Source organism: Prosthecobacter sp. GW821-HT29F12 (assembly GCF_058803405.1).
In genome coordinates this window covers 115,343-230,153 of record NZ_CM179517.1, presented here as the reverse complement: position 1 = coordinate 230,153, position 114,811 = coordinate 115,343, and the positions used below count along the sequence as shown (strand labels likewise).

At 60.0% G+C, this 114,811-nt stretch carries 95 protein-coding genes and 3 tRNA genes (2 of these 98 cut by a window edge); 50 read left to right on the top strand and 48 right to left on the bottom strand.

Features of this window, described 5'->3' with window-relative positions:
- The 4 genes from sufU to AC3RLQ_RS00855 form a co-directional block, all read right to left on the bottom strand.
- Positions 1–217, bottom strand: the start of a protein-coding gene (gene sufU / locus AC3RLQ_RS00870; RefSeq protein WP_493033449.1) for a Fe-S cluster assembly sulfur transfer protein SufU. Its footprint begins 221 nt before the window's first position; only the first 217 of its 438 coding nucleotides appear in the window; its start codon is at positions 215–217; its stop codon lies beyond the left edge, outside the window.
- A 2-nt stretch (positions 218–219) separates the two neighbouring features.
- Complete coding sequence (locus tag AC3RLQ_RS00865; RefSeq protein ID WP_493033448.1) at positions 220–1,437, bottom strand: cysteine desulfurase; 1,218 nt, start codon at positions 1,435–1,437, stop codon at positions 220–222.
- Between the two features lie 17 nt (positions 1,438–1,454).
- Positions 1,455–1,610: a hypothetical protein gene (locus AC3RLQ_RS00860; RefSeq protein WP_493033447.1), complete on the bottom strand. Its 156-nt coding sequence runs from the start codon at positions 1,608–1,610 to the stop codon at positions 1,455–1,457.
- 167 nt (positions 1,611–1,777) lie between these two features.
- A complete protein-coding gene (locus tag AC3RLQ_RS00855; protein WP_493033446.1) occupies positions 1,778–2,014 on the bottom strand; it encodes a hypothetical protein in 237 nt (78 codons plus the stop codon).
- Between the two features lie 140 nt (positions 2,015–2,154).
- On the opposite strand from AC3RLQ_RS00855, the gene AC3RLQ_RS00850 reads away from it, so the two are divergent.
- Positions 2,155–6,102 (top strand): PVC-type heme-binding CxxCH protein, encoded by a 3,948-nt coding sequence (locus tag AC3RLQ_RS00850; protein ID WP_493033445.1) that lies wholly within the window; start codon positions 2,155–2,157, stop codon positions 6,100–6,102.
- Between the two features lie 161 nt (positions 6,103–6,263).
- On the opposite strand, the gene dnaA is transcribed toward AC3RLQ_RS00850, so the two are convergent.
- Both dnaA and AC3RLQ_RS00840 read right to left on the bottom strand, forming a co-directional pair.
- The gene (gene dnaA, locus AC3RLQ_RS00845) at positions 6,264–7,697 is read right to left on the bottom strand and encodes a chromosomal replication initiator protein DnaA (protein ID WP_493033444.1); all 1,434 of its coding nucleotides are present in this window, start codon (positions 7,695–7,697) and stop codon (positions 6,264–6,266) included.
- Positions 7,698–8,046: 349 nt separating this feature from the next.
- Positions 8,047–9,096 carry a DUF3500 domain-containing protein gene (locus AC3RLQ_RS00840; RefSeq protein WP_493033443.1) on the bottom strand — a complete coding sequence of 350 codons (1,050 nt, stop codon included), beginning with the start codon at positions 9,094–9,096 and terminating at the stop codon, positions 8,047–8,049.
- 196 nt (positions 9,097–9,292) lie between these two features.
- Here AC3RLQ_RS00840 and AC3RLQ_RS00835 point away from each other — a divergent pair, with 196 nt between their 5' ends.
- The 7 genes from AC3RLQ_RS00835 (at position 9,293) to AC3RLQ_RS00805 (ending at position 16,758) form a co-directional block, all read left to right on the top strand.
- Positions 9,293–10,951 (top strand): GspE/PulE family protein, encoded by a 1,659-nt coding sequence (locus AC3RLQ_RS00835; RefSeq protein ID WP_422319985.1) that lies wholly within the window; start codon positions 9,293–9,295, stop codon positions 10,949–10,951.
- 48 nt (positions 10,952–10,999) lie between these two features.
- Positions 11,000–12,664: a GspE/PulE family protein gene (locus AC3RLQ_RS00830; protein WP_493033441.1), complete on the top strand. Its 1,665-nt coding sequence runs from the start codon at positions 11,000–11,002 to the stop codon at positions 12,662–12,664.
- A 122-nt stretch (positions 12,665–12,786) separates the two neighbouring features.
- A complete protein-coding gene (locus tag AC3RLQ_RS00825; protein WP_493033439.1) occupies positions 12,787–14,067 on the top strand; it encodes a type II secretion system F family protein in 1,281 nt (426 codons plus the stop codon).
- Positions 14,068–14,100: 33 nt separating this feature from the next.
- Complete coding sequence (locus AC3RLQ_RS00820; protein WP_493033437.1) at positions 14,101–14,793, top strand: type II secretion system protein; 693 nt, start codon at positions 14,101–14,103, stop codon at positions 14,791–14,793.
- A gap of 66 nt (positions 14,794–14,859) precedes the next feature.
- Positions 14,860–15,207: a hypothetical protein gene (locus AC3RLQ_RS00815; RefSeq protein ID WP_397383745.1), complete on the top strand. Its 348-nt coding sequence runs from the start codon at positions 14,860–14,862 to the stop codon at positions 15,205–15,207.
- An 87-nt stretch (positions 15,208–15,294) separates the two neighbouring features.
- Positions 15,295–16,089 (top strand): class I fructose-bisphosphate aldolase, encoded by a 795-nt coding sequence (locus AC3RLQ_RS00810; protein ID WP_493033435.1) that lies wholly within the window; start codon positions 15,295–15,297, stop codon positions 16,087–16,089.
- A 21-nt stretch (positions 16,090–16,110) separates the two neighbouring features.
- Complete coding sequence (locus AC3RLQ_RS00805) at positions 16,111–16,758, top strand: hypothetical protein (RefSeq protein WP_493033433.1); 648 nt, start codon at positions 16,111–16,113, stop codon at positions 16,756–16,758.
- Here AC3RLQ_RS00805 and AC3RLQ_RS00800 read toward each other — a convergent pair.
- Complete coding sequence (locus AC3RLQ_RS00800) at positions 16,755–17,618, bottom strand: DUF3108 domain-containing protein (protein ID WP_493033431.1); 864 nt, start codon at positions 17,616–17,618, stop codon at positions 16,755–16,757. The genes AC3RLQ_RS00805 and AC3RLQ_RS00800 overlap by 4 nt on opposite strands.
- Before the next feature lie 66 nt (positions 17,619–17,684).
- Between AC3RLQ_RS00800 and AC3RLQ_RS00795 the strand changes: the two genes are divergently transcribed.
- On the top strand, positions 17,685–18,785 hold the full coding sequence (locus tag AC3RLQ_RS00795) for an aminopeptidase (RefSeq protein ID WP_493033429.1): 1,101 nt from the start codon (positions 17,685–17,687) through the stop codon (positions 18,783–18,785).
- A gap of 68 nt (positions 18,786–18,853) precedes the next feature.
- On the opposite strand, the gene AC3RLQ_RS00790 is transcribed toward AC3RLQ_RS00795, so the two are convergent.
- From AC3RLQ_RS00790 to fbaA, 4 genes are all read right to left on the bottom strand, one after another.
- Entirely contained in the window at positions 18,854–19,495 is a 642-nt protein-coding gene (locus tag AC3RLQ_RS00790) for a histidine phosphatase family protein (RefSeq protein ID WP_493033427.1), read from the bottom strand.
- A 110-nt stretch (positions 19,496–19,605) separates the two neighbouring features.
- Positions 19,606–22,329, bottom strand: coding sequence for an immunoglobulin domain-containing protein (locus tag AC3RLQ_RS00785; RefSeq protein ID WP_493033425.1), 2,724 nt, complete (start codon positions 22,327–22,329; stop codon positions 19,606–19,608).
- 49 nt (positions 22,330–22,378) lie between these two features.
- Complete coding sequence (locus tag AC3RLQ_RS00780) at positions 22,379–22,720, bottom strand: hypothetical protein (protein WP_493033423.1); 342 nt, start codon at positions 22,718–22,720, stop codon at positions 22,379–22,381.
- Positions 22,721–22,781: 61 nt separating this feature from the next.
- Positions 22,782–23,813, bottom strand: a complete 1,032-nt coding sequence (gene fbaA / locus AC3RLQ_RS00775) for a class II fructose-bisphosphate aldolase (protein ID WP_493033421.1) — start codon at positions 23,811–23,813, stop codon at positions 22,782–22,784.
- A gap of 340 nt (positions 23,814–24,153) precedes the next feature.
- Between fbaA and AC3RLQ_RS00770 the strand changes: the two genes are divergently transcribed.
- From AC3RLQ_RS00770 to AC3RLQ_RS00740, 7 genes are all read left to right on the top strand, one after another.
- A complete protein-coding gene (locus AC3RLQ_RS00770; RefSeq protein ID WP_493033419.1) occupies positions 24,154–24,993 on the top strand; it encodes a MotA/TolQ/ExbB proton channel family protein in 840 nt (279 codons plus the stop codon).
- The gene (locus AC3RLQ_RS00765) at positions 24,990–25,418 is read left to right on the top strand and encodes an ExbD/TolR family protein (protein WP_493033417.1); all 429 of its coding nucleotides are present in this window, start codon (positions 24,990–24,992) and stop codon (positions 25,416–25,418) included. The genes AC3RLQ_RS00770 and AC3RLQ_RS00765 overlap by 4 nt, the downstream gene beginning before the upstream one ends.
- Positions 25,419–26,291 (top strand): TonB C-terminal domain-containing protein, encoded by an 873-nt coding sequence (locus AC3RLQ_RS00760; protein ID WP_493033415.1) that lies wholly within the window; start codon positions 25,419–25,421, stop codon positions 26,289–26,291.
- A 7-nt stretch (positions 26,292–26,298) separates the two neighbouring features.
- Positions 26,299–27,519: a hypothetical protein gene (locus AC3RLQ_RS00755; protein ID WP_493033413.1), complete on the top strand. Its 1,221-nt coding sequence runs from the start codon at positions 26,299–26,301 to the stop codon at positions 27,517–27,519.
- A 6-nt stretch (positions 27,520–27,525) separates the two neighbouring features.
- Positions 27,526–28,029 (top strand): OmpA family protein, encoded by a 504-nt coding sequence (locus tag AC3RLQ_RS00750; RefSeq protein ID WP_493033411.1) that lies wholly within the window; start codon positions 27,526–27,528, stop codon positions 28,027–28,029.
- 94 nt (positions 28,030–28,123) lie between these two features.
- Positions 28,124–30,853, top strand: coding sequence for a PVC-type heme-binding CxxCH protein (locus AC3RLQ_RS00745; RefSeq protein ID WP_493033409.1), 2,730 nt, complete (start codon positions 28,124–28,126; stop codon positions 30,851–30,853).
- 66 nt (positions 30,854–30,919) lie between these two features.
- The gene (locus tag AC3RLQ_RS00740) at positions 30,920–32,053 is read left to right on the top strand and encodes a hypothetical protein (RefSeq protein ID WP_493033407.1); all 1,134 of its coding nucleotides are present in this window, start codon (positions 30,920–30,922) and stop codon (positions 32,051–32,053) included.
- Between the two features lie 433 nt (positions 32,054–32,486).
- Here AC3RLQ_RS00740 and AC3RLQ_RS00735 read toward each other — a convergent pair whose 3' ends face one another.
- From AC3RLQ_RS00735 to AC3RLQ_RS00720, 4 genes are all read right to left on the bottom strand, one after another.
- Entirely contained in the window at positions 32,487–33,137 is a 651-nt protein-coding gene (locus tag AC3RLQ_RS00735) for a C40 family peptidase (RefSeq protein ID WP_422318613.1), read from the bottom strand.
- 178 nt (positions 33,138–33,315) lie between these two features.
- Positions 33,316–34,065 (bottom strand): ABC transporter ATP-binding protein, encoded by a 750-nt coding sequence (locus AC3RLQ_RS00730; protein ID WP_493033405.1) that lies wholly within the window; start codon positions 34,063–34,065, stop codon positions 33,316–33,318.
- Positions 34,065–35,870 carry a hypothetical protein gene (locus AC3RLQ_RS00725; RefSeq protein WP_493033403.1) on the bottom strand — a complete coding sequence of 602 codons (1,806 nt, stop codon included), beginning with the start codon at positions 35,868–35,870 and terminating at the stop codon, positions 34,065–34,067. The genes AC3RLQ_RS00730 and AC3RLQ_RS00725 overlap by 1 nt, the downstream gene beginning before the upstream one ends.
- Entirely contained in the window at positions 35,867–37,552 is a 1,686-nt protein-coding gene (locus AC3RLQ_RS00720) for a TolC family protein (protein ID WP_493033401.1), read from the bottom strand. The genes AC3RLQ_RS00725 and AC3RLQ_RS00720 overlap by 4 nt, the downstream gene beginning before the upstream one ends.
- A gap of 146 nt (positions 37,553–37,698) precedes the next feature.
- Here AC3RLQ_RS00720 and AC3RLQ_RS00715 point away from each other — a divergent pair, with 146 nt between their 5' ends.
- The 3 genes from AC3RLQ_RS00715 to AC3RLQ_RS00705 all read left to right on the top strand — a co-directional run bounded on the left by AC3RLQ_RS00715 (position 37,699) and on the right by AC3RLQ_RS00705 (position 40,313).
- Positions 37,699–38,373: a sigma-70 family RNA polymerase sigma factor gene (locus tag AC3RLQ_RS00715; protein ID WP_422318621.1), complete on the top strand. Its 675-nt coding sequence runs from the start codon at positions 37,699–37,701 to the stop codon at positions 38,371–38,373.
- A 169-nt stretch (positions 38,374–38,542) separates the two neighbouring features.
- The gene (locus AC3RLQ_RS00710) at positions 38,543–39,943 is read left to right on the top strand and encodes a N,N-dimethylformamidase beta subunit family domain-containing protein (RefSeq protein WP_493033399.1); all 1,401 of its coding nucleotides are present in this window, start codon (positions 38,543–38,545) and stop codon (positions 39,941–39,943) included.
- Between the two features lie 94 nt (positions 39,944–40,037).
- On the top strand, positions 40,038–40,313 hold the full coding sequence (locus AC3RLQ_RS00705) for a hypothetical protein (protein ID WP_493033397.1): 276 nt from the start codon (positions 40,038–40,040) through the stop codon (positions 40,311–40,313).
- A gap of 19 nt (positions 40,314–40,332) precedes the next feature.
- Here AC3RLQ_RS00705 and AC3RLQ_RS00700 read toward each other — a convergent pair whose 3' ends face one another.
- Complete coding sequence (locus AC3RLQ_RS00700; protein ID WP_493033395.1) at positions 40,333–40,596, bottom strand: hypothetical protein; 264 nt, start codon at positions 40,594–40,596, stop codon at positions 40,333–40,335.
- Positions 40,597–40,758: 162 nt separating this feature from the next.
- Between AC3RLQ_RS00700 and mgtA the strand changes: the two genes are divergently transcribed.
- A complete protein-coding gene (gene mgtA / locus AC3RLQ_RS00695; protein WP_493033393.1) occupies positions 40,759–43,281 on the top strand; it encodes a magnesium-translocating P-type ATPase in 2,523 nt (840 codons plus the stop codon).
- Here mgtA and AC3RLQ_RS00690 read toward each other — a convergent pair.
- From AC3RLQ_RS00690 to AC3RLQ_RS00670, 5 genes are all read right to left on the bottom strand, one after another.
- Positions 43,278–44,303 (bottom strand): lysylphosphatidylglycerol synthase transmembrane domain-containing protein, encoded by a 1,026-nt coding sequence (locus AC3RLQ_RS00690; RefSeq protein WP_493033391.1) that lies wholly within the window; start codon positions 44,301–44,303, stop codon positions 43,278–43,280. The genes mgtA and AC3RLQ_RS00690 overlap by 4 nt on opposite strands.
- A gap of 50 nt (positions 44,304–44,353) precedes the next feature.
- Positions 44,354–45,289 carry a sodium:calcium antiporter gene (locus AC3RLQ_RS00685; protein WP_493033389.1) on the bottom strand — a complete coding sequence of 312 codons (936 nt, stop codon included), beginning with the start codon at positions 45,287–45,289 and terminating at the stop codon, positions 44,354–44,356.
- Between the two features lie 122 nt (positions 45,290–45,411).
- Positions 45,412–46,704, bottom strand: coding sequence for an SGNH/GDSL hydrolase family protein (locus AC3RLQ_RS00680; protein WP_493033387.1), 1,293 nt, complete (start codon positions 46,702–46,704; stop codon positions 45,412–45,414).
- A 9-nt stretch (positions 46,705–46,713) separates the two neighbouring features.
- A complete protein-coding gene (locus tag AC3RLQ_RS00675; protein ID WP_493033385.1) occupies positions 46,714–47,550 on the bottom strand; it encodes a ThuA domain-containing protein in 837 nt (278 codons plus the stop codon).
- 233 nt (positions 47,551–47,783) lie between these two features.
- Positions 47,784–48,611, bottom strand: coding sequence for an NAD(P)-dependent oxidoreductase (locus AC3RLQ_RS00670; RefSeq protein WP_461528146.1), 828 nt, complete (start codon positions 48,609–48,611; stop codon positions 47,784–47,786).
- A 116-nt stretch (positions 48,612–48,727) separates the two neighbouring features.
- Here AC3RLQ_RS00670 and AC3RLQ_RS00665 point away from each other — a divergent pair, with 116 nt between their 5' ends.
- Complete coding sequence (locus AC3RLQ_RS00665) at positions 48,728–51,409, top strand: cation-translocating P-type ATPase (protein WP_493033383.1); 2,682 nt, start codon at positions 48,728–48,730, stop codon at positions 51,407–51,409.
- Here the strand turns inward: AC3RLQ_RS00665 and AC3RLQ_RS00660 are convergent.
- Entirely contained in the window at positions 51,388–52,437 is a 1,050-nt protein-coding gene (locus AC3RLQ_RS00660) for a peptidylprolyl isomerase (RefSeq protein WP_493033381.1), read from the bottom strand. The two genes, AC3RLQ_RS00665 and AC3RLQ_RS00660, sit on opposite strands and share 22 nt — an antisense overlap.
- Positions 52,438–52,590: 153 nt before the next feature.
- Between AC3RLQ_RS00660 and AC3RLQ_RS00655 the strand changes: the two genes are divergently transcribed.
- Together AC3RLQ_RS00655 and AC3RLQ_RS00650 are read left to right on the top strand one after the other, a co-directional pair.
- On the top strand, positions 52,591–53,382 hold the full coding sequence (locus AC3RLQ_RS00655) for a hypothetical protein (RefSeq protein WP_493033379.1): 792 nt from the start codon (positions 52,591–52,593) through the stop codon (positions 53,380–53,382).
- 200 nt (positions 53,383–53,582) lie between these two features.
- Positions 53,583–55,334 (top strand): MbnP family protein, encoded by a 1,752-nt coding sequence (locus AC3RLQ_RS00650; protein WP_493033377.1) that lies wholly within the window; start codon positions 53,583–53,585, stop codon positions 55,332–55,334.
- 50 nt (positions 55,335–55,384) lie between these two features.
- Here the strand turns inward: AC3RLQ_RS00650 and AC3RLQ_RS00645 are convergent.
- Positions 55,385–55,458: transfer RNA gene (locus AC3RLQ_RS00645), tRNA-Gln, on the bottom strand.
- Between the two features lie 297 nt (positions 55,459–55,755).
- Between AC3RLQ_RS00645 and AC3RLQ_RS00640 the strand changes: the two genes are divergently transcribed.
- Positions 55,756–56,499, top strand: coding sequence for a hypothetical protein (locus AC3RLQ_RS00640; protein WP_493033375.1), 744 nt, complete (start codon positions 55,756–55,758; stop codon positions 56,497–56,499).
- A 19-nt stretch (positions 56,500–56,518) separates the two neighbouring features.
- Here AC3RLQ_RS00640 and ptsP read toward each other — a convergent pair whose 3' ends face one another.
- The 5 genes from ptsP to AC3RLQ_RS00615 all read right to left on the bottom strand — a co-directional run bounded on the left by ptsP (position 56,519) and on the right by AC3RLQ_RS00615 (position 62,883).
- Positions 56,519–58,279 carry a phosphoenolpyruvate--protein phosphotransferase gene (gene ptsP, locus AC3RLQ_RS00635; RefSeq protein ID WP_493033373.1) on the bottom strand — a complete coding sequence of 587 codons (1,761 nt, stop codon included), beginning with the start codon at positions 58,277–58,279 and terminating at the stop codon, positions 56,519–56,521.
- 52 nt (positions 58,280–58,331) lie between these two features.
- The gene (locus AC3RLQ_RS00630) at positions 58,332–59,180 is read right to left on the bottom strand and encodes a tetratricopeptide repeat protein (protein WP_493033371.1); all 849 of its coding nucleotides are present in this window, start codon (positions 59,178–59,180) and stop codon (positions 58,332–58,334) included.
- A gap of 133 nt (positions 59,181–59,313) precedes the next feature.
- Complete coding sequence (locus tag AC3RLQ_RS00625) at positions 59,314–60,396, bottom strand: prolyl oligopeptidase family serine peptidase (RefSeq protein ID WP_493033369.1); 1,083 nt, start codon at positions 60,394–60,396, stop codon at positions 59,314–59,316.
- Positions 60,397–60,556: 160 nt separating this feature from the next.
- Complete coding sequence (locus AC3RLQ_RS00620; protein ID WP_493033367.1) at positions 60,557–62,218, bottom strand: esterase/lipase family protein; 1,662 nt, start codon at positions 62,216–62,218, stop codon at positions 60,557–60,559.
- Positions 62,218–62,883, bottom strand: coding sequence for a 3-keto-disaccharide hydrolase (locus tag AC3RLQ_RS00615; RefSeq protein WP_493033365.1), 666 nt, complete (start codon positions 62,881–62,883; stop codon positions 62,218–62,220). Before AC3RLQ_RS00615 ends, AC3RLQ_RS00620 begins: the two co-directional genes overlap by 1 nt.
- Positions 62,884–62,949: 66 nt before the next feature.
- Here AC3RLQ_RS00615 and AC3RLQ_RS00610 point away from each other — a divergent pair, with 66 nt between their 5' ends.
- The 7 genes from AC3RLQ_RS00610 to AC3RLQ_RS00580 all read left to right on the top strand — a co-directional run bounded on the left by AC3RLQ_RS00610 (position 62,950) and on the right by AC3RLQ_RS00580 (position 71,317).
- On the top strand, positions 62,950–63,462 hold the full coding sequence (locus AC3RLQ_RS00610) for a gluconokinase (protein ID WP_493033363.1): 513 nt from the start codon (positions 62,950–62,952) through the stop codon (positions 63,460–63,462).
- On the top strand, positions 63,459–66,308 hold the full coding sequence (locus AC3RLQ_RS00605) for a PD-(D/E)XK nuclease family protein (protein ID WP_493033361.1): 2,850 nt from the start codon (positions 63,459–63,461) through the stop codon (positions 66,306–66,308). The genes AC3RLQ_RS00610 and AC3RLQ_RS00605 overlap by 4 nt, the downstream gene beginning before the upstream one ends.
- An 11-nt stretch (positions 66,309–66,319) precedes the next feature.
- Entirely contained in the window at positions 66,320–67,060 is a 741-nt protein-coding gene (gene dapB / locus AC3RLQ_RS00600) for a 4-hydroxy-tetrahydrodipicolinate reductase (protein WP_493033359.1), read from the top strand.
- 53 nt (positions 67,061–67,113) lie between these two features.
- Positions 67,114–67,578, top strand: coding sequence for a 2-amino-4-hydroxy-6-hydroxymethyldihydropteridine diphosphokinase (gene folK / locus AC3RLQ_RS00595; protein ID WP_493033357.1), 465 nt, complete (start codon positions 67,114–67,116; stop codon positions 67,576–67,578).
- A gap of 69 nt (positions 67,579–67,647) precedes the next feature.
- Positions 67,648–68,406, top strand: a complete 759-nt coding sequence (locus AC3RLQ_RS00590; RefSeq protein ID WP_493033355.1) for a hypothetical protein — start codon at positions 67,648–67,650, stop codon at positions 68,404–68,406.
- Positions 68,403–69,908 (top strand): NAD(P)H-hydrate dehydratase, encoded by a 1,506-nt coding sequence (locus AC3RLQ_RS00585; protein ID WP_493033353.1) that lies wholly within the window; start codon positions 68,403–68,405, stop codon positions 69,906–69,908. Before AC3RLQ_RS00590 ends, AC3RLQ_RS00585 begins: the two co-directional genes overlap by 4 nt.
- A gap of 179 nt (positions 69,909–70,087) precedes the next feature.
- A complete protein-coding gene (locus AC3RLQ_RS00580) occupies positions 70,088–71,317 on the top strand; it encodes an IS481 family transposase (protein WP_493033351.1) in 1,230 nt (409 codons plus the stop codon).
- 364 nt (positions 71,318–71,681) lie between these two features.
- Here the strand turns inward: AC3RLQ_RS00580 and AC3RLQ_RS00575 are convergent, their stop codons facing one another.
- Together AC3RLQ_RS00575 and AC3RLQ_RS00570 are read right to left on the bottom strand one after the other, a co-directional pair.
- The gene (locus tag AC3RLQ_RS00575; RefSeq protein WP_493033349.1) at positions 71,682–73,133 is read right to left on the bottom strand and encodes a DUF1501 domain-containing protein; all 1,452 of its coding nucleotides are present in this window, start codon (positions 73,131–73,133) and stop codon (positions 71,682–71,684) included.
- A gap of 34 nt (positions 73,134–73,167) precedes the next feature.
- Positions 73,168–74,697, bottom strand: a complete 1,530-nt coding sequence (locus AC3RLQ_RS00570; protein ID WP_493033347.1) for an SIS domain-containing protein — start codon at positions 74,695–74,697, stop codon at positions 73,168–73,170.
- Between the two features lie 101 nt (positions 74,698–74,798).
- Here AC3RLQ_RS00570 and AC3RLQ_RS00565 point away from each other — a divergent pair, with 101 nt between their 5' ends.
- Positions 74,799–75,818 (top strand): chorismate-binding protein, encoded by a 1,020-nt coding sequence (locus tag AC3RLQ_RS00565; protein ID WP_493033345.1) that lies wholly within the window; start codon positions 74,799–74,801, stop codon positions 75,816–75,818.
- Positions 75,815–77,347 (top strand): thiamine pyrophosphate-binding protein, encoded by a 1,533-nt coding sequence (locus AC3RLQ_RS00560; RefSeq protein WP_493033343.1) that lies wholly within the window; start codon positions 75,815–75,817, stop codon positions 77,345–77,347. The genes AC3RLQ_RS00565 and AC3RLQ_RS00560 overlap by 4 nt, the downstream gene beginning before the upstream one ends.
- Positions 77,348–77,621: 274 nt before the next feature.
- Here AC3RLQ_RS00560 and dhaL read toward each other — a convergent pair whose 3' ends face one another.
- The 8 genes from dhaL to AC3RLQ_RS00520 all read right to left on the bottom strand — a co-directional run bounded on the left by dhaL (position 77,622) and on the right by AC3RLQ_RS00520 (position 82,904).
- Complete coding sequence (dhaL, locus tag AC3RLQ_RS00555) at positions 77,622–78,257, bottom strand: dihydroxyacetone kinase subunit DhaL (protein ID WP_493033341.1); 636 nt, start codon at positions 78,255–78,257, stop codon at positions 77,622–77,624.
- 94 nt (positions 78,258–78,351) lie between these two features.
- Positions 78,352–78,756 carry an HNH endonuclease gene (locus AC3RLQ_RS00550; protein ID WP_422318682.1) on the bottom strand — a complete coding sequence of 135 codons (405 nt, stop codon included), beginning with the start codon at positions 78,754–78,756 and terminating at the stop codon, positions 78,352–78,354.
- A gap of 3 nt (positions 78,757–78,759) precedes the next feature.
- Positions 78,760–79,032, bottom strand: a complete 273-nt coding sequence (locus AC3RLQ_RS00545) for a hypothetical protein (RefSeq protein ID WP_422318684.1) — start codon at positions 79,030–79,032, stop codon at positions 78,760–78,762.
- 367 nt (positions 79,033–79,399) lie between these two features.
- Positions 79,400–79,762, bottom strand: coding sequence for a Crp/Fnr family transcriptional regulator (locus AC3RLQ_RS00540; RefSeq protein WP_493033338.1), 363 nt, complete (start codon positions 79,760–79,762; stop codon positions 79,400–79,402).
- 13 nt (positions 79,763–79,775) lie between these two features.
- A complete protein-coding gene (locus tag AC3RLQ_RS00535) occupies positions 79,776–80,789 on the bottom strand; it encodes a dihydroxyacetone kinase subunit DhaK (protein ID WP_493033336.1) in 1,014 nt (337 codons plus the stop codon).
- A 70-nt stretch (positions 80,790–80,859) separates the two neighbouring features.
- Entirely contained in the window at positions 80,860–81,390 is a 531-nt protein-coding gene (locus AC3RLQ_RS00530; RefSeq protein ID WP_493033334.1) for a YraN family protein, read from the bottom strand.
- Positions 81,387–82,004 carry a ribonuclease HII gene (gene rnhB, locus AC3RLQ_RS00525; RefSeq protein ID WP_493033332.1) on the bottom strand — a complete coding sequence of 206 codons (618 nt, stop codon included), beginning with the start codon at positions 82,002–82,004 and terminating at the stop codon, positions 81,387–81,389. Before rnhB ends, AC3RLQ_RS00530 begins: the two co-directional genes overlap by 4 nt.
- Before the next feature lie 27 nt (positions 82,005–82,031).
- Complete coding sequence (locus AC3RLQ_RS00520; protein ID WP_493033330.1) at positions 82,032–82,904, bottom strand: hypothetical protein; 873 nt, start codon at positions 82,902–82,904, stop codon at positions 82,032–82,034.
- Between the two features lie 171 nt (positions 82,905–83,075).
- On the opposite strand from AC3RLQ_RS00520, the gene AC3RLQ_RS00515 reads away from it, so the two are divergent.
- Both AC3RLQ_RS00515 and AC3RLQ_RS00510 read left to right on the top strand, forming a co-directional pair.
- Positions 83,076–83,948, top strand: coding sequence for an alpha/beta hydrolase (locus AC3RLQ_RS00515; RefSeq protein ID WP_487681913.1), 873 nt, complete (start codon positions 83,076–83,078; stop codon positions 83,946–83,948).
- A 154-nt stretch (positions 83,949–84,102) separates the two neighbouring features.
- Positions 84,103–86,913 carry a M16 family metallopeptidase gene (locus tag AC3RLQ_RS00510; protein WP_493033328.1) on the top strand — a complete coding sequence of 937 codons (2,811 nt, stop codon included), beginning with the start codon at positions 84,103–84,105 and terminating at the stop codon, positions 86,911–86,913.
- 127 nt (positions 86,914–87,040) lie between these two features.
- Here the strand turns inward: AC3RLQ_RS00510 and thiE are convergent, their stop codons facing one another.
- A complete protein-coding gene (thiE, locus tag AC3RLQ_RS00505) occupies positions 87,041–87,664 on the bottom strand; it encodes a thiamine phosphate synthase (RefSeq protein ID WP_493033326.1) in 624 nt (207 codons plus the stop codon).
- Between the two features lie 410 nt (positions 87,665–88,074).
- On the opposite strand from thiE, the gene AC3RLQ_RS00500 reads away from it, so the two are divergent.
- From AC3RLQ_RS00500 to AC3RLQ_RS00490, 3 genes are all read left to right on the top strand, one after another.
- Positions 88,075–89,958, top strand: a complete 1,884-nt coding sequence (locus AC3RLQ_RS00500) for a TonB-dependent receptor plug domain-containing protein (RefSeq protein ID WP_493033324.1) — start codon at positions 88,075–88,077, stop codon at positions 89,956–89,958.
- Positions 89,959–89,980: 22 nt separating this feature from the next.
- Positions 89,981–90,757 carry a helix-turn-helix domain-containing protein gene (locus AC3RLQ_RS00495; RefSeq protein ID WP_493033322.1) on the top strand — a complete coding sequence of 259 codons (777 nt, stop codon included), beginning with the start codon at positions 89,981–89,983 and terminating at the stop codon, positions 90,755–90,757.
- 162 nt (positions 90,758–90,919) lie between these two features.
- A tRNA-Val gene (locus AC3RLQ_RS00490) sits at positions 90,920–90,994 on the top strand.
- Here the strand turns inward: AC3RLQ_RS00490 and AC3RLQ_RS00485 are convergent.
- Positions 90,951–91,604, bottom strand: a complete 654-nt coding sequence (locus AC3RLQ_RS00485; protein ID WP_493038802.1) for a tyrosine-type recombinase/integrase — start codon at positions 91,602–91,604, stop codon at positions 90,951–90,953. The two genes, AC3RLQ_RS00490 and AC3RLQ_RS00485, sit on opposite strands and share 44 nt — an antisense overlap.
- On the opposite strand from AC3RLQ_RS00485, the gene AC3RLQ_RS00480 reads away from it, so the two are divergent.
- On the top strand, positions 91,578–91,913 hold the full coding sequence (locus AC3RLQ_RS00480; protein ID WP_493033320.1) for a hypothetical protein: 336 nt from the start codon (positions 91,578–91,580) through the stop codon (positions 91,911–91,913). The genes AC3RLQ_RS00485 and AC3RLQ_RS00480 overlap by 27 nt on opposite strands.
- Before the next feature lie 835 nt (positions 91,914–92,748).
- On the opposite strand, the gene AC3RLQ_RS00475 is transcribed toward AC3RLQ_RS00480, so the two are convergent.
- Complete coding sequence (locus AC3RLQ_RS00475) at positions 92,749–93,036, bottom strand: hypothetical protein (RefSeq protein WP_493033318.1); 288 nt, start codon at positions 93,034–93,036, stop codon at positions 92,749–92,751.
- A gap of 420 nt (positions 93,037–93,456) precedes the next feature.
- On the opposite strand from AC3RLQ_RS00475, the gene AC3RLQ_RS00470 reads away from it, so the two are divergent.
- Complete coding sequence (locus tag AC3RLQ_RS00470) at positions 93,457–94,446, top strand: hypothetical protein (RefSeq protein ID WP_493033316.1); 990 nt, start codon at positions 93,457–93,459, stop codon at positions 94,444–94,446.
- Between the two features lie 72 nt (positions 94,447–94,518).
- On the opposite strand, the gene AC3RLQ_RS00465 is transcribed toward AC3RLQ_RS00470, so the two are convergent.
- Positions 94,519–94,863 (bottom strand): hypothetical protein, encoded by a 345-nt coding sequence (locus AC3RLQ_RS00465; RefSeq protein WP_461526415.1) that lies wholly within the window; start codon positions 94,861–94,863, stop codon positions 94,519–94,521.
- Positions 94,864–95,124: 261 nt separating this feature from the next.
- Between AC3RLQ_RS00465 and AC3RLQ_RS00460 the strand changes: the two genes are divergently transcribed.
- Complete coding sequence (locus AC3RLQ_RS00460) at positions 95,125–100,269, top strand: beta strand repeat-containing protein (RefSeq protein WP_493033314.1); 5,145 nt, start codon at positions 95,125–95,127, stop codon at positions 100,267–100,269.
- A gap of 31 nt (positions 100,270–100,300) precedes the next feature.
- Here the strand turns inward: AC3RLQ_RS00460 and AC3RLQ_RS00455 are convergent, their stop codons facing one another.
- The 6 genes from AC3RLQ_RS00455 to AC3RLQ_RS00430 form a co-directional block, all read right to left on the bottom strand.
- Positions 100,301–103,222, bottom strand: a complete 2,922-nt coding sequence (locus AC3RLQ_RS00455; RefSeq protein ID WP_493033312.1) for a transglutaminaseTgpA domain-containing protein — start codon at positions 103,220–103,222, stop codon at positions 100,301–100,303.
- A gap of 4 nt (positions 103,223–103,226) precedes the next feature.
- A complete protein-coding gene (locus tag AC3RLQ_RS00450; protein ID WP_493038800.1) occupies positions 103,227–104,156 on the bottom strand; it encodes an AAA family ATPase in 930 nt (309 codons plus the stop codon).
- Positions 104,157–104,316: 160 nt separating this feature from the next.
- Positions 104,317–104,562 (bottom strand): hypothetical protein, encoded by a 246-nt coding sequence (locus tag AC3RLQ_RS00445; RefSeq protein ID WP_294400134.1) that lies wholly within the window; start codon positions 104,560–104,562, stop codon positions 104,317–104,319.
- On the bottom strand, positions 104,559–105,299 hold the full coding sequence (locus tag AC3RLQ_RS00440; protein ID WP_493033310.1) for a hypothetical protein: 741 nt from the start codon (positions 105,297–105,299) through the stop codon (positions 104,559–104,561). Before AC3RLQ_RS00440 ends, AC3RLQ_RS00445 begins: the two co-directional genes overlap by 4 nt.
- A 16-nt stretch (positions 105,300–105,315) precedes the next feature.
- Entirely contained in the window at positions 105,316–105,720 is a 405-nt protein-coding gene (locus tag AC3RLQ_RS00435; protein WP_461526411.1) for a biopolymer transporter ExbD, read from the bottom strand.
- Between the two features lie 72 nt (positions 105,721–105,792).
- Positions 105,793–106,482, bottom strand: a complete 690-nt coding sequence (locus AC3RLQ_RS00430) for a MotA/TolQ/ExbB proton channel family protein (protein ID WP_294400131.1) — start codon at positions 106,480–106,482, stop codon at positions 105,793–105,795.
- 318 nt (positions 106,483–106,800) lie between these two features.
- Here AC3RLQ_RS00430 and AC3RLQ_RS00425 point away from each other — a divergent pair, with 318 nt between their 5' ends.
- From AC3RLQ_RS00425 to AC3RLQ_RS00385, 9 genes are all read left to right on the top strand, one after another.
- Positions 106,801–107,712 carry an N-acetylglucosamine-6-phosphate deacetylase gene (locus AC3RLQ_RS00425; RefSeq protein WP_493033308.1) on the top strand — a complete coding sequence of 304 codons (912 nt, stop codon included), beginning with the start codon at positions 106,801–106,803 and terminating at the stop codon, positions 107,710–107,712.
- Positions 107,713–107,837: 125 nt separating this feature from the next.
- Positions 107,838–108,170, top strand: coding sequence for a hypothetical protein (locus tag AC3RLQ_RS00420; protein WP_493033306.1), 333 nt, complete (start codon positions 107,838–107,840; stop codon positions 108,168–108,170).
- Complete coding sequence (locus AC3RLQ_RS00415) at positions 108,167–109,717, top strand: lipase maturation factor family protein (RefSeq protein WP_493033304.1); 1,551 nt, start codon at positions 108,167–108,169, stop codon at positions 109,715–109,717. Before AC3RLQ_RS00420 ends, AC3RLQ_RS00415 begins: the two co-directional genes overlap by 4 nt.
- A gap of 85 nt (positions 109,718–109,802) precedes the next feature.
- Positions 109,803–109,879, top strand: a tRNA-Pro gene (locus AC3RLQ_RS00410).
- A 36-nt stretch (positions 109,880–109,915) separates the two neighbouring features.
- A complete protein-coding gene (locus AC3RLQ_RS00405) occupies positions 109,916–110,410 on the top strand; it encodes a YbjN domain-containing protein (RefSeq protein ID WP_493033302.1) in 495 nt (164 codons plus the stop codon).
- 57 nt (positions 110,411–110,467) lie between these two features.
- On the top strand, positions 110,468–111,268 hold the full coding sequence (locus AC3RLQ_RS00400; protein ID WP_493033300.1) for a PH domain-containing protein: 801 nt from the start codon (positions 110,468–110,470) through the stop codon (positions 111,266–111,268).
- Between the two features lie 22 nt (positions 111,269–111,290).
- On the top strand, positions 111,291–113,378 hold the full coding sequence (locus AC3RLQ_RS00395) for a sensor histidine kinase (protein WP_493033298.1): 2,088 nt from the start codon (positions 111,291–111,293) through the stop codon (positions 113,376–113,378).
- An 11-nt stretch (positions 113,379–113,389) separates the two neighbouring features.
- Positions 113,390–114,016, top strand: coding sequence for a response regulator (locus AC3RLQ_RS00390; protein ID WP_493033296.1), 627 nt, complete (start codon positions 113,390–113,392; stop codon positions 114,014–114,016).
- A 95-nt stretch (positions 114,017–114,111) separates the two neighbouring features.
- On the top strand, positions 114,112–114,811 hold the beginning of the coding sequence (locus AC3RLQ_RS00385; RefSeq protein ID WP_493033294.1) for a DUF1553 domain-containing protein. Its footprint extends 2,909 nt past the window's final position; only the first 700 of its 3,609 coding nucleotides appear in the window; its start codon is at positions 114,112–114,114; its stop codon lies beyond the right edge, outside the window.

Sequence of the window (114,811 nt, the reverse complement as noted above, 5' to 3'; positions counted from 1 at the left end):
TGGCCTGGCTGATTGCGCAGCCCTGGCCGGTGAATTTGAGGTCGTCGATATTGCCGTTATCGGCCACTTTCACCCACACATCGATCTCGTCGCCGCAGGAGGGATTGTCGCCATGGGCGTGCAGGCAGGGTGGCGGGAGTTCGCCGTGATTGCGCGGATTCCGGGAGTGATCGAGGATCACCTGCTGGTAGAGGTCGCGGAGGTCGTCAGAGAGCATGGTCAGGTGAAGAACTTACGCGCGAGGAGCAGTACTTCGACGAGGCGATTGATCTCTTCGAGCGTGTTGTAGAAATAAAAGCTGGCGCGGGTGGTGCCGGGCACCTTGAAGCGCTTCATCAGCGGCTGGGTGCAGTGATGCCCGCCGCGCATGGCCACGCCGTGGCTGTTGGCGAACTCGACAAGGTCGTGCGGATGCGCGAAGTCGAGATGGAAGGCGACGAGCGCTCCACGGTGGCCGTTCTGCGGGCCGAGGATGCGGATGCCGGGTACCTCGCTCATGCGTTGCACGGCGTAGTTGGCCAGATTGTGGTCGTGGCGATGGATGTTTTCGAGGCCGATGGCCTCCAGATAATCAATGGCGGCACCGAGTCCGATGACACCGGAGATGTCGGGCGTGCCCGCCTCGAAACGATGCGGCGGCGCCTTGTAGGTGCTGCTCTCCATGGTGACCGCCAGAATCATCTCGCCACCGCCATGCCAGGGCGGCATGGTTTCCAGCAGGGCCATGCGACCATACAGCACACCGATGCCGGTGGGGCCGCACATCTTGTGACCGGAGAAAACGAAGAAGTCGCAGCCCAGATCTTTCACATCGATGGGCATGTGCCCCGCACTTTGCGCGCCATCCAGCAGCGTCACCGCGCCGAGGGCCTTCGCCCTGGCAAGGAGTTCCTTGGCAGGATTGATGGTGCCGAGAGAATTGGAAATATGGACGAAGGCGAAGAGCTTCACCTGCTCTGTGAGCAAGGTTTCGATGGCGGCGGAATCAAGCGTGCCGTCATCCAGCACCGGGATGTATTTGAGCGTCGCGCCCGTGCGCTGGGCGAGCAACTGCCACGGGACGATGTTGCTGTGATGCTCCATGCCGGTGATGAGGATGACATCCCCTGCCCGCAGATTCTGAGTGCCCCAGGTGTTAGCGACGAGGTTGATGCCCTCGGTGCTGCCACGGGTGAAAATGATCTCGTCCTCAGATGCCGCACCGATGAAGCGCGCCACTTTTTTCCGCGACGCCTCAAAGGCCTCGGTGGCACGGTTACTGAGCTCGTGCAGGGCGCGGTGGACGTTCGCGTTGTCACGCTCGTAGTAGCGCGAGAGCGTCTGAATGACCGCACGCGGTTTCTGGCTGCTGGCCGCACTGTCCAGATATACCAGCGGGTGCCCATTCACCTGCTGATCGAGAATGGGGAAATCAGAGCGTATGCGGTGCCAGTCCATGTCTTCCGACCCAGACACTAGCGTGCCACCACACTCTGTCGAGTCGTAACGCTGACGGGGGCCGCCTTGCGGGCTGCGTAGATGCCGCGGCTTTCGACCTTGCTCGCACGATCCTGCAATGCACCCGATTTGCCGTCTGCTGGCAGATTGTTCTCGCCCAGCATGTTCAGCATGGAGGCACCAGTTTCATCAAACGCTCTCACGGGAGCGCAGTTCTTTAAAGCTTCCCACGTTTGGCAGCTGGTCAGGCCAGAGGAAAGCAAAATGAGAAAACTGAGACGGGCGAATTTCATTAACTTCGTGTTTATCATGACGTTGCGATTCTGTAAACAAAAGATGCTCATGGCTTGAAAGCCATCTTGGAACTGGAGCTTGCAGCCGATGGACGTATTTCGCGATCGCCCTTGGCCTGCACCTCGCGTCCGCGCATCTCCAGCGTCTTGCTGGCAGTCGTCCCATTGCTGTTCTCGTCAGCAAACATCAGGGCATAAGGAGCCAGACGCAATGCCGTGCCGATCAAACCACAATTGCTCAGCAAGAGGGTGGCGGCGAAGGCAAAAATCAGACGGGATTTCACGGGCATTTGTTGTTTTTATCACAACCGCCTGTGAGAGTAAACATATATGATGCCCTCGGCCCGGGGCGAAACTTGTGCTTTGTCTGGCAAACATTGACGCTGCAGGCCCGTATTCCACTGCCCTTCCGTTTCCAACCCACATGAAGAAACTGCTCTCCATCCTCCTCGCCCTTACCGTCTCGCTCCAGGCTGAGATCGAACTCAAGCAGGGCGACAGCATCGCCATCCTCGGCAATGCGCTGCCTGACCGTTCTCAATATTCCGGCTGGCTGGAGTCGATGCTGACGCAGGCCAATGCCGGCAAGGACCTCACCTTCCGCAATCTGGCCTTTGCCGGCGATGAGGTGCAGACCTGGCACCGCATCGACAACTTCGGCACACGCGACGAGTGGCTCACGAAGGTGAAGGCGGACGTCATTTTCGCTTTTTACGGCTACAATGAATCCTTCAAGGGCTACGAGGGCATCGAGGAGTTCAAAAAGAACCTCGCCAAGTTCATCGACGACGCGAAGGCGCAGAATTACAGCGGTAAAGGCGCGCCGCGCATCGTGCTGTTCTCGCCCATCGCCCTGCAAAAGCTGGCCAATCCCAGCCTCCCTCCGGTGGAGGAAAAGAACACGAACATCCAAAACTACGCCGCCGCGATGAATGAAGTCGCCGCCGCGAAAGGCGTGACGTTTGTGGATCTCTTCCAGCCCAGCGCCAAGGGCCTGCCGGAGGGCTCCACGCTCGACGGCCTCTACATTACCGACAGCGGGGAAAAGGCCATCGCGGAAGCCGCCTTCAAATCCCTCACCGGCAAGGATGCACCGCAGGTGAATGAAAAACTGCGCAAGGCCATCAACGACAAAAACTGGGAATGGCACCAGCGCTACCGCACCGTGGACGGCTACAACGTCTATGGCGGCCGCTCCGGCCTCGCCTACGCTGCCGGCGTAGGTGGTTTCAAGCAGAACGAGCGCAATCCCGAGAAGCCCTACATTTCCAACTATCAGGTGATGATGGAGGAAATGGCCCAGCGCGATGTGAAGACGGCCAACCGCGATCAGCGCGTCCACGCCATCGCCAAAGGCGGCGATCTCGAAGTCAAAGACGACAACCTGCCGCCCGTGGAAAAAGTCCCGACCAACATGCCCAACCCGAAGGAGGGCAAGGAGTTCAACAAGGTGCCGATGACCGGCATGACCTTCACTCCCGAAGGGCTTGTAGCTTTCCCTGACGCCAAGGAGGCAATGAAAAACATCCAGCCTGAAGCCGGACTTAAGATCACGCTCTTTGCCGATGAAAAGAGGTTCCCCGAACTCGCCAAACCGGTGCAGATGGCCTGGGACACCCGCGGCCGCCTGTGGATCAGCGCCTGGCGGAACTACCCCGAGCGCACCCCCACCAGCACCAAGGGTGACAGCCTGCTGGTCTTTGAAGACACCGACGGTGACGGCGCAGCGGACAAGATGACCGAGTTTGCCGACAATCTGAACTGCCCCACCGGCTTTAATTTCTACAAGGATGGCGTCATCGTCATGCAGTCGCCCAATCTCGTGTATCTCGAAGACACCGATGGCGACGGCAAAAGCGACAAGCGCACCATTCTGCTGATGGGCCTCTGCGCCGCCGACTCCCACCATGAAACGAATGCGCTGAGCTACGACTGCGGCGGCGCCCTGTATCCGAGTGACGGCGTCTTCCATCGCACTCAGGTGGAGACACTCTACGGTCCTGTGCGCAACACGAACGGCTGCATCTACCGCTTTGACCTCAACCGCCGCACGCTGGAGCGCTTCACCACAGACGCCACGGTGAATCCCCACGGCAAAGTTTGGGATCGCTGGGGCAATGCCTTCTTCACCGACGCCACCGGCAACGTTAACACCTTTGCCGAAGCCTCCTCCTGCTATCTGCCACGCGAAGGCGGCGGCAGCGCCAAGCTGCAGGAGTTTTGGAAACGCCCCGCACGCCCTGCCGCTGGCAACAATCTCATCTCCAGCCGTCACTTTCCGGACGACTGGCAGAACAATTTCCTCAACTGCAATGTCATCAGTTTCCAGGGCATCTGGCGCGTGCCGCTCATGCCTGACGGTTCTGCTTTGAAGGGCGAAGTCAGCAATGAACTCGTCAAGGTCGACCCCGCCGTTTACCCTACCTTCCGCCCCAGCGCCGTCAGCGTCGGCCCGGATGGCGCGCTGTATTTTTGCGACTGGTCAAACGCCATCATCGGCCATATGCAGCACCACCTGCGTGATCCGAACCGCGACCACCTGCACGGCCGCATCTACAAGCTGACCTACGAAGGCCGTGCGCTGCTCAAGCCTGCCAAAATCTACGGCGAGAGCATCGAGCACCTGCTCGAAAACCTCAAAGCTTGGGAAGACAACGTACGCATGCGCAGCAAGATAGAACTCGCCAAGCATGATCCCGCCAAGGTCGCCGCGGCTGCAAAAGCCTGGGCCGCCAAGCTCGATCCGAGCGACAAAGAATACGAGCACCATCGTCTTGAAGCGCTGTGGACGCACCAGTGGGTGGATGTCGTGGATGTGGATCTGCTCAAAGCCGTTTTGAAATCTCCCGAGCCTCGCGCCCGTGCCGCAGCGACGCGCGTGCTCTGCTACTGGAAGGACCGCGTTCCAGGCGCGCTTGATCTGCTCAAGGTTGCCGTCAACGACCCTGCCATGCCGGTGCGCATGCACGCCGTCCGTGCTCTCAGCTTCTACCAGCCCACGCCCGATGCGGAGAAGGCTCTTGAAATTGCCTACGATGTGCTCAAACAGCCCACCGACTATTACATCGACCACGTCTTCAGCGAATGCAGCAAAGGACTGCAGTCCGTGCTCAAGACCAAGATCCTGCCGAAAGACCCCGGAGCACTGGCCGAGTTCATCTCCAAGACCACCGATGCCGATTTGAAAGGCCTGCCCGATCTGGAACCCGTGCTCATCGAAAAACTCACCCGCCCCAAACTCACGGCTGATGTGCGCGCGAAGGCCCTCGAAGAACTCGCCAAGACAAGCGGTGACGACACCCCTGTCGTGCTTGTGAACATGCTGAAGCGCATCGAAGCCGCAGACGGCAAGCTCAACGCCACCGCAGACGACCTCGGCAAACTGTTGCTCGCGCAATCCCCGGGCATGCTGGCCCGCCACGGCACCCTCATCAAAACCCTGGCCAAAGACGCGAAACAGGCCCCGGTGAAACGCGCTTGCTACGCCGCCTACATCGTCGGAGACAAAACGCCGGACAACCTCTGGAAGGCCGTCACCGACGGCGGTGAACGCAATTACCTCATCGAAGCCATCGCCCTCATCCCTGCCAACGAAGCCGCCCTGCGCGCCAAGTTCCAGCCCCATCTCACCGCCCTGCTGGGAGATGCCAAACTCGACGGTGGCCGCCTGCGCGCCGTGCTCACCGCCCTGCCACTCATGGGTGCGGACAATGCTGCCGCGAACTTCCAGATCGTGGCACGGCACCTCATCGACGGCAAAGAGCGCAACGCCGCCGCCAAGGCCCTCATGAAATTCCCGAAAGCCAGCTGGGACGCCGCCAAAGCGAAACCCGTCACCGACGCCGTCCTCGCCTACGGCAGGACGGTGAAACCCGCCGACCGCAGCAAACCCGAGTATGTCGAGATCATTGCCGCCGCCAAAGAAATGGCCGCGCTGCAGGGAGACGCTGGCAAAGCCACCCTCGCCGAACTGAAGACCATCAGTGTCGATGTCTTCGTTGTTCACACTGTGCATGAGCAGCTCCGCTTTGACACCACCCGGATCGAAGTCACCGCCGGCAAGCAGTTTGAAGTCATCTTCGAAAACGACGACGTCATGCCGCACAATTTCGTCATCGTCCCTCCCGGCAAGCACATGGAAATCGGCACCGCCGCCATGACCATGACGCCTGACAAGCTCGACAAGCAAGGCCGCGCCTTCATGCCCGCCGCCTTTGAGAAGCAAATTCTCGCCGCCACCAAGCTCCTCGAACCCGGCCAGAAAGAAACCATCAAACTCAAAGCCCCCTCACAACCCGGTGAATACGAATTCGTCTGCACCTTCCCAGGGCATGCCGTTCTGATGTGGGGAACGCTGAGCGTGGTGAAGTGAGGCGTTTTGATAGACTCCTGAGCGCCCACTCGAACGCGATAGTGGCCTCGAAGCGTCGGTCCTCCGGCGCTTCGAGCGTTCCTTAGCCTGCGTAAAGCTCCAGAGGAATGGAGCACTCCAGGACGCTGACGCGCCTGCAATGCTCCATCGTGAAAAGCGACTCAGCTCTCGCGGATTTTCCCAGCGAGCGAATCCAGCGTGCGCTTGAAGTCGTTGGAACCATTGACGAGGTTCGTGACGACTTTGCAGGCGTGAATGACGGTGCCGTGGTCACGGCCACCGAATTCATCACCGATCTGCACCAGCGGAAGCTTGGTCAGGGTGCGCGTCAGATACATGGCCACCTGACGGGCTTCGGCGATGTTTTTCGGACGACGCGGGCCGGTGAGGTCACTGACGCGCAGATCGTAATGCGTGGCGATGATGCGCTGGATGCGGTCCACAGTGACGGTCTTTGATGGATCTTCATCGATCACATCATGCAGCATCGTCGCGAGCGCAGACTCCGTGGGGACGGTGCCTTCGAGCGAGACATGAGCAGCGACGCGCATGAGCGCGCCTTCCAGCTTGCGCACGTTCACACGGATGCGCTGTGCCATGAAATCGAGGATCCATGGGTCGAGAGAGACGTTGAAGTCGCTCTGCTTGCGGCGCAGGATGGCGATGCGGGTTTCAAAATCCGGCACCTGGATCTGCGTGGCAAGACCCCATTCAAAGCGTGAGACGAGGCGGCTTTCGAGATTTTTGATCTCGCTCGGCGGGCGGTCGCTGGCCAGGACGATCTGCTTCGCGTTGTTGAAGAGCTCGTTGAAGGTGTGGAAGAACTCTTCCTGAGTGCTGTCCTTGCCTTCGAAGAAATGCACGTCGTCGATGAGCAGCACATCCACCTTGCGGTATTTCTGGCGGAACTGGCTGAAGGTCTGGCGCTTGATGGCATCCACGAACTCGTTGGTAAACTGCTCGGAGGTGACGTAGCGAACGTTCGCACGTGGTTTGCGCGCCAGCACTTCCTGGCCGATGGCCTGCAGGAGGTGCGTCTTGCCCAGGCCGGTGGGACCGTAGAAGAACAGCGGATTGTAGATGCGGCCCGGCTTTTCAGCCACCGCCTTGGCAACAGCCACAGAATAGCTGCTGTTAGGGCCGATGACATAGCTGTCGAAGTTGAACTTGGCGTTCAGTCCCGCTTCGCTGAAGAAACGGATCGGAGCCTGGTCACCGGCGTTGACACGCGCAGCCTTGAGTTCGGGCATGGGCGCGTAGGAAACCGGGGTCGGTTCCGTCGCCACATGAAACTCAATGACTGCAGGCACTCCAGTAACTTCAGCCACGGCATCGGCAACGGCCACCGTGTGATTGCTCTCGATCCACAGCTGATGGATCGGATTCGGCACGGTGATGATGAACCTGCCATCATCTGCCAGACGACCCGAGGTGCCGCTGAAGCAGCGTTGAAAATTATCCCCGCCCAGACGCTTTACCAAAACTTCGCAGACCTGGTCCCAAACCGTGGGAACAGGTGTGAACAGTTCTGTGTGTGCATGGTGAGCCGAGCCATTGAGGGAAGTGTGATTCGAGTTTTCATCGTTGCGCGCCATGATGAGTGTTTCTGGGAGAATGAGGTCGGGATTAGGTTGGTAAGATGCGTCGGCAGGTATTCAAATGGGAGCAATCAGGAGGCCATCGAATATCTTTTTAAACGACCATGCTTTGTATGTCGAAACCGACACATGAAACAAGCTCTTCTTCGATATATTTTTTGAAGTTTCCATCCAAACGAACAAAACATTCAAAATTAATTTGCATTAAAATGTGAAGATCTGTGCAAACAGCAGCGAACAAGCTGTGAACAGTTTGCGAATAGCTGTGCGCAACCAAAACAGGCACACAAAATGCGTGCATGATCTCATGCGGGAAAAGATCATCCCCGCATGGAGCATGCCGGCATCAATGAGCCTTCTTCACATGCTCACCGAGCAGATCACGGCCAAAGTCGCCGTCAAAGCTGCGCCAGACGCTGTGCACATGGTTGGCATCGTTCTGGGTGTTGTCATACTCGAGCAGGAAGGTCTTTCCCTGCACACGGTAGTAGTGCGGTTCGCCGCGCTCCTTGCCACCAGCCCAGGCAAAATAAATCGGACCGCTCTCTTTAAACTCGGCACGGGCGGCTTCAGCGATTTCGGGACGCATCCGGTCAATGTACTCCGAAATGATGCGCGTGAGCATGTCCTTCTGCTTCGCGTTGAGTTCCGAATCAACAAGACCGGCAGGTGATAGCGGGTTCACCTTGTGCTCCGCTGCTGTGATCATTTCCTTGGGGGCTTCCGTGGCGACGAATGCCGTCTTGAACTGCTCAGGTGTCAGCGACTTGACCAGTTCACGGCCCAGTTCTTCCTCAACTCCCAGCACACGCAGTCCGGTGAGCGGCCCCTGGCGGATTTCACCTGGATTGGTGCCCATGAAAGCGGGAGTGGCACGGAGCATCTGGCCGTCTTTGATGGTGAAATTCAAGGACAGGTGATGTCCTTCCACACGCCAGCCCCAGGCTCCCTTGTCGGCGGGTTCGCCGAAAATCGAGACAAAGTATTTTTCTGGATCGCGCTTTTCGCGGACGGCGGCGCGCTTGGATTCATCTGCGCCTTCCATTTGATAGAGCACTTCTTCGAGACTCATGATCGTCACCGCCTTGGCGGAGCCACGGAAGCTGAGGCCGGTATTTAAGAGAGCATGGGCGAGAAGGCGCTGCTGCGGCGTCATTTCCTTGAGGGGCAGCCCCTTGCGCTCACGCGGGATGAAGTGCCAGTTTTCGCGCTCCTCGGCGGCAAACTCGAAACAAGCCTTCGCTTTTTGTTCCGGAGTCAGCGCAGCCAGGAAGACCTTGGCAATGGCGGACATCTGCGTGCCCGCATCGTGCGCCCCCACCTTGCTTGGAGTGAAACAGGAAAAGGCAAGGCAGATGCCGAGAAACGGGACAGAAAGGCGCTGAGCGAGGTGCATGATGGTGGTGGTGAGTCGTCGTGATTGGTGGGCAGGGCAAGTCGAACGCTCATTCCGGGAGCGGTTTGTCATTCATTGTCATCAATTTTCACGTTGCGAGCGCCGAGACGTTGACACTTTCCTGCGTGAGGTTGTAGTCTGATGATTATCGTAAAATACCGTTTTCACGCACCACCCGCCAAGCAGATCCGAATTCATGTACTCCAATGAAGCATACCTCCTCGAACAGCTCCTGGAAACCGGCCAGCTGTCCGAGCGTGACATCCAGCATGCAAAAACAGGTCTGAAGCCTGGAGAGAGCGCCGTTGCCATCCTGGTTAAAACAGGCACGATCACAGACGAGCAGATCGCACGCACGGTTGCCGTCAGCTCCGGCATGGAATACGTCGATTTGAATGGCTTTGAAGCACATCCAGGCCTGAAGGGACTTGTTCCTGTGGATGTGGCCAAGAAATATAAAATTGCGCCGCTGGGAATAAACGGGAGCACCTTGCAGATTGCAGTATCCGACCCGTTTGACTTCGAAACGCTGGATGCTCTGCCACATGTGCTGCAGCCGGACATCGAGTACTACTGCTCCACCCCGGGTCTGATCAAGACAGTGCAGTCCAATATCTATGGCAATGAAGCCATTCTTGGCATTGAAACGAAGGGCGCAGACGCTGGCACTTCCTCAGACGCTGACGCCCCGGTCATCAGGCTGGTGCAGAACATGCTGATGGAGGCCTTCAAGCAGAAGGCTTCTGATATTCACGTGGAGCCGCTGGAAAAGGACATCCGCATCCGCTACCGCATGGACGGTGTCCTCGTGGACGTGGAGCACCACCCCAAACGCCTGCATTCCGCGATCATCGGGCGTCTCAAAATCATGACCGGCTCCATGCAGCTGGATGAAAAGCGCATCCCGCAGGACGGCCGCATCCAGATGAACTTCAATGACAAGGAGATCGACATGCGTGTGTCGATCATCCCCACCAACAACGGTGAAAGCGTCGTCATGCGTGTGCTCGACAAGAGCAGCCTGAAGCTCGGCCTCGTGGATCTTGGATTCCTGAGTGATGACCAGGCCTCCTTTGAGCAGCTCATCACGCTGCCTGACGGCATCATTCTGGTGACCGGCCCCACCGGCTCCGGTAAAACGACCACACTGTACGCCTGCCTCAATTTCATTAACCGCCCTGACCGCAAGATCATCACAGTGGAAGACCCGGTCGAATACGAACTCGCGGGGATCAACCAGGTCATGGTGAAGGAAGATGTCGGCATGACTTTCGCCGCTGCACTGCGCGCCATGCTGCGTCAGGCGCCCAACATCATCATGCTGGGGGAAATTCGAGATTTGGAGACGGCCTCCATCGCCATCCAGGCGTCACTCACGGGTCACTTGGTCTTCAGTACGCTGCATACCAACGATGCGCCGAGCGCCGTGGCACGTCTCACGGACATCGGGGTCAAGCCCTTCCTCACCGCCTCCGCCGTTCGCGCGATCGAAGCTCAGCGACTCGTCCGAAAGCTCTGCCCTGACTGCAAACAACCCGGCAAACTCTCCAATCACGAACTGCGCTCCCTCGGCCTCGAAGCCGCCCAGATGGCGGAGGCCACCATCATGAGCGCCGTCGGCTGCTCCAAATGCCGCCAGCGTGGTTTCCGCGGTCGTATGTCCCTCGTGGAGATTTTCAAAATCAACGACGAAGTGCGCAGCATGATCAACCAGCAGCTCACCACTCCCCAGCTGCGCAAACGAGCACGCGAACTGGGCATGCGCACCCTGCGTGAAGACGGCATCCGCAAGGTGCTTTCCGGCCTGACCACCGCCGACGAAGTGATCGAAGCCACCATGTCTGACGCCGATTGATCCTCACTCCCAGACTTCCCCAACGAATTTCATTTCTTACAGACGACTATGACTCCCCATAATGTGGTAGAGATGCTCAAAAGCCGGGGCGTGATCGACAAAGGTCTCGCCTACGACATCGAGCAGGATTCCGTGCAAAACGGCAAAGACATTGTCCAGGTGCTGCTGGCCTACGGCATCTACACCAATGAGGATGAATTCTGGGCGCAGGTGGCCGATGAACTCGGCGCCGACCACTTCGACCTCGACAATTTCGAACCACCGCCCTCCGTCATCGCCTTGATTCCGGCTGGCATGGCACGCCTCTACGGCGCGTTTCCGATCACGCTGGATGCGCAGGGCCTGCACGTCGCCTTCACCGATCCGCTCAATCCCCAGCTGGTGGAAGACCTGCGCTTTGGACTCGAAAAAACCATTGTTCCTGTCGTCGCCCGCCGCAGTCAGGTGCTGACCTTGATCGAGAAGTTTTATGGCGCTGGCGCACCCAGCATTGAGGAAATCTTCGGCCAGCTCGGCAAGAGCGGCAAAGACGGCATCACCGCCGAAGCAGAAGCGAATTCCGCACCCATCGTCAAGTTCGTCGACCTGGTGATGCAGCAGGCCATCAAGGAGCGTGCGAGCGACATTCACTTTGAGCCCTTTGAGCGCGAGTTTAAAATCCGCTATCGTGTGGACGGCGCGCTGTATGAAATGGCGCCGCCCCCCATTCACCTAGCCACCTCGATCATCTCCCGTATCAAGGTGATGTCGAACATGAACATCGCCGAGCGCCGCATCCCGCAGGACGGACGCATCATGACCAACGTCGGCGGCAAGCCGGTGGACATGCGTGTCAATTCCCTGCCCACACAGCACGGTGAGTCTGTGGTTCTTCGTGTTCTTGACCGCTCCTCGATCAACATCGAGCTCGATGCGCTGGGCATGCAGCCCTTCCTTCAAGACTACATCGTCGAGACCATTCACAAGCCCAACGGCATCTTCATCGTCACCGGTCCGACCGGAGCCGGCAAGACCACCACGCTCTACGCCTGCCTGCGAAAGATCAACACCATCGACTGCAAGCTGATCACCGCCGAAGACCCGGTGGAATACGAACTCGACGGCGTCATGCAGGTGCCGATCAATGACGCGGTGGGTCTGACCTTTGCCAAGGCCCTGCGCTCCTTCCTGCGTCAGGACCCTGACCGCATCATGGTGGGAGAAATGCGTGACCTTGAAACCGCCCAGATCGCGATTCAGGCCTCCCTCACCGGCCACTTGGTGCTCAGCACCCTGCACACCAACGACTCCGCCGGCGCAGTCACCCGTCTGGTGGACATGGGGGTGGAACCCTTCCTCGTCTCTGCCACGCTGGAGGGAGTGCTCGCCCAGCGCCTTCTGCGTACCATCTGCAAGAGCTGCCGTTCGCCGTATGAACCGAGCTTGAGCATTCTCAATCAGCTTGGTCTCACACCGGAAGATCTCGGTGGGAAGCACTTCTACACCGGCTCTGGCTGCTCGGTTTGTGGCAACAGCGGCTACAAAGGCCGAAAGGGCCTCTACGAGCTGCTGGATGTCACCGACCCCATCCGCGAGCTTATCACCGGCCGCGCGCCCTCCATCGTCCTGAAGCAGAAAGCCATCGAGCTCGGCATGGTCACCCTGCGTGAAGACGGCCTGCGCGCAATTTACGATGGATCGACGACGATCGAGGAAGTGCTGAAATACACCTGATCTCCCCAACGCCAGACGGCGCCCCTGCCGAGTGCAACCCTGTACATTATTTGATGGACAGAACACCCGCCGTCCCGGTATTCTAAAATTACCCTGAACAAACGCCGCCACGATACGCCCCTATGCCCACGTTTCATTACATCGCCCTGGATCAGAACGGACAGGAAACCGCCGGAGATCTTGACGCTGCCTCCGAGGCAGATGCCATCAATCAACTGCGCCAGACCGGCCTCTATCCGACCAGCGTCGCCGCCGAAGGCCAGGGTCAGGCGGCTGCCATCAAGAAACGCGTCAAATCCACCTCCAAGGGCAAAACGAAGACCGTCAAAGTCGGTGCAAACGCCAAGGTAAAGAGCAAGAGCCTGATGATTTTCACACGTCAGCTCGCCACGCTCATCGACTCCGGCCTGCCTTTGCTGCGCGGGCTCACCGTGCTGGGCCGTCAGGAGCCCAATCTGGTGATGAAAGGGACGATCACCACGCTGGCGGACAATGTTCAGACCGGCAGCACCTTCTCCGAAAGCCTCCAGCAGTACCCGCGCATCTTCAACAAGCTCTACATCAACATGGTGAAAGCCGGTGAACTCGGCGGTGTGCTGGAGCTCGTGCTCAACCGTCTTGCCGAGTACCAGGAAAAGGCCCAGAAGCTCAAGAACAAGATTGTCGCGGCGATGGTTTACCCGATCATCGTCATGTTCATCGCCGCAGCCATCATGGTCTTCCTCATGCTGGTCATCGTTCCACGCTTTGAGTCCATCTTTGATGACATGATCCCTGGCGGCAAAGACAAGCTGCCGGCGTTGACGAAATTCGTCATCGGCTTCAGCCGCACCATGTACGACTACATCTGGTATCAGGTGGCCGGTGTGGCAGCGATCATCGTCGGCTGGCGCATGATGGCCGCGACCAAAGGCGGACGCCGGTGGATCGACCGCACCAAGCTCAAGCTCCCGCTCTTCGGCGATGTGCAGAGCAAAACCGCCATCTCACGTTTCACCCGCACGCTGGGAACGCTGGTGACCTCCGGCGTGCCCATCTTGCAGGCCCTGAACATCACCCGCGACACCGCCGGCAACACAATCATCTCCGACGCCATCACCAAGGTGCATGACGCTGTGAAAGAAGGTGAGTCCATGGTGGCGCCTCTGGAGTCCAGCAACGTATTTCCCCCGATGGTGATCTCCATGGTCGACGTGGGTGAGGAAACCGGCCAGCTTCCTGAAATGCTTCTGAAAATCGCTGACGTCTATGAAGACGAAGTGGACAATTCCGTCTCCGCCCTCACCTCCATGCTGGAGCCCCTGATGATCGTCGTGCTCGCCCTCGTCGTGGGCGTGATCGTCATGGCTCTCTTCCTCCCGCTCATCGACGTGATCAAAAACCTCAGCGGCGCTGGCGGCTAGGACAGGACACCACCCCCAACCAACCTTGGAGTCATGAAATCAACCCGCTTGTCATTCCATTCACGTACGCGTGCCTTCACCCTGGTGGAGATGCTCATCGTGGTCACCATCATCTCGTTGCTTGCCGCCCTGACAATGGGCGGATACACCTATGCCATGCGCTCATCAAAACGGCGCCTGACCACAGGAACGTTTGAGGCCATCAAACTCGCCCTTGAACGCTACAACACGGAATTCGGTGAATACCCACAGCCGGCAAACAGCAATCAAATGGTGCAGTTTCCTCCCGGCTTGGCCACCTATGACACCTCCGGGGCTTCTTGCCTCTATCAGGCGCTGACAGGTGACGGTTACGACCAGATCAAAGGGGTCACCGGCGATGCAGCAGGCGGCGGATCAGGTGGCACGTCCGATGGCAAAGTGGAAGGCGTGGCCGAACTCAAAAACAAGATGTTCGTCGAAATCCCACAGACCATCTTCACCCGAAAAGGCAGCACTTACATTCTGATCGACGGCTTTGGTCACCCCTTTCAGTATCTTAAAGCAGCAATCCCCACCACCACCACGACCGGCGCTGGAACCGGGGGCAGCACCCCCACTCCCACCACCATCAACACGACGTATGATCTCTGGTCATACTCAGAAGATGAGCAAAACACCACCAAGCAAAGCATCAATTCTCTGACGGACCCAACCTTGTCCGTCAAATGGATCAAAAACTGGTGAATTGCGGCGGCAGCTTCTTCTGAAAACGACATCCGTTGCGTGTTTCCGGGCAAAGTTTGATATAGTATGCCCATCGGTCTCGCCATCGCCTCCATTCTTGCGCTGTTCGTCAGTTTCTGGGCATTGAACATCGCACGTGACCCGAGCGTCTGGCGACTCTGGTGGATGGATTTGCTCGGAGTGCTCGATGTGGATTCCAATCGGGATCAGCGGCGCAGCCAGGAGCGCCAGATGTCCTTCATCTGCTTCACGCTGTTCCTGCTACTGCTCTCCACCGGCCTCAGCGGAGCCTTCTGGACGGTCGACTTGGTGCGGGATCACAAACGTGACAAAACACGCTTTGAGCGCGCAGAGGAGAGCTCCAACCGAGAAATTGAGAAGGTCAAAAGTCAGCCTCAGAGAATTGCCCGCTGAGGACGCGGCCGGCCTGATGGGGTGGATTTTGGTTTGCACGGGGCGTGCATCGCTGCGAAGAAACGTCTCATTCCCCATCCCGACCCCATGAACCGCCAGGAAAATCTCGAATCCCTCTTTCGCAACGGCAAGACCGTCATCCTTCCCATTGACCACGGTTGCGCCATTCCAGTGCCTGGCTTGGAAAATCCCTTTCAGCTCATCGATCAGGTCAACGAATTCGTCGATGGCTACGTCATGAACCTCGGCGTCGCCCTGCGCGCCGCCGACAGCCTCGCTGGCAAGGGCATCATCCTCCGCACGGACGTCTACAACACCCGCACCACAGGTGAAGGCGCTGGCAGCATCGGCGTCTTCGGCGTCGAAGAAGCGGAAATGGTCGGTGCCAATGCCGTCATGAACATGCTCTACCCCTTCTCCGCCTATGAGAAGGCCAATTTCCAGGAGTGCGCCGACCTCATCCGCCTCAGCCTCGACACAGACATTCCCGTCATCCTGGAAGCCCTGCCCTACGCGCTGGGTGCTCCGGAAAAATACACTGTGGAAAATGTCAGCTTTGCGGTCCGTCTCGCTGCCGAACTCGGCTCGGATGTCGTGAAGTGCCCCTACCCAACCAATGGCAACGTGGACGACTTCCGCCGTATCATCGGCCAGAGCTTCGTCCCTGTCATCATCCTCGGTGGTGCCGCCATGGGAGACGACGCAGGCCTCCTGAAGATGGTTGAAGACGCCATGGACGCCGGTGCCGCCGGCGTGGCGATCGGCCGCAACGTCTGGCAGCACAAAAACCCTGCCGCCATCGCCCGCAGCATCGCGGCCGTCGTGCATGAAGACGCCTCCGCCCTTGAAGCCCTCGCACTGCTGAAAGAACCCGTGCGCTGAGTCAGTTTCGTTTTCTCCGCCATGAAACGACTGCTTCTTGCCGCCAGCCTGTTCGCCACCTTCTCTCTTCACGCCCAGCAGCTGCAATCTTTCGAGATCAAGGCTGACGACTGGGCCGAAGGCGAGCCGCCCAAGGAAGTCTTCATCGTGGATGGCACCATCAAGATCGCCGCACGCGATGGCAACAAGGCCATCGTCATCGATCCCAATCCCGTCACCGATGCCAGCGCCCAGCTGGCAGTCTCCGCCAGCGGCAATGCCAGCATTGAAGCCAAAATCCTCGCCATCAAGCGCGGCCGCAGCACACCGCGCTTCGGCGTCAGCGTGCATGGCATGAGCGGCCACCGGCTCATCGTCAATGCCGCCAAGAAATCCCTCGACCTCGTCAAAGGCGACCAGACACTTGTCACCGTCCCCTTTGCCTGGACCAGCGAAGCTTGGGTAAAGGTCAAACTTGAAGCCAAAAAGGGTGCCGGAGACGCCTGGACCATCACCGGCAAAGCCTGGCCTGCCGATGCCGCAGAGCCTGCTGAACCTCTCATCAAGCACGAGGACACCAAGCTCAAAGGCCAGGGCAAGTGCGCCATCTGGGCCACCCCGTTTTCAGGTGAACCTGTGTTCTTTGACGACATCAAAATCAGCGTCGAAGCAGCAACCGCCGCTCCTTAAGGCGCAGGTGGTGCTTTAACCGTGATTCTGTGAGGCAATGAAGCCGTCGCTTCTTTGCCGCTGAGTGTTTCGAACTTCGTCAGCCGGGCAAACATGAAGCCGACAAAAACACTGGCATTCATCTCGATGGGAATGCGCAGCTCATCATCTGAAACCCAGATGGTCGCCGTCTTCATCTTCTTGTAGGCGCTGAGGGCCAGCGTGGTGCGGTCGATTTTTCGAATCTTCAGCCCCAGCTTGATGCAGGGCCGCTTCTGCCCGCCATACGTAATGGTCTCGCGTCCCTGCACCTCAAAGGTGGTCAGGTAGGGCGTATCCCAGGGCTGCACCACCCGTGTGATTTTTTGCCCGTTCTTCAGCTCCAGGCTGCGCACATACAGGATCACGGAAAGAATGTCATCCATGGGGCCATAGGCGCACACGGCGGTGGAACTGGATGGGGATCCCTTCACCGGCTGCACCTGCGTCTGCGTGATCACACGGTGCCGCTCAAATGCCACGCGGTAGCGGCAGGTCTCTTCACTGTCCGTCTCACGGTGCTGTAGAAAGTGTGCACGCAGATCACCACGGTGCATGATGGAGGTCATCTCACAGTCGTACTTCCACAAAGAGCGCGCCAGTCCCGTGCTCGAGGCGGAGGCATCGGCACGCCAGTACTCACCCGCTTCACGCACGGTCAGCGTGGCCTGTCCGGCCGTCATTACATGGCTCCAGCCGATGTCAAAAGTCAGCTTGCACGGCGGCACCTTCCTGTGAGTTCCTGCAGTGCCAGGCGTGAGCTCTTTGACCCATTCCGGTGACTGCGCACAGGTCATAGAATGGCTCAGCACACCCAGGAGGAAAAGGAGTAGAAAGCGCATGCACCCACTATTCCCCCGATTTTCCCTTTTGCCAGTCCGTGTCTTTTCCGCCACAGTCCCTTCATCATGCACGATCCCCGAATTGACGCCCTCTCACGCCAGCTTGTCCGCTACTCCACCAAGGTTAAAAAAGGTGACCTGGTCTGGATCGACCTCTTCGACGTGCCGAACACCGTCGGCCAGAGCCTCATCCGTGAAGTCGTCGCCGTCGGCGGTCTGCCCATGGTGCGCATCAATGACGCCGTGCTCACCCGCGAACAGATGATCCATGCTGATGCGAAGCAGTACGACATCATCGCGGAAAACAACCTCGCCCTGATGAAGCAGACCGACTGCTACATCGCCGTGCGCGGCAGCCACAACATCACCGAAGCCGCCGACGTGCCGCCGGAGAAAATGAAGCTCGTCATGGCCAAGCTGCGCCCCGTGCAGAACGAGCGCGTGAACAACAGCCGCTGGGTCGTCCTGCGCTGGCCCACCGCCTCCATGGCCCAGCAGGCGGGCATGAGCACCCAGGCCTTTGAAGACTTCTTCTTCCGCGTCTGCCTCCTGGACTACGCCGCCCTGCTGCCAGCCATGAAAGCCTTGAAGCAGCTCATGGACAAAACCAAGCACGTCCACATCACCGGCCCCGGCACCGATCTCAGCTTCAGCCTCAAAGGCCTCAAGGCCATCGCCTGCGGCGGCAATCACAACATCCCCGATGGCGAGGTCTTCAGCGCCCCCGTCAAAGACAGCGTCGAAGGCGTCATCAGCTACAACGCCCCCACCATCTATCAAGGCATCGCCTTCGACACCGTGAAGCTCGAGTTCAACAAGGGCAAGATCGTCAACGCCACCGCCAACAACACCCCTGCCATCAACAAGATTCTCGACAGCGACGAAGGGGCCCGCTACATCGGAGAGTTCGCCATTGGCTTTAACCGCGAGATCAAAGAACCGATGCGCGACATCCTGTTCGACGAAAAAATCGCCGGCAGCTTCCACTTCACCCCCGGCCAGGCCTACGAAGGCGTCGCAGACAACGGCAACCGCAGCCAGGTCCACTGGGACCTCGTCAACATCCAGCGCCCCGAATACGGCGGCGGAGAAATCCATTTCGACGGCAAGCTCATCCGCAAAGACGGCAAGTTCCTCCTGCCCGAGCTGAAGCCGTTGAATTACTAAAAGTTGTCCAGTTGCGCCGCAACTGGAGTTCCTTCTGACCAGTTGCAGCGCAACTGGTCAGCTTCCGTTCAAGCAACAGGCGGCTGAAAGTTCAGCAGTTCGATCTCCACCGCATGCTTCCGCTCCGGCAGCAGCTCCACCAGGCTGATGCTGCCGTACTCGATGTTGAAGAAGGCCATGTGTTTGAGCGGCATGTCCAGCAGCAGCGCGATGATTGCGCGGATGATGCCGCCGTGGCAGTAGATGGCCACCTGCTGATGCGGGTGCGCATGGATGATCTGCAGCAGGCTCTCGCGCACGCGGGACATCAAAGCGTCGATGGTCTCGCCGTTCATGATGCCGTTGTTCTCAATGATCTCCAGCCAGTCAAAGGCGCTCTGACCAAAGTTCGACTGCACCTCATCCCAGCGGTGTCCGGTCCAGTCGCCAAAGTCGATCTCGCGCAGTCCGGGCAGCAGTTCCGCCTGCATTCCGCGCCGTCTGGCCAGCGGCTCCAGCGTCTGCTGCACCCGCAGCATGGGGCTGGCATACAGCGCATCGATCTTCGTGTCCTTCAGCCACGCCGCCACCGCCTCGCCATGCTTCAATCCCAAAGGCGAAAGTCCCATGTCGATGCGCGAGCCGCCAAACACCTTGTGATACTTCTCCTCCACCTCGCCGTGGCGGATGAGATAGATCTGCATGGGATGATTCGGAAGATGGGATTTCACAACCCGTCTATGATGCAGCCCGCAGGTGGCCGCAAGGCCGGAAAAAGGAAGGGGCGTCAGAGGGCGCGTGCAGGCGGGCGGCGCATTCCATTTCAGCTAGGTCCGCCGCATCATCCGCCGGGCATCGACACCCTGAGACGCAGGAAAACCTGATTGGAGGCGGTGGGCGTGCAGGTGGCGGTGCAGTCGATGCCGTTGTACTTCGTGGTGACTCCGGTACCGCTCCACGTCTTGAGATCGGTGCTGGCCTCGACCATGTAGCTGACGTCAGTGCGCAGCGCGCGGAAGGTCATCATTAAAGTGCCGCCGGAAAATGAGGGCTGCAGCGGCCATGGAGAACTCGGAATCGAAGGGCCTCCAGCGCTGGCCACCGGTTCGAGATTGAGGGCGTATTTGATCAGGTTGGGCGTACCTTTGCCGGTGGGGTCGGCCAGCGGGCCGGCGACGCCGGGGTCGGCCAGTTCCGTTTCGGTGAAACGGTTTTGCTGCCAAAGGGTAAAGGTGGTGGCGGGCAAAACCGTGAGATTGGCATAGCCGGTGGCGGTGCCAAACGCATTGCTCACGATCACCGCGTAGCTGCCACTGTCGGAGGCCTGCACACTGCGCAATGTGAGCGTGGTGTCAGTGGCTCCGCTGATATCGCTGCTGCCGGCGACGGACTGCCGTCTCCATTGGAGGCTGATGGGCCCGGTGCCATCCACATCGACATGGAAGATCACATCGTGGTTCAGGTTGGTGTAGGCACTGTAAGGGCCGCCGAGGATGATGGCCGGCCGGCCGGCGATGACCACAGTGTGCATCCAGCCCGCAGCGAGCGCGAGTGTGCGGCCCTGCACGGTGGTGGGGATGGTGGACTGCCCGACGCTGTCGTCGCCCCAGGCGACCAGGGTCTTGTCGTTTTTTCTGGCCACGGTGTGGTAGCGGCCACCGGCGGCGGCAACGATATCGGAGAGGCCGGAGGGAACGCTCGACTGGCCGTAGCTGTCGTCACCCCAGGCAATCACGGTGCCGTCGGTCTTCACAGCAATGCTGTGGTAAAAGCCTGCCGCGATGGCAATCACATCGGTGAGACCCGCCGGGACCGTGGACTGACCGTGACTGTCATCCCCCCAGGTGGCGACGGTGCCATCGCTTTTGAGAGCAAGGGCGTGGTACATGCCGGCGGCGATCGCAGTGACACCCGTCAGCCCAGAGGGCAGGCTCGAACTGTTGTTGCCCCAGACCACGACGGTGCCATCGTTTTTGAGGGCCAGGCTTTGAGCCCCGCCTCCGGCGATGGCGACGACGCCGGAGAGGCCGACGGGGAGATTGGTCTGGCCGTCGGCACCGTTGCCCCAGGCGAGCACCGTGCCGTCGGACTTCAATGCGAGGCTGTGCCCCTGACCGGCCGAGATGCCGATGACTCCGGAGCCGGCATCAGCCGGGACTGTGGTCTGGCCGGAGGTATTCCAACCCCAGGCGAGAACGGAACCATTGGTTTTCAGCGCGAGGGTATGCCCCTGACCTGCGGCGATGGCGATCACCCCGCTTTTGGCGGCCTGCGGCACGTTGGATTGGCCGAAAGTGTCATCGCCCCAGGCGAACACCGCACCGGGAGGTATCACCGGGGTGACGGTGAGGTGGCCGGGGTCGCTCAATGTCATGTCAGTACAGTTGCCCAGCTCGACCGTGTAGTCACCAGCGTCGGCCACAGTGAGGCTGGACACCGTGAGCGTGGCGGTAGTGGCGCCGGAGATTCGGACACCATTGGCAAGGAGAACTCCGTCCTTGTACCATTGATAGCTGTAGGGTGGAGTGCCAGAGGCGGAGACGGTGAAGGCCGCAGTCTGGCTGGTGAGGCGCGTTTGGTCGGCGGGCGGGATGAGAACGGTGGGCGGAACTGTGACCACCGCCAGCGAATGGCGCAAGCCACCGCCGACGGCCAGCACACAGCTCTGTGCGGACGTGGAAATGGTGGTCTGACCGTCTGAGTTGCTGCCCCAGGCGACGATCGTGGCATCGCTTTTCAGGACAAGCGCGTGGTATCTGGCAGCCGCGATTTGGACTGCATCGTTCAGACCGGCGGGCACGTTGAGCTGGCCCTGACTATTGTCACCCCACGCCACGACGGTGCCGTCGCTCTTCAGCGCCATCGAGTAATACTCGCCCGCCGACACCTGCACCACGTCGGTCAGGCCGGCCGGCACGTTAATTTCCCCGTAGGTGTTCTGTCCGCCCCAAGCCACGACGGTCCCGTCAGACTTCAAGGCGAGGCTATGATACATGCCGCCTGCGGCTGCAACAACGTCCGTCAGCCCGGCGGGCACGTTGAGCTGGCCGAAGTAATTGCTGCCCCACACAACGACAGTACCATCGTTCTTGACCGCAATCGAGTGGACTGTTCCACACGCAACGCCAACGACATTGCTCAGGACTTGCCCGCCGAGAGTGACAGGATTCGCCGAGGTAATCCCTCCTCCGGGCATGCCCGTCACCTCTCCGCCAATGTTGTAACCCCAGGCGGCAACCTTGCCATCGCTCCGGAGAGCCACGATGTGCTCGACGCCGGCAGCGATGGCGGTGATATTGTTCACGCCTGACGGAACCGCGATCTCGGCGGGGTTATAGCTGTCCCCCCATGTGACAACGGTGCCATTGCCCTTCAGTGCGGCAGAAAAAGAATCACCAGCGGCAATGGCGATCACACCATCCGTCGCGCTGACGGGCACACTGATCTGTCCGGCGTTGTTGCTGCCCCAGGCCACGACCTGCCCCGGTGCGGTAGCACGGGCGGCGTTGGGGAAGAAAGCGGCGAGCAGGCCGAAAAGGAGACCGAGGCAGGAGCGAAATGTCACGAAGCGCATCGGCAGGAGCGGTGGAGGGGGGGCAGGGAGAGAACAGCGATCAAAGATGAAATGATGACCGCAGCGGGAAGAAAGAAAATGCACCAGGATGTCTTGCAAACGGCCATCCCGGGCGATGATGGCAGGTCAATGCGCGGTTGATGGCGAATTGGAGATGCGCCTGAGCATAGTTCCGCCGCGCGCTATGCCAAGAGTTTTCGGCGGCGGGTGTTTGCGCCAGATGCCAGGGATTGAAGCTGCCTTGGAAGGTGAAATGACATCCGGCGAAAGCGTCAGTTTGAAAACATCTCAAGGAACTCAGCGAAAACGGCGCCCTAAAAACTTCGTGACACAAATCAGGCAACCATGCCATGCGCCCTTTCAGGATCGAAAAAAGGGCCATGCATCGCATGGCCCTCATGGAGATTCAGTAATTGCTGAACGGACGGATAAAAATGTCCGTCTTACACCGTCCCAAAAATCGTCTTCCCAGTGCTCAGCAAATCATTGCAGGCTTCCTTCATGCGGTCGCAGAGGCCCTGCTCGCCCTTCTTGAGGTAGCTGCGTGGGTCATAGGTCTTCTTGTCGCCCACTTCACCGTCGATCTTGAGGACGCCGGCGTAGTTCTTCATCATGTGGTCCACGATCGGACGGGTGAAGGCATACTGGGTGTCGGTGTCGATGTTCATCTTCACGACGCCGTAGCCGAGGGTCTCACGGATTTCTTCGAGGAGGGAACCAGAACCGCCGTGGAAGACGAGGTCCATCTCAGCCTTGGCGCCATGCTTGGCGGTCACTGCGGCCTGACCATCACGCAGGATGGTGGGCTTCAGCTTCACGGCACCGGGCTTGTAAGCACCATGCACGTTGCCAAAGGTGGCGGCGAACATGAAGCGGCCGATGCCACTGAGGGTCTCATACACTTCCACCATGTCTTCCGGGGTGGTGTAAAGCTTGTCGGCGGCGACACCGCTGGTGTCATGGCCGTCTTCTTCACCACCGACGACGCCGGCTTCGACTTCGAGGATGATCTCGTGCTTCACGCACTCGGCCAGGAGTTCCTTGGAGAGGCGCATGTTTTCAGCCAGCGGCAGTTCCGAGGCGTCGAGCATGTGGCTCTGGAAGAGGTTGTTCAAGCCCGCAGCGCGGCGCTTGGCGGTTTCGGCGATGAGGGGCTTGAGGAAGCTGTCCACCTTCTTCGGCTGGCAGTGGTCAGTGTGCAGACCGACGAGGATGTTGTACTTTTCCGCCAGGCGGTGCGCGGCCTCAGCGAGGACGATGGCACCAAAGGCCTGATCTTTGAGAGCGGTGCCGGAGGCGAATTCACCGCCGCCCGTGGAAACCTGGATGATGCCGTCAGACTTGGACTCTGCGAAGGCCTTCAGCGCGCCGTTGATGGTCGTAATGGAGGTGACGTTGATCGCCGGATAGGCGTAACCACCCTTCTGGGCGGCATCAAGCATGGCACGGTACTGGGCGGGTGTGGCTACGGGCATCTTAGGAGTGTGTTTTTTGAGTTGAGGGATTGAGGGAAGCAAGAAACGGGCCGGGTGCAAGAAGCGCTTCATATCTGGCGGGGGTGGCAGCGGAGCGAGCTTGGCGGATTGTTCCCATCCTTATTCGCTTGGATGCGAACTGAGACAGCTGTGAATAGGCTTCCCGCCGATGTACACTTTGGACCGCCGGGAGGACACTGGCGCACGAAATAGAAGATCAGGTCCGAGCCTCCACGTTTTTTGCAGCTCATTCCCCGCCATTCTCCTCGCACTCCCCGGTTGACGCCCGACTATTAAGGTCTTTTAACTAGCAGCAACTCCTTCTCACGCAATGCCGCCCATGGAATCCTTTCTCTCGCCCGGCCTGCAATACGGCCTCGAACACAGCACCCTGACCTGCTGGATCATCTGCGGCTTCCTCGCGCTGTTCTCAATCACAAGCTGGGCGGTGATCCTCAGCAAGCACTTCCTGCTCTCCCGGGTGCACAAGGCCAACCTGTCTTTTCTGCGCGAATACCGCGAGAGCAATCATGCACTGGAACTGTATCAACAGCGCGAGCCCCATGAGTTTTCCTCCTTCTACCACATCTACCACGCAGCCTGCCGCGAGATGTCCTGGTATCTTCTGGGTGAGGACGAGCCTGGCACCACCTTTGCCGCACGGCTGCAAGGCGCGGGCCGCATCACTCCTTCACAGATGAATGCAGTGCAGGTGGCCATGGAGCGCAGCGTGGCCGAGGCGGCGCTGCGTCTGGAAGCCCGCATGAGCTGGGTGGCCACCACCCTGAGCAGCGCTCCGTTTCTTGGCCTGCTGGGCACGGTCTGGGGCATTCTGGACACCTTCAGCACGATGACGTCTGCCAGCAGCACGGCCACACTCGCCACCCTGGCGCCGGGCATCACCACCGCGCTGGTCACCACTGTGCTGGGCCTGCTGGTCGCCATCCCGAGCATGGTCGGCTACAATGCTCTGGTGAACCGCATCCGCGGCATGGTGGTGCGGCTCGACAACTTCGCCAGCGAGCTCAACGCGGGTTTTGACCGCACCTTTGTGGACCATCGTTTCACCAATGAAGCCCTGCCCAGCATGAGCGCCCTCGGCAGTCCTTCCATGCCCGCCTTCAGCGGCAGTTCCTCTCCCTTGCCCTCGTCGATGCACGCCTTCCACGCCCGCGCATGAAACGCCACTCCAACAGGCATCAGCTTCGCCTCATCACCGAAATCAGCCTCATTCCGCTGATGGATTTGGTGCTGGTGCTGCTGTTTGTCTTTCTGCTGGCAGCCCCCCTGCTCAAGGCAGACAAGACCATGCTGACCGCGACAGCTCCCACCTCTCCTCCAGCTCCCACCAGCGCTCCAGCTCCGACTGAAACCATTACGCTGCTGGTGAACAGCGATCAGTCCGTCACGCTGAACGGAGCCATGCTCGCGCGCGCGGACCTGCCCGTCTCTTTAAAACAACTCGCCCAGCGCAAACCCGGCATCGGCATCGAGGTGCGCATGCATCGCGACCTGCCAGTCCAGCAGCTGGTGGAAACGATGCAGCTGCTTGAAGCAGCAGGCATTCAGAAGACCGCCGTCACGACTCATGCAGAGGCCCCCTGATTGAAGACGAACCGTAAACGTCCCACGACGCTGGAGCCCATTTCAGCAGCGGTGTTTGTCATCGTTTCGCTGCATCTGGGTGCGGCCTTTGGTGTCTGGTGGTGGTGGCAGAATGTCGGCAGCCTCAAGCGTGATGCCAGGACCGCCCAGCTCGCCTGGATGAATCCCGGTGATTTCAAATCCCAGGTGCCAGCGTCCTCCGCTGTGCCTCGGGCCAAGGCGGCGGCCTCATCCCCCAAGGCGGACAAGAAGCCCCCGGCTGTAGCTCCGAAACCAGCGGCCGAGCCTCCCGTGCAGAAAGCCACGCTGATCGCCGCCCCGCCCCAGCAGCATCAGATGGAGCCGGTGCCAAACACCACCGGCGCGCCCTTGTTCGCAGGCTCTTCCGCCACAACTTCAAAACCCTCCGCCAATCGCAGCATCACGCTGCGCAGAGCCCCTGAAAAGCGTACCGAAACCACCCTGTTCGGCGCCCCTGTTCCGCCGATGACCAGCCCGACTCTGATGGACATCGCCCGTCTTAACACCCTGCGTCCATCGGCGATTCCCCCCTCCGACCGTGCCGCCCCGGCCACAGAGGAAGTGGATTTGGATGCCATCGATGAAGCAGTCAATACGGCATTCCTCGTCAGCTGGATCGCCCCCCCCATTGAAAGCGTGCCGGAAGGACAGCGCGAAGGGCGGCTGAACATCTCCATCGGCAAGGACGGCACGGTCTTGAAGGCGCAAATGAACAAATTCTCAGGCTCGCACGTTTTGGACCAGTCCATTCTCGAGGCCGCCGCAAAAGTGAAAAAAATTTCCACAACGCTGCCTTCTAATTACACCAAAGACAGCTACGATCTGGAACTGAATTTCCTTCTGCTGCCCTGACCCCCGCATGAACGCCCGCGCGCTGCTTCTCATTTTCACCCTCGTCGTGTCCCATGGCACACGGGCGGAGGCTGGCGTCATGGAGAGCCTGCGAGGCTTGTTCAGCCTGGGTGGCGGCAAAAGCAAAACCGAGGAACATAAGAAAACCATGCCTCGCATCCGCGTGGGTGCATTCTCCGGCGGCACAGGTTCCAGTGCCCAGCAGACCCTGCACAAGGAACTGCTCGATTCTCGCGAGTTCTTCGTCGCTGGAACGGATGAAAAAGCCGACTTTCTTGTGGAAGGCACTTCCTCAGGCGGACGTGTCACCGGCAAGCTGAAGGATGCCAAAGGCAAAGATCTCTTTCAGCGCAGCTATGCCGCACCTGGACTGGATGAAAACCTCAAGGCCCTCACCGACGACATCATCTACACCATCACCGGCAGACCGGGACTGGCCACCAGCCGCATCGTCTTTGTGAGTGATGTGAGCGGCAAGCGCCAGATCTACATCTGCGATGCTGAAGGCGGCGAGGTGCACCAGGTCACGCATGACAAGCATGCGGCCGTGGCTCCTTCGCTCTCACCGGATTCTTCCATGATTGCCTTCACCAGCTATCGCACCGGATTTCCCATCATCCGGCTGCTGGACCTGAATGTCGGCTGGGAACGCGGCGTCACAGACACTCCCGGCAGCAGCTTCGGCTCGGCCTTCTCGCCGGATGGCACCCACCTCGCCGCCGTGATGAGCTTCATCGGCAATCCGGAAATTTTTGTCAGTGATCTCAACACCAACACCGCCGCCTGCGTAAGCGATTCCGTAGGCGCGCCCTCCAGCCCTTCCTGGCATCCTGATGGCCGGCAGCTGGTGTTTTCCAGTGATGATGGGGATGGCCCCAAGCTCTACGTCGTCGAAGTCCCGCAGAAGGAGGGCGAATCCTCGCGCCTGTTTCGCTGGCGCACCGGCTACCACTTCTGCACGGATCCCGAGTGGTCGCCCGATGGCCGGCACATCGCATTCACCACCCGCACCGGCGGTGAATGGACCGTCGCCATCAAACCCTATCCCAATGGAGGAGTGCGTGTGGTACAGGCGGGCGGTGCTGAACATCCTTCCTGGAGCCCCAACGGTCATTTCATCACCTACGTCCAGCACGGTGAACTCTTTGTGCATGATCTGCGCAGCGGCAACCGTCGTTCCATCCTGCGCGGTTATGGCCACATCTCCGAACCGCGCTGGATGCGCTGAGCCCTGATGAATGCCGCCCCGCCAATGATGAAAAGTCCTGCCGCCATTCTTTCGAGCGCCCTTTCAGGCTGCCTCCTGCTGGCCTCATGCAGCAGCATTCCCATGCCTTCGTTTTTGCACAATCCCGCCTCTGAGGCGGTCGTCTATGCGCTCGGCCCCCGGGATGGCTTTACCTCCCCGCTGAACGGCAGCCTCAAGCCGGCGTGCCCTGCCCTGGTGTTTGAGAACGCAAACTTCCAGCTCACCTCGGCGCATCAGCAGGCCTTGACCAGTCTGGCGAAGGAGATGTCCAAGAACAAAAAGGCCCGACTGCTTGTCGCAGGCTACACGGCGCCAAACTTGCCAGCGGATCATGCCCGCTCACTCTCCGAACGTCGCTCCTTGGCGGTGCGGCAGCGCCTGATTGAGCTCGGTCTCGAAGCAGCCGGCGTGCAGACCGTGGGCTTTGGCAATGACTTCTCCCCCAGTGGCCCATCCTCGGATGTGGTGGTCATTTACCGCCAGAACTGAGGCGGTTTAGGCGAGATTCAAAAGTTGGTCAGCGCAGCTGCGAGGTCTGGACGTAAGATCATCGGATTACGCCCGTTCCTTACGACCCCCAATCATGCCCAACCGCCAAAACCTCCTCGTCGTTCTCGCCTTGGTCGCGCCGTTTGCCCTCATGTCCGCAAGCCCGGACAAGCCCTCCAAGGGCAAAAAAGACAAGGGGCCTTTCGTCGCAGGAAAACCCGCCTTCGTCCCCGACCCCACCATTCCGGTCTTCGATGCCTCGAAAGTGACGCCGGATCATCTCGAACCCAGCGCATTCAAAGTGCCCGAGGGTTTGGAAATCACCGTGTGGGCAACCTCGCCCCAGTTGTTCAATCCGGCGAACATGGACATTGATCACGCGGGCCGCATCTGGGTCACTGAAGGCGTGAACTACCGCCGCCACTCCGGCCGCAGCCGTGAAGGCGACTGCGTGCGTGTGCTGCAGGACACCGATGGCGACGGCAAATGCGACCGCAGCCACGTTTTCGTGCGCGAAAAGGAGCTCGAATGCCCGCTGGGTGTGGCCGTTTTCGACAATGTCATCTTTGTCTCCAACGCACCGAACATCATCAAGTACACGGATGTGAACCGCGATTTGAAATTCGATCCCGCCGTCGACAAACGCGAGATCTTCCTCAGCGGCTTTGAGCAACCGCAGCATGACCACAGCCTGCACAGCGTCTATGCCGGACCCGACGGCCGCCTGTACTTCAGCAATGGCAACTGCGGTGCACAGTTCAGCGACAAGAGTGGCAACACCTTCCGCATCGGTGGTGCCTACCTGAACAATACCTATACCGGAGCCAAGAGCGACGACGGTCATGTGTACGTCGGCGGCTTCACCGCCAGCATTGATGAAAACGGGCACAACGCGCGGATCCTCGGCTACAATTATAGGAACAGCTTTGAAGGCGTGCGCAACAGCTACGGGGACATGTTCCTCAACGACAACGACGATCCACCCGCCTGCCGCGTGAGCCATCTCATCGAAGGCGGCAGCTTTGGCTTCTTCTCACGCGATGGCAAACGCCAGTGGCGTGCTGACAAACGCCCCGGGCAGAGCATTCCCACCGCTGAGTGGCGGCAGGAAGATCCCGGCAGCATTCCTGCTGGTGATGTCTATGGCGGCGGCGCTCCCACCGGCATGTGCTTTTATGAAAACGGCGCGCTCGGTGAAAAATGGAACGGTCTGCTGCTAAGCTGTGAAACCGGACGCAACGTGGTGTTTGGCTACCTGCCAAAACCGGACGGTGCCGGCTTCAAGCTTGAGCGCTTCGACTTCTGCACCACCAACACCACCGGCGTGTTTAAGGGCAGCGACTTCGTGGGCGGTGCCAACAATCTCTCCGACGAACGCCACACACTTTTCCGTCCTTCGGATGTGTGCGTGGGTGCCGATGGCGCGATCTACATCAGTGACTGGTTCGACAAACGCACCGGCGGCCATCAGGACACGGATGAAACCTGCAGCGGCACGATCTACCGCATCGCTCCTAAAGGGTTCAAGCCCAAGGTTCCCAATCTCAAGCTGGACAGTGTCATCGGGCAGATCGCTGCGCTGCAATCGCCTGCAACCAATGTACGCCATGTGGCATTCACCCGCCTGAGAGCGGCCGGCGATGTGAACATTCCAGCCGTCCTCAAGTTGCGCGACCATGCGAATCCTTTCATCGCCGCGCGCGCGGTGTGGCTCTTGGCGCAGCTTGGAGAGCCGGGGCTTATTTCGGCGAGGATCTGGCTGGAATCTGAGGATGCTACGAAGCGCCTGGTGGCACTGCGTGCGATCCGCGCGGCCAGCAGTGATGTGATTGATATTCTCAGCAACCTGACGACCGATCTTTCCCCGATGGTGAGAAGTGAGGTGGCGGTGGCGCTGCGGGATGTTCCAGCGGCGCAAAGCGTGGCACTGCTGTGCAAGCTTTCGCATCACATTGATGGGGGTGACCGTTCCCTGCTCGAAGCCTGGGGCATTGGCTGCACAGGCAAGGAAGAGGCGGTATGGACCGCGCTTAAGCCCGAGGGGGCTTGGGACGATGATTTTGCGCACATCACCTGGCGGCTGCACCCGGCCGCAGCTGTGTCGGATTTGGCAAAAAGAGCAGCGAATGGCAAGCTCTCGCCGGAGCAGCGGAAGCTCGCGCTCGACACCCTCGCCTTCATCCCGGAAGCGAGCGCGGCCAAAGCCGTGCTCGAACTGGCCAAGGACAAAGAGTCCCCCATCCAGGCCGATGTCATGTGGTGGCTCATCAAACGCAGCACCGATGACTGGTCGACTTTTGGTATCGCGGAAGCCTTGAAGAAGGAGGGCATCTTTGATCCTGAAAGCGCCAAGCTGGTGACCATCGTCACACCACCCGCCATTCCCAGCAATGTGAAGCTGGATGAAGTGCTCAAGCTGCAGGGCAATGCCAAAAACGGCGCGCAGCTCGTGACGCGCTGCGTGATGTGCCATCAGATCAACGGCCAGGGGGTCGAGTTTGGTCCGAGTCTGGAAGGCTGGGGAAGAAGCCAGCCCGGAGACATCATCGCGCAGGCGCTCATTGATCCGAGCAAGGACATCGCGCACGGCTACGATGGGCAGGAAATCGTCACCAAGGACGGCGTGACCATCCATGGCATGATCCTGACCGAAGGTGACATCATGATCATTCGGAGCATGGGCGGCCAAAATCAATACGTCGCAAGGTCACGGATCAAGAGCCGCCGGAAGCTTGACCACAGCATGATGCTCAGCGCCACCCAGCTGGGTTTGAATGCCCAAGATGTGGCCGATATCGTCGCGTATTTGCGCACCGGCAAATAATCGCGATCATTGACCTGCGGATGCTGCGAAAGCCAGTCTCCCCCCAAGCCCCCCTTTTATTGAATTATGACCTTTTTTCGCCTCGGCGTCCTTGCGGCCGCCATCAGTCTCAGCAGTTGCAGTTCCACCGCGCCCGAGCCTCCTGAGTTCAAACTTTCGGCTGAAGCCCTTGGCAGCAAGTATCCAGCTATGCGTAAAACCGGCTCTGTGCGGCTGTATGCGCAGAAGATTGACACCACCAAGGACGCATGGGGCCGTGAAACCCATGTGGCCAGCGGCGGTGCCATGATGGTGAAGGACACCTCCTCCCCCATCTGGGTGCTGGCTCCCGGCATCTCCATCACTCCGGAGTTCTCCGAGGCGCTTGGCAAAGCGACGGTCAAGAAGAACGACCGACTCTACATTGGCCAGAACGACTCCGCGAAGATCCGCATCGACGGCGGTGCCATCGTTCCTGAAGGCGCTGTGACCATCAGCAAAATTGCCGATGAAGCCGCTGCCGCAGAAGCCAAGGCCAAAGCGGAAGCCAGGGCCAGGGCCAAAGAAGAGGCCAAGGCGAAAGCTGAAGAAGAAGCGAAGGCCATGGCAGAGGTACGGGCCCAAAAGGAGGCTGATGAAGCCGAAGCCAAGGCGAAAGCTGAAGCAGAGGCCAAGGCTGTGGCAGTCGCTGAAGCCAAGGCCAAGGAAGAAGCGGACGCCCAAGCGAAGGCAGAAGCCATGGCGAAGGCTAAAGCGGACAAAGCCCTGGCAGATGCTGAAGCCAAAGCCAAGAAGGAGGCCGAAGCAGAGGCCAAGGCGGCAGCCAGAGCTGAGGCTAAAGCGAAGGATAAAGCCGAAGCCATGGCCAAAGCGGAGGCCAAAGAAGCCGCTGCGGCGAAAGCCCTTGCTGACAAGGCGAAGGCCCGCGAAGAAGCCGCTGCACAGGCTGCGGCAGAGAACGCGAAAGCCAAGGCGGACGCCGACATGAAAGCAGCGGCTTACGCCAAAGCTGAAAAGGCCAAACCACAGGCCAACAGTGCCGATGAGCCCCCGGTCAAAGCCAAGACAACCTCCACTTCCCAGAAGAAGTCTTCCACTACATCCAAGCCCAAGGCCAAGGTCGCCGAGTCCTCCAAGCCCAAGGTTGCCCCGGCCAAGCCGGCACCGGCGGTGGACAGAACACGCCTGCTGCAGCTCATGAGGGAGCCGACGGAGAGGTAGACGCGCCTGCATCTGAGCAGAGACAGATGACAGGCATGAATGGTGCCCGGTTGAGGCGGGGCATCGTGTTTTTTCGAGATTAGGTTTACGAAGCTACGCGGCAGCGTCGTGGAGTGCGGTGGCAGAGATGCACGGCGCGAGCCTGCATCGGCGACACCGCTTTCGCGGGGTGAGTGTACTCTTCCGCCGGAGCCTGCCGTCCGGCTTGCGAAAGCGGCGTCGCGCCGAGGCTTGCCGCACGCACTCCAAGACGCTGTCGCGTTCGCGCAGGCTTAGCGCCAAGCGGTATTGGCACACTATGCCTTAACCAAGAGCCACTCATGCCAGGAATCTCACATGCCCATGCCTCCAAATGCAGATCACTCCTGAAGTCGGTGATTCAGGCAAGAAAGCCGTTCGCATGCATGTCAAAGAATGAAGCCTTGAGCATGCCTCAAAAGGCCCAGCGAAACGGGGCGTTGGGAATTAGTTTGGATTTCGGATAGGCGGAGATGCGCACCTGGTTGTGCGAGTTGCCGCTGAGGAGCCAGACGTTGGTGGCATCCTGCGCATGGAGGAAGCCAATGTGGCCGCTGCCGGCCTGATCCACCGTGAGGGGCTGCAATATGCAGATGGCACCATAGGTCGCGACCACCGGGCGGCCCCAGCTCCACCAGTCGGAAACTTTGGCGCTGCCGCGTGGCTGGTAGCCGGAGTTCTTCACGCACCAGTTCACAAAAGCGGCGCACCAGGCGGTTTCATCGTGCAGCAGGTTGCCGCTGATCCCGCAGCTTCGCAGATACTCAAGGATGCGCGGATTATCTGCCGCTCCCGCCCATTCTTGGACGCCGACCTCCATGATGGCGATCTGCATCCAAGGCGGCGGTGCTGCAAAATTCGTGGGCGCAGCCGCAGCGGTTTCAGGCGCTGCGTAATCCCCACCACCGTCGATGGTCACGATCTGGCCCGGAAACAGCACCTTCCATTTCCCGGAACCCCAATCCACCAGCGCGGGGTTCAGCTCTTGAAACCGATCCAGCGTCATGCCAAAAGAATTCGCGATGTGAGTGGGATTGTCGCCGGGCTGAACAATGTATTGGGCCATGGGAGGGATCATTGCCGCAGTGCGGGAGAGAGTTCAAATGGCAAAGAGATCGAGATGCGCGGAGGCAAGTGCCAGGCAGGGAATCTGCGAACTGCAGCGGGGAAGGATGGGTGCTTGCGGAGTGCTGCGGGTTCGGAGACCCGCGCTCCCAGGCGCCGTGAACTTCACTCTGACCGATTCAGGCGGCGAGGCCGTAGTGCTGGCCGATGACTTTGCCGCGGAGGCGGTCGGCTTTGGCGCCGGCCTGGTCGTGTTCGATGACGCCGTCACGGAGGCGGATGATGCGGGTGCAGCGCTGGACCATGCGTTCGTCATGGGTGACGAAGACGAGGGTCTTGCCCTGCTGATTGAGGTCGTCGAAGAGGTCGAGGATTTCCTTGCCGGACTTGGAGTCGAGATTGCCGGTGGCTTCGTCAGCGAGGATGACGAGCGGACTGTTCGACAGGGCGCGGGCGATGGCGACGCGCTGCTGCTGACCGCCGGAGAGTTCGTTGGGCTTGTGATGGAGGCGGTGCTCAAGGCCGACCTGGGTGGCAAGTCGGGTGCCGGTTTCGATCATCTCAGAGTCTTTCGCGCCGCCATAGTACATCGGCACGGAGATGTTTTCGATGACGCTGAGCTGCTGGATGAGATTGTAGCTCTGGAAGATGAAGCCGAGGTTTTTGTTCCGTGCGGCGGAGAGATCGTCATCCTCAAGATGGGCGACATTGAGACCACCCAGGAAGTAGTCGCCAGAGGTGGGCTGATCAAGACAGCCGAGGACATTGAGCAAGGTGGACTTGCCGCAGCCGGAGGGGCCCATGATGCAGACGTATTCTCCGGGATAGATGGAGAGTGAGACGCCCTGCAGCACATGCTGGGTGGTCTCCCCCATCTGGTAGCTCTTGCAGATGTCCACCAGCTTGATGATGGGATCGGTGTCCGGCATCACGGTTTGGCGATCGCCACGGCTTTTTCCTTGGGCTTGGAAGGTTTGGCTTTGGTCGGGGCGGCTTCAGGTTCGGATTTGCCCGCACCTCCCATGTCGGTTTCGGCTTTCTTCGGAAGTGCCAGGGCCACGGCTTCGCCGCCCTTCAGACCATCACGCACCTCGATGAATTCATCATTGAAGAGCCCGGTGCTGATCTCCCGGCGTTCAAGGTTGCCGTTGTTGCTGATGTAGCAGAAATGGTGATCCTGATCGACCTCAATGGACTGGACCGGGACGTAGAGCACATCGGCCAGCTGATCGACGATGATCTCGACCTTGGCGTTCATGCCGGGCTTCATCCAGGGGTGGTAGCCGTTGATGTGAATGGTGCAGGGATAAACTTTCAGGTTGGGCGTGTAACGGCTGCTGCTGGAATCTGGAAGAACGGCGAGTTCGGCAACGCGGCCGTCCAGCTCCTTGCCGGGTTCGGCATCAACGCGGACTTTGACAGGCTGGCCGATGCGCACCTTTTTGATCTGGGATTCGTGGACATTCACACGGACGCCCATCTGGCTCATGTCCGGAATGGTGAGCAAGGTCTGGCGCAGGCGGACCGTGGCTCCTTCTTCGATGCTGTTGTTGTAGTTGTAGGATGAGCTGGCGTTCAGATCGCCGTAGGCGACCAAGCCGGGCTGCGGGGCCTTGATGACGCAGGCCTTGAGCTGGAGCTCCAAGTTTTCACGCTGAGCGAGCTCCATTTCATAGCGACGCTTGGCGGTGCTGAACCGGGTCTCCGCCTGGGCCATGCGGGAGCGGTTGGCGCGGATGGTACGCTGAAGCTTGTTGAGCGCCTCACGATAGGCGGCGAGGTAGGTGGCGCACTGCTTGCTGAATTCGTACTTTTTATACAAAGCGAGCGCCGTTTCAGAGGTTTTCACTGAGAGCTGCACTTTGTCGAAGCCCACCAAGTCATTCTCCATCTGGGCGGAGGTAACGAATTTTTTCTCCGCGAGACGCTTGGAGGATTCCACCTTCTGCTTGGCGAGGGCCAGTTCCGAGCGATGCAGCAACAGATCGTCCTCGAGCTGACGCAGCTTCTGCTGGGCTTCACCATCACTCTGCGCCTTCTGCTCAAGGAAGGGAGTGAAGTTGATCATCTCGCTGACCGGAGGTGCTGCGATTGTTTTTTTGGCCACGCCGGGCTTGGCATTGGCACCGCGTTTGGCAAGGGCCGCCTCCGAAGAAACTTGGGCGTTGGCCTGAGTCTCGAGGACGTCCGCGTATTTTTCAAAAGCATCCACATCCGGGGGCAGACCTGCTGTGGTGAGAATGGCGCCAGTGACTTCGCGCCCAAGATATTTCTCAAAGTCCATGAGGGCGAAGATGGCGACCTGCTTCACGTCGCGGACCAGAGTTTGGTTTTCGCTTTTCTGGATCTCGCGGTTCTCATCGGCGTCGATGTAGTTTGAAACCGTGGTCTGGAAGTCGATCTCGTGGGTCTCGATCTTGGTTTTGAGGTCGGTGCTGTCGAGTTCGATCAAGACCTTGCCATCTTTGACATCCTCCTCGCTGATCAGATAGCCTTCAGGGATGAGGCTGAGAATTTTGGTGGGGATTTCGATTTCGCTCTTCACCTCATTGTTTTGCAAGGCGCGGATTTCCCCGCCCTGGAGCACAGTGATCTCGAGCGGGCCACGCTGCACAATGCGCGTGGGCACCTTTTCAGCTGCAGCGCCACCGCCGGACATGCTCCACCAGCCGACGACAGCGAGGACGCTGACGCCTGCGATGATGATTCCTTTGTTGGATTTTCCCTTCTTCATTCTCCTTTTGGCTTCTCCTTGTTCAATACGTCAACCCAGCCGCCGTCTTTCTCAATGAACAGCACTCCCATGTCCCGCCAGAGGCGGAGACGGACGAGCGTGTGATTGATGGTGGTGGAAACCATGAGGTTTCGCGTGGTGTTCATGTCGCGCTGGGCATCGACGAGGTTGATGGCGGTGCCGAGGCCTTCGGCGTTGAAGGCTTCTTCGACCTCCAAACGCTGCGTGCTGATCTCCATGCCCAGCTTGGCGAGTTCGTACTGCTTGCGGGCGAGCTGCAAATCACGCCAGCCGGTGCGGACATCGCTGCGGGTGTTTTCTTCAAAGAGATCGAGGGCACGTCTGGCCTGCTGCTCGGCGACGATGGATGAGCGCAGGATATTTCTCTCAGGCTTTTGATTGAGATTGAGATCGGTGTTCAGGCCCACGCTGTAGCTCTTGTTGCCGGGGACGAGCCTGAAGTCGTTGTGGTCCGGGTTGTCGAGCATGTTGTAGTTGACCAGAGCGTTGACGCTTGGCAGCGCCTGCTGCTTGGCAATAAGCACGCGCCGGCTGGTGTCCTCCACCTGGTCCCGCAGATTCCAGATGTCGAGACGATTGGTCATGGCGATGGAGATGGCCTCATCCAGCGTGCCGGGAGATTCGATGATCTGGAGGGCGTCCTTGTCCTTGTAGTCCACGACGAAACGCTCGGTGACGGGCAGTCCGAGATTGACCTTCAGATCATCCAATGCCTGCTCGTAGTCGCGGATGGCGCTGATCCATGAACGCTCAAACACGATGCGGGACTGGACGAGACGGAAGACGGAGGACTTGGTGCTGTTGGCGGCATTTTCCTTCTGCATGGCGGTCTCACGGGCCACGACAAAATCAAAGGCCTTGAAGGCGAGGTAAGCATTTCGGGCGGTCTCGCGGGACTGGATGACGCCGTAGTACTGGGCGGCGATGTCCACAGCGAAGGATTTGCGATACTGGGCAAAAGTACGAATGGCGTAGAGGACACTGCGCTCACTTTGAGTCAGCACTTCTGAGGCGGAGAGATAACCGGCACCGCTGAGCAGCGGCTGAGTCAGGGAGAAGCCGAGCTGGGAGATGCCGCTGTCTTTGCCACCGGTGAAGAACCGCACAAAATTGGTGGTCAGGTTTGTGGCCAGCAAGGCCCCTGTGCGTGTGAGTGCGGAAAATCCCAGATTTCCGGTGGTGGTGAGCGTGGAGTTGCGGACCAGATTGTTGATGCCGGTGATCGCATCGGTGCTGGCCTTGGTGGTGGAACCGCCGCCGGAAATGATGGGACCATACTGCTGCCGCACGAGGGTGAGGTTCAGCGCGGCAAGGTAGACTGTTTCCTTTTGGACCAGATAGGTACGATTGCGATGCACGGCATAGTCCAAAGCATCAGCCAGACTGATCACGCGTGCATTCTCCTCCAAGTAGGCGCGGTCCCCCAGAAACTCCTCCTTCTTCATGTTTTTGCGGAGTTCCTCCAGCCTCACCGGTGGCGGTGGGGTGATGTCTAGGAACGCCTGCCCCGAATTCGGCACCTTGCTGGCTTTTTTGCGGAGGATGCCATAGGTTTCTTTGTCAGCCCATTTCTTGTAAAATCCCGTGCTGCAGGAGCTCAATCCCAGGGCCAGCAGCGTGAGAGACGCAACGGCAGGCTGGAAGAGACGATAATTTAGCATAGGAAGTCTGACCGGCATTTGGGGTGGTTGGGCCGGGGGGGTTGGTTTTGGGGACGATGCAATACGGCTTCCCGAAGGGAGATCTATCGAATGGATGACAAAACGTCGTTGCCTCCACTCAAGCCACCGTTACTATCTCCCCCCGCATGTCCGACCTCCCGAAAGTCGCTGAAACTGAAGAACTCCTCAGGGAGACCTCTGGATCGCCCCCGACCCGGAAGACGCTCATTGAAAAATTGGACAACTGGGATGACTGGGCCAGCTGGGATGAATTTTACCGCACCTATTCGGGTTTCGTCTTCCACGTGGCACGCAAGACGGGCCTGAGTGATGACGAGGCCAATGATGTGGTGCAGGAGACCTTCATCGGCGTGGCCAAAAACCTGCAGAAGAAGAAATTCGACACCAGCCTGGGCTCATTCAAATCCTTCCTTCTCAACCAGGCGCGCTGGCGCATTCTGGACCAGTTCCGCCGGCGCAAGAAGCAGCAGAGCCGTGAGGCCAATCTGTATGCGGATGAAACCGACGAGCGCCGCACGGCGCCGATCGATCGCTGTGCGGATCCGAATGGCGTGGCGCTGGAGAAGCTTTGGGAGAAAGAGTGGCAGGACAAGGTGATGGACATCGCTCTGCGCCGGGTGCGTGCGCTGGTGTCGCCACGTCAATTCCAGATTTTCTCCTGCTACGTGATCAAAGGCTGGAGCCCTGAGCGCGTGAAGAAGGAGCTGGGCGTCAATGCGGCGCAGGTGTACCTGGCGAAACATCGGGTGGGACGCATCCTGAAGCGCGAGGCGGCGAAGCTGTCTGAGGCGGAGCAGTAGGGCTGCCTCAAATGCCGTGCGCCGTGTCTGGATCACTGCCATTGTATAATGAAGTGCGATGCGACGCGGTCATGAATTTGGTTCGCTTACTCAACGGACTGATGCCGATACTCCGGCCTGCTATCGAGCTTCGTGAAAGCGCCGGCCCTTCTCTCGCGTAGCGGTATGCATGCGCCGCACTCTCGCCCTTCTTTTATTCGCCGTCTCATCTCTGCATGCAGCGGATCCAGCCCCGCTGTTTATCGAAGGCTATGCCGGGCAGCGGAGCATCGCGCAGGGAGAGGAAATCCCGATCCATGTGAGTACGACGGCGGCGAAGTATGAGATCGAGGTGGCGCGTCTGGGGGCCACGAGGGAGGTCGTGTGGAAGAAATCGGATGTGCCAGGGGCGGCGTATCCGGTGCCGGAGGATGCGTCTGCGAATGGCTGCCGCTGGCCGGAGAGTGTGCGCGTGCCGAGCGGTGCGGCATGGAAAAGCGGCTACTACGAGGTGGTGCTCCGTGCTGCTGATGCGGGCGGCAAATGGACGCATCGTGGCAAACGCACCGCGGAGAGCAGCACGTGGTTTATTGTGCGGCAGGCCCAACCGGGCACGACCTCGAAGATCCTGCTGCAGCTTTGCACGAACACGTACAATGCGTACAACAACTGGGGCGGATTTTCTGTGTATGCCTACAACAGCCTTTCGAACAATCAGGGGCATCGGGTGAGCTTCGAGCGGCCCGGTCCTTCGCAGTTTGCGCGATGGGAGCTGCCCTTTGTGCAGTGGGCGGAGAAAAATGGTTACGCGCTGGAATTCGCTGCAAATGATGATCTGGAATTTCGCCCGGAGATGCTGACGAGTTACAAGCTGGTGCTGAGCGTGGGCCATGATGAGTACTGGAGCACGCCGATGCGCGACAACTTGGAAGCGTGGATCGGCAAAGGAGGCAATGTGGCCTTCTTCAGCGGGAACACCTGCTGCTGGCAGGTCCGTGCCGAGGACAACGGCCGGGCCTTCACCTGCTGCAAACAGAACTACCATCTGGACCCGGTCTTCGCGACGCGTGACTTCAAAACGCTGAGCACGGCATGGAGCCATCATCTGCTGAAGCGTCCTGAGAACGAACTGACGGGGGTCGGCTTTCTGTGGGGTGGCTATCGCAAAAGCCATGGGCAGTTCATGACTGATCCGGCGGAGTATGAGGTGCACCGCCCCGACCACTGGGTGCTGGCGGGCACGGGCCTGAAGCGTGGCGACAAGTTCGGCGGCAAGGACACCATCGTGGGCTACGAATGCGATGGCTGTGAGCTGAGCTGGAAAGACGGCCTGCCATTTCCGACTTTCAAGGATGGGACGCCGAAGACCTTTGAAGTCCTGGCCACGTGCCCGGTGCGCTGGCACCCCGATGATGCGGAATGGTATGAGCAGTGGGAAAAGGGACGCACGGGCGCGGCCTGCCTGGGACTCTACACGCGTGGAGGCACGGTCTTCACCGCTGCCACCACCGACTGGGCGCACGGCCTGCAGGGTGGTGATGCCGCGGTGATACGCATCACGCAGAATGTGCTGGAACGACTGGCAAAATGAGGTGGCGAGGGTGGCGGTGTGAGAGCATCTTCCGCCCAGAATCACGCAAGATGTGTGAAGCCACTTCAGCGAGATGGAATACGCTTAATCAGTCATGAATCCTCAAACGCCACCGCACGCCGCAGAGCTCTCCATTCACCAAACTCTGAAGAGAGTGGAAGACTGTGTACGACGGGAACCGACGAAAGCGGTGGTGGTGGCACTGGGCACGGGCCTGATACTCAACCTGCTGCCCTCACGTGTGCTGGCCAGAGCGACGGCGAGCATCGCGACGCGGCTGCTGCCGCCGGTCCTCCTGGGATTGGGCGTGCTGAAAGCCTTTGAGATTTGCTGTGAAAAGGATGTCGCCAAGACGCCGCAAGACCCTTGACATCAAGTCAGCCTTGCTCTCACAACAAGGGGTCGGCGTCTGCCCAGATCAGCAGCACTTCTTCAGGATCATCCTCCAGATTGTCCCAGTGCAGACTGCCGTCCGGCCTCACACAGGGTGGCAGATCATGGGGGTAGTACATCGACTTCACTCCTGAGAACTGCGCGCTGCCGAGGTGGCCACCTAGCACGACGCTCGGCTTCACGAGAAGCCGCAGGCACATGCAACTGCCTCTCCATGGACAGTCCAGAGAGCATTCCAAGCTGGTGGCGTGCTTGTTCATGGTTGTGTGCACCTTGAGCTAGTGGGCAACTGCGTGCTGTGTCCATGCGCAATACCCCTTCATCAAGCCTACTGGATTCCAGTATGATGCGGCGCAGACTAGAGGCAGGAACAGAGATTGTGTCATTGCAAATTTCGTGGCTGCGCCTGACAGGTGGTGCGCATGGACATTCACCTGCTCACGATTGACGCCGCACTGGCGCAGGTCAGTTCAAACCGAGATGGCCTGACTTCTACTGAGGCTGCGGAAAGGCTGGCGCGGGACAAAGCCGGAGTGCACAAATCCAGTGGTGGCGCGTGGCGGCTGCTGCTGAATCAGTTCCGCAGCCCGCTGGTGATTTTGCTGCTGGTGGCCATGGTGATCTCTTCCTTCCTTGGCGACAAGATGGACGTGGTGATCGTCTCGACGGTGGTGCTGATGAGCACGCTGCTCGGATTTTGGCAGGAATACCGTGCCGCGAATGCAGTGGCGGCGCTGCTGGCGGTGATCCAGGCGAAGGCCACCGTGCTGCGTGATGGCAGGACGATGGATCTGCCGGCCGATCAGATTGTCTCAGGGGATGTGGTGATGCTGAGTGCGGGCGACACCATTCCGGGCGACGGGCTGCTGATTGAATCCAAGGATTTGTTTGTCGATGAATCCGCACTGACGGGTGAAAGCTATCCTGCGGAGAAGAAGGTGGGTGCGGTGGCTGAAAACGCCAGGCAGAGCGAACGCTTCAACGCGGTGTTTGAAGGTACGCATGTGGTGAGCGGCACGGCGCGTGTGCTGGTGGTGCACACTGGCGCGGAGACGGAGTTTGGCGCCATCTCCGAACGACTGCGACTGCGCGCGCCGGAGACGGATTTTGAGCGCGGACTGCGCCGCTTTGGCGAGATGCTGATCAAGGTGACGCTCGTTTTCGTCATCGCAATTTTTGGCATCAACGTGTTCTTCCACCGCCCCGTACTGGAGTCCTTTTTGTTTGCGCTGGCACTGGCTGTGGGCATGACGCCGGAGCTGCTGCCAGCCATCGTGAGCATCACGCTGGCGCGCGGCGCGAAACGCATGGCGGAGGATCAGGTCATCGTGCGCAGGCTCTCCGCGATTGAAAACTTTGGCAGCATGAACGTGCTCTGCTCTGACAAGACAGGAACGCTGACTGAAGGGCGCGTCAAGCTGCTGGGGGCGTATGATGCGCAGGGCAGCGCCAGCGATCTGGTGCGACTGCAGGCCGTGCTGAACGCCACGTTTGAAAGCGGCTTTACGAATCCGATCGATGCGGCGCTGCGTGCGGAAGCCGGTCTCGATTTGAGTGCCTTCAGCAAGTCTGATGAAGTGCCCTATGACTTCATCCGCAAGCGGCTCAGCGTTGTGGTGGAGCACGCAGATGTGGCACGACGCCATGTCATGATCACCAAGGGGGCCTTTGCCAATGTGCTGGCGGTTTGCACCCAGGTGTCCACGTCGAAGGGAGATCAACCGATGGCGGAGTTTCATGCCGAGCTGCTGCAGCGATTTGCTGACTACAGCAACGCCGGCCATCGAGTGCTGGGAGTGGCCAACCGGGATGTGACCGACGATCCCGTGATCAACAAGGATGACGAGCAGGACATGACTTTCACGGGGTTCCTGCTGTTTGATGATCCGCCGAAGGCCGGTGCGGCTGAGGCGATTCAGGAACTGCGGCAGCTGGGGGTGGACTTCAAGGTGATCACGGGAGACAACCGCCTCATGGCCCAGCGTCTGGGCACGCAGATGGGGATTGCGAGACCGGAGGTGCTCACGGGTGAAGAGCTGCACCAGATGAACGACGCCGCGCTGATCAATCGCGTGAGCGAGGTGGACATCTTTGCGGAAACGGAGCCGAACCAGAAGGAGCGAATCCTGATCGCGCTGCGCAAGGCCGGGCATGTGGTGGGTTATCTGGGTGATGGGATCAATGACGCCTCCGCGCTGCATGCGGCGGACGTGGGCATCTCGGTGGAGGGAGCGGTGGATGTGGCCAAGGAGGCGGCGGACATCGTGCTGCTGCGGCATGATCTGGGGGTGCTCGCACGAGGTGTGCGCAATGGTCGCATCACGTTTGCGAACACGCTGAAGTACATCTTCATCACCACCAGCGCGAATTTTGGAAACATGTTCAGCATGGCGGGGGCATCTCTGTTCCTGCCGTTTTTACCGTTGCTGCCGAAGCAGATTTTGCTCAACAACTTCCTCTCCGACCTGCCTGCGCTGACCATTGCGACGGACAACGTGGATCCCGAGCAGGTGTTGAAGCCACGGCGCTGGGATCAGAAGTTCATCCGGCGTTTCATGGTGGCCTTCGGCCTCGTGAGCTCGGTGTTTGACTACCTCACCTTCGGGGCGCTGCTGGTGATGCTGCGCGCCAGCGAGGCGCAGTTTCAAACGGGGTGGTTCATCGAATCACTCATGACGGAACTGTTCATCGTCATGGTCATCCGTACGCATCGCTCGATCTTCCAGAGCAAACCCGGCCGCATCCTCGCCATCGCCACGCTCGTCGTCGCCGGCAGCACCATCGTGCTGCCTTACACCGCTCTTGGCGCCATGTTTGGCCTTGTTCCCCTGCCCTGGTATTTCATGGCCACGCTTGTGATCATCACCATGCTTTATTTGCTGACCAGCGAGGTGGTGAAGCGGGTGATGTTCGCAAAGCTGGAGCAGGCGGCAGCGCCTCGTTAAGCGCGGCGATTTCGCAGGAGACGACGTGAGCAGATCAGGCCGGGAATCATGGGCAGCCAGAAGCTGAGGCCGCGGAACAGCAGCGTGGCTGACAGGCCGACGGAGAGCGGCATGCCAATGCTTTTCAAGGCCATGACGGAGGCTGTTTCAAAGGTGCCTAGGCCTCCTGGAATGATGCCGATGGTGCGGAACAAGTTTGAAACCATAAAGCTGGCAAACACGCCACCGAGGGATGACGTCACGCCGAGAGCGCGCGCCGCAACCCAGATCGTTGCGGCATCCAGCACAAAGATGAGCGCATGCATGACGAAGGCGAGGAGCAGCACGCGGTGGTTTTTAAATGAGCCGGCGGGTGCATGCTCCACCCACTGCAGCAATCGAGTCAGTTTGGTGAAACGCTGGAGTCTGGTTTTTACCCAGTTCAAGCCCCCGCTGGGCAGGTAAATCAGAAACGCGACAACTCCAAGTTCCACCAGTAGAAAGACCAGCATGGCGGCGTTCACCCAGCCGGGCAGGTAGGCGTGGTAGAGGGTCACTCCCAGAGCCACGGCCATGCAGGAGGCATAGGCGAGGTGATACAGCGCCACGTCCACCAACACCGCAGACGCGACCACGGCACGTGGCATGCCCAAACGTGAGAGGGCACCGGACACCACCGCCACGCCGCTGATGCCGCCGGAGGGCAGCGCCTGATCCACAAAGAGCATGGCCAGACTCAGCTCAAAAGATTTGCCCAATGAAAGCGCCTGCCCACCCGTGCTCACCACCACGCGCCAGACGATGCCCTGTAGTATGTAAGTGCCCGATTGCAGCAGCAGAGCCAGGACGAGCCAGGACACATTGATCTGGTTTAACAAACGCAGAAACTCCTCCTCTTCGGTCAAGTGCGTCACGACCAAAATCAAGGCCCCGCAGGCGGCTGCCCCCACCAGCCAGATCAACCACGGTCTGGATGATGCCGCCACTTCAGGCACCTGCAGTAGCGAATCATCCGATGCGTCTGGGCTCTTCAGTTCTGGCATGTTCTTTAGTTGGAAGCGCCAGTCTTTGCCGTCAATCGCGAAACCTGCCGTCAATGCGCAGCGCTGTGGTCCAAGGACAGCATGACATAGACCGCATACACAGCCAGCAGGAGGAAGCCGCGGAAGCGGCCGATGTAGCCGCCAGGGCCGGGAATGATCAGCAGGGTGGTCAGCGCACCAAAGAGCAGGCTTGGCATGATCTCAGGCAGGTTCACCTTGTAGGGGTGGATGAGTGCGGCAACAGAGGCGATGAACATCACATTGAAGATGTTGCTGCCCAGTATATTGCCCAGGCCCACATCATGATGGCCGCGCATGCGGGCAATGAGCGTGGTGGCAAGTTCTGGAGTGCTGGTGGCCATCGCGACGATGACCGCCCCCACGATGAAAGGACTCCAGCCCAGTACCGCAGCAATCTTTGTGCCGCCATGCACGACGAACTGGGCCGAACCAATCAACAAAATCAGGCCAACAAGGATGCAGCCCATCATCCGAGCCAATGGCACTTTTTGCACTGGGGCTGCCTGCGCCGCCGCATGGGTGCGGGCATGGGAGATTACCACCAGGAGCCAGACGAAGAAGATGCCCATCATGATCATGGCATCCGAGCGGGAGAACCAGCCGTCCATGAGCAAGGCGTACACAATGCCCGGCACCAGCAGGGAGACGAACCAGTCCCGCAGCACACCGCTGTCCTCCGCCTTCATGCCGGAGAAGGACAGAACCAGACCGAGCACAAGGGAGACATTGACGACATTGCTGCCCAAAACATCGCCGAGGGAAATCTGCGGCACACCATCGCGCGCAGCATGAATGGCGACCATGAGCTCCGGGGAGGATGTCCCGAATGCAGCGACAGTGACGCCAATGACTGCCGTGGGCCAGCGAGCCCAAGCGGCCAGCCCCACGCCGCCTTTCACAAAGAGTTCACCGCCAAACCAAGCGAGCACGACACCGGCGATGAGATACAAAATGGCTATAGTCATAAACGTGAGGGGATGTGCGGCATCCCTCGTCAAAGGCGCATGCAGTGGCAAGTGCGATCGGCGTGTGTTTTTGGAATGGACAAGCAATACTACACAATGCTGAAGCGGTGCCAACCTTATGGTCACTTCCCCTGCCCCACTGCCGGCAAGACGCGACCGGTGATCTGCTGGCTGAGGAGCTGATACGCCTGCGACTGCCAATGGAAATTGTCGCCAGAGGCGAGATCAAGGTGCGCGGCAAGCAAAGCATAAGCATCGATTACTTCGACATTTTCCTGCTTCATCACCTGGGCGGAAAGCGTGTTGAGGCGCAGCACCACGTCATTCTTGTCGCCAAAGGCGGTGACGGGTTTATCGGGCGCAGGACGTGCTGCCGTATGCGGCGTGGTCATGAGGTAGAAGATTTTTGCCTGCGGTGCGCCGGTCTTGAAGCAGCGCGTCAGTTTCTGCATCCGCTCCAGCACGAGAGTGTCGGGGACTTTGTCCGGTGTCCAGCCCAGGGAATGCAGGCCGTTGTTGAAGACCACCGCGTCAAACTTGAACCGTCCGGCCATCTCTGTCAGCGCCTGCTCGGGCACGTCACCACCCACGAAGTGGACGCAGTGAAACACATAGACGTGCTGCTTGAGCATCTCGGCAATGAAAGGGCCGCTGTAGCCTCCCGAGATGGAGTCGCCGTAGATCAGCACTTTGGGCCACTCCGGATGTTCGATCTTCGGAACGTCCAGCGCCCAGCCTTTCCCGGCCACGGCACCACGTGGAAACGCGCCAGTGGTCTCCTTCTTCGAAACGTAGCTGTAGGCGGGTCCGAAGACCTTCACGGCATGCACCGTCACCGGCATGGTTTTGGCCTTCGCGTTGTCGTTGCGACCGATCCACATGGGTTCGCCATTTGGGATGAGCTCCATGAAGCATTTTTTGATGGGAGCGTCATCGATGTAGAAGGTGGCCAGGCCGTTGCGCATGGCCATGGTGAATGTGACGGGCTTGTTGATCTCCGGCTCATTACGGCCGTTGAGCGTGCCGCCGACCATGAGGATCTTGTTCACGACCGAGTTCACCTGTCGCGCATAATAGGGCTTGTCCTTGTAGTTGAAGAACATGGCGAAGCCGTCGTCCTTCACTCCGCTCTGCTTGTTCATCAAGGTGAAGACGGCGTCCTGGACCAGGGCATCGAGCGAAAGGGTGACCTGCACGGTGAAGTTCCGCTGATCTGGAAAAGCATCCGCCGGCACGGCGAAGGATGCGCCATCGCGCAGTTTCACCACGCCGTCTGCTTTTTCCACCGCGCCTGACTGCTGCGCCGCAGGGATGTCGTTTTTGGACAGATCCCAGAGGGCGGGTTCATCGGCGGCGGATGCTGCGCCCGTGAATGAGAGCAGCAGGACGGTGAGAAGTGTGCGTGTGTGGATCATGAGCGTGTACTACTTGGTCGCTTTGCCTTCAGTTTTCCTGCCTGCAGCAGCCCAGCGGATGCCCTCCAGCACATGCTGGCGGACGAAGGGGGTGCTCAACGAGCGCAGATCGTGGCCAAACTCGGTGTAGAAAAAGCGGCCGCCTGCCTCTGGTGAGTGAGTCCAAGCGATGGGATGATCCGCGCCCATGGGCTTGCCGCCGCGGGTTTTGAAATAGTCGCGCACGGGTGTGTAGGTGCTCTCATCCACGCGCAACAGGACCTGGAAGCCGGGCTGGCCGGTGACGCAGCGGTCGTGATTGGTCCAGTCGGCCTCGATGAAAAATTCCGCAGGCTGGCCTTTCACAGCGGGATGATCTTTTGCGGCGGGATCGACGATTACTTTTGCCTTTGAGAAATCCGAATCGCTGTTGAAGTCGCAGCCGCCCAGCTGGTTCAACCATGGCCAGCCGGTTTGATGCACGAGAGCCGCATGCAGACCCACGACGCCTTTCTTCCCTCTGGCAAACCATGCCTCCACCGACTGCCGCTGGGCCTCGGGGATGATTTTGTCGAGTTCATTGGCGTTGTTGAGCAGCAGCACATCGTACTTTGAAATCACCTGCGGCATGAGGTCTTTCGGACTCTCGGTGATGTCCACGTCGAAGCCGTTTTCATGGCCGAGCAGCACCAGCCAGCGGTTGATGGCGGGAATGTCGGGATGGCGGTAGTAGGCGGTGGCAGAGAAGACGAGGACCTTCATGCGGTCTGCGCTGGGTGTGGCGGGTGCAGACGTGTCGTGAGCGAAGGTGAAGCTGGTGAGGGCGATGAGGAAGAGAACTGGGAGAATGAATGTGCGGTGAGTCATGGGGAGGGCTGCGGCTGGTGGGTGGAATGGGGCGGGATTCGGATTCCAGACCGGCTAAAGCCGGGACTACAATACGAAGAGGCGGAAGCCGGACGGGCTGAAGCCCGAACTACGTACGATGAGGGGCTGGCGCTGGGGCGAAGATGGGGTGGTGGCTTGGGATCTTGAACTTGAAGCGTGGCGCTGTGATCGAGGACGAGGAAGATGGTGCGCGTGTGCGCGGTCAGGTCAGTTTAGCGCTGGCCGATGACGCTGAAATCGAGGTCGCCTTTGCCGGCGTCCACTCCGGCGCGCATGGCGGCGGCGGTGCAATCAAGGGCGGGGGTCTTGAGCTTTGCCTCTGCTGCGAGTTCGCGGGCGAAGTCGGCGTCCTTGAGCATGTTACGCAGTGCGAAGTGGGGCTCGAAGTCGCTCTTGATGATGGCGGGGAGCTTCATGCCGATGAGGGTGGAATAGTTGGCGTTCGACTCCAGGGCTTCGTGCAGGCGTTCGAGAGAGATGCCATTGGCCTTGGTGATGTCGGCGGCTTCGGCCACGGCCTCGACGATGACAGCGGAGACGAGGTTGGTGACGATTTTGAGCACCATGGCTTCGCCGATGGCCCCGAGAGGCAGGATCTTGGCGGCGCTGGCTGCGAGGACGGGCCGGGCGCGCTCGAGCAGCAGATCACTGCCGCCGATGTAGTAGCTGAGCTTGCCGTTCTGTGCGGCCATCTTGCTGCCGGTGAAGGGGGCGTCGAGAAAGGCTGCGCCGGTTTCTTCGACGAGCTGGGCGGCCTGCAGCGTGGCTTTTTTGCTGACGGTGGCGTGATTCATGATGAGATGCCCGGCCTTGAGAGCGGGCTTCATGTCCTCGATCGCCTCGATCAGCGCCGCGCTGTCGCGCACGAAGATCTGGATGATGCCAGCGGCCTCGGCCACCTCATGCGGTGATGCGAGAAAGTTGGGCACGGGGCGCGCGCTGCGGCTCCAGACAAACACCTCATGCCCTGCCTTGCGCAGGTTGTCCGCCACACGACTGCCGATGATGCCGAGCCCGAGAATGCCAACGTTTTGTTTCATGCCCACGCCCTTAGCGCGCATTTGCCCGAGCGCAACGGCCGCATCTGTGTCGGGTCATTTGCACCCATGGGGTGCATTACCCATGGCGCTTGTCCTGATCCAATTTATCGTGGGCCATGCAGGCACTTACACCGCTCATCTGGCACGCCGCAGAATCTGACAAAACTGTGACGGCGCTGCAGACCGATGCACAGGCCGGACTGAGCGGCAGCGAGGCTTCAGAACGCCTGAAACAGCATGGGCCGAATGAGCTGCCGGAGGACAAGCACAAGCCGCTGTGGCGTGTGTTTGCAGCGCAGTTCGCGAGTCCCTTGATCTACATTTTGTTTGTCGCGGCGGTGATCTCCTTTGCGATGGGGCATGCCAGTGATGCGGTGGTGATCCTGATCGTCGTGCTGATCAATGCGCTAATCGGTGCGGTGCAGGAAGGTCGGGCGGAGCATTCCATGACGGCGCTGCGCAAGCTTTCGGCGCTGAAGGTACGCGTCATTCGGGATGGCAAGGAGTCGATCATCGAAGCGCGGGATTTAGTCCCGGGAGACATCCTTTTGCTGGGAGCTGGAGATCAGGTGGGCGCCGATGCGCGGCTGCTGGAAGCGGCGGCGTTGGAAGCCACCGAGGCCGAGCTCACAGGAGAGTCGCTGCCAGTGGTGAAAAGCACGGAAGTGGTGGCTGAGCCCGCGGGTCTGGGAGACCGGAGAAACATGATCTACTCCGGCACACATCTCACCGCTGGCCGGGGCCGTGCGGTGGTGGTGGCCACGGGTCTGCAAACCGAGGTGGGAAAGATTGCCCGCATGACGACGTCTGCGGAGCAACCCAAAACACCGCTGGAAGTGCGGCTCAAGCAGTTTGGGAACTGGCTGGTGATTGCGTCCATTGTGCTCTTTGTTCTGATCGTCGCCTTTGGCCTGCTGCGCGGCATTCCCTTCGTGACCATTTTCATGGTGGCGATCAGCCAGATGGTTTCGATGGTGCCCGAGGGACTGCCGGTGGCGATGACGATTGCGCTGGCAGTGGGCATGCAGCGCATGGCGCGACGCGGCGCCATCGTGCGGCGACTTGCCGCCGTGGAGACGCTCGGATCCACCAGCATCATCTGCAGCGACAAGACAGGCACGCTGACGAAGAACGAGATGACCGTCACCAAGCTGGTGCTGCCGGACGGACGGCAAATTGAAGCGACGGGGGCGGGTTATTCGCCCGAAGGCAAGCTTACCGGCGATGGTCATGATGATGATGCGGTCAGGATTTTGCTGGAAGCCATCACGCTGTGCAATGACGCCAACCTGGTGGCACCCGATGGAGAGGAAACGCGATGGAGGCCGCTGGGAGACCCCACTGAGGCCGCGCTGCTCACGCTGGCGCACAAAGGTGGAGTGAAACCTGAATCGCTGAGCCAGGAGTGGCCACGCGGCGCGGAGATCCCCTTTGACTCAGCCGAGAAGATGATGGCCACACAGCATGACAATGATGGGAAGCACCGGGTGCTGTTCAAAGGGGCGCCTGAGAAGCTGCTCGAACTGTGCGATCAAACGACGCTGGATTTGGCCAAGCTTCAGCAAACGTCCGAAGAACTCGCCGCGCAGGCTCTGCGGGTGCTCGCCGTGGCGGAGATCTATGACGTCCCTCTTGATGAGAAGGCAGGGTTTGAACCCTGGCGCGGAAGGCTGCGCTTTCTCGGGCTGCTGGGCCAAATGGATCCACCACGTGAAGAGGTGAAGGCGGCGGTGGTCGAGTGCCTGGCGGCGGGCATCCGGCCAGTGATGGTCACGGGAGATCACAAGGCCACCGGGCTTGCGATCGCGACTGAGCTGGGCATCGCGAGGCCGGGTGACATCGCCGTGGACAGCGCCGAGCTCGAAGCGATGTCTGAAGACGCGCTGCGTGGCAGCCTGGACCGCATCTCGGTTTTTGCGCGGGTTCATCCGGCGCAGAAGCTGCGGATCGTCAAAGCCTTCCAATCACAGAAACAAGTCGTGGCCATGACAGGAGACGGTGTGAATGACGCACCGGCGCTGGCCGCAGCAGACGTGGGCGTGGCCATGGGCATCACCGGCACGGAGGTGGCGAAGGGTGCGGCGAAGATCGTCATCACGGATGACAACTTCGCCACCATTGTGAAAGCCATCGAGGAGGGACGGCTGGTGTATCAGAACCTCAAGAAGGTGGTGCTGTTTCTGTTTGCGACATCCATTGACGAAGTCGTCATTCTGCTGCTGGCGCTGCTGTGCGGCTACCCGCTGCCGCTGGCGGCGGTGCAGATCTTGTGGATTAACATTGTGACCGAAGGAGCGGTGACGGTGAACCTGATCATGGAAGGGCTGGAGGGCGATGAAATGCGCCGCCAACCCACGCCGAAGAATGAGCAACTCATCACAGGACCGATGCTGCAACGGCTGTTGCTCATGGTCATCACCTCGGTGGTGGCGGTCTTTGGTTTCTTCATATGGAGACAGTCCACCGGAGTTCCGTTTGCCCTGGTGCAAACAGAGACCTTCACACTGATCGCCGTGACGCAGTGGTTCAATGTGCTCAACTGCCGCAGTGCCACCAAGTCCGCGATCAGCCTCGATGTGCTGCGCAACCGGTGGCTTGTCGGTGGCCTCATCCTTGGCAACGCCCTGCACATCCTCGTCATCTACAACGCATGGATGAACCGCATTTTCCACACGGTGCCGATCCCGCTGGCGGACGTCGTTCTCCTCGGCCTCATAGGCAGCAGCGTGCTGTGGATTGAAGAAATCAGAAAGTGGCGCGCACGACGCCGATTGGATCAAGGTGCCGGTGCAGTGTGATCAATGATCTCGGCGTGATAAACTACAGGCTGAGGCGAGCGTTCCCGCAGTTCAGTGAGGAGGGCCTTGAGGGCCACCTCGCGCCGTTTGCTGGTCAGCAGCGCGGCGATCTCGGGTGTCACTTCTGCCAAGGTCGGCAGGTGTGAGGCGTGGCGCTCCAGCACGATGATGAGGTGCCAGCCGAGCTGGGTCTGCACGGGCTCGCTGAGCTGGCCGACCTTGAGCTTTTCGACTGCGGCGATGAAATCCGCCGGCATGCGCTGCTGCGTGAACCAGCCGAGATCGCCGCCCAGATTTTTACTGCGATCGTCCTCGGAATGTTCCTTGGCGAGTTGCGCAAAGGTCTTCTCCTTTGCCAGGAGCTGGCGTTGGATCTCGCGGATCTCGGCAGAGCGGTCTGGCTTCGCTGGGTCATGCCGGGTGAAGAAAATGTGCGCCGCGTGGTGCGCCTGCGGGATGCGCAGCGTCTCTTTGAATTCAGCATACCAGGCTCGCAGGTCCTGCGACGTGACCACCTTGAAGCGAGTCTGAATTTCCGCCTCAATCCATGCTTCATCTTGCTGCGCGTCATTGATCCGGGCTTCCAGCGACTTTGGAGTGAGGTGCTGGGCGGCCAGGCGTTTGGGAAACTCTGCGGCATCGGCAAACTGCCGCTGCATCCGCTCCGACTCGAGTTTCACATCGGTTTTAGGCAAGTCCACGTTTCGACTGCTTTTGCTGCGGGAGGCGCGCAGGAGGCGATCGTTTACCAGATTTTCCAACGCCTGCGAACGGGTCTGCTGACGAGCCTCTGGACTGATACTGGCCCATGCTGCATTACGCTTCCACAGCTGCTCCCGCATTGCCGCCTCCAGTTCATGCCGTGAGATGGGCAGGCCATCCACCTCCGCCACCACTCCCCCGCCCTGTCTCTTTAGACACATCTTATGCAGCGGACCTTTGAAAGCATACAGGTCTGCCAAAAGGTAGCAGACAGCCATGAAAGCGATGGCAAGCCGCCACGGAAAGGCTTGAGAGGAACGAGGCATCAGAATTTGCAGCGTAGGACTGGCCCACCCATTGGCAAGCCAGCGCTTTGGCCGATTAATTAGTGGCGAAGCACTAGTTAATTGTTATATTTTCATAATTGTCATAAAATAAAGCTAGATTTATTGAGTGATAATCATAAATTTCACACAACAATGACATTCCGAAGTCTCATTCCCCTGTTATTTGCGGCCTGCACCGTCACGGCAACGGCTGCAACCGTCAGCGTGACCGGACTGGATAACAATGGCGATGCGATTGGCGAGTATGTCATCGGTGGGCAGACCTATTGGTGGTTCTGCATCGAGCCTGGCGCCCCTGCTTTGAGCAACCAGACCATCACCGCAGATACATTGTCGCTTCAGAATGGCTGGACCGTGCAGAACATTGAACGAAACAACATCTACCAGTCCGATCCCCTTTTCTATTCCGGCATCGTTCCGAAACAAGTCGCCGTGATGGAGTACGTTCTCGACACCTATCTGCCTTGGAACACCCTGGCTGGTGCCTCGGGCCGGTTCCTTGAGCAGAGTGGCGACTACCACGACTTCGGTAATAACGATCCTTTCTTCAATGCGATGTTCGCCATCCAGGACTTCCTCTCGCAGACCGAGGGCAAGCCGCCGAAGTCGGACTTCACTAACATGAGCGATTATCAGGACTACTTTGCCCCTCTCGGCACGCCGACGGGTGACGCCCGTTCTGCGCTATTTCAGAGCATCTTGAGCGATGTGGCCTCCAAGGACACCCCGGGCTTCTTCGACAGCTACGTGGCCCAGCACAGTTATTTCACCGTTAACACTTTCTATAACGAAGCCGACCCGAACAACTGGCAGGACGGACTCGTAATCGGTGGCTTTACCCCTGTGCCGGAGCCTGGTGGTGCCATCCTCATCGCGAGTTGCGGCCTCGCATGGACACTGCGTCGTCGCCGTCGGATTGGCTGAGGTGGGACTGAGGTCTCTCAGTGCCTGATGCGTATTACTCAAACCGAGTGAGCTGACTTTAAGGCGTGGGCCTCAAGCCCATATGAGCGACATGGCGGCCACCGGGCCTCCAGCTTACAAATACCTGACTTGTGAGTGTATGCTCATTCTAGAAAGTATGCCTCCCACGATCAAGGTCGTCGTTTATGCACCGCATCTTCATGAGAACCCTGCTTTCCAAGATGCCGCTTGGGGTTTGGGCGATCGTGACTTGGATGCTCACGCTGTCTTCATGGGGGCAAGACCTGCAGTTGCAGATTGTGCCGATGGTGAATGGTCGGGCGTTGCGGCTGGATGAGCCGATGGAAGTGATGGGTGGGAGTCGAGTGACGCGACTTGATTGTCTGCTCTCAGGGCTGGCTTTGCAGAAAGACGATGGCACCTGGCTGGAGTCGAAGGACTGGTTTGCATATTTAAGTGCGGCGGCAGGGAGACAGACAGCGAAAGTCTCGGGCATGCCTGCGGGTGATTACAAGGGGATCCGCTTTCGCATCGGTGTGGATGAGAAGACGAACAAATCGGACCCGAATGGTTATGCGCCCAATCATGCACTCAATCCTCAGGTCAACGGCTTGCACTGGGGCTGGCAGGGGGGGTATATTTTCATAGCGCTGGAAGGGCGGTTCACGAAGGAAGGCAAGGAGAGCGGATTTTCGTATCACATCGCCAATGCGCCGCAGTTGATGACGGTGGAGGTGCCGGTGGCGTTTCGTGGAGGGCGACCGCTGACGGTGGAGCTGGAGTTTGATGTGCAGCGAGCGCTGGCGGGCATCGACTTTGCCAAGGATGGAACTTCGACGCATTCGCGCGCGGGAGATGCCCTTGCGGCGAAGCTCAAGTCGAACATCGAGCAGGCGTTTCGGGTGCGCAGCATGCACTACGATGTGTATCAGACACCGGCGTTTGCCACCAAGCCTGCTCCCCTTCCCGCTGGCACTCATGCGCTGACCCCGACGATGACGCAGCGTTTTCCCCAGGTGCAGCTACCGGCCGACAATCCGCTGACGCAGGAAGGGGTGGCGCTGGGCAGACAGTTGTTTCACGACACGCGACTGTCGATCAATCAGACGCAATCCTGCGCCTCCTGCCATGATCAAACGCGTGCCTTTGCCGATGCGCGGCGTTTCAGCCTCGGCGCGGAGCTGCAGGTGGGGAAGCGCAACGCAATGCCGTTGTTCAATCTGGCCTGGCAGCCCTCTTTCTTCTGGGATGGCCGTGCAGCCACGCTGCGGGAGCAGGTGCTGATGCCGATCCAGGACGCGCATGAGATGAATGAGACACTGCCCAGGGTCATCGCCAAGCTGAGTGCGGATCCGGAGTATACGCAGGGGTTTGCGAAGGCGTTTGGCGCCGCAGAGATCACGCCGGAGCGCGTGGCGAAGGCACTGGAGCAGTTTCTGCTGACGCTCGTCTCCCAGGAATCACGCTTTGACCGTGCGGCACGCAAGGTGGCGGAACTGACCGAGAGCGAGAAGCGCGGGCTGCAGCTCTTTGTGACGGAGTTTGATCCCAAGCGCGGGCTGCGCGGTGCGGATTGCTTTCACTGCCACGGAGGCACGCTGTTCACGAGCCAGCCGTTTGCCAGCAACGGGCTTGAACTTGCGGAGGATGACCTCGGCCGCATGGCGGTGACGAAGAACGCGGCTGACCGTGGGAAATTCAAAACGCCGAGCCTGCGCAACGTGGCCCTCACCGCGCCGTACATGCATGATGGCCGCTTCAACACGCTGGAGGAGGTGGTGGAGCACTATAGCAGCGGGGTGCGCCGCAGCGCCACGCTGGACCCGAACCTGGCTAAGCATCCGGAGGCTGGCATCCAACTCACGACGCAGGAGAAAGCGGATCTCGTGGCGTTTCTCAGAACGCTGACGGATGAGAGTTTCACGGGTGCTGCTGCCACTGCCGCAAGATGATGGGTGGCGGTGAGAAGCGGAAATCACCCAATCCAACACTCTACTTGTGGTGGTTACCCCGCAAGGATTCGAACCTTGAACGAGAGAATCAAAATCTCCTGTGTTACCATTACACCACGGGGTAGGAGGTGCGCCGAGCGCGATATTAGAGCCTACTTTCCGCTGTGCAAGGACGGCTTGGCGCTGAATTGAGCAGTTCAAAGGAGATTTGCAGAGTATCCCGTGGGGAGGTGGACGGCTCGACGTAGGGTTTGATGCACTTTTTTCACTATTGGGCGAGTGACGCTCCAAGTCTTGAATCTACTAGCCTCCAGCTCCTAAAGATACCCTTAGGGTGTTGAAATTATGGAAATGCGAAATATTTATTCTTGCAATGTTTATTATAACCACCATAATAACTTTGTAATTTAAGAAAATCATTATGAAGAAGCTCATCCTCATCCAAAACGATTATCCTGGCACCGGCAAGAGCACCCTGGCGCTCTGCTTCCACCGCTACCTTCAGCAGTATGGTGTCTCTCATCAGCTCCTCTCCCTCACCGAAGAGGATTCCTACAATGCTTCCGGTGTTATCGCGCTTGATGCCAGTTCATTGACGCCGAGATCTTTCCTCGCCCATGTGGATGCCTCCCCGCTGACCATTTTGGACGTGAGCACGGGCTTGGGTGAGTTCTTCAACAAGTTCTATCAAGGCTGCGAAATGGACCAGATTCTTCAGGCCGCTGGAGTCGCCCTCTCTGTGGTCCTGCCAGTAACCGTTGATCATGAGAGCTTTGACTCGGTCATCGATGCGGCGGAGGTTTACTCCGACAACGCCGAATACCTGATCGCCCACCTGGTGACGAGCTGCTATGATGAAGACGACAAGGTCTGGGACACCAGCTATGCCGCGCGCGTGATGGACATGTTTGAGGCGGTGGAGCTGCACATCCCGGAAATCACCTTCCAGGCCGAACTGAGCGCTGAGCGCATGAGCCTCGACAGCGCCCTGCAGCATGATGACGCCGAAGAACGTCTGGGCAAGGAATACACCAAATGGCACCGCCGCGTGATGGGCCAGGTGGACAGCGCCCGCCAGTATCTCTTTGGTGATGCCTTCCGCCCCACGATGGCTCCGAAGCCAGCCAAGCTGGTGCGCAAGAGCAAGTCCAAGCTCGCTGCTTAATCCACTCAAAACCAAAGGACTACTCGAACAATTCGGGATAGTTCTTGTCCGCCACAGCCCGGCTGAGAGCCCGTATCTCGGCCGGGCTGGTGCATTTCAGGACGGCTTGCGCCAGGGCCTCGCACTCCGGCACGTCGAGACGACGCACGGCATGCTTCACGCGGGCAATTTGCGTGGTGGCCACACTTAATTCATTCAATCCCAGACCGATCATCAAGGGAGTAAGAGTCAGATCCGACGCCATCTCACCGCACATGCCGATGCGGATGCCCGCCGCACGCGCCGCCTTGACCGACATGCCGATAAGCCTCAGTACGGCAGGATGGGTGGGCTGGTAGAGCTTTGCCACACGGTCATTGAGCCGGTCCACCGCAATGGTGTATTGAATCAGGTCATTCGTCCCGAGGCTGAGGAAATCGACTTCCGCCGCGATCAAATCAGCGGACAGGGCTGCGCTGGGAATCTCGATCATGGCGCCGATCTCGATCTCGTCCGGCACATCAACGCCTTCCGCGGTGAGTTCATCCGCGCAGTCATTGAGGACGGCTTTCGCCTCCAGCACTTCCTGGACGCCGGAGACCATCGGAAACATGATGCCCACGCGACCATGCACGGAGGCACGCAGCAGGGCACGCAGCTGCCGCTTGAAGAGATCCAACCGGCCCAGTGAAAGGCGGATGCCGCGCCAGCCGAGGAAGGGATTGGGCTCCGGCTCCACGGCGAGACGCTCGTCCACCTTGTCACCGCCGAGATCCAAGGTGCGAAACACCACGCGTTTCGGAGCCTGGGACTGCACCACTTTGCTGTAAGCCTTGGTCAGCTGGTCTTCGGTGGCATCCGGATTTTCCAGATGCAGAAACTCCGTGCGGAACAGTCCGACTTCTTCGGCACCGCTGTCCTCCACAATCTTCATTTCCTCGATGAACTCTGCATTCGCCCCCACGCAGATGGCGGTGCCGCAACGTGTGAGTGAAGGTTTGTGCCGTTCCAGTTGAAAGACATCCTCCCGCCGTTCCGCCTGCTCTTCCCGCAGGCGGTAGCGTGCCAGGGTTTCAGCCGTTGGATTTTGAATGAGCAATCCGCCTTCACCGTCCAGCAGGACGGTGTCGCCGCTGTGCAGTTCATCACAGATGCCATGAAGTCTCACCACCGCCGGCAGCGCCAAGGAGCGGGCGATGATGGCCGCATGCGAGACCGCGCTGCCGGTCTCCAGGGCAAAGCCCAGCACCTTGCTGCGGTCCAGCTGCACGGTGTCGGAAGGCGTCAGATCATGCGCCACGACGATGACCGGTTCATCAAACATCGGGTGGTCCAGAAGCTCTCCGCGCAGATGGCGCATGACGCGATGCGTCACGTCTTTCACGTCTAGAAAGCGTTCGCGCAAATAGGCGTCCGAGAGCCCGCGCAGGGCGTCCATGTGCTTGCACATGAGCTTGTAGTAGGCCCAGTCCACACACACCTGCTGCTCGCGCACGGTTTTTTCCGTCTGCTTCAGAATCGTGGAATCCTGCAGGATCAGAAGATGAGTCTCGAAGATCTCGCTTTCGGCACTGCCGTGCTCCCCTGCCATCACGCGCTGCAGTTCTTCGATCTCTTTGGCGGTGACGGCCAGCGCGGCATGCAGGCGCTCCATTTGGAGATCTTCTGTACCGGGCTCGATGGTATCCTCATCGGGCTCATCAAAGTGATCCTTAAGGACATGCACCACCGCATGCGCAACCCCATCGGACACCGCGGTGCCAGTCCAGGTTTTTTCTTGCAAAGGGGGTGATGAAATCATTTCCGCTCCTACCTTTCATGCGGACGAAGCGTTTGGCAAATGCCACCGTGCATCAAACTGACGCCAGCACCTTTTCCATCCTCTTTTTCAAGGCGGCGGCCTTGCCTTCCTCGCCAATGATCTCGAGCATGGCGACGTAATCGGCCCCGATGGCCTCATAGCTGCGTTCTTCCTGGGGCAGCTGGGCTTCCAGGATTCTCAGGCTTTTCTCAAAATGCTGCTGAGCCGCCTCATTATCCTTCAATTCATGGCATGCCGTGGCCAGATTGCAGAGGGACTGGGCCACATCCCGGTGGTTCTCACCGAGCACCTCAATGCGGATCTGCAGTCCGTCCTCAAACATTTCCTTGGCCTGGTCAGGGAAGCCGGCCGCGTAGTACAGGCTGCCCAGGTTGTTGAACACGCAGGCCACGGACTCGGATTTACGCCCGCGCTTGTTTTCCAAGGTCTCCAGCGCACGCAGGTAGTGCTGCTCCGCCAGAGCAAACTTGTCCATGCACTTGTAGGTCATGGCCAGGTTGTTGCGCAGCTGTGCCGCCACCTCGAGATTGTCACCGCCCAAGGCTTCGTGGTTACTGATCGCCTCCTCGTAGTAGGGCAGCGAATCCGCCTCCCGACCGTTGAAATCCAGCAGAGTCGCGAGACTCGTGCGCACATTGGCCATCACATCCGCCGGCAGTTCCAGCTCTTTCCCAGCCTCCAGAGCATCGAGAAAGGAGGCTTCCGCTCCGGCGATGTCGCCCGCATCGCGCTGGGCATCTCCCAGAGCCTGCAGCGCGCGCACCAAGCCGGGAGCTTTCCCCGGGAACTCCTTAACAGCTTCGCGCTGAACCTCCACCGCCTCGAGAGCGGCATGGATGACAGAATCGGCAGTGGCAGCTGAAGAAGTAATTTCGGGCATGATCTCGACAAATAGCTGGTCGGGGTGGTGAAAGCGTACCTTCGTGGACAGAGCCGCCCCCCGTCAAGTGCCGCGTTTGCCCCAAAGCACAAAACTCGGGCAGACTGGACGAGCCGCCAGCCCCCCCCCGGGCTCAAGGCTTGAGCCAGTATTCGAAGAAGCGGTAGATCTGCTCGTTGGACTCCTCATTGGGATCGTGCTTCTCACGGTTGGTCATGGCAACGCGGCTGGTGACGCCTAGGAGTTGATTCACGGCGATGGCGTGATTGAGCGCGGCCCAGCGTTTTGGCGGGTCTTCGGCGCCGCCGGAGACGAGGAAGGGGCGCGGCGCCATGAGGGCATGCAGTTCCTGCAGATCGTGACCTTGTTCGATGAGCGTCTTGTAGGCGCCGGTGCGCGGGCTTTCGGCGCTGACGAGGCCCGGCTTGCGGGTGAGGGCGGGATCAAGGCCGAGGTACCAGGGCTCCTGGTAGTTGATGCTGCCGCGTGTTTCATCAAAGACGATGCCGGGATCACTCCACACGGCGCAGGCATACTTGTCCCAGAGGCAGGCGCCGAAAAGCGACCACTTGCCACCATACGAATGGCCGACGATGCCGATGCGTGCGGCATCGACCTCGGGCAGCGAGGCGAGCGCCTGCCACATGTTCGCGCTGATGTAGCCGAGGTAGGAGAGGGGCTGGCACTTGGCAGCCTCACTCAGCACGGGCTTGCGTGCATCTCCGCCGGGGGAGCCGATGGAGAGGGTGACAAAGCCACGCCGCGCGAGCTGCCAGGCGAAATCGCGCAATGGTTTGGTGCTGAGGCCGGCGCTCGTTTCGGGATCGTAATAGGGCACGAAGACGGCGGGGCGCTTGCCCTCGTTCGAAGGGAGCAGCAGGTAACCATCGCCGGTTTGTCCGGGGGCGATTTCGACGCGCACTTTGCGCTGGGTGATGCCCCCTTCCCGCTGCGAAGTTTCCAGCACTTCGATTTTTGGTTTCTCAATGACCGCAGGCCATGCGCCCATGATGGCATGCCAGTCCGCGAGGATTTCCGCGCGACGTTTGGGCCAGTCTTCTGCTTTCTTCACCTGGCTGCCGTCTTTGAAAACAAGGGGGGATTTTCCCGGTGAGAACTGGCCGGCAAACTCAGCGGGAACCTGTGTGAAAGGGAGATCACCGGCATGAGCCAGCACTGCGGCGGCCAGCAGGCCTGAAAGGAAGAAAGGTTTCATGATGTTGTTATTTCAAGAACGTGACTTGGCGGCGGTTCCATGCGGGCAAGTCGGGGCAATCAGAATTGAATGGCCGCAAAAAAACGCAAAGAGAGGGCAAAAAAATGATGAGCCCAGAAGCCTGAACGGGCTGAAGCCCGAACTACGAACACTGAAGCGTTCAGCGTGCTGTGCGGCCGCTTTCCTGCAGATGCTCGCGGAGGACGCGGACGACTTCCTGCACGACTTCGGGGCGCTCGACACAGCCGTGCCAGCAAGGGACGACTTTTTCAGACTTCGCGCCTTCGAGGTGGGCGCTCCAGTAGGGGACGGCGCCGTCGGAGCTATCGAGGAGGGGTTTGCGACCGAACTGGCCGATGATGGAGTGGTAGGGCACGGGAATGGGCACGGCGTTCAGCCCAGCATAAAAGGGATGCTCATTGGAAAGGGTGCCGATGCTGAGGAAGGCGAAGAAGCCCCAGTCGCGAATCTGCGGCGAGAGCGCGTCGGTGTTCCCGGTGAGCAACTGCTGTGACATGAGCAATGTATCCACCGGCAGGCGAATGAGCGAGGCGAGGCGACGCACGATGTTCTTGCCGGCGAGATTGCTGCCGCGCTGAGGCGTGGTGATGAACACCAGACGCTTCACCTCGGGCTGAGGCTTGAATTTGAGGGCGCTGACGATGCGCTCGCGCACAGGCTCCGAAACGTCCAACTGCTCCGGCGGCTTGCGAAACATGGCGTCCCATAGCTTGTCTTTGGGGTCGATGGCCTGCATGCGGCTGAGCAGTCCGCCCATGCTATGGCCGACCAGCACCATTTGGCTCATGCCGGGATCGTTGTGATCTGGATCGAAGTAATCGCGGGCCTGCTGCAGCGAATTGCGCAGGCGTGCGGACGTCTGCGGCACACTCAGGCCGGTGGGATACAGGAAGTACCAGGGCTGATACTTGGCGCGCAGTTCGGGGTCTGAGCTGATGGCATTGACGGCGTTCAGCCAGATGTGCGGATCCGACATGAGGCCATGCACAAAGACGACGGGGATGCGCTTGGGATCATAGCCGTCCATGCAGTAGAGATGGCTGTCTCCCAGCGTGCGCTCGGGATAGAACAACCCCAGCAACGAAAAGAGGCCGAGGGATTTTTTGGACAGGGCGAGATCCTTGGCTGCGGTGAAATTTGCCGCGAGCAGGCGCTCATCACTCTGCACCTTCACGGTTTCCACGTTGAGGGCATCGTGCAAATGCAGGCGGCAGCGCCGTGGGGTGGCGGGATCTGCGTCATCATCCACCATCTCCAGCACGGCGGTGAGGGTGAGGTTGCCACCGTTTGGTGGCAGGAAGGGCTGCTCCTTGCGCGTGGTGTCTGTGCGGTAGATGTGGCCTACGACGGGCACACCCAGGCCGGGCCGCTCCGAGAGAGTGTCATCCCCGCGTGACCGCTTGCGTGAAGCGAGCATGAGCTGATCAAGCTGCTTGGGTAGAATCTCGCGCTTGGGGCTTGTCTCGTTGATCAGTTCGATCTGAAAGGACTGCTGCCTGGAGGTGAACTCGGTGCCGCTCTGCCAGTAGCGCGGGCACTGATGGGAGTCCCATTCACGCAGAAACTTGGCGAGTGCATTTTCATAGCGATCCTCTGCGGCCCGCCGGGCGGCGGACTTGCCGTGCTGCATTCCGTCCCAGCCTGACGCCACTTCATCCAGAAGGGCGGCCATGTGGCGCTTCTCACGAGCACTGAGCTCCGTCTCGTCACGGGTGGTCTCCACACGCAGGGCGGTGTGGCAGGAGGTGAGGGCTCCGCAAAATGCGAGAGCGAACAGGCGCAGTGCGGAGGTGGGCGGCATCACTTCGGCTCTGTGATCGGAGTCAGCTTGACGTTGCGGATCGCGGCCATGGTGTTGAAGGTTGTGAGCGAGAGCGGCAGGTAGCTTTCGATGGGGCCGGAACGAACGCTGATTTTTTTGCCCTCAATGTCTTCGTCGATGATCTGTTTGTCACCCAGCCAGACGCTGATGTTTTTCGGGGTGACGCGCAGCTTGATGGCATACCACTCGTCATCCTTGTAACGCTGGTAGCTGGAGGTGTTGTTGTCGGAGGCGTCCATACCGTCGATGCAGGAGATGCCGGTCACGCTGCCTCCCCAGCCGCCGCAGATCAGGCTGGCGCAGTGTTTGAGATCACCGACGGGAAAGGTGAGGCCGACGAAGAAATCGACGCCCTGCATGCGCTTGGCTTCCAGCGTGATCTCGTAGTTGGTCGTTGGCAGTGCGGCTGCTTTCTTGTAAATGGCACCGCTCACATTCTCGCCCTGATTGATGATCATGAGACCACCCTCCAGTTCCACCTCACCGCTGCCGCCGACGTCCACGGACTCCCAGTCGTCGAGTGATTTGCCATTGAAGAGCATGATCTCCTTGGCAGCCTCCTGCTTGGCAGCGGCAGGTTTGTCTTCAGCAGTGGCAAAGGCGGTGCCGAGCACCAGAAGAGCGGTCAGGATCGAGTATTTCATGGCTTCGGTTCACACCCTCAGCGTGGCATGCCCCACGGTCAAGCTTCACAAAAATCACCTTCACACATGCTCCACCCCGATCTAAAAACCATCATCATCATGGGCGTCTCCGGCAGCGGCAAGTCCGTCATCGGCAGCCTGCTCGCAGCCAGGCTCGAAGGCGTCTTCGAGGACGGCGACGATTTCCATCCGCCCTCCAACAAGGCCAAGATGTCCGCCGGCACGCCGCTGAATGATGACGACCGCTGGCCCTGGTATGCGACGCTGCGCCAGCGCATCGAGGACATGCGGCACCTCACGCCGAACTACGTGCTGGCCTGCTCTGCGCTGAAGCCGATCTATCGTGACAAGCTGCGCGCACATGACCAACCCGAGACGCTGCGCTTTGTGCTGCTGGACGGCACGAAGGAGCTCATCGCCACCCGTCTTGCAGGGCGCAAAGGGCACTTCATGCCGCCCACATTGCTGGACAGCCAACTGGCCACGCTGGAGCCGACGCCTGACATCATCCGTGTTTCCATTGATCAGACGCCCGAGGAGATCGTGAACGACATCCTCAAGAAGCTGGGAGACTCATGAGCGGCTCCATTCAGCGGCTGTTCTGGGGCTGGGAGACACCTGTGCTGGAGCAGGCCGTGGCCCTGCTCTGCCGCGACTGGGATCCTGCGCGTGCGCTGGATCTCAGCAGCACGCTGCTGCTGGTGCCAAACGGTGAAGCCGGACGCCGGCTGCGCGAGGCGCTGGCGGTGGTGACGAATGAGACGGGGACTGCGGCCATCGTGCCGCATCTCTGGCTGCCGGAGCAGGCGCTGCTGCCGCAGACGCGCCGCTTTGAGGCGGCGACTGCGGTGCAGTCACAGATGGCGTGGCAGCGGGCGCTTGAACGGGTGCCGCTGGATTCGCTCACGGCGCTGTTTCCCAAGCCGCCCACGTCTTCCGGCTGGGGCTGGCAGGCGGAAACGGCACGCATGCTGGCGGAACTCAAGATGCTGCTCGGCACGGGCGGTCTCACCTTTGCCAACACGGCTGAGCATCCGGCCGCGCAGCGCGAAGCTGCGCGCTGGCAGGATCTGGCGAAGATCGAGCGTGTGTACTTTGAGGAACTTGCACAAGCCCAAGTGGCGGATGCGCAGGTGCTCAAGCGTGGGTATGCGTTTGAACCGGCGCTGCCGGAAGGTGTGCGGCGGATTGTCGTGCTCGCCTCGCCGGATTTGCCGCCTTTGCTGGACGACTGGATCACGGGCTGTGCCAAACGCGGACTGCAGGTGGACATCGCGATTCAAGCGCCGCAGTCGATGGCGCACACCTTTGATGCCTGCGGACGTCCCCTGCCGGAATGCTGGGGCGAAGACGCGGGGTGCAGTCTGCCGTTTCAAGATGAGCAGATCCATGTGGCGCGTGATCCTGCCACGCAGGCGGCGCTGACGCTGGATCTCATGCGCGAGCTCGTGCCGACGGGACGCACGGCGCTGGGCGTGTGCGACTCGGAAGTCGGCAGCCTGCTGCTGGAGAAGCTCACGCTGGAGGAAGCGCGCAGTTTTGAACCCGGTGGCATTCCGGTGCAGCGTGAGGGCATGTGGCATGTGCTGGATTGTTTCCGCCTGCTGCTCAGCTCAGGGGCCTGGCGCGCTTTTGCCGCGTTGCTGCGCATTGATGAATTTCGCAAAGCCGTCATTCCGGGCAATGAGAGCACCGCCGCGCTGCTGCGCGAGGCAGATGACTTTGCCAGTGAGCATCTGCCCGTGACTCTGGCGCATGCGCTGGAGCTGCCGCTGGCGGACTGCCCTGCCCTGCGGCCAGCCATTGAGAACACGCTCGCCTTGCTTGAAGCGCTGCGTCGGCTCACTCCGGCCAAAGCGGCACGCACGCTGATCTTGAAGCTGCTTGGCGAGCAGGAGTTTAATCCCGATGCACCAGGGGACCGGGAACGCACGGAACTGGCCACCGAGTGGCTGCGCATCACGGAAGAACTTGAGCAGGAGGCGCAACGTTTTGGATTGCAGCCGAAAGCTGAAGACATGTTCTCGCTGTCGCTTGAATGCCTCGCGCAAAGCCGTCTCGCTGAACCGCGTGGGGACATTGATCTCGTGCTGCAGGGCTGGCTTGAACTTCTGTGGGAAAAGTCGCCGAACTTGATCGTCACCGGTCTCAATGAGGAGCATGTGCCGGGCATTTTCATCAGCCATCCGTTTCTGCCGGACAGCCTGCGCAAGGCGCTGGGACTGCCGTGTCAAAACACCCGCTTCGCCCGTGATGCCTTCATCCTCGCCGCACTGGCGCAGCAGCGTCTGGGTAAACGCGGACGCCTGCGGCTGCTATGCGGGCAGTGGAGCGAGGATGGCGATGCCCTGCGGCCGTCACGGCTGCTGTTTTTATGCGACAACGCGGTGCTGCCGCAGCGCGTGGCCCATCTGTTTCCGAAGGAGGAGGATCAACCATCCGCCGCCGAGCCGCCGCACACGCTGGCGTGGAAGCTGCAGCCGGACTGGAGCGCGAAGCCGCTGGAGACGATCTCACCTTCACGCCTGCGCGAGTATTTGAGCTGCCCGTTCCGCTACTACCTGAGCTGCACGAAAAACATGGGCTCAATCGAGACGGGCAAACGTGAGCTGGATGCTGCGGAGTTTGGCAATCTCATTCATCATGCGTTTCATCGCCTGAGTCTGGACCCCGCCATGCGCGACAGCACGCACCCCGCACACATAGCCGACTGTCTTGAAGCTGCGGCACGGGACCGGGTAAGAGAGATTCATGGCCAGCGGCCCGCGCCGCTGATCACGCTGCAGCTGGAAAGCATTTTGCAGCGCCTGCGGAAAGCGGCGGAGATCGAAGCCCGGAACCGGCAGGAAGGCTGGCAGTGCATTGATGCGGAACTGCTGATCGGCGACAAGGAAGATGCCATGCCCTTCCTCATCGCCGAGGCTCGTTTGAGAGGCCGCATTGACCGGGTGGAACGCCATGTGGACGGCACCCTGCGCATCGTCGATTTCAAGAGTTCGGACAAACCGCGCACGCCGCAGGAGGCGCATGTCAAGGTGATCACGGCCCGCACGAAGCTGACCGAGGCGGATGAATGGAAGTGCTTTGACCTGCCCGATGGCAGGCGCGGACTGTGGCTGGATCTGCAGTTGCCACTCTACGCCGCTGCTTTGCAGAAACGCGGTCAGTCCATCAGCAGCGTGGCCTACTTCGCGCTGCCGAAAAGCATTCAGGACACAGCCATTCTACCGTGGGAGGGATTTGATGCGGCACTGATCGACGCCGCGCATCAGTGTGCCGCCGAGGCAGTGCAGCGCATCCGCAGCGGCCAGTTCTGGCCTCCGGCGGAGCGTTCTCCGAATGCTGACTTTGATGAAATCTTGCTGCATGATCCGCTGCACAGCGTTCAGCCGCCTCTTGCATCATTACAGCTGCCCGTTTATTAAACCGGCTCATTATGTCCGACATCAAACTTCTCATCACCGGCAGCAAAGGCCGCATGGGCCAGGCCATCATCCGTGCCGCCGAGGCTCAAAACGTCACCGTCGCCTCCACCGTTGACGTGGGCGATGCATTGACCCCGGCGCTCGCGAAAGCGGACATCGTGATCGACTTCTCCTCCCACACTTTCTGCGATGAACTGCTGGGCGAATGTCTCAAGCAAGGGAAGAGCCTCGTGATCGGCACCACCGGCCACACCAATGAGGAGCTGGCTCACATTCGTGAAGCGTCCAAGGCGCTGCCGATCGTCTTCGCCTCGAATTACAGCATCGGCGTGAACACCTTGTTCTGGCTGACGCGGAAAGCCACCGAACTGCTGGGCCCGGACTTCGATCTCGAAGTCGTGGAGATGCATCACCGCATGAAGAAGGACTCCCCCAGCGGCACGGCACGCACGCTGGTCGAGATCCTCGCGGATGTGCGTGGCCTGGAGTATGACAAGGACTGCAAGCATGGCCGCTTTGGCGATGTGGGAGCCCGCACGCCGAAGGAAATCGGCGTACACGCCATTCGTGGCGGCGATGTCGTGGGCGATCACACGGTGATCTTTGCCAATGTGGGCGAACGCGTTGAACTCACGCACAAAGCCAGCAGCCGTGACACCTTTGCCACGGGTTCCGTCCGTGCGGCCCAATGGCTTGCGGGCAAGCCGGCGGGGCTGTATGACATGCAGGATGTGCTGGGATTGAAGGGCTGAGTTTGCGGTGGCTGAACGGTTGTTTTCCAAGCCATCGCTAAGAACTTCAAACCATGAACTTCGGTATCGCCCTTGGCTCCAATCTTGGTGATCGTGCTGAGAATATGCGGCGTGGCATTGAGCTGCTGATGGCACGTGTTCCAGGCATCCGGCTCAATGCGAGTGCGCGGGTGTATGAGACGGAGCCGGTGGATTGTGCGCCGGGGACGCAGGCATTTTTGAATACCGTCATTGAAGTCTCCGCCGACTGCCTGCCGCATGAGCTGCATACTCACCTCAAGGCCATCGAGCAGGCGCTGGGGCGGCCGGAGCAACGAGAGCGTAACTCGCCGCGCACGCTCGATTTGGATCTGCTGTATGCGGATGATGTGGTGAGCGATGATCCCGTGCTCACGCTGCCGCACCCGCGCATGCACCTGCGGCGCTTTGTGCTGGAGCCTCTGGCAGACATCCGGCCTGAGCTGGTGCTGCCGGGGCAGAAGGTGTCGGTGGCCGAACTTTTGGCGGGTTTGGAGTGATACCGGCTTTGCCCTGCTTCGCGGATTCTGCGTGGCAAGAAGCGGAATCTTGCTATGGAGTGAGCTCCCATGACTGAAGCCCAACCCACCTCTGCTGATCCTGGACGCTGGATTCGTTTTGCCCTCGTCATGCTGCCGGTCGGCACGATTCTGCTGGGGATTGCTTCCTTTGGCATCTGGCAGTGGAAGAAGGACCAGGCGGCGGATCGTTCCTTCAAGTATGCGCTGGCGCTGCGGCGGCAGATCAGCCCGGAAGGGATCGAACGGTATGCGGGGATCGTGCGCACGGCTTTGGGCAAAGCGGACCGGGACCTGAGCATCCCGGGCTATCTAGAGTCCACGATGGGCGCTGAGAACATGGGCTACACGGTACGGCGCGGGCGCTTTGGCAACGAGAAGTCGGTCATTGATGCCGAACTGACAGGAATCAAACGACCGCTGGAAATCGTGATGGTCCTGGCACTCTACGGTGGCCCGGCGGAGCAGCAGGAAAGCACGGTGCAAGCCATCGCCGAATCCTTGTCTGTCGCGCATGAACTGACGGGTGAAAAAGTGGTGCGCTCATTGCGCTTTGCCTTCATCCCCGACACGCCGGAAGCGCTGAAGCAGCTAAAGGATGGACTGCAGCGCGATGGTGAACGCCTGATGCATCTGCTGGTGCTCGGCGGGCCCGAAGTGGCAGCTATTGAAGGCATCTCCAAAGCCTTGGACACGACGGCCAAAGGCACGCGCGTCCTTTCGCTGCCTGCCACCAAAACAACCCAGGAAACGGTGCAGTCGGCCCATCAACTCAAAGGCATGCTGCTGGAAGCAGCGGAAATCCCATGATCGTCACGTGCCGCCAGATGCAGCAATGCGAAGAGGCCGCCTTTGCACGCGGCGTGAGTGCGGCGGCATTGATGGAGGAGGCGGGATGTGGCATCGCGAATGTGGTGCGTCAGTTTGCGCCGCGCGCGGGATCGCTGGTGCTGTATCTCGGCAAAGGGAACAACGCGGGTGATGCGCTCGTAGCAGCACGTGAACTGGTCGCTGACGGCTGGCGGTTGTATGCAAGGCTGAGTGGGGAGCCCACGGCGATGAAGCCGCTGCCGCGCACGCATCTGGCCGTGTTGGGCAGTCTGGTCCGCATTCTGGACGATGCCTCGACGTTTGATTTTCCAGCCGGACCGATCGTGAGTCTGGATGGGCTGCTCGGCATCGGAGCCCAGGGGCCGATGAAGCCGGAGCTGCAGGTGCTGGCCCGTGAAATGAACACGCTGCGCACGCAGCGGCATTCGCTGACGATTGCGATGGATATTCCCTCCGGTCTCGACGGCGATCATGGTGATGCCTGCGAGGACGCGGTAGAAGCGGATGTGACCGCCGTGGTGGCGCAGATCAAAGCGGGGCTGCTGGAAGATGGCGCTGATCATTACGTGGGACGCATCGCGCTGGTGCCGCTGCCTGATTTGTCGCAGACGGATGGAGATGCACAGGCCGAAGTGCTGACGCCGCAGATGCTGCGCTCCTGGCTACCGCGCCGTGCCAATGACATGCACAAAGGAGATGCGGGGCGCATCGGCATCCTGGCTGGCTCGCCGGGATTTCTTGGGGCTGCGGAGCTGGCCTGCCGTGGCACCATTCGCGCTGGCGCGGGACTCGTCACGCTGCTGGTGAAGGAGGAGTTGTACCCGCTCATTGTTCACCGTCTGCCTGCGGAGGTGATGGTGAAGCCGATCGACGATTATCGTGATGTGCTGGACATGAACTTCAATGCGCTGGCCATCGGACCGGGGCTGGGGTTTGCCCATGACAAGGAAGTCCTCGAAGTGCTCAAGCGGGCGAAGGTTCCCACCATCGTGGACGCCGATGCGCTGACGATGCTGGCACAGCATCCCACAGTGCTTGATGAAACTGGCAGGCTGCCGCGCCTCATGACGCCGCATCCCGGTGAAATGGACCGCCTGCTGCGGAATTTCCCCGGCTGGCATGGCATGAGCCGCCGCATGCTCGTTGAATCGCTCACGGAAACCGCACCGGGACGCACGCTGCTGCTCAAAGGCACGCGCACCGTGATCGCCACGCATGGCAAGCCGACCTTGTTCAACACGACGGGCCACGCCGGCATGGCCAGCGGTGGCATGGGGGATGTTTTATCCGGCGTATGCGCCACCTTTGCCGCGCAGCATCTCACGCTGCATCAGGCAGCGGGTCTGGGGGCGTGGGTGTGCGGTCGTGCTGCGGAGAGGTTTGTCATTCAGGAGCGCACGGCCATGGAGTCTGTGGGCGCGAGCGATGTCACCGCGCATCTGGGTGGTGCGCTGCTGGATCTGAAGGAAGGGCGTTTCTGAGGAAGTGGCCTGGTGCGTGCCGTTTTCGAGCGCTGTAAATTATGTTACCGCCCTTTAGCACATAACATTGTGCGGCCACAAAGCTGATCCCCTCTCCCCGCCGCTGATGGGGGCACTTGGGTATGTTCCGGGCACGTTGGTGACACTTTCTCCCGGGGACATGGGTGACAGGGTGACTGATGCCCTGGAACCAAACAAACGAGATGAAGGAACGGTTGAAGATGATCGGCGAGTATTTGAGCGGCGGCTATGGGCCAGCGGAGCTGGCCCGGCGATACGGCGTGAGCCGCAAGTCCGTCTACAAGTGGATCGCTCGCTACGAGCAGGCAGGAGCGGAGGGATTGCAGGAGCGATCCAGCGCACCGCATCACCATCCCAACGCCACGGAGTTGGAGGTCGTCGAGCATATCCTGCGGCTCAAGGCTCGCTGGCCACACTGGGGCGCGCCAAAGCTTCTGGCACGGCTGCAGCGCGAGTCTGAAGCGGGGCCGCATCCTGCGGAGAGCACGGTCAGCGACATCTTGCGCAGGCATGGGCTGTCCAATTCGATCAAGCGACGTGCGCATGCCAGCGCAGTGCCCAGCAGCCAGCCGCTGGGGCATGCACGTGCACCCAACGAGGTGTGGTGCGTGGACTTCAAGGGATGGTTCCGCACGGGCGATGGCAGCAAGTGCAGTCCACTGACGCTCACCGATGCCAGCAGCCGTTACCTTCTGCGCTGCCAGTGCCTGGGCAGCAAGACCGGAGGGCCGCTGGTGCAGCCCATCATGATCAGCGCGTTCCGGGAGCATGGGATGCCGTGCGCGATACGCTCGGACAACGGGCCGCCCTTTGCCAGCCGCACGCTCGGCGGGCTCAGCGCACTGAGCGTGTGGTGGTTGCGGCTGGGCATCAGGTTGGAGCGCATCGAGCCGGGCAAGCCGCAGCAAAACGGACGGCACGAGCGCTTTCATCGCACGCTGGAACAGCACACCGCATCACCGCCAGCACGAACGCTCAAGGCGCAGCAGCGCTGCTTTGACGAGTTCCGCCGCGAGTACAACCACGAGCGCCCGCACGAGGCGCTGGGCCAGACCACACCTGCGGAACACTACAGGCCATCGAGCCTTGAGTATCCTCAGCGACTGCCTGATGCGCGGGAGTTCCCTGAGGAGTGGCACCGGCGCAAAGTGAAGCCAGGAGGCACGATCAAGTGGAGCGGCCATGAGGTGCATCTCACACAGGTGCTCAGCGGCGAAGATGTGGGGCTGGAGCCGGTGGGAGACGGGCGCTGGGCAGTGTGGTTCCAAGAACTTGAGCTGGGCGTTTTTGATGAGCGCACCATGAAGGTCAAAGGGCATAAAAATCTGCCAAAACAGGCTGGTGCCAAGCCACGTGAAGCCGAGGATGGGAGGAGCGGTGTTTTGTGAGCCTGCGCTACGGGCGTCTTCCCGGCTCGGCTGAGGCCTCGCTCGGAAAGCCACCCTGCGCGCAGGCTCACAAAAACAAGGTGCTGCATGCGCTTGGATGAGCCGCCCCAGCCATAAAAAAGTGTCACCTATGTGCTTGGGAGAAAATGTAACCCTTGTGCCCGAGTGCACACTTGCCCAACTTGTCCTTGGGGGAGAGGTAGGGTGAGGGGCATCCCACCCTGTCAAAAGGCACGTGTCGTCCCCTCACCCCAACCCTCTCCCCGAAGAAAAAGCTTCGTTGTCGCCGTATGTCAGGGGCGGGGAGAGGGAGTCCCGCTTTGGCCGCCCTGGATTTACCTGCCCCATCATTATTCAAAACGCTTTAAGCCAGCAGCTTGTGCAGGACTTTGCCGTGCACATCGGTGAGGCGGAAGTCGCGGCCTTGGAATTTGAAGGTGAGCTTTTCGTGCTCGAGGCCTAGGAGATGAAGAATCGTGGCGTGCAGATCATGCACGTGAGCGGGGTCTTCGGCGACGCCGAAGCCGAGTTCGTCGGTCTTGCCGAGGGTCTGACCGGCCTTAACACCGCCACCGGCGAACCACATGGTGAAGGCGTCGATGTGGTGATTGCGGCCGGTCTTGTCGCGGTTTTCGCCCATGGGGGTGCGGCCAAACTCGCCGCCCCAGACGACCAGTGTTTCTTCCAGCAGGCCGCGTGATTTGAGATCGCGAATGAGAGCGGCGCAGGCTTGATCGACGTCTTTGACGACTTTGGGGAAATCGTCTTCGAGGGTTTCACCTTTGCCGCCGTGGTTGTCCCAGCTGGTGTGGTAGAGCTGCACGAAGCGAGTGCCGCGCTCGACGAGGCGGCGTGCGAGGAGGCAGTTGCGCGCGAAGGAAGGCTGGGAAGGATCGACGCCGTAGAGATCGAGGGTGGCCTTGGATTCGCCCTTGAGATCAATCAGCTCCGGGGCGCTGCTCTGCATGCGCCAGGCCATCTCGTAGGCGTTGATGCGGGTTTGGATTTCGTCGTCACCAGTTTCAACGAGGCGGGAGAGATTCAATTCTCGCGCGGTGTCGATGACACGGCGCTGGCTGGCGGCACTGTAGCTGGCGGGCGTGGAGAGATTCAGGATGGGCTCTCCGGTGCCACGCAGCGGGACGCCCTGATAGGTGGTGGGCAGGAAACCGCTGCCCCAGAGCACGGCACCGCCACGGGGACCGCGAGGACCGCTCTGCAGCACGACAAAGCCGGGCAGATCGCTCGATTCACTGCCGATGCCGTAGGTGACCCAGGAGCCCATGGAGGGGCGTCCGAACTGGCCGCTGCCGGTGTTCATGAAGAGCTTGGCCGGGGCGTGATTGAACAACTCCGTTTTGCAGGTGGTGACGATGCTGATGTCATCCACCACGCCCTGCATGTAGGGCAGCATGTCGCTGACCCAGGCGCCGCTCTGGCCGCGCTGCTGGAACTCGCGGCGGGTGCCGAGGAGCTTGAAGCCGTTGCTGGTGCCCATGAAGGCAAAGCGCTTTCCCTCGATGTAGCTCTGCGGAATCGGCTGGCCGTTTAACTCAACGAGCTTCGGCTTGTAATCAAAGAGCTCCAGCTGTGAAGGGCCGCCGGCCATGAAGAGATAGATGACGTTCTTGGCGCGAGGCGTGACATTGGACTGCTTCATCACGCCCGGCCCTGCCGCCGCAGCAGCGCTGGCCGCATGCAGTCCGCGCTCCGCCATCAGGGATGCGAGCGCGACCGAGCCGATCCCCATGCCGCACTGACTGAAGAAATGGCGGCGGGTCTGGTCGCGGAGCTGGCTGTCATCCTGAGAAATCATCTAGCGAACTTACGAAGCGGCTGACAGCCATGTTTCAAACAGTCACCCCGAGCGCCGCCAAGGTCTTCAGCACGATGGGTTCACCGGGCTGGAGTTTGTCGCGTTCTTCAAACAGGAGGCGTGTCACTTTTTCATAGCTCGGAAGTTTACCGGTGCGGCGCTGGGCGAGGAGGCGGACGTAGCGGACGGCGCGGTCGATGAGCTTGTTGTTGCTGGGCTTCACGTAGGTCATGAGGTTGTCGAGGTAGCGGCCCAGACGGCCCATGACGAGGGTGGAGTGAATGTTGATGAGGAGCTTCAGCAGTAGGTGCGCGTGGAATTCGTGGATGCCGGTCAGATCGATTTGATGCTTAAGGCCATCGAACTCCCAGACCATCTCCCCTGCCCCGCCGTCGATGTGAAACTGCAGATGCTCGGCGTCATGAGTGCGGATGCGGCGCCGGGCCGCGAGCTGTGCGGAGAAGTCATAGGACGCCAGAACCTCGGCACCGGCGACGTGGCGCACGTCCGGCCATTCCAAGGTGCGCGGCTCACGGCGCAACAGCGCCTGCCATGCGGCATGCGCGCCGGGCTGCTCCGGCATGAGGAAATGAGACCATGAGGCCTGAGCGGCAGGATCATCCTGCTTTTCAAAGGGCACGAGGCTGAAGGTGGGGGCGCGCTCGGTGGTGTCTGTGACGACGGTGATGCCAAAGCGTGAGCTGCTGTAGAAAACATAGTCACCCCGCGCATAAACCGCCGCCTCATGCTCGATGAAGGGCACAAGGAACTGGCCGTCGCAGTGCGCGACGTGACGCAGCAGTTGCAGCACCTCCCCCGGGGCGTTTTCAGGGTCGTGCTGGTGCATGAACGCAAAGCCGATGGCCGCCATGAGCACGGTGCTGGCCTGCAGGCGCGTGCTGCCTGAGACGGCCATGGCACCCACCGAGAGATTGAGTTTGTGGATGGCCGGATTTTCGATCACGCGCTTGGAGCGCGCGGCGGCTTTGACGAGCTGCTCGTCCGGATTGCAGTAGAGGAACCAGGGAGGATTGGTGGACAGCTCTGCAGCGCGTTCCGTCGCGCCGATGACAAAGGGCGTCTCGCCGCCTTCGGTGGTGGCGATGAGCAGATCGCCATTGATGAAGCCCAGCTCTTCGAGCTGACGTGCGCCGTATTCGGGATGATCCTCAAAGGTTTCAATAGCCTTGATCAGGGCAAGATCCCCGCCTGCCATGAAAGCGACGATGCGCTCCGGATCAGTTACGGGCAGGACACCCATGCGACAGAACACCTCGATGCTCAGCGACAGCCGCCCGGTGGCGCCGCAGCCGCAGAGGAAGACGCGGTGACCGGAGGCGAGGGTGGCGGCGATGGCCCGGGCGAGGTCCGCCAGCGGGGCGGATTTGGCGGCAAACTGGCGCAAGGCGTGGATATCCACCTGATGCATGAGTTTGACCGCCTCCCCCACATCCACACGCGCCATGAGGGAGAGGGAGGTGGTGAAGGGATGCTGTGATTCCGTATCAAGCGCCCCGAGCTGGTAGTCGGTGGCGACCTTGAGGAATTCGTCGGCTGCATTCATGGCACTAGTGATTCGACTGGCGGCCTCCCGTGGATGTTCACATGTGACACTTTCCCATCTTGCACGCCGCACAGTGCGTTACACTATGCATGCAAAATCGCATGATGGAATTCGCATTGTTCAGGCTGCCCGATGGGCGAGCATGGCTGGGAGAAGGCCCCTTCACCGCGCTGGCCACCGCGCCGGCGGCGGGGGGAGCCTTCTATATCAACGACTTCGACCTGAAAGACCCCAAGCCCTGGAAAGTGCCTGCACGGCTGCATGAGATCACCGCTGGCAACCTCGGGGAGAAGATACACCTTAATGGCTCGCAAAAGCCTCAGATTCAATGGGCTAAACCTGCCACGGAATGGTTCAAGATGGCCTTTCGCCGCATCCGGCGTGAAGTCCAGGCCAAGCGACTGGAGAAAATGGTGCCTGTGCTCACGGAATCCGGCACTTTGACCGCAGGTGACCCAAGACGGCTGCTGGATGCGATCATGCACGCTCCCGCGAACATGTGGGGCTACGCCCATGTCCAGGAGGGCGGCGGATTTCTCGGCGCCACGCCCGAACTGCTGTTCAAGGTGAAGGCGCAGCAACTGGAAACGATGGCGCTGGCGGGCACGGCCAAGCCCGGCAATCAGGACGCGTTTTTGACGGATGTGAAGGAGATCGAGGAGCATGAGATCGTGGTGCGCTACCTCACGCAGCAGTTGCAGGCGCTGGGGGCCGTGACCCGTGACCCGCGCACCTTGTGCCAGACCTCCGGTCTCGTGCATTTTCAGACCAAGCTTAGCGTGCAACTGAATGCCGCCGCTGATCCGGCGCAACTGGTGCCGCTGCTGCACCCCACACCGGCGGTGGGCTGCCTGCCGCGCGATGAGGAGTCGATGGAGAAACTGCGGGAGTACCGTCAGCAGCTGAAGGTGCCGGGATTTTTTGGCGCACCGTTTGGCTTTGCCGAAACCGATGGCACCACGCACATCGTCGTCTCCATTCGCGGCATCTGCTGGGAGGGGAATCAGATCAGCCTGCCCTCCGGCTGCGGCATCGTGGGGGGCAGCGCCTTTGACCATGAATGGCGTGAACTGCGCCTCAAACGCGAGGCCGTGCTGAGACTGCTGGCACTTCAATCATGACGCAGACCCAGCTCATTCAACAAACCCTGCACACCATCGCCTACCTCGGGGTGCGTGAAGTGTGTGTCGCCGCCGGTGCTCGCAATGCGCCCCTGGTGTCCGCCCTGCTGGCATGCAGCGGCGTGAAGATCTGGAATTTCTTTGAGGAACGCAGCGCGGCCTTCTTTGCGCTGGGCCGCATCATGGCCGACCGCCAGCCGGTGGCGGTGGTGACAACTTCAGGCACTGCGGCGGCTGAGCTTCTGCCGGCCGTGATCGAGGCGCATTACCAAAATCTGCCGCTGGTGCTGGTGACGGCGGACCGCCCGAAAAGATACCGTGGCAGCGGGGCTCCGCAGTCCATTGAGCAGGCAGGATTGTTTGGTGTGTATGCGACCATCGTGGGCGACTGGGATGTCACGGATGAATCCCACGAAGGCCACTGCTCCGACGGGCCGATGCACCTCAACGTGTGCCTGGATGAACCGCTGGAGACGAACGTGGCTGGCGTTGATTTTTCCGCCGCTCAGCCGATGCCACCCACTGAAGAAGGGCCGCCCGGGGCTCTGCAGTGTGATCTGGTGCTGGCAGCGGGGATGCACCCGCGTGAAGCCGCCGAGGCGGCCGCTTTGCTGGTGCGGATCGGTGCGCCGATCATCGCCGAAGCGACCTCGAATCTGCACGGCTTCCGTGAGCTGCAGCCACTGCTGATTCCCGGTGGTGAGCGGGCGCTGCAATCCGCACGCCCGGCGCATGTGCTGCGCATCGGGGCGGTGCCTTCATGGCGCTGGTGGCGGGATCTGGAGGATCTGCCGAAGATCAAGGTCACCAACATCACGCGCACAGGTTTCAGCGGACTGGCGCGGACGGAGAATGTGGAAACGCTGGCGTGGGAGAACATTCGCAGCACGCAGTTGACCCGCGTCGATCCGCCCTGCGGCATTCTGCGCTTTGAGCCTGATTTCGAAAAATTCCCGGAATCCGAGCCAGCCTGGGTGAGCAAAATCGCGAAGGCTATTCCCGCAGGTTCGCGGGTGTTTTTGGGCAACAGCCTGCCGATTCGCGAATTCAATCTGGCGCTGCAGACGACGAAGCCGGGCATCGAGCTTTTTGCGAATCGTGGAGCCAATGGCATCGACGGACTTGTTTCGACCTTTCTCGGCACCAGCGCGGTGCATGGCGGCGAATGCTGGCTGATCCTCGGGGATCTGAGCGCGCTGTATGATCTCGCTGCGCCGTGGGTCATCGCCCAGATGGAGCATCCGCGGCTGCGCATCGTGGTGATCAACAATGGCGGCGGCAAAATCTTCTCACGCGTGGCCAGCATGCGCGCCCTGCCTGAGACCGCGCGCAACGTGATCGAAAACCGTCACTCGCTGGGGTTTGAGCCTTGGGCGCAATTGTGGGGCATGGAGTATCTCCAGACCGATGATGCGAATGATCTCGCTGACCTGCTGCCAATGCCGATGGTGATCGAAATCCGTCCCGACCCGCTGCACACGGAAGCGTTCTGGAAGGACTGGCAGAAGCCGGTGATCAGGCCACGATGAATGAATCTTTTTCGCTAGGAGACGAAGGAGACGGCCTCAGCAATCTGCAAGCACCTGCGCTCACGCGAGCGCGAAGCGTCTTGGAGTGCGCGCGGCAAGCCTGGGCGCGACGCCGCTTTCGCAGGCTGGACGGCGGGCTGAGGCCGCAGCACACACTCTGCCTCGCGAAAGCGGTAGCTACGATGCAGGCTTGCGCCTTGCATCTGCGCGACCGCACTCCAAAAGGCTGTCGCGCACTCGCAAACGACGGGGCGCTTGCTTAGCGTTCCTCAAATTAAGCCACGATGTAGTCGCGGAAGGCGGTGATGATCACCACCACGGAGCAGGCGCCAGCATCCGGGAAGCCGATGCAGGCCTCGCCGAGGGTCTTGGCGCGGCCAAACTTGGCCACCATGGCTTTGCTGGCTTCTTTGCCCGCCTCGGCGGCGGCGGCCACGGCGGTGATGGCCTCTGGGAGGGACTGAGCAGCGACTTCGGCTGCCTTGGTGGCGGCAGGTTCCATGGCATCCACGCAGGTTTTGTCGCCAATGGCGGCACCACCGCGCTGCTTCACGCCATCCACACCGGCCTGGAGGAAAGCAGCCAGTGCGGCGGCATCGAAGGATTCTTTGCCGTTGAGGGCTTTGCCGCCATTGCGGAAGAAGGTGCCAAAGATGGCACCGCTGGCGCCGCCCATGCTGCTCATCATCGCCATGCCAACGGTGGAGAAGGCTTTCTCGATGCTTTCCACTTCGCCGGCGTTGAGCTTCTCCGTGGCGGCACGCATGCCGCGCTCCATGCCCATGCCATGATCCCCGTCTCCGAGATCACGGTCGGCCTGGGACAGCATCGGCTCGGCAGCGATGATACGCTCGCAGGCGAGCAGGAGCATGGCTTTGACTTCGTCTTTGGAAAGGGTGGCTTTGGGCATGGGACCGCGATTGTTGGCGCGCTGGCGGGGAAGTCAAATGCGAAGCCTGCCCCCACCCAGCGGTCACGTAGCCCCGGAGGGGGAAGGCAGTTCGTCAAAAAGTGCCTTCGACCAGCAGCAATTCACGCAGCAGGACTGAATCGGGATCGTTCATTTCCAGAACCATCACCGTCGTGCGTCCGATGGGCGTCTGCCCGTGCAGCCACGCCCCCTGCCACTTGAAATGCTCCTCCCATACATCCTGACGTGGACGAAACAGCCTGATCACCTCGCCTGTCACTGGATCAATTCCCGCCACATTGGCCCCTTTGTGCATGTTGCAGGAAAAACACGCCCAAGCCAGATTCTCCAGAACAGTGGGACCCCGATGCTTCTCCGCGATGATGTGATCTGTGTGAAACGGAAGATCGGAGACATGCTCGGGCAACCGACAGTACTCGCAGCGCCCAGCAGCCTGCGCGATCACCTGCCGTTCCAGCTTACGGGACGGTCTCGGCATAACTCATGCAGCAGCCTGTTGCAGAGAGATGCGCGCCCGGGCCTTCATCAGCTCCAACGTGCGTCCGGCTTTTTGGAAGCTCGTGAGTTCGTTTTGTTCTGCTTCATCCAGTGCCGCTGCTTTGGCCTTCTCCAGGAGCACAAGCATCCGTTCACGATCATCCGCAGAGAATGAAAAACTCAGAATGGCAGTGGCTGCCGCCTTGTCCCATCCGCCTGTTCCCGGCTGAATGAGGCGGCTTAAAATGCCGGCTTCCGTGGTGGTCACTGAGTTCATGGGGAAAAGTATGCCTCATTCCGCCCATTTCAACCCCTACCCCGCTGAGCGTTTGTCGGCGCGGCGCAACCTGTTGGCCATACTCCAGGCATTTTGATTCCTCAGCTTCTCCCCGCCCGGGTTAATACTCGGCTCCTGAAGTCCCACGGCAACTCAAGCCCCCCTTCAAGTTGCCACTCTTTCGGCGTCTATCGGCCCGAGCAACTTCCTTTATTTGCACACGCATGCCATTCCTCGCAGCCGCCTGCTCTCGGCTGCCACTGGTTGCATAGCCTTCGGAAGCCGTGTGAACAGCGTGGTTGCCGGTTGCCACCCCTAAGCACGGCAACCGGCAACCAGAGGGAAAAAAGGGAACCGGGAAGCCCCCCTACACCTGCGCGCGTTTGTCTGCCTTGCGCAGCCGGTCGGCCATGCCTTTCATGACGTGCAGGGCAAACTGCGGCATCTCATCGACCATGTAAAGGAAGTGATGCCGGTTCACGGGGAGGAGCTTGCAGTCGGTGCGGGCGATGGCATCGGCGGAGCGTTCGGAATCTTCAATGAGGGAGATTTCGCCAAAGAACCCCTCGGGGCCCACAGTCTCAACGATGACGCCGTTGATGACGATGTCCACCTCCCCGCTCTGCACCACGAACATCTCCCCGGAGTCGTCGCCGATGTTAAAGATAGGCGTTCCTTGCAGAACGGACCTCACGTTGGCAGGGCTGGCGAAGATCTCGGGGAGTTTCATGGCATGGGCAGGTTTACAGCTTGGTGTAGCCCACGCTTTCGCAGGGCATGTCCCAGAGTTTTTTCAGCTCCGCATCCAGCTTGGTGATGCTGAAGCTGACGCCGGCCATTTCCTGGCAGGTGACGATGTTGTCGACGATGGTCTGGTGAATCTTGATGCCGCGGGCGTCGAGGATGGGCTTGGCGCCGCGCAAGAGGATGAGCAGCTCCATCATGTGAGTGGAGCCGAGGCTGTTGACGAAGAACACGATTTCATCCCCGGCAGTGAGGGCCAGATCGTCTGCAAACAGGAGATCCAGGATCTTGGCCGCCAGTTCATCGGCGGTGCACATCGGGATGAGACCCACGCCTTTTTCACCATGGATGCCCATGCCGAGGCCGATCACGTCATCAGCCAGTTCGAAGGTGGGCTTGCCTGTGGCAGGGATGCTGCCGGGTTTGGTGGAAACGCCGACGGTGCGGGTGTTGTCGCAGGCCTTTTGGGCGATGCGGACCAGTTCATCCAAGGAATCCACGGTTTGCGCGGCGGCACCGGCGAGCTTGGTGATCGGCACGAGGCCGGCGACACCACGACGCTTGTGCTTTTCCGCAGGAGGTGCGGAGCAGACGTCGTCGGCGATGATGACGGTTTTCACGGCGATGCCTTCATCCGCAGCGAGTTCCGCGCCAATGTCGAAATTCATCACGTCCCCGGCGTAGTTGCCGTAGAGAAAGAGCACGCCCTTGCCGCGGTTCACCGCCTGCGCGGCTTCCAGCACGATGTCCGGCGGTGGTGCGGCGAAGATTTCACCCACGGCAGCACCATCGGCCATGCCTTTGCCAACAAGGCCATGATAGATCGGCTCATGCCCGGCACCACCACCCACGAGCAGCGCAGGTGCATCCGGCCGCAGATCATTCATGACGATGGAACGCGTGCCCACGCGACGCGCCTTGCCATCATAAGCCAGCACGAGCCCCTCAAAGAGTTCGTCGGCGCACTTGAGCGGATTGTTGATGATCTTCTTGGCAGGATTGGCTTGGCTCATGGTTTGAATCGTCGGGGTTGGAAAAGAAACGCCAGTTTTACGGCGTGCACCGAGGCTGTCAAAGCACGATTCACCGTCCCGCAACAGAGCGGTCCGGCATCTGAAAGGCGTTCTCAATAACGTGGACACGTGGCAGTTCGCCCTCAATGAGGATGACCTCGGCGATGTCGAAGCGGAACTTGATGCGTGGATTTCCCAGCAGGCGCAGCCAGTCCATGGCTCCGCGCTGAATGAGGCGCTGCTTGTCCGGACCCACCGCATCGGCGGGGCGGCCAAAGGCGGTGCTGGTGCGGGATTTCACCTCGATGAAGGTGAGCACATCCCGATGCCGGGCGACGATGTCCACCTCCCCACGATTGCCTCCCCGGTAGTTGCGATAAAGCACTTTGCGGCCGTGTTTAGTGAGCCAGCGTGCGGCGATGATTTCACCCATCTCCCCGATTTCGCCGCTGTCCATTTTTCGTCCGGCCAGACGGCGCTGAAACACGCCTAACGGCCTTGAGTGCAGCCAGAGCGCCGTGGCTCTCACGCGGACATCTCCCGAGACCCGCCGCCGCAGCCAGCGCCACAGACTTTGAGGCCGGGAAATGAGCCGCTTCATGCCAGATCGAGCTCAAGCTGTGAGACCGGGCCAAAACTGCGCCGGTGATGCGGACAGGGGCCGTGCTGCCTCAAAGCGGCCAGATGTGCAGGCGTGGGGTAGCCTTTGTGAATTTCAAACCCGTACTCCGGATGCTGCCGCGCCATGGCCACCATGAGACGATCCCGCGTGACCTTGGCGATGATGCTGGCCGCCGCGATGGAGTAGCTGAGGCTGTCTCCCTTGACCAAGGCAACGTGATGGAGGGGAAAACGCTTCACCGGCTTGCCGTCGATGAGGGCCGCATCTGGAACAGGCTGCAAGCCCAGCGCGGCACGGCGCATGCCTTCCCAGGTGGCCTGCAGGATGTTGATGCGGTCGATTTCATCAGGCTCGATGCTCACGCAGTGCCAGCGGATGCGTGTGTCGCTGGTGATCTCTTCGTACAAACGCTCGCGCTTCAATTCGCTGAGCTGCTTGGAATCATTGAGCACGGCATGCGAGAAATCTTCCGGCAGCACGACCGCCGCCACACACACAGGACCGGCGAGAGGACCGCGACCGGCTTCATCAATCCCGGCCACGATGCGAAAACCCGCAGCGCGCAGCGTGTTCTCGTGGTCGATCGTTGGCATGATACAAAGAATGGAGCAAAACAGCGGCTATTTCACCTCGATTGGAAGAGTCACCTGCTCAGGGGCTCCGCTTTCAGGCGCCTGCCAGCGCAGCACTTCGGTGCCCGGCTTGGCGGGATCTTTGGACAGCTTGTAAATGCGGATTTCCAGCGCGGCTTTTCCGCCTTCCGGCCTTGGCACCGGCTTCATGCGCAGGGTGATTTCGTTGTGCCCGTTGACGAGGCCGCCGATGAGAATCTGCTGATCCAGCCCGTCCCGCACGGGATCGTAAGTGATGCCGTTCATGCTCATGGTCGTTTCATAGCCGAAGCTCTGCAGCTTGCTGCCTGCCTTGTAATCCGGAACACGGCACAAAGGCGGAGGCGGAGGCATGCTGCCGGGCGGGGTGTACTCGGGGGAGTCGAGAAAGTCGGGGCGCTTGCCAGCCTTCAGTTCCTTGACCACGTCCGGTGCGCCGTCCATGCGGGAGATGCGGTTGCTGTCATACTTCCAGACCCCGTTCTCACGGCCGAACTTCAGCTTCAGCAAGTTTTCCCGGATGAGTTCCTTGTCCTGCCCCATGTCGATCCGGCCAAAATAAACGAGGTGCGCGGTGTCCCCCACCGCCTGCGCCTCCAGCAGGCGCAGGCCGGCCAGGGCCGGAGGCTGCACATCGGAGGCAAACACGGCATCCGGGAACGATTTGCGCTCACTGACGACCATGTTGCGAATCACCGTCTGGCGGTAGAGGGTGATGCTTGACGCCCAGGCCCTGGCATCCTTGCTCTGCATGGCATCGCGCCACTTATAGTACGCTTTTTCAAGCACCACCTGCAGTCCGGCCACGTCCCTCTGGGCAAAGGCAGGAGGGCAGAGTTGAAACAGGCTTAATCCAAGGAGCAAAGAGAGGAATTGGCGCATGGCGGTCGCGATTGGGACTACGAACAAGGGCACGTTTCACGCAAAAACAACCGGTCTCCATCATTTTATAATTAGCATCCCGGGAAATTTGCTGTGATAGTTTTAATCCAGAGTAAAACCATTTGCTGATTTGGCGATTCTGGTAAACGTCAACGTCTTTACCCCCAAAACATGGAGTCCCACAGTGAAGGTCAGCCCCGCACACCCCCGATTGATCGCAATCGGGAGTTGCTGAAGACCGCCCGAGAAGAAATCTACAAGACTGTCGGTGGTGTGAACCTCTCGGCTTACATTTGGGAACCCGAGATGGACAAGGCGCCCTCGTACCCCAAATCCGTGGCAGCTTTCTTTTTCAGCAGCGGCTGGGACAACGGCCAGGTGGCACAGTTTGCCCCGCATTGCGTCTACTTTGCCTCACGTGGCATGACGACGATCTGTTTTGATTACCGCGTGGCCACACGTCACGGCACGGGTCCGGTCGAAGCCATGGCCGATGCGCGCTCCGCCATTCGGTGGATTCGCATGAACGCTGTCGAACTGGGCATCAACCCCGGCAAGATCGTCGGTGTCGGTGGTTCGGGTGGTGGCCATGCCATCGCTTCTTCAGCCATTCTCAGCGGTTTTGATGATCCTTCAGACGCCTTGGACTGCAGTCCGGCGCCCAATGCCATCGTGCTGTTCAATCCGGTGATGGACACCTACTCCAAGTACGCCTTTGGTCGTGACCGCTGGCCGGACCAGGCCACCTGCAAAGCCGCAGACCTCATCCGCGCCATCCGCCCCGGTCTGCCCCCCATGCTCATCATGCATGGCACGGGTGATCGCGTCGTCCCCTTTGACGGCTCCTATGAATTTGCGCGCAAGTCGAGCAAGAAGAAGAACCTCTGCCGCTTGATCGAGTTCGAAGGCCAGGGCCACGGCTTCTTCAATTTCAATCTCTCCTTCGAGATGTACGAGGCCACGCTCATGGCGATGGACGAGCTCTTTGTGGAACTCGGCTTCCTCGAACCCGACCCCGAAGCGGGCCTCGGCAAGGTGGAATAGCCCGCCGACCGCCAGCGGCGGGAATGACGAAATCAGAACAACGAATGACGAATTTCCGCTCAACCGCCGTTTCGTCATCCGAACACTCGCGCATTCTTTCGTCATTTTGAGTTTGCCACTCGTTACCCTTTCCAACCCAACGCATCGAACAACCATGCTCCGCTCTCTCCTTCTCGCCGCAGTCGTCTCCACAGCCCATGCCGCCGACTGGCCGCAGGACCACAGCGATCTCAAGGCCGATCCCAAAGCGCAGTACGGCACGCTCCAAAACGGCGTGCGCTACGTCATCCTGCCGCATGATGAGCCTCCGGGCCGTGCCAGCATCCGCCTCTATATGGATGTGGGGTCGCTCATGGAGCAGGACGATCAGCAGGGCATGGCTCACTACCTTGAGCACATGGCCTTCAACGGCTCGCGGCATTTCAAAGGCGGCGAGATGGTGGAGTACTTCCAGCGCCTGGGCATGGGCTTCGGTGCGGACACCAATGCGCACACCTCCTTCAAGGAAACGGTGTACATGCTCGAACTGCCCAAGGTGGAGCCGAAGTACATTGCCGAAGGCCTTCAGCTTTTCCGCGATGACCTGGACGGCATGCTGCTGAACGAAACCGAGATCGACAAGGAGCGTGGCATCATTCTCAGCGAGAAGCTCAGCCGGGACTCCATTGAATACCGCACGATGATGGCGGGCTACAAGTTTGCCATGCCGGAGTCCATCCTGCCCGACCGCATGCCGATCGGCACGGAGGAGATGATCAAGACGATGAAGCGCCCGCGCTTCGTGGATTTCTATGAGAAGTATTACACCCCCAAGCGTGCCGTCATTGTGGCCGTGGGGGATTTCAAAGACACCGCCGCCGTCAAAACGGAGATCGAAAAGCAGTTTGCCGACGCCAAACCCAAGCACGGTGAAGCTGAAGACCCCAATCTCGGCAAGGTGACCTCCGGCTACGGCATCATCGCCAAGCTGCACACGGAGATGCAGGCCGAAGCGCTCACCCTCTCCATCGAAATCCCCCGCCCTGCCAAAAACAAGCCGGACAATGCGGCCACACGCCGGGAAAAGACGATCCGTGATCTCGCTGACATGATGATCAACCAGCGCCTGTCCAAGCTCTCGAAGGCTGAAGGCGCGCCGTTCATGGGCGCTGAGAGCTACAGCTATGAGTACCTCGAATTCGTCAGCGTGAACGGCATCCAGGCGCAGTGTGATCCCAAGAACTGGAAGGCCACGCTCACGCTGCTGGAAACCGAACTGCGCCGCGCCATTGAGCACGGCTTCACGGAAGCGGAGTTTGAAGAAGCGAAGGCCACCATTCTCAAAGGTGCCAAGCTGCGCGCCGACCAGGCCGACAGCCGCAAATCACGCGACCTCGCCAGCGGTCTGGTGACCATTCTTGCCAGCAAGAAAGTCTTCACCCATCCGGCAGATGACCTTGCCCGCATCTCCACGGTGCTGGCGAGTTTGAAGGAGGAGGACAGCCACGCGGCGCTCGTTGCTGACTGGAAGGGTGACGACGTGCAGATCTTCCTCGGCGGCAATTTGAAGCTCGAAGGTGATGCCTCAAAGCAGATCATCGAAACTTTCAAGGCCAGCCGTGCCAAGCCGGTTGCAGCCCCGGTGAAGGAAGAAACAGCCGCTTTTGCCTACACGGAATTTGGCCCTGCGGGCAAGGTCGCCAGCCGTTCGGAAGCGAAGGATCTCGAAATCAGCCAGGCGGTGTTTGAAAACAACGTGCGCTTCAACTTCAAGCACACCGAATTCGAAAAAGGCACCATCCGCGTGCTGATCAATTTTGGCGGCGGCAAGCTCAGCACCCCGACTGACAAGCCGGGCATCATTCCCTTTGCCCAGAGCACCTTCCAGCTGGGCGGCCTGGAAAAACATGGCGTGGATGACATCCGCCGCATCTTCGCCAGCCGCACCGTGGGCAGTGATTTCGCCATTGGTGATGAGGCTTTCCTGCTCAGCGGCCGCACCACGCCGGCAGATCTTGAGGCCCAACTGCAGCTGCTCACCGCCTATCTCGTGGCACCGGGGTATCGCGAAGAAGCCGCACGCCAGTTTGAAAAGAACCTGGAACCGCTCTACACGCAGCTGCAGCACACCGCCGAGGGCGTGATGAACAACGACGTTGTCTCCTTCATGCACTCCGGTGACCCACGCTGGGGCTTCCCAAAAATCGAAGAACTGCGCAAGCGCACGCTGGCGGAACTCAAAGCCTGGCTCACTCCGGCGCTCACGCAGGATTATCTGGAAGTCACTGTACTGGGAGACGTGGATGCCGAAACGGCGCTCAACGCTGTGGCCAAAACCCTCGGTGCGCTGCCAAAGCGCGCGGAGAAGAAGCCTGCATATGAAAAAGAGCGCACGGTTGCCTTCCCGAAGCCGGAGGCCAGCAAGACCTTTCCCTTTGACACCGAGATTCCGAAAGCCATCGCCACGGTTTACTGGCCCACCACGGACATGCTCAACATCAAGCGCACCCGCCGCCTGACGGTGCTCGGCTCCATCCTGGACGACCGCCTGCGCATCAAAGTGCGTGAAGAGCTGGGAGACACCTACAGCCCGGCCTGCTACCACGTGGCCAACGACACCTTCACCGGTTACGGCTACATGACGACGATGATCGAGTGCAAGCCGGAGCTGGCTGTTTCACTCACCAAGCTGGTGACTGAAATCGCCGACAAGCTCTCAGGCGGCCCGATCACCGACGATGAATTTGACCGCGCCATCAAACCGATGCTGGCCCAGTTGGAGCAGATGCGCCGCGACAACCGCTACTGGTCCATGAATGTACTGCGCTGCGCGCAGGAACATCCGGAGCGCCTCGACTGGGCACGCAGCTTTGTCAGTGATTTTTCCGGCATCAAGAAGGAGGAGCTCGAAGCCCTCGCGAAGGAATATCTGGGTGCCAAGCGCGCCGTATCTGCCGACATCATTCCGATCGAGAAGAAGAAGTAATATCGAAGACGGCGGGGGTACGCTTCGCAGCTGCCTCCGCCTCTGGCCCAGTATTGTAGTACCGGCTTTAGCCGGTTCAGGGCAGCACGACCAGACCGGCTAAAGCCGGGACTACAATACCCAGAGATCAGACCAATCGCTCCTTCAGCGCACTCACTTCCGCTCTCACGTTTCCTGCCAGCAAGAACGCGGACACAACCACCACGCGCCGCGCACCTGCGGAGATGATTTCATCCAGCCTTCCGGCATTCACACCGCCGATGCAGAAGATCGGGAGAGTAACACGGCGGTGGACTTCGGTGATGTCATATAAACCGATGGGCACGTAGTCCGGCTTGGTGCCCGTGGCATACAGCGGGCCAAAGCCAATGTAGTCCGCGCCTTCCTCCTGCGCTGCGATTGCCTGCACGAGGCTGTGGGTCGATTTGCCGACGAAGCATGCCGGACCTACCACCGCACGCGCCTTGGCCACGGCATCATCATCCTGCCCGACGTGCACGCCTTCACTGCCAATGGCGGCGGCGATTTCGAGATGGTCATTGATCACCAGCGGCACGCCATGGGAGCGGGTGATGGGAAGCATGAGGCGGGCGAGGCGTTCGATTTCCTGCGGCGCGAGCTTCTTGGCGCGCAGCTGCAGCACATCCACGCCACCGAGGCAGAGCTGATCGGTCATCGTCTCGACGTTTTCCGCCGTGACATAACCGAGGTCAACGATGCCGTAGAGCCGTGCGTCTTGAATGCGTTTCATGGGTGCGCCTTGCATGAGTGGTGATGCGGGTTTCTGCAAGGCTGAGTTTCCGGTTGCCCCGGATATGCTCGGGGCCTATGAAAACCCATGGCGGCGGGCATCCTCGTGGTGCTACCCGTTTTCTTTATCTGCAGGGCGTGCAAACGCCGTGCAGCCGTTCGCAGATGCAGGGAAGGCCGTGAGAACCGGCCACAGTGGCGCTGCGGTATCGGGTAACGACCCTCCATTCATGTCTGCGGACATGGAATACAGCCAATCGGGAGCAATCCTTGGTGAAGGCGGAGGCGAGGAGCGGTGGTCAAACGTCGCGCAAACCCGGAGTCCGAACATCTCGCTGCGAACAAGCTCATCCGACCCGCCATGTGGCGGTGCGCGGATGATTTCATCGAACCAATGAACACCCCAACGACATGTACCTCCAGAACAACTCTGGTCGCCGCCTCTGCGCAGCGATCACGGCGGCGCTCCTAGCCGCCATGCAAATCAGCGCGGCACAAACGCCCGCCAAGAAACAGCCGAAGACCGAAGACATCCCCGAAGTCGTCATCACGGCGACGATGTCTGAAACGGAATCCTGGCGCACCGCCAGCAGCGTCACGGTCATCGACCGCAAGAAAATTGAAGAGCAGCAGTACCGCTTTGCCATCGATGCCCTGCGCAATGTTCCCGGCGTGACCATCGCCGCCCCGGGCATTCCCGGCAACGTTGCCACGGTGATGACACGCGGCACGACGACGAAGGACACCGCGCTGATGATTGATGGCAGGCCCCTGCCCGCGAACCTCGCCGGATCCTTCAACCTCGAAACCATGGCGCTGGACAACGTGGAGCGCATCGAAGTGCTGCGCGGCCCCGCCGCCAGCCTGTATGGCGGACGTACCATGGGCGGCGTGATCAACATCATCACCCGCAGCGGCAAAGGCTTGGAGAAACCCAGGACCACCGCCTACTTCGAGACCGGCAGCTATGGCACCTTCCGCGAAGGCGTCAGCTCCATCGGTGCCATCGGCAAGCTGGACTGGGGCTTTGAAGCCAGCCGCACCGACATCGACGGGCAGCGCCAGAACGGCCAGTTCCGCCAGACCAGCCTCGCCGGCAAGGTGGGTTACCAGCTTGCCGACAGCCTGCGCTTTGACCTGGACACACGGTACTACACCGCCCAGTCCGGCACGCCCGGCACCATCTTTGCCGTGGACCCGGACGCGCAGTTGCTCTCCGAGTTCTGGAGCATCTCGCCACGGCTCGTGTGGAATACGACCGACCGCTGGACGCAGTCCCTCACCTTCTCGCACAGCCAGTTCCGGCAGACGGCCACCGGCATGGGCGGCTTCTTCAATCCCAACAATCGCACCAGCTCACGCACCGACTTTTTGGAATACAAGAGCACGGTGCAGGTGACTGACAAATGGACCCTCACCGCAGGCGCTTGGTTTCAGGATCAAAAGATCAGCCGCTACAACGACACCGCGCAGATGCTGGACATCTCCCAGGCGCAGACGAATTACGCGTTCTTCGTGCAGTCCCAGGCCGAGCTCTTCAAAGGCTTCAACCTCATCAACGGCATCCGTTATGACAAGTACTCGGATTTCGACAACGCCTTCACCTGGCGCAGCGGCATCAGCTATCTCATCCCTGTTCTGCAGACGGTGCTGCATGCGAACTATGGCACCGCCTACACACCGCCCACGCCGCAGGATTTGACGCCCGTCTTTGGGGGCAATCCCAACTTGCTGAATCCGGAACGCAGCCGTGGCTATGAAGTCGGCATCACGCAGCCGCTGTTTCAAAACAAGCTCTCACTGCGCGCCACCTACTTCCACAATGACCTGCGCAACACCTACCAGTATCCCTTCCCGGCCTTCATTCCCGTGGCCATCGGCTCCGCCACCACACAGGGCATGGAGAGCGGTCTGGACTGGAATCCCTGCGCGATGTTTGGCGTGAATCTGAGCTACACCTACCTGTATGCCTATGACAACACGAACTCAGCCCGACTGGTGCGCCGTCCGCGCCACTCCATCTCCGGCGGCCTGCGCTTCCAGCCTGTGAAGGATCTGACCTTCAACCTGAGCGCCATCTATGTGATCGACCGCGAGGACTATGATCCGATCACCTTCGCCCAGCGCGACCTTGAGGATTACCTCAACGTGCGGCTCACGGCCAACTGGCGCGTGAACGAGCACATCGAGCTGTTTGCCCGTGTGGAAAACCTGCTGGGTGAAAAATATGCCGAGATCCCCGGCTTCCCCGTCATGGGCACCGGCGCGTATGCCGGGCTGCGTTTGCGCTTTTGATCCATATGGTTGACACTGCGGCGTGAGCAGCCCACCGCCACGCACCGAATCTCCTGCCGCACTGCGCGAACGTTTTATCCGTCGTGTCAGTGCGGACAGTCCTTTCTACCGGCTGTTCGATCACCTGCCGGATCTCGCCTTCTTTGCGAAGGACAGCGACTTCCGCTTCATGTGCGCAAGCCGCCGGTTCATGGACCGCTTCGGCATCACCGAAGAAGCCGGCATTGTCGGCAAAAACGACTTCGACCTCTTCCCTGCCCGCCTCGCGGAAAACTTCCGGCGAGATGATGAGGAAGTGCTGCGCACGGGCAAGGCGCAGCTCAACATCGTGGAACTCTTCTTCACCGATCAGGGGCTGCCGGACTGGTTCGTCACCAACAAGCTGCCGCTCACCGATACCAAGGGCCGCGTCATCGGCATCATGGGCACCGTGCAGAGCTTTGAGGGAAAGAAGCAGATGCTGCAGCCCTACCTGCAGATCGACCGCGCCCTTGCCTACATCCGCGACCACTTCCGCACCGGCGTCTCGATCACCGAGCTCGCGCAGATCGTCCATCTCTCGCCGCGCCAGCTGCACCGCAAATTTGTGGAGACCTTCGGCGCCAGCCCGCAGGCCTTCATCATGAAGCTGCGCATCCAGGCCGCCTGCGAAGCCCTGCAACGCGAGGGTGCCAATATCTCCGATGTCGCCCGCGACCTGGGTTTCTGCGATCAAAGCGCCCTCACCCACCACTTTCACCGTCACATGGGCATGACCCCGCTCAAGTACCTCCAGCAGTTCCGGCTGCGGCGGGTGTAGATGGGGGGGCATCTTGCTCATCACTCTTCGTAATGGAGTCCCTCCTTTAGGCGGTCTGGAAGACTTCCAGATTCCGGCTGAAGCCGGCACAACAAAACGGCGCTGCAATTTCTGGTTGCTCCAATGCCGAAGCCCGCTTAAAGACTCCGCCCCACGATTTTCGCGCGATTAGCTCAGTGGTAGAGCATTGCCTTCACACGGCAAGGGTCGCAGGTTCGAACCCTGCATCGCGCACCATTTCGTAAGCATTTTGCTCAACACCCCCGCCAAGCAGGCGAAGAGCGTCATCTGCCACATTTCCTTGAGCATCAAAGGCTAAATAGTTCTCAGGGTCCATTCCGCGTAAGTCATCTGACGATAGAACGCTCTTTTCATCAAAAACGGAAGACACACGTTTTTCGTGTGTTTTGACCCCATTTCGTGTGTCTTTTCGTGTGTCTGATACGTCCCCGCCGATCCTAAGAACACTGTCCCGCAGCGGCAAGTGTCCGGCATCAGTGTAAATTTTCGTCGTGAGTTTCAAATCACTGTGCCGCATTAATTCCATGGCTTCACGCGGAGCGACCCCGTTTGTAGCCAGGAGCGTTCCGAAAGTCTTGCGGAGGGCGTGGAAATCGAAGACGTGACCACGCTCGTCAACGTATGGAATACCCGCGTTTTCCAAGTCGCGACGATAAGCCTTGATCCGTGGAAGATGCGGGAAGACTGCCTGCTGTCCTGATGCGTCGTGATTCCGTTTCAAGGTGCGTAGAGCGTCAACCGCTTGAGGATGCAGCGGCAAAGAGGCTTGTTTGCCGTTTTTGGTTGTCGTAGCCCTCGCATGAATGGCTGGCTTGTCCCCTTCCAATTCAACGTCTCGCCATTGAAGCTTTTGCAGTTCACCACGACGCAGACCAGTGAACCCCGCGACGACGTAGAGAAAGCCGCGCTCACCAGAGACGGCAACGAGCTTTTGCAATTGCTCCAATGTCACAGCACGGCGCGTGCGCTTTTCATAGCTCCCGGTTCCTACCTTGTCCGCATGCTTGAGCGGATTGTTGAGCACACGCCCCGTTTTCACCATCCAGTTCAAAAATACGTTCACCGTAGTGAGATAATCATTCAGCGTTTTGGGACTGAAACTTTGCTTCGAACGCCACTTTTCAAACGAGTCTAGCGTGATGTCTTGCGCCCGCTTCCATGAAGATTCTCGGGCCATGCGTTCAAGCTGCTGTTTCGCCCCGATCACGTATTTGTGATCCCTTGCCAGCCCTTCACGACTGCGCAAAAAATCCTCAATCACCAAGGCAATGTCTTGATTCACCGTATCACGTTGGAGCTTTGGCGGAATAAGCCCGGCCCGCTCGTTTTGCTTTTCTCTCACGATGGATTCAAGCTTGCGGCGTGCTTCGTTTTCATTCGTCACACCTAGCGCAACCTCGCTTGGCTTTGTATCGCCATCCAGACGATAACGACCACGATACAAGCGGCCCACTTTGACAGAATCACCCGTGCGGCGTTGAGGAAGGAAGACTTGCAAATGCATACTCGGAATTGGTTTTTGAAAAGCCCTGAGGGCATTAGAGAACACCAGCGAACCAGCGAAAAATCTACACTCTGACGCAGTTCTAGCTAGACCTTATCGCCGGAGGTCTTGAGGGGCGAGTTGACGGGGATTCTCTGCGATGCGGAGGGAGCGCCGGAAGATTGCTTTCTTCGTTGCGGCGTGCCACGCGCACCACGTTAGCACGGTGCATGATTATCCCTCATGCCGGGATGGGCAGTGTTGAAACGCGCCTTTTTGTTGTGTCAACACAACGGGAATCAGGTGTTTTTGATGTCCTGAAAATGCTTTTCTTGCCAGTGTTTGAAGAGATACAAGATTAAAAGAACGGGCGGGCCTTTCGTCGCGCTACGCGCTCCTCAGGTCCCGCCCGTCATTCATAATTGCTCTTTTCAGGAATGCATTTCGCGTTGTGTTGACACAACCCACCCTTGTCTGGTGTCGTATTTCAGCAGCCGAGTAAGGCGCGATCTTTGGCAGGGAGACGCATGGAGGCAGCAATTGCTTTGCGCTCCTGTGCCGCTTCAGAGGCCGTATGGACGTTCCAAGCCTCTTGCTCCATCATGGCGTCAGCAACGAGTTCAAGGGCCGTAAAACCGTGCTTCATGCGCAACCGGGCGCGGGTCTGGTGGAACTCCTTTTCCGAAATAGAAAGCGCCAGTGTGAAAGGATAAACCTCCCACACTGGCGTTGATGTCAGCCCCCTTGACGGGCCTATGCAAGAGTTCTCCGACATAGGAACAATATACTCACTTGAACACTATTTGCAAGAGCTTTATTCGTAAGCATTTTGCAATATTTTAGGCATAGCATATTCCATGCCAATCATTCGTCTTTCTTTGCTGGCGCTCTGTTTGCTTGCCCCCGAATGAGAACCAAAAGGCTGTCACGAATCGGCTTCGAAATGCGCCCCCAAAGTGTCATTATTTCACACATCTGAAACGTTTGTTCGTGTGTCATGGCGCTGGAGCCATTGATTTTACAGCTAGAGTCTGCTAGTTCGAACCCTGCATCGCGCACCATTTTGCCTCTCTTCGCCATGGCGCGATTTTTACTACAGGAGGCAGCTTATTTAGGACTGATCACAATTTCATTGCGCGGTGGCGCGTGTTTCCAGTGATTGACTTTCACGGGCCTGTCACAATCATCGCCAGTCATGATGCTTCGTCGTCCATTCATCCAATGTGGAATTCTCATCGTGTGCCTGAACATGCCCTATGGTCTCTGTGCTGCTGCGGTGGCGGAGGCTGCGCTTGCTCCGGAGGTTCAGCAGAGGCTGGCGTCGCTCAAGAGCGGTTACGAGTCCTTCGTGTTCCGAAACGTCCGCGTCCCCTATGAACAGGGAGTCAATGCATTGAACGCGCGAGTGAAGCCAGCGCTTGAGCGGGAGGGCGGTGCTGCGGCGGCACGCAACGATCTGGACGGGCTGGTGCGGATCAAGGCTGACATCGCACGCATGGACAAAGGACAGGCTTTGACGGACACGGCCGAGCCGCCGCCTGAGGCGCTCAAGCAGGCCTATGCGAGCTACAAGCTGGAACTGGCCAAGGTGGAGGCCGTGCAACAGACGGGGCTGGTGGATGCGCTGAAGCGCTACGATACGGCTCTGGCCCAGGTGCAGAGCGAGCTGACCAAGGCGCAGGATGCGGCCGCCGCCCTGCAGGTGAAGCAACTGAGAGAGGATCTGACAAAAACGGCCGCCACCGCACCGCCCGTGCAGCGCCCCCTCACAGCCCGCAACCCTGATGGTCTGGCCGGTGTGGAGATGAGCGGTGAGGTGACGCCTTTTGAAGAGGGCGCCCAGCCCTACACCAACCGGTCTTATTCCATCGGCAAGCTTAACAGCACGCTGAGGAAGATGACCTTTGTCAAAAAAGCCGGGGGCGCAAAGTCGTCCACCTTCGTCAACGTGGTGTCTCCGGGAAAAATCTATGTCGCCTGCGCGGAGATGGAGGGCGGCAGGCCCCTGAGCAAGGATCTGGAGTACCTGCATAGCCTGGGTTTTGAAAAAACGCGCCACAAGTTTGAGATCTACAATGTGGAGATGGTCATCTGCACCAAGGACGTTGACGCTCCCTTGACGCTGGACCCGGCCGAATCATTTGCAGGCTTTTTGGTCATCGGGCGCGTGAGCGCCAAACCGTGACGAACGCGCCTCACGAAGCCTGCATGAACCATGCCAGCAGGGGGGGGATGCCCTTGCCCTGCCGCGAGTGTCTCAGCCCAGCTGCGCTATCAGTTCGCTCTCGCGCACCAGTGCTCCGCGCTGAAGGAAAAGCTGGCCGTCCTTGATGGTGAAGAATTCGAAATGGGGATCGACGGCGTCATCGTCGATTTCGCAGCGCAGTTCGCCTTCGGCTTCACCGAGGGTCTTGGCGACTTCCATGAAGAGCTTCAAGATCACATGGTCGCGCTCCAGGCCCATCCAGGAGAATTCCAGGGATTGCAGGGCCAAGTCCACTTCGATGCCCTTCTCGGCGAAGAGGTCGTCCAAATGGTCTGCCTGCTCGCGGGAGAGGATCTTGAAGGTGAAGTAGCCGTCGTAGGTTCTGATTTCGCTCATGCACCGGATGCTTGGCAGCATTTGTTCAGGAAAACAGCTCTTAACTTCCATTCATCTCAAAATTTTCCGAAGCCAGTCATTGCGTCGCAGGCGGGGGCATTTCATACGCATCGTTAAGCTTTGGTTCATGCTTGTTGTGGTGCTTTGCGCCACTTGCTCGATGTGGAGCACTCTGATTTTGAACTTGTGGTGTTTCTGGGGTATCCAACAGCCCCCAACCCTCGCTTTTCGAATTCCGAAAGGCACCCCCCAAAAAAGACCATGAGTGCTTCGCTACTCAAAAGGCCGCTTCGTCGTCGTGCCTTTTGCTCCATCCTCCATGCCGTTTCACTATTTCCGGTGTTATTGCTGACCCATGCCAGCGTGGCCGCAGATGCCAGCTGGACCGGCGGCACCGGCACGCAGCTCTGGTCCACTGGCACCAACTGGAACCCGACCACGGCTCCGGGAGCCACCTCGGGCACCACGAATGCGGACACCGCCACATTCAATACCGCATTGGGTGCGACCACGATCACAATCGATACTGGACGCAATCTCCGCAATCTCACCTTTACCAACACCGCAGGCAGCACCTTCACGATTGGCAGCGCGGGCGCCAATGCGGGAGAAACCCTGCTGCTGAGCAGCGGCGGCGCCGTGACGATGAACTCCGGAAACACCGCCACCGTCACGCTGAATGCACCGATGGTCATTGAGCCGGTCAGCAGCACTGGTGCAGGCTCTTACACCTTCGCCAACAACTCCACCACAGGAGCCTCGGACACGAATCCTTATAAGCTGACCATCAATGGCAGCATCAGCGGCGGTGATACGACTGGACAGATCACCCTCAATTTCAATGGCACCACAGGCAACCGCAGCGGCGATACCACCGGCAACGTGATGAACGGGCAGATCTCCAACGGCTTGTCAGGCGGCGTCAGTGTCAACATCACCGGCAGCGGCCAGATGGGCGTCTGGCAGTTCACCAACAGCAACAGCAGCTACACCGGCAACACCACCGTCACCTCGGGCACGCTCATTTTTAACAGCATCGCCAATGCCGGGCAGAACAGCTCCATCGGTGCTGGCAGCACGCTGACTTTGGGATCCGGTACGTTCGTGAAATACGCCGGCGGGGCGGCCGCCACGGACCGCACCATCACCGGCAATGGCGCTTTTTATAACATTGGCAGCGGTGCGCTGACCCTGAACGGCAGCGTGAATACGGGCATCATCTACCGTGGCAATGGCAGCTTCATCATCAACGGCCTCGTCACCGGCAGCGGCACCATGTCGCGCACCGATGGCGGCAGGGTGTTTCTCAACAACAACAGCAACTCCTTCGTCGGCGACGTCTCCATCTCCGACGGTGCGTTTCAGGCCACCACCATTTTCAACAACGGCACCAACTCCTCCGTCGGCAGCAACGGCAGGCTCATGTTCGGCCAGGCCAGCACCACAGTCGGCACCTTTGAATACGCAGGAAACACCACCTCCACAGACCGCCTCATCGTCATGAACAACGCCGCCGCCGGCAACACCGGGCGCGGCATCATCAATGCCATGACGGCCGGTCAAACGCTCACCTTCACCAACGGCGTTCGCGTTGCCACGGGCAACACTGTCAGCGCTGCCGCCAACTTCTCCGATCTCACCCTGACCGGCAGCGGCAATGGCGAGATTCAGGGGCAGATCGGTGGCACCACGGGAAACGCCGCCACCGTGGTGAACATGCAGATCATCAAATCCGGCACCGGCACCTGGACGCTCTCTGGTGCCAACACCTACCTGCTGCAGACCCTTGTCAATGCAGGCATCCTCAACATCCGCAACAGCAGCTCTCTGGGTGCGGTGATGACCAATGAAACCGTCCCCTCCGCCGCCAACGCAGGCACCGTCGTCGCCAGTGGTGCCACGCTTCAGCTGCAGAACAACATCAGCGTAGGAGCCGAAGCTCTCACCCTCAGCGGCACCGGAGCCGCCGGGCAGAATGGCGCGCTTGTCAATGTCAGCGGCACCAACAGCTACGGCGGCGCACTGACCTTTGGCACTGCCAATGTCGCCATCTCATCAGACAGCGGCAGCCTCGCTCTTACCAGCACCACCGCCATCGTCGGCGGCACCCGTAGCCTCACCCTCACTGGCGCGGGCAGCGGCAGCCTTGCAGCCGCCATGGACACCACCGTCTCCGGCCTGACCAAGAATGGCACCGGCACATGGACCCTCTCCGGAGCCAGCTCCTACACAGGTGCTACCACGGTGAATGCAGGCACACTCAATGTCACCGGCTCCCTCGGCAACACCGCCGTCACCGTCGCAGGTGGCGCCAGCCTTGCCGCCTCAAGCACGTTCGGCGGCAGCCTCACCGTGGCGAATCTCGGCACCCTCAGCATTGGCAATATCCTCACCGCCGGGAGCACCGGCACCCTCACCATCGGGGGCAATCTTGTGCTCAATGACAGCAGCTTGCTCCTTTTTGATCTCGGCACCAGCAGCGATCTCATCCAGGCCAATGGCAGCCTCATCACCCTTGATGGCGTCGTCCGCGTCACTACCGGCGCAGGCTTCACCGCAGGCACCTACAAGCTCATCGGCTACACCGGCACCCTGACCGACAACGGCCTCGTGGCCCAGATGCTCGCCGGGTACAACACGAGCATCGTCGTCGATACCGTGAACAAAGCCGTAAACCTCGTCGCCACCGCCATCAGCGCGCAGTACTGGGACGGCACCGACACCGTGGCAGACAACCTCGTGGACGGCGGCGATGGCGTCTGGACCAATTCCGGCACCAACTGGACGCTGGCAGACGGCAGCAACAATACCAGCTGGTCCGCCTCCGTGGAAAAGATCGCCATCTTTGGCGGTGCCACCGGCGGCACCGTGCAGGTGCAGGACACCGTGGTCGTGAACGGACTCCAGTTTGCCAAAAGCTACACCCTGACCGACGGCGGAGGCAAAATCTCCATCTCCAACGCAGCCACGGAAATGCGCGTGGATACCGGAGTCACCGCCACACTGGCAGCCCCGGTCATCGGCTCAGGTGGCCTCAACAAAACGGGAGACGGCACCCTCGTTTTCACCGCCGCCACGGGCTCGAACACCTACAGCGGCACGACCCTCATCACCTCAGGCACGTTGAAGATCGGCGCCACTGACACCCTGCCTACGGGTACCGCAGTCGTCGTCGGTTCGGGAGCTTTCACCGGCACCTTCGATCTCAGCGGCGCAAGCCAGCGCATCGCCAGCCTGCAGATCGCTTCCAACAACGCCAGTCTCAGCAGCACCGTCACCATTGGCGCCGGACAGACCCTTACCGTCAATGGTGGCTTCTCCACCGGAGTCAGCGGCACGGTCAAGGCCACCACCTTGGCCACGATCACCGGCGCAGGCTCCCTCGTCGTCAGCACCACCACCGCCAACTTCGAGGCCGGGCTGCAGACCGTCACCTCCCAGGCCGCCGCAGATGCCATCCCGGGCGCCGCCACTCCGTTTGACAATCAGGGCAACACCAACACCACCATCACCGACTTCAGCGGCCTCGGCTCCTTCACCGCCAGCGTTAATGAATTCCGCGTGGCCCACGGCCTGAACAACAAGAGCACCCTCTACCTCTCCAACACCGCCAACAGCATCACCGCCAACACCGTGCAGATCTCCAACAGCGCTGACTTCAATGCTGGAAACGGCATTCTGTACCTCGGTACTGGCACCAACGTCATCTCCACCAATGCGCTCAACATCGGCGTGTCCAAAGGCGTCGGCACCGTGCAGTTCCTCTCTCAAACTGCAGGCAGCGCAGGCACCGTCGTCATCGGCGGGAAGACCGGCGCCACCACCAACATCACCGTTGGCAGTTCACTTGCCACCGTCACCGGCGCATCCCCCACCGGCACCCTCGACCTCCGCGGCCACAATGCCACCGTCACTGCGGGTGCGCTCATCATCGGCAAACGCAGCAGCAGCGGCGCAGGCGGGGCCAGCGGGACCGTGAGTTTTGACACCGGCACTTTCACCGCCAACTCCGTCGAACTCGGCACCATGAGCGGCAATGCTGGCACGGTCGTCGGCTCCCCCACTGCCAGCGGCACTCTCAACATCGGCGGCGGCACTTTCACCGTGAATGCCGGCGGCAGCTTTGTTTTGGCTACTTACTCGAATACCAACACCTTTGGAAAGGTCACAGGCACGCTCAACATCAGTGGCGGCACCCTCATTTCCAACGTTAATATCACCGAAGGCGGCAGCGCAGGCTCCACCACCAGCAACACCAGCAACACCATCAGCACCATCAACCTCACCGGTGGCACACTGGACATGACCGGGCACAGCATTGGCGATGCGACAAACGTCATCGACACCATTCAGCTCGCCTCCGGCACGCTCAAAGACGTGAGCGAGATCAACGGCGGCGGTGCCGTGTCCAAGACCACCAGCGGCACCCTCACGCTCCTCGGCACCAACACCTACTCCGGAGCCACCACCATCAGCGCAGGCACCCTGCAGGTGGGCAATGGCGGCACCTCAGGGACGTTGGGTTCTGGGAATGTTATCAACAACGCCACGCTGGCCTTCAACCGCAGCGATCTCCTGACGGTGGCCAACAATGTCAGCGGCTCGGGCGTGGTGAATCAAACTGGCAGCGGCACCACGGTGCTGAGCGGTGCCAATACCTACACCGGGCAGACCACGGTCAGCGCCGGAAGCCTGCTGGTGAACAATGCGTATGGCGGCGCTGATTCCGCCACGGGCACCAACACAGTGCAGGTCAATGCGAACGCGACTCTCGGCGGGATGGGAAGAATTGCAGGCTCTGTCAACCTCGCCGCGAATGCGACTCTGGCACCGGGCGGCAATGCGGCCACCATGACGGCTGGCACGGCAGGACTGAGCACGCAAATCGGCACGGTTCTGATCGGAGGCAATTTCAATGTCGGAGCCTCCGCCACGCTGGCCCTGCAATTGAAGAGTGGCGACACGGGCCTGAATGCCACCTTTGATGCCATCACCAACCGCCTGACCAGCGTCAGCGGCACCGCCATGGATGGCGGCAACGACCGCATCATCGTGAATGGCACCCTGTCTCTCGATGCGGCCTCATCCATCAATGTCACCTTGGGAACTGGCTTCACTCCCACTTACCATGCAGTTTTCGATTTGGTGGACTGGACCGGCTCCAACATTGCGCTGGCCTACTATGACTCAGGCACCGGCATGCGAGTGGGAGGCAGCGCTGACAATGCGGGCTTCGCACTCGACCTGCCTGATCTCACCATTTACAACAGCAGCTGGTACTGGGATGTGAGCCAGTTCGGCAGCACCGGAGTCATCGCCATCGTGCCGGAACCCAGCCGCGCCCTGCTACTGCTGGGTGGATTGCTGGGCTTGGGTCTGCGGAGAAGACGGCAGCCAGCGCTCTAAGAATGGAGATGTGCAGGCGGCCTGCATTGAATCACTTTGCACTGCTTGTCAGCCGCTTGGGCTTGAACTTCAGCACGGCTGCTTTGAATTGATCCAGCACCTCGTGCGAGGAACCGTAGCGGCCGGACACATACATGGCGACCAAGGGATCAAACTGAGGAGCGAGATCGGGGCGTGCTTCCGCGACGCGTCGGGCAAAGGTCAGCGGGCCTTCATTGGGCATCCAGGTCTTCACCCCGGCTTTGCCCACACGGCTGCAGGCGCGCTGCCACAGCCGCATCCAAGGATCGGCATGACGCGCGGGACGCCGCAGCCATAGGGCGACGAGCAAGACACCCACCACCACGAAGGCGGCACTGGGGATGAGCAGCACCAGCTTGCTCTGGCGCAGGCCGACGCTTTCCAGCAGGCCGCGCTGGGATTCCTGATTGTAGTCGATGACCTGGTTTTGCCAGTCGTAGTTGACGCTGTCCCACCACAGCCGCAGGCGCTGCAAAGAACGCCCCCACAGGGTGCGGCGCTGGCGTTCTGCCTCCTCGGCACCTCCGGCCAGAAAGGCTTGCAGATCAATGTTCACGCGGTCGGGCGCAAGTGCTCCGGTGGGATCAACACGATACCACCCGTAATTTTCCAGCCACACTTCCGTCCACGCATGCACATCACTTTGTTTCACGATGAGGTAGCCACCATTGTGGTCGGAGTATTCACCACCAAGGTAGCCGACGACGATGCGTGACGGCACTCCAGCCATGCGCATGAGCGTGGCAAAGCTGGCGCTGAAGTGCTCGCAGAATCCGATGCGGCGTTTCAGAAAGAAGTCTTCCAGCGCCTGCGGCCCCTTGTACTCTCCCGGCTCCAGCGTGTAGCTGAAACCCTGGGTCCTGATGTAGTTAAGCGCTATCTGCACAATCTGCTCATCCGTTTGCGTCACCGATTCCCAGTAGTCAGTGAGCTGCTTAAGCTTGGGGGAGATGTTTGGCGGCAGTTGCAGCGCGGCTTCCCGGTGATCCTCTGGCAGTTCACGAAAGGGCGGCAGTTCGAAACGCGAGACCACCTCGAAACGCTCGGAATTCTGCACCATGAAAGGAGAGCTGAGCGATTGATCGAATTCGGGAGACAGCCGCTCGCCACGCAGCTTGGCCATGATGGGCAGATCCAGCGCGGGCAGCCATCGTTTGCCGTGCGCCTCAAGGTCGATGATCTGACGCAGGTCCATGCCGTTTTTCGGACGTGGCAGCTGGGGGGCAAAGCTGAGACGGTCACCCCGCGTCCAGCGCATGCCTTCACAGTCCCAAAGCGTGATGCAGCGCCAGTAGCGGGTCTCGTTTGAAGGCAGTGTACCATCAGGAAAGCGTACACGGAAGGCCACATCCGAACTCCGCGCCACCTGGGCGATGTTGCCGGGATCGAGAACATTATCGAGGCCCGTTTGACCAAAGCGGCTGCGGCCGAGCGCGGACCCCAGATCCAGCAGCCCGCGCGGAAACACAAAGAACAGGAGCAAGACCAATGGCAGCGCCTGGGCAAACAGCATGCCCGTCACGCGCAGCGGTTCACGCACCCCCGGAATGCTGCGGCGAAAGCGCACCATGCAGGCGGTGATGAACAGGACAACCACCACCGTCCACACAGACCGTGCGAGGTGGTTCTCCAGCAGCACTGCGCAGAAGGCGAGAAACCAGCCGATGAGCGCCAGCACCTGAAACTCACGTGGGGTGCGGCTTTCCAGCATCTTGGCGCCAGCAAGCACCAGCAGCAGCGCGATGCCGGGCTCCATGCCGCCCAGCTCACCATAACTAAAATACACCGCAGTGGCACCTGCAATGATGACGCCAATGCGCACCAGCAAATGCGGCACCGCCATGCGCAGCACCCCGCGCCAGATGAGGCACAACGCACACACCACCAAACCTGGCGTGGCGATGTAACCGCGCAGCGGCAGGATGGCGAGAAGCAGCGCGAGACTGAGAAACAGCAGCGGTCGTTTGGGGAGAAAGGTGGACTGCTCCAAACTTACAACGTTGTCCACCTTGCCTGCCTGCAATTCATCCGACAGGGCAGATCCGGCATCCGTGCCCGACTGCAGAGAGAGTGCATCGAGGCAGCGCCGCAAATGGGCGGGACCATGGCCTGCGCGAATGATGAGCCCGGGCATGCGGAGTTCGTACGGCTTTCCTTCGTCTTCACAGGTTTCCATCCAGCGGACGATTTGTGCCGCACGGGCAGGCGCATCGAGCTGCAGTGAGTTCCAGTCGAGCACCACGACACCCTGGACGCCGCTGCTCCATGATTTGACCATCAGAGGGCCGCCACGCGCCGCTGAACGCCAGTCGATGTGACGCGGAGAATCCCCTGCACGCCATTCACGCAGACCGGCAAAATCATCACCACCGCCCGTATTCCCACGGGAGGAGGAGACAGCGATGGCATCTCCCTGCCGTGTGGTGTCTGGAGCAGGCAGTGGCAGATCACCCGCAGCCTCGGGATGCACGCGACGCACCCACTTGGTCTCAACCAGGCACTCCGCCGAGAACAGGCCCAAAGGGTAAACACTGCGCACCACCAGCTGCAATGCGCCGCTGGCATGGTTTACGGGCGGAGGAAGATCGACGACCACCGCGCCGCCTGCCGGAACACGCTCAACAAACACGGGCGTGGTAGCACCAACGACGTACACTTCGAGTCCGCATGGAGATACAGCCCCCGTGGCACGCAGCTCCACCGGAATGTACTTTTCAGCATCCTGTGCCGCAGGCCTGGCACCGATCAGCCGGACACTCAACCCGCGCAGATTCGCACGTGCATGCAGCCATGAGAGCAAACCCATCGTCGCAGTGAGCAGCGCGATCAAATGAGCAGCCCCATTGGACTGCGCCTCCGCCGCATACCACATGCCCGCAACGATGGCGAACAGCGCCAGCGTGTGTCGGTTCCAGCGCACGCGCACTTTCATGGCATCAAGGCACCGGAGTTTCAGCGATCAACTGCCGCGCGAGTTCCACCCCGGTCATGCCATCGGCGGCATGTTCGAGACGATGTCCCATGACGACGACGGCGACAGCCTGAATGTCTTCCGGCAGCACCATCGCCCGTCCGCTCAGCAAGGCCCAAGCTCGGGCGGCAGCAAGCACTGACAGCCCGGCACGCGGAGAGAGGCCGTGCCCCTGCACACGGCTGGCGGCCAGCAGGTCCTGCAGGTAATCGAGCAATGCAGGCGAGGCGTATACCGCACGCGTCCAGGTTTGCAGCTGCTGCAGTTCGATGAAGGTCATCGCCGGCTGCATCGCGCGCAGCATCTCGCGGCGCTCCTGGCCTTCGAGCAACGCACGCTCAGCGGTGCGGTCTGGAACTCCGAGCGCGAGACGCATGAGAAAGCGGTCCATCTGCGACTCCGGCAGCATGAAGGTGCCGATTTGTGAAGATGGGTTCTGCGTGGCGATGACAAAGAACGGTTCCGGCAAAGGATGCGTGGAACCATCCGCCGTGATCTTGCCTTCCTCCATGGCTTCGAGCAAAGCTGACTGAGTCTTGGGCGTGGCGCGGTTGATTTCATCCGCCAGCAGCACCTGGGTGAAGACCGGGCCGCGATGGAAATGAAACGCCGCCGTGTCACGGTCATACACCGAGGCACCGAGGATGTCTGCTGGCAGGAGATCGCTGGTGAACTGCACTCGACGAAACCCCAGACCCAGCGCCTGCGCGAGCGCCTGAGAGAGCATCGTTTTGCCGACGCCGGGCTGATCTTCAAACAGCAGGTGGCCACGTGCCAGCAGGCAGGTCACCGCGAGGCGCACGACATTCTCTTTGCCAAGAATGATCTGCGACACACTCGCGATGATGGTTTCGATTTGTTGGGACGCTTGCAGTGCAGTGGCGGCGGGCAGCATGGCGTCGGTGGGGGAATGGGATGCGCGTGAGGACACGAGTGGAGGGATTATGCCATCAAATGTCGCCGATATGCCTGCTGGAAAGCAAGCCTGCATTCGCCCGCGCAGACAAATTGATGCTTAGTGATGCTTAGTGATGCTTAGTGATGCTTAGTGATGCTTAGATCTGCTGCAGCTTGTTCCGCTCGTTCGGAGTGTGGCAGACGGGGCAGATGGTCACGTCGATCTTGCGTTTGGCCTCGCATGCATAGGCGGTGCCGCAGATACGGCACTGGATTGCGATGCGCCGCCGATAAACTTCGCGTTTTCGATCGCGCCAAAAGCTGTGAAACCACAGCACGCAGACCGTGGTGACTCCGACCGCCATGAACAGAATGATCAAACCACCGAGCGGGATGGGAATCATGGCGTGGCAGCCACCTCCCAGCGGAAGGAAATTTCGCCCCACTCAACACGCTTGACCTCAGAAGGGGTGAACCGAAGCGTGCGAATGGCGGCATGCAGCTGCTGCATGATTTCAGCATCCTCGACACTGCTCAGCGGCAGCGCCGTGACAATCTGTCCGGCAGTGCCAATGGCGACACGGAACTGAACCCGCGTGGGCTGAGTGAGCTTGATGCTGCTAAGTTCCACATTGGCAGGCCCGCGCTTTGCCAGAGAAGGGCTCATGATGGCATGCAGCTTCGCGGCGGGTGGCAGGGCCACAGATTTGACGTCACGGCGTGGCACCGGTGGCAGCACATCCGCAGCTGCGGTGAACAGACGCGGCTGATGGATGGCGGCAGTCGCAGGCTCGAGCTCGCGCAGCTTGATTTCATGGCCGACAAAGGAGGGTTGGAAGGCCAGCAGCTGGCTTTGGACCGGCGCCACGGAGTCGGAGTCGCTCAGCAGGGCAAAGCTGCGGTCCTGTGCGCGGTGGATGAGCGCGAGCTCAGCGGGATTGTTGGGATCCAGCGAGATCACATGCTGCGGCGTGACCGGCAACCGCTGCGACACTGGATGAACAATGCGGAAGATGAAGAAGAAACCGGACATCGCGGCCATCAGCACCACCAGCGCCCCGACAAGACGCCACATCGAGTGATCGCGCACATCCCAGGCGAAGATCAGCCCGGGGGTGTTCGAATGCGATTTCGTGGACATCGTGATCTGCGGCGTTTTACGCTTTCGGTGGGACGGTGGAATACGCGACTTCGTAGCCGAGTTCGAGGGCGATGTTGCCGATCTCGGTCACACGGCCATGGGTCGCCTGTTTGGCGGCGTGGATGATAACGCGGCGTTCGCCTTCGCGGTTTGCCTTGAGCTTTTCCCGCAGTTCGGCGGTGATGAGGCGCACCCCGTCAAAATACAGCGCATTCTCCATTCCGGCGGGAACGGTGATGATGTGGGCGCGATCAAAACCTGTCAGCCGCGAGTTCGACTGCGGCTGCTCCACCTTGATGCCGGACTGCACTACAAAGTTGCTGGTGAGGAGGAAATACACCAGCAGCAGCAGGATCGTGTTCAGCAATGGCACCGTGTACAGCCAGGGACTTTGCTTGGGCAGATGACTCTCGAGCTTCATGGTTGATACGGCGGTAGGCGCAGTATCGGAGGCGCGAAGTGGTTGGGCCAGCCGAAAATGCGCTGAGGGCGCTTATCCTTTCATCCCGCGGCCGCGCGATTTCGTCATCGGCGGCGCGGCTTCCGCCGGGCGGAATTCCACGATGTTGTCAGTGCTGTTGGCGTCTTCGATCAGATTCACGATTTCGATGCCGGCGCGCTCCAGATCATGCATCAGGGAGCGGGCACGGGCGCTGAGAAAGGCAAAGGAGAGATAGGCTGGGATCGCCACGACCAGACCGAGAGCCGAAGTGATCAGGCTCTGATAGACGCCGCGTGCCACATCTGCCTGCGTCGCGACGCCATTGGCGGAGGAGAGACTGGTAAAGCTGTCCAGCAGGCCGATCACCGTGCCCAGCAGGCCGATCAGCGGTGCTGCATGCGCGATGGCGTTCAGGATGCCCAGAAAGCGCTCCAGCCTCGGCACCTCAAGCTGACCTGCCTCCTGCACGATCTCCTTGAGCTGCTCGCGCGGCGCATGATGCCGCAGCAGCGCCGCGTGGATCACCCTCCCGGCAGGCACCCGTGTCGCCACGCATTCCTGCAGGGCCTCAGCGAAGTTTTTGCGACGGATCAGACTGGCCAGTCCGGCCAAGAATTCACCGACGTTCATGCTCGCCCGGTGGAAGTAGGCCAAACGCTCGATGAAAATAGCTCCGGCGAAGCACAGGCACCCTATGAGGAGCCATACGAGCGGTCCGCCTTTGGAGATAAGATCTATCATGTGCCGAAAATCAGAAAGAGTATGGGTTGAGACTGGCACCCCACGCCAGTTCGGGAGAGACGTGAAATACCTAGCATGTTTTATGCCGAGACTGATAGCTTGTAAACACTGGAAATAAACTGGATGGAGGGACGGAGGTCAAGTGGGGAAGATTTCAGGGCGGTCAAAGGAGGGGCAAGCCTCGTTAAAATGACCAAAAAGCCCTTCCGTCGGGGCGGTAATTCCAGCCCCCTTTTTGACCTCCTGACGTGACATTCATACCAAAACCCATCACCTCCCAGCCTTGATTCCCCTTCCCTAACCCGCTCCAATGCCTGCATGAATCCTTTCGATCTTCAGGTCAATGGCTACGCCGGCACCGACTTCAACGGTGACAACCTCACCGCCGAATCCCTCCACCACGCCTGTGAGGCCCTGGCGGAGGACGGGTGCGATGCCATCCTGGCCACTTTCATCACGGATGAAATCCCCACCCTGGAGCGCCGCATCGGCAAACTGGTCGAACTCCGTGAAAAGGATGAACTCGCCCGCCGCATCATCACCGGCATCCATATTGAGGGGCCATTCATCAATCCCATCAAAGGCTACGTGGGTGCTCACCCGCCGCAGGCCGTGAAGCCCGCGAATGTGGACGACGCCAAGCGCCTCCTCGCCGCAGCCGGGGGGCTGGCCAAGCTCGTGACCCTCGCCCCGGAGCACGACGAAGGCAGCAAGACTACCGCCTACCTGGCCTCCCAGGGCGTCACCATTTCCGCCGGTCATTGCGATCCCTCGCTCGATCAGCTCAACGCCGCCTGCGACGCCGGCCTGACGATGTTTACCCACCTCGGCAACGGCTGCCCCATCCAGATGCACCGCCATGACAACATCATCCAGCGCGCCCTCAGCCTGCATGACCGCCTCTGGCTCTGCTTCATCCCCGATGGCGTGCACGTGCCTTTCTTTGTGCTGAAAAACTGGCTGGACGGCATCGGCCTGGAGCGCACCATTTTCGTCACCGACGCCATCTCAGCCGCACGCCTCGGCCCCGGCCGCTACACCCTCGCCGGGTGGGATATCCTCATCGGGGAAGACCTTGTGGCCCGCTCGCCGGATGGCACGCATTTTGTCGGCAGCACCGTCACCGTGCCGCGGATCAAGGCGAATGCCTTTGCGGAGTTGGGGATGAGTGATGCAGATTTGAAGCAGGTGCTGGATGTGAATCCGAGATTGGCGATTGCTGGAATATAGGCCAGTCTCTGCAAAGCTGGAGAGACACCAAAATTTGAACTGCCGTGAAAGTAAAAAAATACTCTTACAGAATTCAACACGCATGCTTTGAATGCCGTAAGTCTTTCAAGTTCGAGTACCTATCCATGGAACACCAGCGAAGGACGTGGTTGAGTCAAAAGATTTCAGGCCGCCGACCTGCTACTGAATTTTTAGAAAATAAACACATCTGCCCCGAATGCTCCAAATCGGTTCATATGATGGGAAGAGCGTTCAGAGCTCCAAAATTGGAAGATATCGAAGGATGGAAGGCTGCTGAGCTACTATTTTTGGCCGGTTATCGTTTTTGGTCATCTGTCGGCAAGCTGCCCACTACTCGCCGTGAAGCACTGAAGTTCATTGCCGATAATCCAAAAAAAACTGAAGGCGAACGCCTCAGCCAGCGCATCAAATCCAAATATTCTTTGGTTAACATGTGAATCCACTTCTCTGGCTCGACTCCCATCGCGGACGCTACACCATCGTCCGCTGGCTCTTCCCACGCCTGCTGGCAGGCATCTACCTCATCGCTTTCGCCTCATGGTGTGTGCAGTATGACGGACTGGTGGGCGAGAATGGCATCCTGCCCGCGAAGACACTCCTCGAAAACGTCCATGCGTTTGAAGAGCGCGAGCATCAGACGCTGTTCTGGCAGCTTCCCAGCATCTTCCATTGGCATTACAGCGATGCCTTTGCGCATGGCTGCCTGATCACCTGCTGCGTGCTGGCCGTGCTTGTGATGGCCGGAGTGGCGCAGGGGCCGCTGCTGGCATTGCTGTGGTTTGGATATCTCTCCTTCGCCACCATGGGAGATATCTTCATGGGCTACCAGTGGGATGCGCTGCTGCTGGAAGCCGGATTTCTCGCGCTGTTCCTCGCGCCATGGCGTTTGTGGTCGTGGCGCGAACCGACGGACCCGCCGCGCGGCTCAATTTTTCTCCTGCACTGGCTGCTCTTCCGCCTGATGTTTCTCTCTGGCTATGTGAAGATCGGCGGGGGTGACCTGCCTTGGCAGGACATGACGGCGCTGCTCTACCATTATGAGACACAGCCACTGCCGAATGGCTTTTCGTGGTTCGCGCATCATGCGCCGCGCTGGATCCACGTGACGAGCTGCTGGATCATGTATGGCATCGAGCTGGGTCTGCCCTTTGCGATTTTTCTCGGACGCTGGGGTCGTCTCGCTGCCGCGCTGGGTTTTCTCATCCTCATGGCCATGATCTCCGCCACGGGGAACTACAATTTCTTCGACCTGCTTACCGCTGCACTCGCCGTCACGCTCTTGGATGACTGCTGGTTTCCCAAGCGCCTGCGCCACTGGCTGCGAATCGATCCCGAAGCCCCGCGCCCGTCCTTTGCCCGCTGGACGCAATGGCCTGCGCTGGCTGCGGTTTTGCCTGTAATGCTGGTCACCCTGCTGGCTGCCGATTCCTTTCTGGCCGGGCGTATTCCCCATTTCAAGCCGGTGCTTCCCGCCGTGCTGCATGAGAAGCTCGACGTCCCCATCGGCCACACGCGCTCATTCAATGCCTATGGCCTCTTTCAGGACATGACCGAGGAGCGGCCCGAGATCATTCTCGAAGTCAGCGACGACGGCGCTCTCTTCCTGCCGCTGGAATTTAAATACAAGCCCGGCGAAACGAAACGCAGCCCGCCATTCATCGCCCCGCATCAGCCGCGGCTGGACTGGCAGATGTGGTTCGCCGCCCTGTATCCCGGTTATGATCCGCAGCGGGATGCGAACCCAAACTCCCCCATGCACTGGTTTGGCCAGTTCTGCACCGCCCTGCTCCAGCACAAGCAGCCGGTGTGGGACCTGCTGGAGCCCCCGCCCTTCCCCATCGAAAAAATCACCCACATCCGTGCCAAACTCTACCGCTACCATTTCACCAGCCCGGAGGTGAGGGAAGCATCCGGGGAGTGGTGGGAGCGTGAACTCAGCGGCAATTTCAGCGGAACTATGTCGCTAAAAGCCTCTGGAAGATGATTCATGCGACATTCCTCTTGCGTCTGTTCCATCCTGCGGCACTATCGCGACCCCTCGTTCGGTTTCGAATAAGGGAAACAACCTTCGGGGCGTAGCTCAGCCTGGTAGAGCGCTTGCTTTGGGAGCAAGAAGTCGTCAGTTCGAATCTGGCCGCCCCGACCATCTAAGATTTAAAATCTCAGATCTCACTCCCGCCGCATGTCCGCCCTTTACGCCACCGCCCTGAACACCTTCAAGGAAATGGGCTGGCTCTACCGAGAAGTACCCGAGCATTCCGTCATCGAGGCTGATTTTGAAGCGCACCACACCAAGATCCCTCTGCACGTGCAGGTTTTTGGAGAGACGCACATCATCACCGTCGTCTCAAACTCCACCCTGCAGGTGCCGCCCTCCCATCGCCTGCCGGTGTGCGAGCTGCTCATGCGCACAAACAAGGATCTGAACCTCGGTAACTTCGAGCTCGAATGGGAGAGCGGCCAGGTGATGTTCCGCGTCACGAATGTCTTCCCGCCAAACCGCCACGATGCGCGCATCATTGCCAGCCTCGTGCATTCCGCCGTGGCGGAGTTGGACCGTCTCACGCCGTTTCTCGGTGAAATCATCCAGACGCCCAAAGGCGAACTACTGCTGCTCAAGGTCGCGGACCTGATGAAACGCGCAGATTTGCTCCCGCCCGTGCCCGAGGCCGAGTGATTGGACGTGACACGGGCAGTCCGCCTGTGCTTTTGTGGCCGCGAACAGGCTTTCCCAATGTCCGCCCGCTACACACTCCCGCAGCACCCGGCTTTCAGCGACCCGCTGTCCAAGGAGGATCTGTACACGCTCGTGGCCCGCGGCTCCCTCGCCCGGGGTGAGATGTGCATGGATGAGGACACAGGCCATATGCACACCGTGGGGGAACTGGTCAGCGGCATGCGCCGTCCCAATGCCAGCAGCGGCCAGGCGCGGATCGCCCGCCCCATGTATCGTGAGATTAGTCCTGACACTGAACTTCCGGACGAGCCGACAGCAGAGGCAGAAGAAGAAGAAGAAGAAGAAGAGGAGGAGGCAGCCGACGAAGCAGCCCCCGAGGAAAACAAGGATGACGATTTCGACTACTCCCCCAGCGGTGAAATCATCCTGCATCATGCGCATCCATCCTGGCTGGGCTACACCAAGGCGCTGATCCTCTGCCTGCTGCTCACCGTTGCCGGCGCACTGCTATGCGTGATTCAGCTCGAGTATGGTCTCATCGCCCTGCTGTGCGCTTCATCCACCCTCATCGCGGTCGGCATCGCGCGTTACTCGCATGACTACATTGTCACACGCGAACGTGTGGAGCTGATCTGGGGCATCATTGGCCGCAGTTCCAAAGAAGCGCGCATCTGCGACATTCGCAGCATCGACGTTTATGAAGCCGGTCTCAAAGGATTGCTCGGTCTCGGCACCATCGACTTCTCCACCGCCGCCAATGCCGGCATCGAAGTACAATTCAAGGACATGCGCAGTGCCCACGTCGTGAAGGATCTCGTGCGCAAACTGCAGCGGGGGGTGGATCCTACGGATGACTGAAATGAGGAATGACGCATGCAAAATGAAGAATGACGGACCTCACGGCCCAGCATCTCTCATTGGGCGCGTCGTGCTGCTTTCCGCATTCGTCATCTCACTTTCGTCATTCGCCGCAGGCGCCCCCCTCTCCCGTGCCATCGACATACGCATGCTGCCGTATGAGCGCAGTTTGGAAAAACTGCCGGTCGATCTCACTGCCACGATCGGTTTCGTGGAAAGCGGTGGCACGGCTTTTGTACAGGACGACACCGCAGGCACGCATCTGCACTTCAAACCCACGCGCAATGATCTGCGCGTGGGTGACCATGTGCGCATTCAGGGCACCACGACCGCCGGCCTTTATTTTCCCGGAGTCGATGTGGCTGAGTTGCAAATCCTCGGTCATGGGGCTCCTCCCTCTGCGGCCCCCGCCAGCTATGATGATCTGGCCACAGGCCGTTTCCACTACCAGCGTGTGATCGTTGAAGGCCTTGGCCGTACTTTGACGCCGCTGGATGAAAAACGCTCGCTGCTGCGCCTTGCCATCGGCAGCCGGGTACTGGAGGTGCGCGTGGATGCGCCGCTGGAAACCGCTCCGTCGCTTATCGACGCCCGCCTCCGCATCACCGCTCTCGCAGCAGGTGGCATCAATGACCGCCGCCAGCTCGTCTTTCCCTACATCCGCGTCACGGATTGGAATGATGTGGTGATCACCAAAGCCGCGCTGCCTCTCGAAGCGTTGCCCATCACCTCCGTGGTCACTTTGCTGCAGTTCGGTACCGCCGACGAGCCCCACCATCGTGCCAGAATTCGTGGCACCGTGCTGGCGGCTTTTTCCGATGGTCGTGTCTTTTTGCGCGATGCCACTCCGCCGCCACCTCCCCGAGAAGCGCCAAAAGATGCGCCCCCCAAACCGCCGCAATCACCTTCGATCGCGATTCGCCTCATGTCCGCAGTCAATCTCACGTCCGGGCATCGTGCTGAGATCATTGGCTTTCCCATCATGGCCGGATTCAGCGCCTCGCTGGCAGATGCACTCGTGCTGACCACGGAGCCGGATGCTTCGCCTGCCCCAGCGGTTGTTTCTCTCAAAGAATTCCAAGATGGCTCGCATGACGCGGATCTCGTTCACCTGGCCACGCCTGCGGTGCTCAATGATTTCTTCCGCAGTGCAGACGGCTTTGAACTCCGCCTCACCTCGAATGGTACACCGCTGCGCGCCTTTCTGCTGCAATCCAGCGCCCCCGAGCTCGAAATCGGCACGTCCGTTGAACTTACCGGCATCTGCCTCGTCGAGTCATCGACGGACAAAGGGTTCCGCTCTCAGGCCGAACGCGCATCACTTCTGCTGCGCTCGGCAGATGACATTCAAGTGGTCCATTCAGCCCCGTTTTGGACGGCGGGTCGCCTTGTCATCGCCAGCAGCATTCTTGCAGGCATCGTGCTTCTGGCCTTCATTTGGATCGCAGCGCAACGGCGGCAGATCGGAGTCCTGAGCAGCCGCATCGTACAGCAGGCCACGCTGGATGAACGCCAGCGCATCGCGCGAGAGTTTCATGACACGCTGGAGCAGGAGCTCACGGGGCTCTCACTGCGACTGGATGCCGCCACGACGCGACCACTTGAGGACAAAGCCCGCACGCTTATCGAAACCTCCCGCAGTCTTGTCTCCCGCATTCAAAGCGAAGCGCGGAACCTCGTGGCTGATCTGCGTGACACCGCCCAACTGCATGATCTTTTCAGCGCGCTGCGAGAAATCCAAACGCGAATGCCGCCAAATGCACCGGCATTAAAACTGGACCTGCACCCCATTCCGCCCATCACCGGGCCCGTGTCCCATCACCTGCGTATGATCGCCCAGGAGGCCATCACCAATGCGCTCAAGCACGCAGCGGCCACGGAGATTACGCTTCATCTTTCCTCCACTGCTGACATGCTCACGCTGAGCATCGCCGACAATGGCCAGGGCCTCACCGCCAGCGCCGTGACCACCGGCCAGCCCGGCCACTTTGGCTGCATGGGCATCCGCGAGCGCTGCCGCAAAATAAACGCCAACGTTGATTGGCAAAGCCGGCCCAAACAAGGCACCATCGTCACCGTTCGCCTCCCGCTTGACACCTTGACCACTTGACCCACACCGCCGTGTCCGCCTCCCCCATCTCACTCTTGCTTGTCGACGACCACTTCGTCGTCCGCAGCGGCATCGTGGCCTCCCTGGAGCTTGAGGACGATTTCAAGGTCGTGGGTGAAACCGATCGCGGTGAAGAGGCCTCGGCACTCTTTGCCAAGAAGCGGCCGGACGTCGTCCTCATGGATCTGCAACTGCCGGGCATCAGCGGCATCGAGGCCACAGCAGCGCTGCTGCGCGATCACGCCAACGCCCGCGTCCTCATCTTCTCCACCTTTGCCCGCGACGATGAAATCCAGGCGGCGCTCAAGGCGGGTGCCCTCGGTTATCTGCAAAAATCTTCCTCGCGGGACAATCTCCTCGCCGCCATCCGCACCGTGGCCAAAGGCGAACGCAGCCTGCCTGAGGACATCGCCCAGCGGCTCAAAGACCGCCTGGCGGAGCCGGAGATCACGCCACGCGAGCGCGAGATCCTCGCCCTCGTGACGCAAGGCAATGCCAACAAGGAAATCGCCGCCACCCTGGGTATCGGCGAAGACACCGTGAAGCAGCACGTCAGCCGCATTCTCATGAAACTCAAAGTCAACGACCGTGCCCAGGCCACCGCCGAAGCGATCCGCCGTGGACTGGTGCAGGTGTGAAATATCCCCAATAAGTGGCCGGGGCGATCCGCCCCCTCACGAAAGTGGGGTGCCCGAAATGCTGAAAGCGGCCGCAATCCGGCGTTGGTAGGGGCATGACGCGCTCAGTCTCTGTTTTTGCTACACTTCTGCTTACCACCCTCGCTTCCGCTCAAAACGACAGCGGCGGCAATGACACCACGGACAAACCGCTGGCGAAGCCGGTCATGCAGTGGCGGTTTGAAGACGCGAAAGATTCCGGCCCACGTGCACCGACTTTCCCTGGCTTTGCGAAAGATAACACCGCCCAGCGCTTCACTGGCGACGGCAAGAAATCCGCCCTCACCATCAAGGACAGCGAAGAACTGCGCTTTGGTCTGAATGAAACCATCACGCTGGAGGCCTGGGTCAAAGCGGCAGATCTCAGCGGCAGTCCCTACATCCTGGGCAAGGGCCGCCTTGGCACCAAGGAATTTGGCACAGAGAATCAAAACTACGCGCTGCGTCTGCAAACGGCGAAAGGCGGTGCGCAGATCGGCTTCCTATTCCACAGTGCTGATGTTCCCGGCAAGAAGGGCGCATGGCACCGCTGGTGGTCCAAAGACACGCTGCCGACCTCCGGCTGGCACCACGTCGCGGTCACATATACTTTTGGCAAACTCAAGAGCATCAAAGGCTACATCGACGGACGCGAAACCGACGGCGTGTGGGACATGGGTGGCGAGACGGATCGTGCACCCGTTACTGACGGAGACTCACTCATGATCGGCAGCGGCTCCACGCTGGCAGCCTCCCACTCGCTGAATGGCTGGCTGG

What these genes read in the sequence shown, in the direction of transcription:
- AC3RLQ_RS00660 (WP_493033381.1), bottom strand. Translation starts at nt 52,437, where the DNA reads ATGCCTCGTTCCTCTCAAGCCTTTCCGTGGCGGCTTGCCATCGCTTTC.
- AC3RLQ_RS00515 (WP_487681913.1), top strand. Translation starts at nt 83,076, where the DNA reads ATGGAGTCCCACAGTGAAGGTCAGCCCCGCACACCCCCGATTGATCGC.
- folK (WP_493033357.1), top strand. Translation starts at nt 67,114, where the DNA reads ATGAACTTCGGTATCGCCCTTGGCTCCAATCTTGGTGATCGTGCTGAG.
- AC3RLQ_RS00780 (WP_493033423.1), bottom strand. Translation starts at nt 22,720, where the DNA reads ATGGCCCTTTTTTCGATCCTGAAAGGGCGCATGGCATGGTTGCCTGAT.
- AC3RLQ_RS00720 (WP_493033401.1), bottom strand. Translation starts at nt 37,552, where the DNA reads ATGCTAAATTATCGTCTCTTCCAGCCTGCCGTTGCGTCTCTCACGCTG.
- dnaA (WP_493033444.1), bottom strand. Translation starts at nt 7,697, where the DNA reads ATGGCGCGCAACGATGAAAACTCGAATCACACTTCCCTCAATGGCTCG.
- AC3RLQ_RS00715 (WP_422318621.1), top strand. Translation starts at nt 37,699, where the DNA reads ATGTCCGACCTCCCGAAAGTCGCTGAAACTGAAGAACTCCTCAGGGAG.
- AC3RLQ_RS00745 (WP_493033409.1), top strand. Translation starts at nt 28,124, where the DNA reads ATGCCCAACCGCCAAAACCTCCTCGTCGTTCTCGCCTTGGTCGCGCCG.
- AC3RLQ_RS00620 (WP_493033367.1), bottom strand. Translation starts at nt 62,218, where the DNA reads ATGCCGCCCACCTCCGCACTGCGCCTGTTCGCTCTCGCATTTTGCGGA.
- AC3RLQ_RS00805 (WP_493033433.1), top strand. Translation starts at nt 16,111, where the DNA reads ATGAAACGACTGCTTCTTGCCGCCAGCCTGTTCGCCACCTTCTCTCTT.
- AC3RLQ_RS00750 (WP_493033411.1), top strand. Translation starts at nt 27,526, where the DNA reads ATGAATGCCGCCCCGCCAATGATGAAAAGTCCTGCCGCCATTCTTTCG.
- AC3RLQ_RS00680 (WP_493033387.1), bottom strand. Translation starts at nt 46,704, where the DNA reads ATGATCCACACACGCACACTTCTCACCGTCCTGCTGCTCTCATTCACG.
- AC3RLQ_RS00690 (WP_493033391.1), bottom strand. Translation starts at nt 44,303, where the DNA reads ATGCCAGAACTGAAGAGCCCAGACGCATCGGATGATTCGCTACTGCAG.
- rnhB (WP_493033332.1), bottom strand. Translation starts at nt 82,004, where the DNA reads ATGCCAACGATCGACCACGAGAACACGCTGCGCGCTGCGGGTTTTCGC.
- AC3RLQ_RS00810 (WP_493033435.1), top strand. Translation starts at nt 15,295, where the DNA reads ATGAACCGCCAGGAAAATCTCGAATCCCTCTTTCGCAACGGCAAGACC.
- AC3RLQ_RS00815 (WP_397383745.1), top strand. Translation starts at nt 14,860, where the DNA reads ATGCCCATCGGTCTCGCCATCGCCTCCATTCTTGCGCTGTTCGTCAGT.
- AC3RLQ_RS00520 (WP_493033330.1), bottom strand. Translation starts at nt 82,904, where the DNA reads ATGCGCCAATTCCTCTCTTTGCTCCTTGGATTAAGCCTGTTTCAACTC.
- AC3RLQ_RS00605 (WP_493033361.1), top strand. Translation starts at nt 63,459, where the DNA reads ATGAGCGGCTCCATTCAGCGGCTGTTCTGGGGCTGGGAGACACCTGTG.
- AC3RLQ_RS00830 (WP_493033441.1), top strand. Translation starts at nt 11,000, where the DNA reads ATGACTCCCCATAATGTGGTAGAGATGCTCAAAAGCCGGGGCGTGATC.
- AC3RLQ_RS00460 (WP_493033314.1), top strand. Translation starts at nt 95,125, where the DNA reads ATGAGTGCTTCGCTACTCAAAAGGCCGCTTCGTCGTCGTGCCTTTTGC.
- AC3RLQ_RS00540 (WP_493033338.1), bottom strand. Translation starts at nt 79,762, where the DNA reads ATGAAACTCCCCGAGATCTTCGCCAGCCCTGCCAACGTGAGGTCCGTT.
- AC3RLQ_RS00650 (WP_493033377.1), top strand. Translation starts at nt 53,583, where the DNA reads ATGAGAACCCTGCTTTCCAAGATGCCGCTTGGGGTTTGGGCGATCGTG.
- AC3RLQ_RS00575 (WP_493033349.1), bottom strand. Translation starts at nt 73,133, where the DNA reads ATGATTTCTCAGGATGACAGCCAGCTCCGCGACCAGACCCGCCGCCAT.
- AC3RLQ_RS00395 (WP_493033298.1), top strand. Translation starts at nt 111,291, where the DNA reads ATGAAGAATGACGGACCTCACGGCCCAGCATCTCTCATTGGGCGCGTC.
- AC3RLQ_RS00740 (WP_493033407.1), top strand. Translation starts at nt 30,920, where the DNA reads ATGACCTTTTTTCGCCTCGGCGTCCTTGCGGCCGCCATCAGTCTCAGC.
- AC3RLQ_RS00610 (WP_493033363.1), top strand. Translation starts at nt 62,950, where the DNA reads ATGCTCCACCCCGATCTAAAAACCATCATCATCATGGGCGTCTCCGGC.
- AC3RLQ_RS00800 (WP_493033431.1), bottom strand. Translation starts at nt 17,618, where the DNA reads ATGCGCTTTCTACTCCTTTTCCTCCTGGGTGTGCTGAGCCATTCTATG.
- AC3RLQ_RS00765 (WP_493033417.1), top strand. Translation starts at nt 24,990, where the DNA reads ATGAAACGCCACTCCAACAGGCATCAGCTTCGCCTCATCACCGAAATC.
- ptsP (WP_493033373.1), bottom strand. Translation starts at nt 58,279, where the DNA reads ATGATTTCATCACCCCCTTTGCAAGAAAAAACCTGGACTGGCACCGCG.
- AC3RLQ_RS00535 (WP_493033336.1), bottom strand. Translation starts at nt 80,789, where the DNA reads ATGAGCCAAGCCAATCCTGCCAAGAAGATCATCAACAATCCGCTCAAG.
- AC3RLQ_RS00500 (WP_493033324.1), top strand. Translation starts at nt 88,075, where the DNA reads ATGTACCTCCAGAACAACTCTGGTCGCCGCCTCTGCGCAGCGATCACG.
- thiE (WP_493033326.1), bottom strand. Translation starts at nt 87,664, where the DNA reads ATGAAACGCATTCAAGACGCACGGCTCTACGGCATCGTTGACCTCGGT.
- AC3RLQ_RS00565 (WP_493033345.1), top strand. Translation starts at nt 74,799, where the DNA reads ATGATGGAATTCGCATTGTTCAGGCTGCCCGATGGGCGAGCATGGCTG.
- AC3RLQ_RS00570 (WP_493033347.1), bottom strand. Translation starts at nt 74,697, where the DNA reads ATGAATGCAGCCGACGAATTCCTCAAGGTCGCCACCGACTACCAGCTC.
- AC3RLQ_RS00755 (WP_493033413.1), top strand. Translation starts at nt 26,299, where the DNA reads ATGAACGCCCGCGCGCTGCTTCTCATTTTCACCCTCGTCGTGTCCCAT.
- AC3RLQ_RS00405 (WP_493033302.1), top strand. Translation starts at nt 109,916, where the DNA reads ATGTCCGCCCTTTACGCCACCGCCCTGAACACCTTCAAGGAAATGGGC.
- AC3RLQ_RS00675 (WP_493033385.1), bottom strand. Translation starts at nt 47,550, where the DNA reads ATGACTCACCGCACATTCATTCTCCCAGTTCTCTTCCTCATCGCCCTC.
- AC3RLQ_RS00580 (WP_493033351.1), top strand. Translation starts at nt 70,088, where the DNA reads ATGCCCTGGAACCAAACAAACGAGATGAAGGAACGGTTGAAGATGATC.
- AC3RLQ_RS00510 (WP_493033328.1), top strand. Translation starts at nt 84,103, where the DNA reads ATGCTCCGCTCTCTCCTTCTCGCCGCAGTCGTCTCCACAGCCCATGCC.
- AC3RLQ_RS00480 (WP_493033320.1), top strand. Translation starts at nt 91,578, where the DNA reads ATGAATGGCTGGCTTGTCCCCTTCCAATTCAACGTCTCGCCATTGAAG.
- AC3RLQ_RS00640 (WP_493033375.1), top strand. Translation starts at nt 55,756, where the DNA reads ATGAAGAAGCTCATCCTCATCCAAAACGATTATCCTGGCACCGGCAAG.
- AC3RLQ_RS00465 (WP_461526415.1), bottom strand. Translation starts at nt 94,863, where the DNA reads ATGAGCGAAATCAGAACCTACGACGGCTACTTCACCTTCAAGATCCTC.
- dhaL (WP_493033341.1), bottom strand. Translation starts at nt 78,257, where the DNA reads ATGCCCAAAGCCACCCTTTCCAAAGACGAAGTCAAAGCCATGCTCCTG.
- dapB (WP_493033359.1), top strand. Translation starts at nt 66,320, where the DNA reads ATGTCCGACATCAAACTTCTCATCACCGGCAGCAAAGGCCGCATGGGC.
- AC3RLQ_RS00770 (WP_493033419.1), top strand. Translation starts at nt 24,154, where the DNA reads ATGGAATCCTTTCTCTCGCCCGGCCTGCAATACGGCCTCGAACACAGC.
- AC3RLQ_RS00850 (WP_493033445.1), top strand. Translation starts at nt 2,155, where the DNA reads ATGAAGAAACTGCTCTCCATCCTCCTCGCCCTTACCGTCTCGCTCCAG.
- AC3RLQ_RS00700 (WP_493033395.1), bottom strand. Translation starts at nt 40,596, where the DNA reads ATGAACAAGCACGCCACCAGCTTGGAATGCTCTCTGGACTGTCCATGG.
- AC3RLQ_RS00400 (WP_493033300.1), top strand. Translation starts at nt 110,468, where the DNA reads ATGTCCGCCCGCTACACACTCCCGCAGCACCCGGCTTTCAGCGACCCG.
- AC3RLQ_RS00530 (WP_493033334.1), bottom strand. Translation starts at nt 81,390, where the DNA reads ATGAAGCGGCTCATTTCCCGGCCTCAAAGTCTGTGGCGCTGGCTGCGG.
- AC3RLQ_RS00615 (WP_493033365.1), bottom strand. Translation starts at nt 62,883, where the DNA reads ATGAAATACTCGATCCTGACCGCTCTTCTGGTGCTCGGCACCGCCTTT.
- AC3RLQ_RS00710 (WP_493033399.1), top strand. Translation starts at nt 38,543, where the DNA reads ATGCGCCGCACTCTCGCCCTTCTTTTATTCGCCGTCTCATCTCTGCAT.
- AC3RLQ_RS00655 (WP_493033379.1), top strand. Translation starts at nt 52,591, where the DNA reads ATGACATTCCGAAGTCTCATTCCCCTGTTATTTGCGGCCTGCACCGTC.
- AC3RLQ_RS00725 (WP_493033403.1), bottom strand. Translation starts at nt 35,870, where the DNA reads ATGAAGAAGGGAAAATCCAACAAAGGAATCATCATCGCAGGCGTCAGC.
- AC3RLQ_RS00470 (WP_493033316.1), top strand. Translation starts at nt 93,457, where the DNA reads ATGATGCTTCGTCGTCCATTCATCCAATGTGGAATTCTCATCGTGTGC.
- AC3RLQ_RS00440 (WP_493033310.1), bottom strand. Translation starts at nt 105,299, where the DNA reads ATGTCCACGAAATCGCATTCGAACACCCCCGGGCTGATCTTCGCCTGG.
- AC3RLQ_RS00550 (WP_422318682.1), bottom strand. Translation starts at nt 78,756, where the DNA reads ATGCCGAGACCGTCCCGTAAGCTGGAACGGCAGGTGATCGCGCAGGCT.
- AC3RLQ_RS00585 (WP_493033353.1), top strand. Translation starts at nt 68,403, where the DNA reads ATGATCGTCACGTGCCGCCAGATGCAGCAATGCGAAGAGGCCGCCTTT.
- AC3RLQ_RS00665 (WP_493033383.1), top strand. Translation starts at nt 48,728, where the DNA reads ATGCAGGCACTTACACCGCTCATCTGGCACGCCGCAGAATCTGACAAA.
- mgtA (WP_493033393.1), top strand. Translation starts at nt 40,759, where the DNA reads ATGGACATTCACCTGCTCACGATTGACGCCGCACTGGCGCAGGTCAGT.
- AC3RLQ_RS00865 (WP_493033448.1), bottom strand. Translation starts at nt 1,437, where the DNA reads ATGGACTGGCACCGCATACGCTCTGATTTCCCCATTCTCGATCAGCAG.
- AC3RLQ_RS00560 (WP_493033343.1), top strand. Translation starts at nt 75,815, where the DNA reads ATGACGCAGACCCAGCTCATTCAACAAACCCTGCACACCATCGCCTAC.
- AC3RLQ_RS00425 (WP_493033308.1), top strand. Translation starts at nt 106,801, where the DNA reads ATGAATCCTTTCGATCTTCAGGTCAATGGCTACGCCGGCACCGACTTC.
- AC3RLQ_RS00825 (WP_493033439.1), top strand. Translation starts at nt 12,787, where the DNA reads ATGCCCACGTTTCATTACATCGCCCTGGATCAGAACGGACAGGAAACC.
- AC3RLQ_RS00685 (WP_493033389.1), bottom strand. Translation starts at nt 45,289, where the DNA reads ATGACTATAGCCATTTTGTATCTCATCGCCGGTGTCGTGCTCGCTTGG.
- AC3RLQ_RS00670 (WP_461528146.1), bottom strand. Translation starts at nt 48,611, where the DNA reads ATGAAACAAAACGTTGGCATTCTCGGGCTCGGCATCATCGGCAGTCGT.
- AC3RLQ_RS00430 (WP_294400131.1), bottom strand. Translation starts at nt 106,482, where the DNA reads ATGATAGATCTTATCTCCAAAGGCGGACCGCTCGTATGGCTCCTCATA.
- AC3RLQ_RS00450 (WP_493038800.1), bottom strand. Translation starts at nt 104,156, where the DNA reads ATGCTGCCCGCCGCCACTGCACTGCAAGCGTCCCAACAAATCGAAACC.
- AC3RLQ_RS00445 (WP_294400134.1), bottom strand. Translation starts at nt 104,562, where the DNA reads ATGATTCCCATCCCGCTCGGTGGTTTGATCATTCTGTTCATGGCGGTC.
- fbaA (WP_493033421.1), bottom strand. Translation starts at nt 23,813, where the DNA reads ATGCCCGTAGCCACACCCGCCCAGTACCGTGCCATGCTTGATGCCGCC.
- AC3RLQ_RS00590 (WP_493033355.1), top strand. Translation starts at nt 67,648, where the DNA reads ATGACTGAAGCCCAACCCACCTCTGCTGATCCTGGACGCTGGATTCGT.
- AC3RLQ_RS00630 (WP_493033371.1), bottom strand. Translation starts at nt 59,180, where the DNA reads ATGCCCGAAATTACTTCTTCAGCTGCCACTGCCGATTCTGTCATCCAT.
- AC3RLQ_RS00705 (WP_493033397.1), top strand. Translation starts at nt 40,038, where the DNA reads ATGAATCCTCAAACGCCACCGCACGCCGCAGAGCTCTCCATTCACCAA.
- AC3RLQ_RS00840 (WP_493033443.1), bottom strand. Translation starts at nt 9,096, where the DNA reads ATGCACCTCGCTCAGCGCCTTTCTGTCCCGTTTCTCGGCATCTGCCTT.
- AC3RLQ_RS00435 (WP_461526411.1), bottom strand. Translation starts at nt 105,720, where the DNA reads ATGAAGCTCGAGAGTCATCTGCCCAAGCAAAGTCCCTGGCTGTACACG.
- AC3RLQ_RS00545 (WP_422318684.1), bottom strand. Translation starts at nt 79,032, where the DNA reads ATGAACTCAGTGACCACCACGGAAGCCGGCATTTTAAGCCGCCTCATT.
- AC3RLQ_RS00735 (WP_422318613.1), bottom strand. Translation starts at nt 33,137, where the DNA reads ATGGCCCAATACATTGTTCAGCCCGGCGACAATCCCACTCACATCGCG.
- AC3RLQ_RS00475 (WP_493033318.1), bottom strand. Translation starts at nt 93,036, where the DNA reads ATGTCGGAGAACTCTTGCATAGGCCCGTCAAGGGGGCTGACATCAACG.
- AC3RLQ_RS00455 (WP_493033312.1), bottom strand. Translation starts at nt 103,222, where the DNA reads ATGAAAGTGCGCGTGCGCTGGAACCGACACACGCTGGCGCTGTTCGCC.
- AC3RLQ_RS00795 (WP_493033429.1), top strand. Translation starts at nt 17,685, where the DNA reads ATGCACGATCCCCGAATTGACGCCCTCTCACGCCAGCTTGTCCGCTAC.
- AC3RLQ_RS00835 (WP_422319985.1), top strand. Translation starts at nt 9,293, where the DNA reads ATGTACTCCAATGAAGCATACCTCCTCGAACAGCTCCTGGAAACCGGC.
- AC3RLQ_RS00730 (WP_493033405.1), bottom strand. Translation starts at nt 34,065, where the DNA reads ATGCCGGACACCGATCCCATCATCAAGCTGGTGGACATCTGCAAGAGC.
- AC3RLQ_RS00860 (WP_493033447.1), bottom strand. Translation starts at nt 1,610, where the DNA reads ATGCTGAACATGCTGGGCGAGAACAATCTGCCAGCAGACGGCAAATCG.
- AC3RLQ_RS00820 (WP_493033437.1), top strand. Translation starts at nt 14,101, where the DNA reads ATGAAATCAACCCGCTTGTCATTCCATTCACGTACGCGTGCCTTCACC.
- AC3RLQ_RS00420 (WP_493033306.1), top strand. Translation starts at nt 107,838, where the DNA reads ATGGAACACCAGCGAAGGACGTGGTTGAGTCAAAAGATTTCAGGCCGC.
- AC3RLQ_RS00625 (WP_493033369.1), bottom strand. Translation starts at nt 60,396, where the DNA reads ATGAAACCTTTCTTCCTTTCAGGCCTGCTGGCCGCCGCAGTGCTGGCT.